This is a genomic window from Streptomyces sp. NPDC008238, assembly GCF_042956445.1.
In the GTDB taxonomy this organism is placed as follows: domain Bacteria; phylum Actinomycetota; class Actinomycetes; order Streptomycetales; family Streptomycetaceae; genus Actinacidiphila.
The window spans coordinates 111297-226639 of the sequence record NZ_JBIBGK010000011.1; the positions used below are offsets into that span (position 1 = coordinate 111297).

General features: G+C 72.8%; 93 protein-coding genes, 2 tRNA genes, 1 other RNA gene and 2 pseudogenes (2 of these 98 cut by a window edge). 39 read left to right on the forward strand and 59 right to left on the reverse strand.

Translation table 11 applies throughout. The features are described 5' to 3' along the window. The 7 genes from ACFZAU_RS23100 to ACFZAU_RS23130 form a co-directional block, all read left to right on the forward strand. Positions 1 to 534, forward strand: partial view of a class E sortase gene (locus ACFZAU_RS23100; protein WP_500553741.1) — the 3' portion only. The gene continues 252 nt to the left of window position 1, outside the view; 534 of the gene's 786 nt are visible here — the last part of the coding sequence; the start codon falls outside the window, past its left edge; its stop codon occupies positions 532 to 534. A 35-nt stretch (positions 535 to 569) separates the two neighbouring features. Further along, on the forward strand, positions 570 to 881 hold the full coding sequence (locus ACFZAU_RS23105; protein WP_500553742.1) for a DUF6412 domain-containing protein: 312 nt from the start codon (positions 570 to 572) through the stop codon (positions 879 to 881). A 101-nt stretch (positions 882 to 982) separates the two neighbouring features. Continuing rightward, positions 983 to 1654, forward strand: coding sequence for a YidC/Oxa1 family membrane protein insertase (locus ACFZAU_RS23110; protein ID WP_500553743.1), 672 nt, complete (start codon positions 983 to 985; stop codon positions 1652 to 1654). Between the two features lie 71 nt (positions 1655 to 1725). Beyond that, the gene (locus tag ACFZAU_RS23115) at positions 1726 to 2592 is read left to right on the forward strand and encodes a fumarylacetoacetate hydrolase family protein (protein ID WP_500553744.1); all 867 of its coding nucleotides are present in this window, start codon (positions 1726 to 1728) and stop codon (positions 2590 to 2592) included. A 132-nt stretch (positions 2593 to 2724) separates the two neighbouring features. Then, positions 2725 to 3360: an HNH endonuclease signature motif containing protein gene (locus tag ACFZAU_RS23120; RefSeq protein WP_500553745.1), complete on the forward strand. Its 636-nt coding sequence runs from the start codon at positions 2725 to 2727 to the stop codon at positions 3358 to 3360. A gap of 81 nt (positions 3361 to 3441) precedes the next feature. Further along, positions 3442 to 4239: an HNH endonuclease signature motif containing protein gene (locus ACFZAU_RS23125; protein WP_500553746.1), complete on the forward strand. Its 798-nt coding sequence runs from the start codon at positions 3442 to 3444 to the stop codon at positions 4237 to 4239. Between the two features lie 11 nt (positions 4240 to 4250). Then, positions 4251 to 4326 (forward strand) — tRNA-Leu (locus tag ACFZAU_RS23130). A gap of 46 nt (positions 4327 to 4372) precedes the next feature. Here the strand turns inward: ACFZAU_RS23130 and rdgB are convergent. The 4 genes from rdgB to ACFZAU_RS23150 form a co-directional block, all read right to left on the reverse strand. Then, on the reverse strand, positions 4373 to 4981 hold the full coding sequence (gene rdgB, locus ACFZAU_RS23135) for an RdgB/HAM1 family non-canonical purine NTP pyrophosphatase (protein ID WP_499599262.1): 609 nt from the start codon (positions 4979 to 4981) through the stop codon (positions 4373 to 4375). 15 nt (positions 4982 to 4996) lie between these two features. After that, a complete protein-coding gene (locus tag ACFZAU_RS23140; RefSeq protein ID WP_499599264.1) occupies positions 4997 to 5392 on the reverse strand; it encodes a hypothetical protein in 396 nt (131 codons plus the stop codon). A 56-nt stretch (positions 5393 to 5448) separates the two neighbouring features. Then, complete coding sequence (rph, locus tag ACFZAU_RS23145) at positions 5449 to 6195, reverse strand: ribonuclease PH (protein WP_499599266.1); 747 nt, start codon at positions 6193 to 6195, stop codon at positions 5449 to 5451. Positions 6196 to 6293: 98 nt separating this feature from the next. Beyond that, entirely contained in the window at positions 6294 to 6527 is a 234-nt protein-coding gene (locus tag ACFZAU_RS23150) for a PTS sugar transporter subunit IIB (protein WP_499599268.1), read from the reverse strand. A gap of 139 nt (positions 6528 to 6666) precedes the next feature. Here ACFZAU_RS23150 and ACFZAU_RS23155 point away from each other — a divergent pair, with 139 nt between their 5' ends. Then, positions 6667 to 7995 carry a PTS transporter subunit EIIC gene (locus tag ACFZAU_RS23155; protein ID WP_500553747.1) on the forward strand — a complete coding sequence of 443 codons (1329 nt, stop codon included), beginning with the start codon at positions 6667 to 6669 and terminating at the stop codon, positions 7993 to 7995. Positions 7996 to 8115: 120 nt separating this feature from the next. Continuing rightward, a complete protein-coding gene (locus tag ACFZAU_RS23160) occupies positions 8116 to 9369 on the forward strand; it encodes a PTS transporter subunit EIIC (protein WP_500553748.1) in 1254 nt (417 codons plus the stop codon). A gap of 79 nt (positions 9370 to 9448) precedes the next feature. On the opposite strand, the gene ACFZAU_RS23165 is transcribed toward ACFZAU_RS23160, so the two are convergent. The 8 genes from ACFZAU_RS23165 to clpS all read right to left on the reverse strand — a co-directional run bounded on the left by ACFZAU_RS23165 (position 9449) and on the right by clpS (position 15133). Next, complete coding sequence (locus tag ACFZAU_RS23165) at positions 9449 to 10201, reverse strand: MBL fold metallo-hydrolase (protein WP_500553749.1); 753 nt, start codon at positions 10199 to 10201, stop codon at positions 9449 to 9451. 230 nt (positions 10202 to 10431) lie between these two features. After that, positions 10432 to 11382, reverse strand: a complete 951-nt coding sequence (locus tag ACFZAU_RS23170) for a PLP-dependent cysteine synthase family protein (protein WP_500553750.1) — start codon at positions 11380 to 11382, stop codon at positions 10432 to 10434. After that, on the reverse strand, positions 11382 to 11687 hold the full coding sequence (locus ACFZAU_RS23175; protein WP_500553751.1) for a MoaD/ThiS family protein: 306 nt from the start codon (positions 11685 to 11687) through the stop codon (positions 11382 to 11384). The genes ACFZAU_RS23170 and ACFZAU_RS23175 overlap by 1 nt, the downstream gene beginning before the upstream one ends. A gap of 62 nt (positions 11688 to 11749) precedes the next feature. Further along, the gene (locus ACFZAU_RS23180; RefSeq protein ID WP_431959667.1) at positions 11750 to 11854 is read right to left on the reverse strand and encodes a putative leader peptide; all 105 of its coding nucleotides are present in this window, start codon (positions 11852 to 11854) and stop codon (positions 11750 to 11752) included. A 66-nt stretch (positions 11855 to 11920) separates the two neighbouring features. Beyond that, positions 11921 to 12346 carry a M67 family metallopeptidase gene (locus ACFZAU_RS23185; protein WP_500553752.1) on the reverse strand — a complete coding sequence of 142 codons (426 nt, stop codon included), beginning with the start codon at positions 12344 to 12346 and terminating at the stop codon, positions 11921 to 11923. Between the two features lie 98 nt (positions 12347 to 12444). Then, the gene (locus ACFZAU_RS23190) at positions 12445 to 13881 is read right to left on the reverse strand and encodes an amino acid permease (protein ID WP_500553753.1); all 1437 of its coding nucleotides are present in this window, start codon (positions 13879 to 13881) and stop codon (positions 12445 to 12447) included. A 305-nt stretch (positions 13882 to 14186) separates the two neighbouring features. Further along, a complete protein-coding gene (locus ACFZAU_RS23195) occupies positions 14187 to 14753 on the reverse strand; it encodes a DUF2017 domain-containing protein (protein ID WP_500553754.1) in 567 nt (188 codons plus the stop codon). A gap of 68 nt (positions 14754 to 14821) precedes the next feature. After that, the gene (clpS, locus tag ACFZAU_RS23200) at positions 14822 to 15133 is read right to left on the reverse strand and encodes an ATP-dependent Clp protease adapter ClpS (RefSeq protein WP_431949157.1); all 312 of its coding nucleotides are present in this window, start codon (positions 15131 to 15133) and stop codon (positions 14822 to 14824) included. Positions 15134 to 15216: 83 nt separating this feature from the next. Here clpS and ACFZAU_RS23205 point away from each other — a divergent pair, with 83 nt between their 5' ends. Next, positions 15217 to 16551 (forward strand): nicotinate phosphoribosyltransferase, encoded by a 1335-nt coding sequence (locus ACFZAU_RS23205; RefSeq protein WP_500553755.1) that lies wholly within the window; start codon positions 15217 to 15219, stop codon positions 16549 to 16551. An 80-nt stretch (positions 16552 to 16631) separates the two neighbouring features. Then, complete coding sequence (locus ACFZAU_RS23210) at positions 16632 to 17228, forward strand: nicotinamidase (protein ID WP_500553756.1); 597 nt, start codon at positions 16632 to 16634, stop codon at positions 17226 to 17228. A gap of 20 nt (positions 17229 to 17248) precedes the next feature. Here ACFZAU_RS23210 and ACFZAU_RS23215 read toward each other — a convergent pair whose 3' ends face one another. Continuing rightward, complete coding sequence (locus ACFZAU_RS23215) at positions 17249 to 17566, reverse strand: hypothetical protein (protein ID WP_500553757.1); 318 nt, start codon at positions 17564 to 17566, stop codon at positions 17249 to 17251. A gap of 75 nt (positions 17567 to 17641) precedes the next feature. After that, positions 17642 to 19963 (reverse strand): immune inhibitor A domain-containing protein, encoded by a 2322-nt coding sequence (locus ACFZAU_RS23220; RefSeq protein ID WP_500553758.1) that lies wholly within the window; start codon positions 19961 to 19963, stop codon positions 17642 to 17644. Between the two features lie 354 nt (positions 19964 to 20317). On the opposite strand from ACFZAU_RS23220, the gene ACFZAU_RS23225 reads away from it, so the two are divergent. Then, positions 20318 to 20599: a hypothetical protein gene (locus ACFZAU_RS23225; protein ID WP_500553759.1), complete on the forward strand. Its 282-nt coding sequence runs from the start codon at positions 20318 to 20320 to the stop codon at positions 20597 to 20599. Between the two features lie 74 nt (positions 20600 to 20673). On the opposite strand, the gene ACFZAU_RS23230 is transcribed toward ACFZAU_RS23225, so the two are convergent. The 3 genes from ACFZAU_RS23230 to ACFZAU_RS23240 form a co-directional block, all read right to left on the reverse strand. After that, a complete protein-coding gene (locus ACFZAU_RS23230) occupies positions 20674 to 21303 on the reverse strand; it encodes an RDD family protein (RefSeq protein WP_500553760.1) in 630 nt (209 codons plus the stop codon). Between the two features lie 80 nt (positions 21304 to 21383). Further along, positions 21384 to 22103 carry an RDD family protein gene (locus ACFZAU_RS23235; RefSeq protein ID WP_500553761.1) on the reverse strand — a complete coding sequence of 240 codons (720 nt, stop codon included), beginning with the start codon at positions 22101 to 22103 and terminating at the stop codon, positions 21384 to 21386. A gap of 56 nt (positions 22104 to 22159) precedes the next feature. Further along, positions 22160 to 23440: an RDD family protein gene (locus tag ACFZAU_RS23240; RefSeq protein ID WP_500553762.1), complete on the reverse strand. Its 1281-nt coding sequence runs from the start codon at positions 23438 to 23440 to the stop codon at positions 22160 to 22162. Positions 23441 to 23898: 458 nt separating this feature from the next. Here ACFZAU_RS23240 and ACFZAU_RS23245 point away from each other — a divergent pair, with 458 nt between their 5' ends. After that, on the forward strand, positions 23899 to 24384 hold the full coding sequence (locus ACFZAU_RS23245; RefSeq protein WP_500461383.1) for an SsgA family sporulation/cell division regulator: 486 nt from the start codon (positions 23899 to 23901) through the stop codon (positions 24382 to 24384). A 35-nt stretch (positions 24385 to 24419) separates the two neighbouring features. Here ACFZAU_RS23245 and ACFZAU_RS23250 read toward each other — a convergent pair whose 3' ends face one another. Then, positions 24420 to 25787, reverse strand: coding sequence for an FAD-binding oxidoreductase (locus tag ACFZAU_RS23250; RefSeq protein ID WP_500553763.1), 1368 nt, complete (start codon positions 25785 to 25787; stop codon positions 24420 to 24422). Between the two features lie 118 nt (positions 25788 to 25905). Here ACFZAU_RS23250 and ACFZAU_RS23255 point away from each other — a divergent pair, with 118 nt between their 5' ends. Further along, positions 25906 to 26307, forward strand: a complete 402-nt coding sequence (locus ACFZAU_RS23255) for a hypothetical protein (protein WP_500553764.1) — start codon at positions 25906 to 25908, stop codon at positions 26305 to 26307. Between the two features lie 73 nt (positions 26308 to 26380). Here ACFZAU_RS23255 and hppD read toward each other — a convergent pair whose 3' ends face one another. Further along, positions 26381 to 27526, reverse strand: a complete 1146-nt coding sequence (gene hppD / locus ACFZAU_RS23260) for a 4-hydroxyphenylpyruvate dioxygenase (protein ID WP_499599300.1) — start codon at positions 27524 to 27526, stop codon at positions 26381 to 26383. A 133-nt stretch (positions 27527 to 27659) separates the two neighbouring features. On the opposite strand from hppD, the gene ACFZAU_RS23265 reads away from it, so the two are divergent. From ACFZAU_RS23265 to ACFZAU_RS23295, 7 genes are all read left to right on the forward strand, one after another. Continuing rightward, complete coding sequence (locus ACFZAU_RS23265; RefSeq protein WP_499512096.1) at positions 27660 to 28136, forward strand: Lrp/AsnC family transcriptional regulator; 477 nt, start codon at positions 27660 to 27662, stop codon at positions 28134 to 28136. Positions 28137 to 28162: 26 nt separating this feature from the next. Next, positions 28163 to 28810 (forward strand): ABC transporter permease, encoded by a 648-nt coding sequence (locus ACFZAU_RS23270; RefSeq protein WP_500553765.1) that lies wholly within the window; start codon positions 28163 to 28165, stop codon positions 28808 to 28810. Then, positions 28803 to 30044, forward strand: a complete 1242-nt coding sequence (locus tag ACFZAU_RS23275) for a betaine/proline/choline family ABC transporter ATP-binding protein (RefSeq protein WP_500553766.1) — start codon at positions 28803 to 28805, stop codon at positions 30042 to 30044. Before ACFZAU_RS23270 ends, ACFZAU_RS23275 begins: the two co-directional genes overlap by 8 nt. After that, a complete protein-coding gene (locus ACFZAU_RS23280) occupies positions 30041 to 30937 on the forward strand; it encodes an ABC transporter permease (protein ID WP_500553767.1) in 897 nt (298 codons plus the stop codon). The genes ACFZAU_RS23275 and ACFZAU_RS23280 overlap by 4 nt, the downstream gene beginning before the upstream one ends. Next, positions 30934 to 31908 (forward strand): glycine betaine ABC transporter substrate-binding protein, encoded by a 975-nt coding sequence (locus ACFZAU_RS23285; protein WP_500553768.1) that lies wholly within the window; start codon positions 30934 to 30936, stop codon positions 31906 to 31908. Before ACFZAU_RS23280 ends, ACFZAU_RS23285 begins: the two co-directional genes overlap by 4 nt. A 79-nt stretch (positions 31909 to 31987) precedes the next feature. Beyond that, positions 31988 to 32599, forward strand: a complete 612-nt coding sequence (locus tag ACFZAU_RS23290; RefSeq protein ID WP_500553769.1) for a helix-turn-helix domain-containing protein — start codon at positions 31988 to 31990, stop codon at positions 32597 to 32599. A 24-nt stretch (positions 32600 to 32623) separates the two neighbouring features. Further along, positions 32624 to 33925: an MFS transporter gene (locus ACFZAU_RS23295; protein ID WP_500553770.1), complete on the forward strand. Its 1302-nt coding sequence runs from the start codon at positions 32624 to 32626 to the stop codon at positions 33923 to 33925. 7 nt (positions 33926 to 33932) lie between these two features. Here ACFZAU_RS23295 and ACFZAU_RS23300 read toward each other — a convergent pair whose 3' ends face one another. From ACFZAU_RS23300 to ACFZAU_RS23325, 6 genes are all read right to left on the reverse strand, one after another. After that, positions 33933 to 34721 carry a S16 family serine protease gene (locus tag ACFZAU_RS23300; RefSeq protein ID WP_500553771.1) on the reverse strand — a complete coding sequence of 263 codons (789 nt, stop codon included), beginning with the start codon at positions 34719 to 34721 and terminating at the stop codon, positions 33933 to 33935. Positions 34722 to 34790: 69 nt separating this feature from the next. Then, positions 34791 to 35456, reverse strand: a complete 666-nt coding sequence (locus ACFZAU_RS23305; RefSeq protein ID WP_431959644.1) for an IclR family transcriptional regulator — start codon at positions 35454 to 35456, stop codon at positions 34791 to 34793. A gap of 328 nt (positions 35457 to 35784) precedes the next feature. After that, on the reverse strand, positions 35785 to 37593 hold the full coding sequence (locus ACFZAU_RS23310; RefSeq protein WP_500553772.1) for a DEAD/DEAH box helicase: 1809 nt from the start codon (positions 37591 to 37593) through the stop codon (positions 35785 to 35787). A 927-nt stretch (positions 37594 to 38520) separates the two neighbouring features. After that, the gene (locus ACFZAU_RS23315; protein WP_500553773.1) at positions 38521 to 38910 is read right to left on the reverse strand and encodes a type II toxin-antitoxin system death-on-curing family toxin; all 390 of its coding nucleotides are present in this window, start codon (positions 38908 to 38910) and stop codon (positions 38521 to 38523) included. 1 nt (position 38911) lies between these two features. Next, positions 38912 to 39112, reverse strand: coding sequence for a hypothetical protein (locus ACFZAU_RS23320; protein WP_500553774.1), 201 nt, complete (start codon positions 39110 to 39112; stop codon positions 38912 to 38914). Positions 39113 to 39143: 31 nt separating this feature from the next. After that, positions 39144 to 40577, reverse strand: a complete 1434-nt coding sequence (locus ACFZAU_RS23325) for an MFS transporter (RefSeq protein ID WP_500553775.1) — start codon at positions 40575 to 40577, stop codon at positions 39144 to 39146. An 80-nt stretch (positions 40578 to 40657) separates the two neighbouring features. On the opposite strand from ACFZAU_RS23325, the gene ACFZAU_RS23330 reads away from it, so the two are divergent. Both ACFZAU_RS23330 and ACFZAU_RS23335 read left to right on the forward strand, forming a co-directional pair. After that, positions 40658 to 41521, forward strand: coding sequence for an alpha/beta fold hydrolase (locus tag ACFZAU_RS23330; RefSeq protein WP_500553776.1), 864 nt, complete (start codon positions 40658 to 40660; stop codon positions 41519 to 41521). A gap of 91 nt (positions 41522 to 41612) precedes the next feature. Beyond that, positions 41613 to 41684 (forward strand) — tRNA-Cys (locus tag ACFZAU_RS23335). A 56-nt stretch (positions 41685 to 41740) separates the two neighbouring features. Here the strand turns inward: ACFZAU_RS23335 and ACFZAU_RS23340 are convergent. From ACFZAU_RS23340 to ACFZAU_RS23370, 7 genes are all read right to left on the reverse strand, one after another. Beyond that, on the reverse strand, positions 41741 to 44077 hold the full coding sequence (locus tag ACFZAU_RS23340) for a xanthine dehydrogenase family protein molybdopterin-binding subunit (protein ID WP_500553777.1): 2337 nt from the start codon (positions 44075 to 44077) through the stop codon (positions 41741 to 41743). A 61-nt stretch (positions 44078 to 44138) separates the two neighbouring features. Then, positions 44139 to 45494, reverse strand: coding sequence for a (2Fe-2S)-binding protein (locus ACFZAU_RS23345; RefSeq protein WP_500553778.1), 1356 nt, complete (start codon positions 45492 to 45494; stop codon positions 44139 to 44141). Then, on the reverse strand, positions 45491 to 46384 hold the full coding sequence (locus tag ACFZAU_RS23350) for an FAD binding domain-containing protein (RefSeq protein WP_499609604.1): 894 nt from the start codon (positions 46382 to 46384) through the stop codon (positions 45491 to 45493). Before ACFZAU_RS23350 ends, ACFZAU_RS23345 begins: the two co-directional genes overlap by 4 nt. A gap of 261 nt (positions 46385 to 46645) precedes the next feature. Continuing rightward, entirely contained in the window at positions 46646 to 48277 is a 1632-nt protein-coding gene (locus tag ACFZAU_RS23355; RefSeq protein WP_500553779.1) for a beta-N-acetylhexosaminidase, read from the reverse strand. 116 nt (positions 48278 to 48393) lie between these two features. Further along, positions 48394 to 49557 (reverse strand): hypothetical protein, encoded by a 1164-nt coding sequence (locus ACFZAU_RS23360; protein WP_500553780.1) that lies wholly within the window; start codon positions 49555 to 49557, stop codon positions 48394 to 48396. 67 nt (positions 49558 to 49624) lie between these two features. Next, the gene (locus ACFZAU_RS23365) at positions 49625 to 49906 is read right to left on the reverse strand and encodes a DUF3039 domain-containing protein (protein ID WP_500461353.1); all 282 of its coding nucleotides are present in this window, start codon (positions 49904 to 49906) and stop codon (positions 49625 to 49627) included. Between the two features lie 11 nt (positions 49907 to 49917). Continuing rightward, complete coding sequence (locus ACFZAU_RS23370; RefSeq protein WP_499609611.1) at positions 49918 to 50496, reverse strand: YqgE/AlgH family protein; 579 nt, start codon at positions 50494 to 50496, stop codon at positions 49918 to 49920. Positions 50497 to 50749: 253 nt separating this feature from the next. Here ACFZAU_RS23370 and murA point away from each other — a divergent pair, with 253 nt between their 5' ends. Beyond that, positions 50750 to 52084 carry a UDP-N-acetylglucosamine 1-carboxyvinyltransferase gene (gene murA, locus ACFZAU_RS23375; protein ID WP_500461352.1) on the forward strand — a complete coding sequence of 445 codons (1335 nt, stop codon included), beginning with the start codon at positions 50750 to 50752 and terminating at the stop codon, positions 52082 to 52084. 81 nt (positions 52085 to 52165) lie between these two features. On the opposite strand, the gene ACFZAU_RS23380 is transcribed toward murA, so the two are convergent. The 6 genes from ACFZAU_RS23380 to ACFZAU_RS23405 all read right to left on the reverse strand — a co-directional run bounded on the left by ACFZAU_RS23380 (position 52166) and on the right by ACFZAU_RS23405 (position 61289). Next, positions 52166 to 52447: an HU family DNA-binding protein gene (locus tag ACFZAU_RS23380; RefSeq protein WP_018564081.1), complete on the reverse strand. Its 282-nt coding sequence runs from the start codon at positions 52445 to 52447 to the stop codon at positions 52166 to 52168. 198 nt (positions 52448 to 52645) lie between these two features. Next, the gene (locus tag ACFZAU_RS23385; protein ID WP_354794609.1) at positions 52646 to 54067 is read right to left on the reverse strand and encodes an NAD-dependent malic enzyme; all 1422 of its coding nucleotides are present in this window, start codon (positions 54065 to 54067) and stop codon (positions 52646 to 52648) included. 355 nt (positions 54068 to 54422) lie between these two features. Beyond that, positions 54423 to 56696, reverse strand: a complete 2274-nt coding sequence (locus ACFZAU_RS23390) for a HelD family protein (RefSeq protein ID WP_500553781.1) — start codon at positions 56694 to 56696, stop codon at positions 54423 to 54425. Positions 56697 to 57509: 813 nt separating this feature from the next. Next, positions 57510 to 58655, reverse strand: coding sequence for a uroporphyrinogen-III synthase (locus ACFZAU_RS23395; RefSeq protein WP_500553782.1), 1146 nt, complete (start codon positions 58653 to 58655; stop codon positions 57510 to 57512). 161 nt (positions 58656 to 58816) lie between these two features. Continuing rightward, positions 58817 to 60196: a nitrate/nitrite transporter gene (locus tag ACFZAU_RS23400; RefSeq protein ID WP_499609624.1), complete on the reverse strand. Its 1380-nt coding sequence runs from the start codon at positions 60194 to 60196 to the stop codon at positions 58817 to 58819. 103 nt (positions 60197 to 60299) lie between these two features. Beyond that, positions 60300 to 61289 carry a LysR family transcriptional regulator gene (locus ACFZAU_RS23405; protein ID WP_500553783.1) on the reverse strand — a complete coding sequence of 330 codons (990 nt, stop codon included), beginning with the start codon at positions 61287 to 61289 and terminating at the stop codon, positions 60300 to 60302. Between the two features lie 98 nt (positions 61290 to 61387). On the opposite strand from ACFZAU_RS23405, the pseudogene ACFZAU_RS23410 reads away from it, so the two are divergent. Beyond that, a pseudogene (locus ACFZAU_RS23410) lies at positions 61388 to 62591 on the forward strand (MFS transporter). Positions 62592 to 62732: 141 nt separating this feature from the next. On the opposite strand, the gene ssrA reads toward ACFZAU_RS23410, so the two are convergent. The 5 genes from ssrA to ftsE form a co-directional block, all read right to left on the reverse strand. Then, positions 62733 to 63120: a transfer-messenger RNA gene (gene ssrA, locus ACFZAU_RS23415) on the reverse strand. Between the two features lie 118 nt (positions 63121 to 63238). Beyond that, positions 63239 to 63721, reverse strand: a complete 483-nt coding sequence (smpB, locus tag ACFZAU_RS23420; protein WP_500461345.1) for an SsrA-binding protein SmpB — start codon at positions 63719 to 63721, stop codon at positions 63239 to 63241. A gap of 54 nt (positions 63722 to 63775) precedes the next feature. Beyond that, on the reverse strand, positions 63776 to 64939 hold the full coding sequence (locus ACFZAU_RS23425; protein ID WP_500553784.1) for a S41 family peptidase: 1164 nt from the start codon (positions 64937 to 64939) through the stop codon (positions 63776 to 63778). A gap of 67 nt (positions 64940 to 65006) precedes the next feature. Further along, a complete protein-coding gene (ftsX, locus tag ACFZAU_RS23430; RefSeq protein WP_018564090.1) occupies positions 65007 to 65924 on the reverse strand; it encodes a permease-like cell division protein FtsX in 918 nt (305 codons plus the stop codon). 44 nt (positions 65925 to 65968) lie between these two features. Next, complete coding sequence (gene ftsE, locus ACFZAU_RS23435; RefSeq protein ID WP_018564091.1) at positions 65969 to 66658, reverse strand: cell division ATP-binding protein FtsE; 690 nt, start codon at positions 66656 to 66658, stop codon at positions 65969 to 65971. 275 nt (positions 66659 to 66933) lie between these two features. Here ftsE and ACFZAU_RS23440 point away from each other — a divergent pair, with 275 nt between their 5' ends. Next, complete coding sequence (locus tag ACFZAU_RS23440) at positions 66934 to 67125, forward strand: hypothetical protein (protein WP_499609638.1); 192 nt, start codon at positions 66934 to 66936, stop codon at positions 67123 to 67125. Positions 67126 to 67283: 158 nt separating this feature from the next. Here the strand turns inward: ACFZAU_RS23440 and ACFZAU_RS23445 are convergent, their stop codons facing one another. The 5 genes and pseudogenes from ACFZAU_RS23445 to ACFZAU_RS23465 form a co-directional block, all read right to left on the reverse strand. Further along, positions 67284 to 67967, reverse strand: a complete 684-nt coding sequence (locus ACFZAU_RS23445; RefSeq protein WP_500553785.1) for a hypothetical protein — start codon at positions 67965 to 67967, stop codon at positions 67284 to 67286. A 309-nt stretch (positions 67968 to 68276) separates the two neighbouring features. After that, entirely contained in the window at positions 68277 to 69395 is a 1119-nt protein-coding gene (gene prfB, locus ACFZAU_RS23450; RefSeq protein ID WP_499609643.1) for a peptide chain release factor 2, read from the reverse strand. Between the two features lie 84 nt (positions 69396 to 69479). Continuing rightward, on the reverse strand, positions 69480 to 70343 hold the full coding sequence (locus tag ACFZAU_RS23455) for a DUF8189 domain-containing protein (protein ID WP_500553825.1): 864 nt from the start codon (positions 70341 to 70343) through the stop codon (positions 69480 to 69482). Between the two features lie 54 nt (positions 70344 to 70397). Further along, positions 70398 to 71627: pseudogene (locus tag ACFZAU_RS23460) on the reverse strand (serine/threonine-protein kinase); the annotation flags it as partial. A 381-nt stretch (positions 71628 to 72008) separates the two neighbouring features. Continuing rightward, positions 72009 to 73775, reverse strand: a complete 1767-nt coding sequence (locus ACFZAU_RS23465) for a serine/threonine-protein kinase (protein ID WP_500553786.1) — start codon at positions 73773 to 73775, stop codon at positions 72009 to 72011. Positions 73776 to 74144: 369 nt separating this feature from the next. Between ACFZAU_RS23465 and ACFZAU_RS23470 the strand changes: the two genes are divergently transcribed. From ACFZAU_RS23470 to ACFZAU_RS23490, 5 genes are all read left to right on the forward strand, one after another. Beyond that, a complete protein-coding gene (locus ACFZAU_RS23470) occupies positions 74145 to 77213 on the forward strand; it encodes an FtsK/SpoIIIE domain-containing protein (RefSeq protein ID WP_500553787.1) in 3069 nt (1022 codons plus the stop codon). Positions 77214 to 77433: 220 nt separating this feature from the next. Continuing rightward, complete coding sequence (locus tag ACFZAU_RS23475; RefSeq protein ID WP_500553788.1) at positions 77434 to 78816, forward strand: ABC transporter substrate-binding protein; 1383 nt, start codon at positions 77434 to 77436, stop codon at positions 78814 to 78816. A gap of 81 nt (positions 78817 to 78897) precedes the next feature. Continuing rightward, the gene (locus ACFZAU_RS23480; RefSeq protein ID WP_500553789.1) at positions 78898 to 80175 is read left to right on the forward strand and encodes a carbohydrate ABC transporter permease; all 1278 of its coding nucleotides are present in this window, start codon (positions 78898 to 78900) and stop codon (positions 80173 to 80175) included. After that, positions 80172 to 81092 carry a carbohydrate ABC transporter permease gene (locus tag ACFZAU_RS23485; RefSeq protein ID WP_499609655.1) on the forward strand — a complete coding sequence of 307 codons (921 nt, stop codon included), beginning with the start codon at positions 80172 to 80174 and terminating at the stop codon, positions 81090 to 81092. Before ACFZAU_RS23480 ends, ACFZAU_RS23485 begins: the two co-directional genes overlap by 4 nt. Before the next feature lie 115 nt (positions 81093 to 81207). Continuing rightward, positions 81208 to 83421, forward strand: coding sequence for a bifunctional glycosyltransferase/CDP-glycerol:glycerophosphate glycerophosphotransferase (locus ACFZAU_RS23490; RefSeq protein WP_500553790.1), 2214 nt, complete (start codon positions 81208 to 81210; stop codon positions 83419 to 83421). A gap of 28 nt (positions 83422 to 83449) precedes the next feature. Here ACFZAU_RS23490 and ACFZAU_RS23495 read toward each other — a convergent pair whose 3' ends face one another. After that, entirely contained in the window at positions 83450 to 85549 is a 2100-nt protein-coding gene (locus ACFZAU_RS23495) for a bifunctional glycosyltransferase/CDP-glycerol:glycerophosphate glycerophosphotransferase (protein WP_500553791.1), read from the reverse strand. Between the two features lie 136 nt (positions 85550 to 85685). On the opposite strand from ACFZAU_RS23495, the gene ACFZAU_RS23500 reads away from it, so the two are divergent. The 3 genes from ACFZAU_RS23500 (at position 85686) to ACFZAU_RS23510 (ending at position 93301) form a co-directional block, all read left to right on the forward strand. Further along, positions 85686 to 89375: a bifunctional glycosyltransferase/CDP-glycerol:glycerophosphate glycerophosphotransferase gene (locus ACFZAU_RS23500; protein ID WP_500553792.1), complete on the forward strand. Its 3690-nt coding sequence runs from the start codon at positions 85686 to 85688 to the stop codon at positions 89373 to 89375. A gap of 17 nt (positions 89376 to 89392) precedes the next feature. After that, complete coding sequence (locus tag ACFZAU_RS23505) at positions 89393 to 91678, forward strand: bifunctional glycosyltransferase/CDP-glycerol:glycerophosphate glycerophosphotransferase (RefSeq protein WP_500553793.1); 2286 nt, start codon at positions 89393 to 89395, stop codon at positions 91676 to 91678. 99 nt (positions 91679 to 91777) lie between these two features. Next, positions 91778 to 93301: a hypothetical protein gene (locus ACFZAU_RS23510; protein WP_500553794.1), complete on the forward strand. Its 1524-nt coding sequence runs from the start codon at positions 91778 to 91780 to the stop codon at positions 93299 to 93301. A 73-nt stretch (positions 93302 to 93374) separates the two neighbouring features. Here the strand turns inward: ACFZAU_RS23510 and ACFZAU_RS23515 are convergent, their stop codons facing one another. Beyond that, positions 93375 to 98303, reverse strand: coding sequence for an NAD-glutamate dehydrogenase (locus ACFZAU_RS23515; protein WP_500553795.1), 4929 nt, complete (start codon positions 98301 to 98303; stop codon positions 93375 to 93377). A gap of 305 nt (positions 98304 to 98608) precedes the next feature. Between ACFZAU_RS23515 and ACFZAU_RS23520 the strand changes: the two genes are divergently transcribed. Further along, entirely contained in the window at positions 98609 to 99175 is a 567-nt protein-coding gene (locus ACFZAU_RS23520; RefSeq protein WP_089228808.1) for a DJ-1/PfpI family protein, read from the forward strand. Positions 99176 to 99337: 162 nt separating this feature from the next. Here the strand turns inward: ACFZAU_RS23520 and ACFZAU_RS23525 are convergent, their stop codons facing one another. Both ACFZAU_RS23525 and ACFZAU_RS23530 read right to left on the reverse strand, forming a co-directional pair. Then, positions 99338 to 99994 (reverse strand): HAD family hydrolase, encoded by a 657-nt coding sequence (locus ACFZAU_RS23525; RefSeq protein WP_500553796.1) that lies wholly within the window; start codon positions 99992 to 99994, stop codon positions 99338 to 99340. 81 nt (positions 99995 to 100075) lie between these two features. Continuing rightward, a complete protein-coding gene (locus ACFZAU_RS23530; protein ID WP_499609679.1) occupies positions 100076 to 100582 on the reverse strand; it encodes a DUF6912 family protein in 507 nt (168 codons plus the stop codon). Positions 100583 to 100738: 156 nt separating this feature from the next. Between ACFZAU_RS23530 and ACFZAU_RS23535 the strand changes: the two genes are divergently transcribed. Then, positions 100739 to 101176 (forward strand): Rv3235 family protein, encoded by a 438-nt coding sequence (locus ACFZAU_RS23535; protein WP_500553797.1) that lies wholly within the window; start codon positions 100739 to 100741, stop codon positions 101174 to 101176. A 76-nt stretch (positions 101177 to 101252) separates the two neighbouring features. Here the strand turns inward: ACFZAU_RS23535 and secA are convergent, their stop codons facing one another. Then, positions 101253 to 104045: a preprotein translocase subunit SecA gene (gene secA / locus ACFZAU_RS23540; RefSeq protein ID WP_500553798.1), complete on the reverse strand. Its 2793-nt coding sequence runs from the start codon at positions 104043 to 104045 to the stop codon at positions 101253 to 101255. Positions 104046 to 104252: 207 nt separating this feature from the next. Between secA and ACFZAU_RS23545 the strand changes: the two genes are divergently transcribed. Both ACFZAU_RS23545 and ACFZAU_RS23550 read left to right on the forward strand, forming a co-directional pair. After that, positions 104253 to 104840, forward strand: a complete 588-nt coding sequence (locus ACFZAU_RS23545) for a GNAT family N-acetyltransferase (protein WP_500553799.1) — start codon at positions 104253 to 104255, stop codon at positions 104838 to 104840. Positions 104841 to 104946: 106 nt separating this feature from the next. Then, a complete protein-coding gene (locus tag ACFZAU_RS23550) occupies positions 104947 to 106116 on the forward strand; it encodes a winged helix-turn-helix domain-containing protein (RefSeq protein WP_500553800.1) in 1170 nt (389 codons plus the stop codon). Between the two features lie 47 nt (positions 106117 to 106163). On the opposite strand, the gene ACFZAU_RS23555 is transcribed toward ACFZAU_RS23550, so the two are convergent. From ACFZAU_RS23555 to mtrA, 6 genes are all read right to left on the reverse strand, one after another. Beyond that, the gene (locus tag ACFZAU_RS23555; protein WP_500553801.1) at positions 106164 to 106916 is read right to left on the reverse strand and encodes a response regulator; all 753 of its coding nucleotides are present in this window, start codon (positions 106914 to 106916) and stop codon (positions 106164 to 106166) included. Between the two features lie 179 nt (positions 106917 to 107095). Beyond that, complete coding sequence (hpf, locus tag ACFZAU_RS23560) at positions 107096 to 107779, reverse strand: ribosome hibernation-promoting factor, HPF/YfiA family (protein ID WP_500553802.1); 684 nt, start codon at positions 107777 to 107779, stop codon at positions 107096 to 107098. Between the two features lie 548 nt (positions 107780 to 108327). Next, positions 108328 to 109152, reverse strand: a complete 825-nt coding sequence (locus tag ACFZAU_RS23565; protein WP_500553803.1) for a ComF family protein — start codon at positions 109150 to 109152, stop codon at positions 108328 to 108330. Between the two features lie 170 nt (positions 109153 to 109322). Then, positions 109323 to 111155, reverse strand: coding sequence for an LpqB family beta-propeller domain-containing protein (locus ACFZAU_RS23570; RefSeq protein ID WP_500553804.1), 1833 nt, complete (start codon positions 111153 to 111155; stop codon positions 109323 to 109325). Further along, on the reverse strand, positions 111155 to 113113 hold the full coding sequence (gene mtrB, locus ACFZAU_RS23575; RefSeq protein WP_500553826.1) for an MtrAB system histidine kinase MtrB: 1959 nt from the start codon (positions 113111 to 113113) through the stop codon (positions 111155 to 111157). Before mtrB ends, ACFZAU_RS23570 begins: the two co-directional genes overlap by 1 nt. Positions 113114 to 113141: 28 nt before the next feature. Then, positions 113142 to 113831 (reverse strand): two-component system response regulator MtrA, encoded by a 690-nt coding sequence (gene mtrA / locus ACFZAU_RS23580; RefSeq protein WP_078620260.1) that lies wholly within the window; start codon positions 113829 to 113831, stop codon positions 113142 to 113144. Between the two features lie 1108 nt (positions 113832 to 114939). Here mtrA and ACFZAU_RS23585 point away from each other — a divergent pair. Further along, positions 114940 to 115343, forward strand: partial view of an ice-binding family protein gene (locus tag ACFZAU_RS23585; RefSeq protein ID WP_500553805.1) — the start only. Its footprint extends 970 nt past the window's final position; the window shows 404 of its 1374 coding nt (coding positions 1-404); the start codon lies at positions 114940 to 114942; its stop codon lies off the right edge, out of view.

Genomic DNA, 115343 nt, shown 5'->3' on the forward strand with positions numbered 1-115343 from the left:
CCCACGAGCCGACCCCGCAGCGCCGGCACCCGCACCACCGCCGGCGCCACCACCCCGCGGCCCGCCCAGGCCTACGCCGTCCTGCGCATCCCCCGCATCGGCGTCACCACCCCCATCGCCGAAGGCGTCAACCGCACCGAAGTCCTCGACCACGGATACGCCGGCCACTACCCGCACACCGCCCAGCCCGGACAACCCGGCAACTTCGCCCTCGCCGGCCACCGCAACACCCACGGCGAACCCTTCCGCCGCATCGACCGGCTCCGCCCCGGCGACACCCTCCTCGTCGAGACCGCCACCACCCGCTACACCTACGTCGTCCGGCAGACCCTCACCCGCACCACCCCCTCCGACGGCACCGTCATCGCCCCCGTCCCCCACAGCGGCGTCCACCCCCGCCGGCACATGACCGGACCCGGCCACTACATCACCCTCACCACCTGCACCCCCGGATTCACCTCCACCTACCGCCTGGTCGTCTGGGGCGGACTCGCCGCAGCGGAACCACGCCGGCCCCCCGAACGTCATCCCTGACGAAACGACCGGAAGGGCCGGAAGGAGCAGTCCGCGTGATCCGCAGCACCGCGGCAGCCGCACGCGTGCAAGGCGCCGCCTTCCTGCTGCTCCTCACCGGTCTCCTGCTCACCCACAGCGGCCTCACCACCGCCGTCGCCGCCGCCGCGACCACCGCCGCGCTCGCCCTCCTGCTCGGCAGCGCCCGCCGCCTCGCGGCCACCGCACCCCCCGTCCCCCGCGGGCGCGTCCGCACCGCGCTGCGCGACCGGGAACACCGCACCGCCTTCCTCCCCCAGCGCGACCCCGACGCCTCCGGCCGCCCACGCCCCAGGGCCCCCGGCCGCCCCCTCCCGACGGCCGCCTAGGGGCAACGCCACCGCACCACGGCACCCACCGCCCCACCGCGCCCCGTCACGCCGCGCCCACCCCGACCGGCACGACGACACCCGCGGAGGGTCCCACCCCCATGTCCGTGTTCACGCACGCCCTGCTCACCCTCACCGACACCCTCGCCCCGCTCACCGGACGCACCGCGGCGCCCGCCACCGCGATCGTCCTCGTCACCCTCCTCGTACGACTCGCGCTCCACCCCCTCGCCCGCGCCGCCGCCCGCGGCGAGAAGGCCCGCGCCGCCCTCGCCCCACGCGTCGCCGAACTGCGCCGCAAGCACGCACGCGACCCGCAGGAACTCCAGCGCGCCCTCGGCGGCCTCTACACCCAGGAAGGCGCCTCCCCCTTCGCCGGCGTGCTGCCGACCCTCCTCCAGCTCCCCGCCTTCTTCGTGCTCTACCACGCCTCCTCCACCGCCCGGATCGCCGACGACCGGACCGGCGCCCTGCACCTCGCGATCCTCGTCGTGGTCGCCGCAGTCGCCTACTGGTCCTACCACCGCGCCCGCAAGGCCGCCCCCGACGCCGAAGGCCTCGCCAAACACCTCCCGCTGCTCTCCTTCGGCACCCTGATCACCGCCGCCGTCGTCCCCCCGGCCGCCGGCCTCTACATCGCCACCTCCACCGCCTGGACCGCCGCCGAACGCGCCTGGCTCCACCGTCCACAGCGCGGTCAAGGGGTTGCGGACGCCACCCCCGGCGCTGGAGGATCAACCAAGACCTCCGATGACCGCCCCCATCGGACATGACCACGGACATGACCACGGACCCCGACCCCGGACATGACCACCGCCACCCCCGACCACACCCGGAGAGTCTTGTGAAGCTGCTGCGACTCGGCCCCGCCGGAGCCGAACGCCCGGCCCTGCTCGACCAGGACGGCATTCTGCGCGACCTGTCCTCCCTCACCCCCGACATCGACGGCACCCTGCTCGCCGACGACGACACCCTCGCCCGCATCCGCGCCGCGGCCGCCGACGGCACCCTCCCCGCCCTCGACCCCGCCGACGCCGCCGACCGGCGCATCGGCCCCCCGCTCACCCGCATCGGCAAGATCGTCTGCATCGGCCTCAACTACCACGACCACGCCCGCGAGACCGGCGCCGCCGTCCCCGAAGAGCCCATCCTCTTCATGAAGGCCCCCGACACCGTCGTCGGCCCCGACGACACCGTCCTCGTCCCCCGCGGCAGCCGCAAGACCGACTGGGAGGTCGAACTCGCCGTCGTCATCGGCCGCGAACTGCGCTACGCCGCCGACGAGGCGGAGGCCCTCGCCGCCGTCGCCGGCTACGCCGTCTCCCACGACGTGTCCGAACGCGCCTTCCAGATCGAGCGCGGCGGCCAGTGGGACAAGGGCAAGAACTGCGAGACCTTCAACCCCCTCGGCCCCTGGCTCGTCACCGCCGACGAGATCCCCGACCCCCAGGCCCTGGGCCTGCGGCTGTGGGTCAACGGCGACCTCAAGCAGGACGGCACCACGGCCGAGCAGATCTTCCCGGTCGCCGAAGTCGTCCGCTACGTCAGCCAGTTCATGACCCTGTACCCGGGCGACGTCATCAACACCGGCACCCCCGCCGGCGTCGCCCTCGGCCGCCCCGAGCCCAAGCCGTACCTCCGGGCCGGCGACGTGGTCGAGCTCGAGATCGACGGCCTCGGCCACCAGCGCCAGGCCCTCAAGGACGCGTAGCCCCCTCCCCCGCCGAAGGGCGCCCGGCACCACACGCCGGGCGCCCTTCGGCGTATCCCGGTCGGCGTAACCGTCGTACAAGCGGGTCGTTAAAACGTGCGAAAGTGCAACACGCGATCGCATGGGGGATATGTGACAGCCAGGTACACACGTGAACTCGTCGAAGAGGCCGCCGCCCAGTGCACGTCGCTCTCCGACGTGATCACCAGGCTCGGGGGAACGCCCACCAACGGCAGTCGCGCCTACCTGCGCAAGCTGATCAGCGCATGGAGCGTCGACTGCTCGCACTTCGAGCAGGAGGGAATCCGCCACACCGAGAGCCGGTTGCGCGCCGTCGTTCGCGAATCGACCAGCATCGCGGAGGTCGTACGCCGACTGGGCATCAACCCGGTCGGCGGCAATCAGGCGCACATCGGACGCCGTATCGCCCGACTGGGCATCGACATCTCGCACTTCACACCGAACGGCGGTGGCGCGCGCCGCCCCAGGAGCCCCCTGTCCGAACGACTGGTGCTCGGCACTCCCGACGACGGCCGGATCCCCAGCCACCGGCTGCGCAGACACCTACTCCGGCAGGGCGCTGCAGAGGTGTGCGCGATGTGCGGCACCGGACCGGTGTGGAAGGGCGCGCCCCTACGTCTGGAGGTCGACCACGTCAACGGAGACTGGTGGGACAACCGCCCTGAGAACCTGCGGTTGCTCTGCCCGAACTGCCACGCGGCCACCGACACTTACCGGGGCCGAAAGCGCCGTGGGGCGGTGCGCTAGATGTCCCCTCTCTACGACAGTCCGGGCTACACCCGCACCTCGCTCACAGCCTGCGCTGCCCGGTCCCGCAGTCTCGTGGACATGCTCACGCGCCTCGGCCAGCCCCTCGGCAGCGGCCCACTGGGTTACCTGAAGGAGCGGCTCCGGCACTACGGCGTCGACACGCGCCACTTCGTCGACGAACCGCTGCCCAGCAGACCACCCCGCAGGTACACGAGAGAGGTTTTGGAGAATGCCGCGGCCTGTTGCGGGTCCATCCGGGAGGTCCTGGAACAGCTTGACGTGCCTCCGTACGACAGCGCCTACGGGCACATCGAGCGCCGGCTCGCCCACTTCGGGATCGACACCTCCCATTTCGTCCGAACGCCCGCCAAGGAGCCACCGCTCATCGACGTACACGAGCTGGGTCGGGCCGTCGGCAGGTCGACGAGCCTCGCGGGCGTCGTTCGCCGCCTGGGTCTACCGGACAACGGAACGTCCCGAAGGCGGCTCAAGCAAGCCATCGCGGAGCGCGGGCTGTCCACGGCGCACTTCACAGGTCAGGCACACGCCCGCGGCGTCCCCTCCCCACGCCGCAAACCGGCGGAGGACACTTTGCAACTGCTCGCCGCCGGCAGCCCGCGTACCAGCCGGCGGATGCTGCACCGCGCGCTCCAGGAGAAGGACGTCCCGTACAAATGCCGTGCCTGCGGCACGGGCCCGGTATGGCAGGGGTTGTCGATCACACTTGAGATCGATCATGTCAACGGTGACCGGCTGGACAACCGGGTCAGCAACCTGCGGTATCTGTGCCCTTCGTGCCACAGCCAGACCGCCGGCTTCGCCGGTCGAACAGACCCTGGCGCCATAGCCGTGCAGGTGGGCACCACCACCCAGTAGAGTGGCGCCGCGGGCCCGTATCCCAGCTGGCCAAGAGGACGCCGGTTTAGAGCCGGTGCGTCGTGGGTTCGAGTCCCACCGGGCCCACCGCCGAGGGCGCGGCATCTCCAAGATTGCCGCGCCCTTCGTCATGTCACCCCACCAGTTCCCGCACCACCGGCACCAGGGCCCGGAAGGCCTGGCCGCGGTGGCTGATGGCGTTCTTCTCGTCCGCGGTCAGTTCGGCGCAGGTCCGGGACTCGCCGAGCGGCTGGAGGATCGGGTCGTAGCCGAAGCCGCCGTTGCCGTGGGGCTCGAAGCGGAGCGTGCCGAGGAGGCGGCCCTCGACGACGCGTTCGGTGCCGTCGGGGAGGGCGAGGGCGGCGGCGCAGGTGAAGTGGGCGGCGCGGTGGGGGGTGTCGATGTCGGAGAGCTGGGCGAGGAGGAGTTCGAGGTTGGCGCGGTCGTCGCCGTGCTTGCCGGCCCAGCGGGCGGAGAAGATGCCGGGGGCGCCGCCGAGGACGTCGACGCAGAGGCCGGAGTCGTCGGCGACGGCGGGGAGGCCGGTGGCCTGGGCGAGGGCGTGGGCCTTGAGGAGGGCGTTCTCGGCGAAGGTGACGCCGGTTTCGCGGACGTCGGGGACTTCGGGGTAGGCGTCGGCGCCGACGAGCTCCACGCCGAGTCCGGCGTCGGCCAGGATGGCGTGGAGTTCGGCGACCTTGTGGGCGTTGCGGGTGGCGAGGACCAGGCGGGTGTGCGGCATGGTCCGATTATCCCGTCAGCCGGGGGTGCAGACCTTGGAGAGTTCGGTCGCGGCGTCGGCGACGGGGGTGATGTCGGGGGTGTCGCCGTTCTGGGCGGCCTTCTGTGCGTTCTCGACGGCCTTCTGGAGGTCGCCCACGGCGGTGTTGACGTCTGCGTTGCCGGTCTTGTCGCCGAGGTCGGCGAGGTCGTCGGCGATCTGGTCGAGGGCGTTGGCGGCGTCCTGTGGGCTGTTGCCGGCGTTGTTGACGGCGTTCTGCAGGTTCTGGACGTCGGTGGCGATCTGGGCTGCGACGTTGGCGCAGTCGAGGGCCTTGTCGACGGCGTCGACGGCGCTGCAGCCGATGAGGGCGGTGGTGCCGAGGGCGGCCGCGGTGGCGAGCGCCGCGAGGCGGCGGGTGCGTGGGTGCATACCTTTACATACGCACCGCGCCGTCCTCAGGTTGCGGTTTCCAGACCTGCTCTTTGTCAGTCCTTGGTGATCTGTTCGAGTTCGGCGAGGGCGGCGCGCTGGAGTGCGTCGAGTTCGGCGCAGCCGGCGACGGCGAGGTCGAGGAGGTTGTTGAGTTCCTTGCGGTCGAAGGGCTGGCCTTCGGCGGTGCCCTGGACCTCGACGAAGCGGCCGTCACCGGTGCAGACGACGTTCATGTCGGTCTCGGCGCGGACGTCTTCCTCGTAGCAGAGGTCGAGCATGGGGACGCCGTCGATGATGCCGACGCTGACGGCGCTGACGGTGCCGCTCAGGGGCTGGGCCTTGGCGCGGACGAGCTTGCGGCCGTGCATCCAGGTGACCGCGTCGGCGAGGGCGACGTAGGCGCCGGTGATGGCGGCGGTGCGGGTGCCGCCGTCGGCCTGGAGGACGTCGCAGTCGAGGACGACGGTGTTCTCGCCGAGTGCCTTGTAGTCGATGACGGCGCGCAGGGACCGGCCGATGAGGCGGGAGATCTCGTGGGTGCGGCCGCCGATCTTGCCGCGGACGGACTCGCGGTCGCCGCGGGTGTTGGTGGAGCGGGGCAGCATGGCGTACTCGGCGGTGACCCAGCCTTCGCCGCTGCCCTTGCGCCAGCGGGGGACGCCCTCGGTGACGGAGGCGGTGCAGAGGACCTTGGTGTCGCCGAAGGAGACGAGGACGGATCCTTCGGCGTGCTTGCTCCAGCCGCGCTGGATGGTGACGGGGCGGAGCTCTTCGGGGGTGCGGCCGTCGATACGAGACATGGCGTCGAGCCTAGTCGTAGCGCGGCTCGGGGCCCGTGCCGGTCCTGGAACGGGCCCCTTGCGGGTGAGGCTGTGGTGGTCCGGCGGTCAGTGCCGGGTCACATCATGTCCTCGATGTCGGCGGCGATGGGGTCGGCGTCGGTGCCGATGACGACCTGGATGGCGGTGCCCATCTTGACGACGCCGTGGGCTCCGGCGGCCTTGAGCGCGGCCTCGTCGACGAGCGAGGGGTCCTTGACCTCGGTGCGGAGTCGGGTGATGCAGCCCTCGACCTCTTCGATGTTGTCGAGTCCGCCGAGCCCGGCGACGATCTTCTCTGCCTTGCTGGCCATCTGTGCTCCTGGTTGGTCTCGGCCGTTCGGTCCGATTTCACACCGTAGTGCAGTGGTGGACCGGTTTTGCGGGGATGCATGAGTGTCCCAGCCGCGCCGCAACTGGTCTACACCACATTACCCGCCGGGAGGTGGCCCCATGGGTCCGGACGCCGCCGCGGCCGCCCCGCGTCCGAGCCGGACGTGGGGCTCCGTGCTGTTCCAGGGGCTGCAGAAGATGGGCCGCAGCCTGCAGCTGCCGATCGCGGTGCTGCCGGCGGCGGGCATCCTCAACCGGCTGGGCCAGGACGACGTCTTCGGACCCCGGGGCCTGGGCTGGGACGCGGTGGCCAAGGTCTTCAACGGCGCGGGCGGCGCCCTGCTGGACGGTTCGCTGGGGCTGCCGCTGCTGTTCGCGGTGGGCGTCGCGATCGGGATGGCGAAGAAGGCGGACGGCTCGACGGCGCTGGCGGCGGTGGCGGGCTTCCTCGTCTACTACGGGGTGCTGCACCAGTTCCCGCAGGACTGCCCGAAGGGCACGGCCTTCCTGGCGACGAGCACCATCAGCGGGGCGTGCATCCCGCCGGGGACGCCTGCGGCGGCGGCCCCGGCCGCGTACCAGAACCCGGGGGTGTTCGGCGGGATCGTGATCGGGCTGCTGACCGCGTTCTTCTGGCAGCGCTACCACCGCACGAAGCTGGTGGACTGGCTGGGCTTCTTCAACGGGCGCCGGCTCGTACCGATCGTCATGGCGTTCGTCGCGATCGTCTTCGCGGTGCTGTGCGTGTTCGTCTGGCCGCCGATCGGTGCCGGGCTCACCTCGTTCAGCCAGTGGCTCACGGACCTGGGCTCGTACGGGGCGGGCATCTTCGGGGTGGCGAACCGGGCGCTGCTGACGGTGGGGCTGCACCAGTTCCTCAACGTCTTCGTGTGGTTCCAGTTCGGCAGTTTCACCAAGCCGGACGGGACGGTGGTGCACGGGGACATCAACCGCTTCCTGCAGGGTGACCCGACGGCCGGGCAGTTCACCTCGGGCTTCTTCCCGATCATGATGTTCGCCCTGCCGGCCGCCGCGCTGGCGATCACGCACTGCGCCCGCCCGTCGCGCCGCAAGGAGGTGGGCGGCCTGATGCTGTCGGTGGCGCTGACCTCGTTCGTGACGGGCATCACCGAGCCGATCGAGTACTCGTTCCTGTTCATCGCGCCGGCGTTGTACGCCATCCACGCGGTGCTGACGGGGGTGTCGATGGCGGTGACGTGGGGCCTGGGCGTGCACGACGGCTTCACGTTCTCGGCGGGGCTGATCGACTACGTCATCAACTGGAACCTGGCGACGAAGCCGTGGCTGATCGTCCCGATCGGGCTGGTCTTCGCGGCGGTGTACTACGTGCTGTTCCGCTTCGTGATCACCAGGTTCGACCTGGCGACGCCGGGACGTGAGCCGGAGGAGATCGCGGAGGGGATGGAGCGGGACAACGTCAAGGCGTAGCCGGGGGACCACGCTCGGCATTGTGGTCTAGACCACACCCGACGAGGCTTTCCTTGACGCGTTGCTTACATGTTAATACTGGTCTACACCACTCGGTGGTTTAGACCAGGAGGACCCCCCATGACTACCGCCACCGCATCGGCGGCCCCCGCAGCGAAGAAGCGGGGCTCCGGCCTTTTCCAGGGCCTGCAGAAGATCGGCCGCAGCCTGCAGCTGCCGATCGCCGTCCTGCCCGCGGCGGGCCTCATGGTCCGACTGGGTCAGCCCGACGTCTTCGGCGCGGACGGCCTCGGCTGGGACAAGGTCGCGTCCGTCTTCGACAAGGCGGGCGGTGCCCTCACCGGCGCCCTGCCGCTGCTCTTCTGCGTGGGCGTGGCCATCGGCTTCGCCAAGAAGGCCGACGGCTCGACGGCGCTGGCGGCCGTCGTCGGATTCCTGGTCTACAGCAAGGTGCTGGAGGCCTTCCCGGTCACCGAGGCCAAGGTCCAGGCGGGCGCGGACATCGCCGCGACGTACAACAATCCCGGCGTCCTCGGCGGCATCATCATGGGCCTGCTGTCCGCCGTCCTGTGGCAGCGGTACCACCGCACCAAACTGGTCGACTGGCTCGGCTTCTTCAACGGGCGCCGCCTGGTGCCGATCATCATGGCCTTCGTCGGCATCGTCGTCGGCGTCTTCTTCGGCCTGGTCTGGGAGCCCATCGGCGAGGGCATCGGCAACTTCGGCGAGTGGATGACGAGCCTCGGCGCGGCCGGCGCCGGTCTGTTCGGCCTGGTCAACCGCGCACTGATCCCGATCGGCATGCACCAGTTCGTCAACACGGTGGCCTGGTTCCAGCTGGGTGACTTCACCGACGCCGCCGGGCAGGTCGCGCACGGCGACTACGGCAGGTTCCTCGCCGGCGACCCCAGCGCGGGCATGTACATGTCCGGCTTCTTCCCGATCATGATGTTCGCCCTCCCGGCCGCCGCCCTCGCGATCGCGCACTCCGCCCGCCCCGAGCGCCGCAAGGCCGTGCTGGGCATGATGACCTCGCTCGCGCTGACCTCCTTCGTCACGGGTGTCACCGAGCCGATCGAGTTCTCGTTCATGTTCGTCGCGCCACTGCTGTACGTGGTGCACGCCGTCCTGACGGCCGTCTCCCTGGCCGTCACCTGGGCGCTGGGGGTGCACGCGGGCTTCAACTTCTCGGCCGGTCTGATCGACTACGCCCTCTACTGGAAGCTCGACACGAAGCCCTGGCTGATCATTCCGCTGGGCCTGGTGTTCGCGGCGATCTACTACGTGGTCTTCCGCTTCGCGATCACCAGGTTCAACCTCCCCACCCCGGGCCGTGAACCCGATGAGGAGATCGAGGACCTCACCAAGGCGTAGCCTCGCCGCCGCACGACGAAGCCCCCGGATCCGCCTGGATCCGGGGGCTTCGTGCTGCGCGAAAAGGGTGCGGGGGCGCTCAGACCTCGTAGACCGCGCCGGCCTTCGCCACCTCGACCGGGCCGTCGTAGACCTCGCGGGCGTGCTCGAGGGCGACCTGCGGGTCGGTCCAGGGCGGGATGTGGGTGAGGACCAGGCGACCGGCGCCGGCGCGGTCGGCGTACTGGCCGGCCTCGCGGCCGTTGAGGTGCAGATCGGGGATGTCCTCCTTGCCGTACGTGAAGGAGGCCTCGCACAGGAAGAGGTCGGTGCCCTCGGTGAGGGTCTGCAGCGCGTCGCAGGGACCGGTGTCACCCGAATAGGTGATGGAGCGACCGGCGTGCTCGACACGGAAGCCGTACGCCTCGACGGGGTGGCTGACGACGTCCGCGGCGATGGTGAAGGGGCCGAGGCGGAAGGTGCCGGGTTCGAGGGTGCGGAAGTCGAAGACCTCGCTCATGCACTTCTCGTCGGGCACGTCCCCGTACGCGCTGGCCAGCCGCCGCTCGGTGCCCTCGGGCCCGTAGACGGGGATGGCGTGGGCGGGGCCGCCCTCGTGCCGGTAGTAGCGGGCGACGAAGTACCCGCACATGTCGATGCAGTGGTCGGCGTGCAGATGGCTCAGCAGGATGGCGTCGAGGTCGTAGAGACCGCAGTGGCGCTGCAGCTCGCCGAGGGCACCGTTGCCCATGTCGAGGAGCAGCCTGAAGCCGTCGGCCTCGATGAGGTAGCTCGAGCAGGCCGATTCCGCGGACGGGAACGAACCCGAGCAGCCGACGACGGTGAGCTTCATGTGCAGAAACCTCCGTGGATTGTTCCGGGGGTCTTGCGTTGGCGCGCCACGACGCCCCCCGCTCCGCAGGGGGAGGGGGGAGGGGCGGGAGCGACCCGCCATGTGTTCTTGAGCGTAAGGCGCACGGCGTGCGCGTGCTCCTCTGCGGAGCCCCGTTGTGGGCGGAATCACCAGTACGGCGCCCTCGCCCGCCGGAGGTCCGGACGGGCGGGGGCGCCGTGGGAGGAGGGTCAGGCCCAGAGCTGGCCGTGCAGGGCGGCGACGGCCGCCTCGGTGGACTCGGCGGTGTAGATGCCGGTCGACAGGTACTTCCAGCCGCCGTCGGCGACGACGAACACGATGTCGGCGTGTTCTCCGGCGCGTTCGGCCTTGCGGGCCACGCCGAGGGCCGCGTGCAGGGCGGCTCCGGTGGAGACGCCGGCGAAGATGCCCTCCTGCTGGAGGAGTTCGCGGGTGCGGCGGACGGCGTCCTCGGAGCCGACGGAGAAGCGGGTGGTGAGGACGGACTCGTCGTAGAGCTCGGGGATGAAGCCCTCGTCGAGGTTGCGCAGTCCGTAGACGAGGTCGTCGTAGCGGGGCTCGGCGGCGACGATCTGCACGCCGGGGGCCTTCTCGCGCAGGTAGCGGCCGACGCCCATGAGGGTGCCGGTGGTGCCGAGGCCGGCGACGAAGTGGGTGACGGAGGGGAGGTCGGCGAGGATCTCGGGGCCGGTGCCGGCGTAGTGGGCGCCGGCGTTGTCCGGGTTGCCGTACTGGTAGAGCATCACCCAGTCGGGGTGTTCGGCGGCGAGTTCCTTGGCGACGCGGACGGCGGTGTTGGAGCCGCCGGCGGCCGGGGAGGGGATGATCTCGGCGCCCCACATGGTGAGCAGCTCGCGCCGCTCGGACGAGGTGTTCTCGGGCATGACGCAGACCATGCGGTAGCCCTTGAGCTTGGCCGCCATGGCGAGGGAGATGCCGGTGTTGCCCGAGGTGGGTTCGAGGATCGTGCAGCCGGGGGTGAGGCGTCCGGCGCGCTCGGCCTGCTCGATCATGTGCAGGGCCGGGCGGTCCTTAACGGAGCCGGTGGGGTTGCGGTCCTCCAGCTTGGCCCAGACGGAGACCTCGGTGGAGGGGGACAGGCGCGGCAGCCGTACCAGCGGGGTGTTGCCGACGGCTGCCAGCGGGCTGTCGTACCGCATCAGCGCCCGCCGACGCAGTCGGCCGGCAGACCGCTGCCGCCCGCGACGGCCGGGAGGATCGTGACGCTGTCGCCGTCGGTGAGCTTGGTGGTGATGCCGTCGAGGAAGCGGACGTCCTCGTCGTTGAGGTAGACGTTCACGAAGCGCCGCAGCTCACCCGCGTCGACGATGCGCTCGCGGATGCCGGTGTGGCGGGTGTCGAGGTCGGCGAGGAGTTCGTCGAGGGTGCTGCCGCTGCCTTCGACGGCCTTGGCGCCGTCGGTGTAGCTGCGGAGGATGGTCGGGATGCGGACCTCGATGGCCATGCGTCGGCTCCAAGGGGTGCGTGAGTACGGCGGGAAGGCGGGGTGGCGCGGGCTGACGGTGCTCAGGCGCACGGACATGCCGCGCTGGCGAGGCGGCACAGGTCGACGTGCAGCCGCGCCACGAGCAGCGTGCCCGGCGCCTTGTCGCTCACGTCGTGGGAAACCATGGGGTCATCGTATCGATTCCCCCGGGGCCCCAGAGGGGGTCGTCCCAGGATGCGGACCGTGCCGTCTCAGATATAGGAGTCGACGATCTCGACGGGTTCCTCGGTGACCTCGCCGTCCAGGATGCGGAACGAGCGGAACTGGAAGGGGCCGGCGTCGTCGGTGTCGGCGGTGGAGACCAGTACGTAGTGGGCGCCGGGCTCGTTGGCGTAGGAGATGTCGGTGCGCGAGGGGTAGGCCTCGGTGGCGGTGTGGGAGTGGTAGATGACCACCGGCTCCTCGTCGCGGTCGTCGAGGTCGCGGTAGAGCCTCAGCAGGTCGGTGGAGTCGAACTCGTAGAACGTGGGCGAGCGGGCCGCGTTGAGCATCGGGATGTGCCGCTCGGGGCGGCCGCTGCCTGCCGGTCCCGCGATCACGCCGCAGGCCTCGTCCGGGTGGTCGGCGCGCGCGTGGGCGACGAGTGCGTCGTGCAGGGCGCGGGTGATGGTCAGCATGGTCGTCAGGATAGAGGGGTGCGTGCGCGGCGCCCCTGGCGAGGGCGGCGGCCGCCGTACGGGGGGTACGGCGGCCGCGGGCCGGGACGCGGACGGGGTCACTGCGCGGCGGGCGCGGGGGCGGGGTCGCGGGGGGCGCGTCGCTTGAGGGCGAGGTAGCCGGTGCCCAGCACGGCCGACCAGACGAGCCAGACGTACAGGCCGAGCCGGGTGTCGGCGTCGGTCGCCATCAGGACGGCGACGAGGAGCAGCGCGGCGATGCCGAGCCAGTTGGTGACCGGGGCGCCCGGCATGCGGAAGTCGGAGGCGGGCAGCAGGCCGGCGCGGACCTTGGCGCGGTAGCGCAGGTGCGCGGCGAGGATCATGATCCAGGTCCACAGTCCGGCGCAGGTCGCGACGGAGGTGATGTAGACGAACGCCTTGTCCGGGGAGACGACGTTGACGATGACGCCGATGCCCATGACGAGGGTGGACATGACGAGGGCGGGCAGCGGGAGTTGGCGGTCGCTGAGCTTCGCGACGGCCTTGGGTGCCTCGCCGTTGACGGCCAGGCCGCGCAGCATGCGGCCGGTGGAGTAGATGCCGGAGTTGCAGGAGGACAGGGCGGCGGTGAGGACGACGAAGTTCATGATGCCGGCGGCGCCGGGGATGCCGACCTGGACGAAGACCTGGACGAAGGGGCTGACTCCGGGGTCGTACCTGGTCCAGGAGAAGACGGAGAGCAGGACGATCAGCGTGCCGACGTAGAAGATGCCGATGCGGACGGGGAGGGTGTTGATCGCCTTGCGCAGGGTCTGCTTGGGGTTCTCGGCCTCGCCCGCGGTGATGCCGACGAGTTCGACGCCGAGGTAGGCGAAGATCACTCCCTGCATGGCGAGCATGGCCTGCCAGGCGCCGTTGGGGGCGAAGCCTCCGTCGGTCCACAGGTGGGTGACGGAGGCGGTGTCGCCGGCGGAGGAGAAGCCGAAGGTCAGGATGCCGACGCCGATGACGATCATCGCGATGATCGCGGTGACCTTGATGGTGGAGAACCAGAACTCCAGCTCGCCGAAGATCTTGACCGAGACGAGGTTGGCGACGAACAGCACGACGAGGGCGACCGCGGCGGTGGACCAGACCGGCACCGACGGCCACCAGAAGTTGATGTAGGCGCCGGCGACGGTGACCTCGGACATGCAGGCGGTGACCCACAGCGCCCAGTACGACCAGCCCGTGGCGAAGCCGGCGAACGGCCCGAAGAACTCGCGGGCGTAGTCGGCGAAGCTGCCGGAGGTGGGGCGGTAGGTGAGGAGTTCGCCGAGGGCCCGCATGATGAAGAAGATCACGATGCCGGCGCCGGCGTAGCAGGCGATGAGGCTGGGTCCGATGGCGGCGATGCCCTTGCTGGACCCGTAGAACAGGCCGGTGCCGATGGCGCCGCCGATCGCGATCATCTGGACCTGGCGGGCGCTGAGTCCGCGCTTGTAGCCCTCTTCCGGACCGGTCCCCGTGGCGCCGCCGCCGGATTCGTACTGCTCGACCTGCGTCGAGGTCATGGTGCTGTGCCTTTCTCCGTGCCCGTCCGGCCGTGACGGCCCGGATCGGGTTCCGATCCCCCCGGATGGTGGAGGTGCACGCCGGGGTCAGCCGGCCACGCGACCGACCGCGACAGGGGTGGCGTCACGGCCGGTGGTCGAGGATTCGTATCACGGGGTGTGCGCCGGGCACGCAGCGCAAATGTGGCACATGGCACAGGGAGAAGCAGACAAAAGGTGCGCCGAATGGGAAGGCGGTCGGCGGCGGAGACGTCATCGTTATCCGGAATTGAGGGTCGTCTGAGCGAACGGACGCCCTTTCCGGATCACGGCATGAGGGTCTCCACGAGGCTCTCCTGGAGTCCGCCGAGCCAGAGGTAGGCCATGACGAGCGGCTTGCGCGGGTCGGAGTCCGGCAGCCGGTACAGCTCGCTGTCCTCGTCCTCGCTGACCTCCAGCCGGGTCCCCATGGTCAGCCGCAGGTCGTTGAGGGTGCCGAGCCACTGGCGGGCCTGCCCGGGGGCGAGGGTCAGGACCGCTCCCCCGTCGCCGCCGGTCGAGAGGGAGTCGAGGCTGCGGACGACGGCGAGGGCGTCGTCGCGCTTGCGGGTGCGCAGGTCGTTCTCGGTGAAGCGGCGGAACTCCGAGGAGTCGGCCTCCTCCTCGTACGCGTCGGGGAAGAGCCGGGCGAGCGCCGGGTCCTGCGGGGGCCGGGTGGGGCCCTCGGCGAACAGTTCGGCCAGCGGGTCGGCCGGTTCGTCGCCGTCGGCGGCGTCGCCGGGGCCGATCAGTTCGAGGAGTTGCACGGCCAGGCTGCGCAGGATGGAGATCTCGACGTCGTCGAGCGCGACGGCGGCGCCGCCTGCGGCGGCGGTCTGGAAGTACCCGGGCATGTCGGTATCAGCCGTCCCTCAGGGGCTCGGTGGTCTCGGTTCTCGGTGGTCTCGCGGGTCCCGCGGCGTCAGCGGTCCTGAGTCAGGGTGGCCCACAGCCCGTAGCCGTGCATGGCCTGCACGTCGCGTTCCATCTCCTCGCGCGTGCCGCTGGACACGACGGCCCGGCCCTTGTGGTGCACGTCGAGCATGAGCTTGGTGGCCTTGTCCTTCGGGTAGCCGAAGTACGCCTGGAAGACGTAGGTCACGTAGCTCATCAGATTGACCGGGTCGTTGTGGACGACAGTCACCCAGGGAACGTCCGGGGACGGCACCTCGAAGGGGGCCTCGCTCGACTCGGTCCGTTCAATCTCTGCGGGGGCGACACTCACGTGACCCATGCTGTCACCAGAGGGTGCCCGCAGGGAAACCGGCTCCCGAGAAATCGTCACTCTGACGAGAGTTGGGGGTAGCATCCTCAGACATGAGCACTGCAGACCTGGGGCTGCCCGTCACGGTCCCCTCCACCGCGCTGTTCACCGACCGGTACGAGCTGACCATGCTGCAGGCCGCGCTGCGCAGCGGCGCAGCCCACCGTCGTTCGGTGTTCGAGGTGTTCACCCGCCGGCTGCCCGAGGGGCGCCGGTACGGGGTGGTGTGCGGCACCGGCCGGGTGCTGGACGCGGTGGAGAACTTCCGCTTCGACGCCGACATCCTGTCCTTCCTGGAACGGGAGCGGGTGGTGGACGGGCCCACCCTGGAGTGGCTGGCCGGGTACCGCTTCCGCGGCGACGTCCACGGCTACCCCGAGGGGGAGGTGTACTTCCCCGGCTCGCCGGTCATGCGGGTCGAGGGCACCTTCGCCGAGGCGGTGGTGCTGGAGACGGTGGTGCTGTCGATCCTCAACCACGACTCGGCGATCGCGGCGGCCGCCTCCCGGATGGCCGTGGCCGCCGCGGGCCGGCCGCTGATGGAGATGGGGGCCCGCCGTACCCACGAGCTGGCGGCGGTGGCGGCCTCCCGCGCCGCCTACGTCGGGGGCTTCGCCTCCTCCAGCAACCTGGCCGCCGGGTTCCGTTACGGCCTGCCGACCATCGGCACCAGCGCGCACGCCTTCACCCTCCTCCACGACGACGAGCGGGACGCCTTCACCGCGCAGGTCGAGTCGCTCGGCAGCGGCACCACGCTGCTGGTCGACACCTACGACGTGGCGTCGGCCGTGCGGGCCGCCGTGGAGATCGCCGGCCCCGAGCTGGGGGCGGTGCGCATCGACTCCGGGGACCTGCTGCTGCTCGCCCACCGGGTGCGGCAGCAGCTGGACGACCTGGGGGCGAAGAACACCCGGATCGTGGTGACCTCCGACCTGGACGAGTACGCGATCGCCTCGCTGGCCGCGGCCCCGGTCGACGCGTACGGGGTGGGCACCTCGCTGGTGACCGGCAGCGGCCATCCGACCTGCTCGATGGTGTACAAGCTGGTCGCCCGCGCCACCTCCGACGACCCCGCCGCGCCCCTGGTGCCGGTGGCGAAGAAGTCCCTGGGCGGCAAGACCAGCATCGGCGGCCGCAAGTGGGCGGCCCGGCGGCCGGACGCCGACGGGATCGCCGAGGCCGAGGTGATCGGCACCGGCCCGGTCCCGGGGCCGCTGGCGGACCGGCAGCTGCTGGTGCCGCTGGTGCTGGGCGGCGAGACCGTGCACCGCGAGCCGCTGGACGCCGCCCGCGCCCGCCACATCGAGGCGCGCGCCGCACTGCCGCTGTCCGCGACGCAGCTGTCGCGCGGCGAGCCGGTGCTGCACACCGAGTACCTCACCCACTGATCCGCCGGCGGCGCCCTGCCCCGGCCGGGCGCCGCTCACCACAGTCGACAAGCGACAGCGACCGGAAAGGACCGACCGCCATGCACCGCGCACTGATCGTCGTGGACGTGCAGAACGACTTCTGCGAGGGCGGCAGCCTGCCGGTCGCCGGGGGCGCCGAGGTCGCCGCGGGCATCACGGACCTGGTCGGGGACGCCACCGCCGGCTACCGGCACGTCGTGGCGACCCGCGACCACCACGTCTCCCCCGGCGGGCACTTCGCCGACCACCCCGACTTCGTCCACACCTGGCCGCCGCACTGCGTCGCCGGCACCGAGGGCGTCGGCTTCCACCCCAACTTCGCTCCGGCGGTCGCCTCCGGCGCGGTGGAGGCGGTCTTCGACAAGGGCGCGTACGCGGGCGCGTACAGCGGTTTCGAGGCCGTCGACGAGAACGGCACCGGGCTGGCCCGGTGGCTGCGCGAGCGCGGGGTGGCGGAGGTCGACGTGGTCGGCATCGCCACCGACCACTGCGTGCGGGCGACCGCGCTGGACGCCGTGCGGGAGGGCTTCCGCACCCGGGTGCTGCTCGACCTGACGGCGGGCGTCATGGCGGAGACGACCGAGCGGGCGCTGGAGGAGCTGCGCGCGGCCGGCGCGGAGCTGTCCGGGAAGCCGGTCGTGCGCGGACGGGCCTGACACCCGGGCCCCGCCGGGGTTCAGCGGCGCGCGGTCGGGCCCAGCAGTGCCCCGATCGACTGCCAGGGGGCGGCGGGCGCGGAGGGGATGCGGCGCCAGACCAGGCCGTCGGGGTGGTGCAGGACGGCGTTGATCTCGTCGGACGTCGGGGGCTCCATGTTGCCGACGAGGCGGGCGGCGCGGAAGCCGAGGTTCCGCAGGCGGGTCAGCGCGCGCTGGCGGTTGACGGCGACGACCAGCACCCTGATGTACTCGTCCGGGGCCCCGCCGGGCGAGGGCAACCGGAGGGCCACGACGACGTCGCCGCTGAGGAGCCGGGTGAAACCGCCGCTGGCCATAAGCACATGATCGGCAGATCGGCCCCCGTCCACCAGGGGACGGGGGCCGATCAGGTCACTTCCGGTGGTGCGCGATCACTTCTTGGAGGGGCTGACCAGGAGGGTGACGGTGCTGCCGTCCCGGGCCTCGTGGATGATCGTGATGCGGGTGTTGGTCGGGGACGTCTTCACGCTGCCCGTGGGGTTCTCCGAGGACCAGTAGGAGTTGCGGTCGTCGAAGACCGGGTTGCCCGGCAGGCTCGGGATCTTGGTGGCGACGCCGTTCTTGTGCAGGGTGAGGGCGTCGGTGCGGGCCCAGGTGAACGTGGAGTCGTAGGCCTGCACGCGGTTGCGCTGCAGCGTGCCGTCCTTCCACTTCAGCGCCTTGGGGTGGGCGTCGATCGGGAGGATCCGGCCGGCACCCGGGTGCGCGCTGACGTTGTTGTCGTTCATCGAGGTGTCCCACAGCCAGATCAGCAGGCCGTTCTGGTACGCGTAGTGCTCGACCCAGTTGTCCTTGGGGGCGGCCCAGCCGAAGTTGTAGGGGCCGACCTTGAGGGTCTTGTCGTACGAGACGTACTGCCGGTTCTCCGCGATGTAGTACTGCGCGTACTCCTCGGAGAACGTGGAGCCCTTGGCCGTGAAGCCGTTCGCGGTCCAGCCGTTGTCACCGGACTCGGCGCCGTCGCTGAACACGGTCGCGCCGTCGGCGGTCAGGGTGATCGCGTCGGCGAGGAAGCCCTTCTGGGCCACGCCGCCGTCGGACTGGTAACGGAAGCGGAGCTTGACCGACTCGCCGGCGTAGGCGTCCAGCGGGAGCACCATGTCCTGGTAGGAGGCCGCGGTGCCGGTCAGCGCGGGCTTGCCGCTGGCGTCACGCGGGAGCGGGGCGCCGCCGATGGTGCCGTCGACCGCGTTCCAGGTGGCGCCGCCGTCGGTGGACACCTCGGTGTAGAGGTAGTCGTAGTTCTCCTCGATGTCGTACCAGCCCTTGAGGGCCAGGCTCGCCGAGGTCTTGCCGGTGAGGTCGACGTCGCGGGTGAGGGTGTTGCTCAGGTTGTCACCGCTGCCGCTCCACCACTGCCTGGTGCCCTCGGCCGGGGTGGCCAGCTCGGTGGTCACGGTCTTCTCCGGGAGCGTGACGACCAGGCCCTGCTTCTTCGCGGTGTTGTACTCCGCGACGCCGAGGGTGTTGAGCGAGGTCTTGCCGGCCTTGGCGGTGGCGTAGTTCAGCCAGCCCAGCTGCAGCTTGTCCCAGGCCGTCATGTCGCCGGGCAGGTCGCCGATGGCGTCCTCGCCGGTGCCGAGCCAGGAACCGGACGACATCAGCGTCCAGAAGCCGGTGGAGTTCTCGGCGGTGTTGGTGGTGTCGTAGTGGTCCGGCAGACCGAGGTCGTGGCCGAACTCGTGGGCGAAGACACCGAGGCCGCCGTTCTCCGGCTGCACGGTGTAGTCGCCGACCCACACGCCGGTGTCGCCGATCTGCGTGCCGCCGAGCAGGTTGTCCTGGGGGCCGGTGGCGCCGGCGTCGGTGCCGAACGCGTACCAGCGGTGGGCCCAGATCGCGTCCTCGCCCTGGGCGCCGCCGCCGGCGGACTCGTCCTCGCCGGCGTGCACGATCTGGAAGTGGTCGATGTAGCCGTCGGCCTCGTTGAAGTTGCCGTCGCCGTCGTAGTCGTAGCGGTCCCACTGGTCGTACTCGGCCAGCTTCGCCTTGATCGTGGCGGCGCTGTCACCGGCGGCCTTGCGGGTGGCGACCCACTTGTTCACCGCGTCCGCGACGAGGTTCCAGGTGCAGGTGTCGCACTTGTTGCTGCCGTACCGGGCCTCGTTCCAGTCGACCTTGACCCAGTCGGCGACCTCGCCGGCGACCGAGTAGCGGCCGGAGGACTGCCTCTCGTAGTACTTGGCCACGGACTCCTTGTCCGCGGCCTTGGAGAAGTACAGGTCCTGGAAGTGCTGCCGGTTGTAGTCGGCCTGCCATTCCGTGCTGTTGTCCTTGGTGCGGTCCGGCTTGGCTATCTGGTTGTGCGCGGGACCGGGCGTGCCGCCGTACGCGGGGTCGGCGTTGTTGCCGAACTCCGCGAGGATCACGAAGATCTTGTCGGTCTTCTCGCGCGCGAGCTCGACGTACTTGTTCTTGCCGAGCTTCACCACGTCCGAGGCACCGCGGTCCTCGACCTTGGACTTGCCGGAGATGACCTGCTCGATCGCCTGCTGGCGCTGGGCGGCCTGACGCTCGCTCAGCGGGCCCTTCAGATCGTGCTCGACACGCTCCGCCTTCGCCGGGTCGTGCCGCACGACGCGACCGGCCTGCGGGTCGGCCTGGGCTGCCGCGACGGGGAAGGCGGTGGCGCCTATTGCGGCGATCGCCACGGCCAGAGCGGCGGATCTGATGGTCCGTCGTTGGCTTATCACGATGTATTGACCTCCCTAGGGTGAAGCCATTGCACCGGAGTGACGCGTGAAAAGACAGATCTTGACTTGACCATGACCGGCAAGTACGGTGAGCGACCGGTCGGTTGCACATAGCGGACACCGCGGCCCGAGCAAGTATCTTTCGCCGCAGATCCGTTGGACATAAGAAGATCGTGATGCGACCCCATGCGCCCCCCGTGCTTCCGCACCGTGGGTTAGGTCACGCTTACCGGGCGTTCCGCGCGGGCATCTCGCACCGTAGGGTCGGTGGTTGGCGTGCCACGTCCGAACCACCCGGAAGACGGCCCTGGCCGACGCTCCGCCACAATCGACGCATATGAGGACGGATCAGCCATGCCACGTCCCACCCCCGCGCAGCTGACGTACGGTTCCGCGACCGTGGTGCTCTCCACCCTCGCGATGCTGCTGCTCTCCGAGGCGAGATCGGGCTTCGCGGTGGCGGTCATCGCCGCGGCGGGACTGGCGCTCGGTGTCCTGGTCGCCGTGACGGCGGCGATCCCGGCCGGCACCCGCCGCACCCGGCGCGAACCGCCCGCCGAGCCGCACCCGGTCCCGCGGCCCCGTGTCCGCGGCAACGCCGAAGCCCGCCTGAGCGAGCACTCGCTGCGACGCTGAGCGCCACACCCCCCGAACACGCCGACGGCCCCGGAGCATCCGCTCCGGGGCCGTCGTCTACGTGGGGGTGCGCGTCAGGCCTTGACGACGACGGTCTTGGCCGCCTTGTCGTGCCAGCACTGGCGGTACGGCTTGTCCCACAGGTGCCACAGGACGTTCAGCAGCGACAGGATGAAGCCCACGCACGGCACGATGCCGACGAAGGAGTACACCGCCGCGCGACCCCAGGCGGCGCTGCCGGGCGGGCTGCCGTCGGCCAGCTTGGCCACGCGGATCTTCATGACCTTCTTGCCGATGGTCTGACCCGTGGACTGGAGCATCAGGCCCTCGTAGACGAACGCACCGGCGAAGACGAGCAGCTCGATGCCGAGCAGCGCGCCGGTGTCCGTGAGGGAGGTGCCCGTCACGGCCATCAGGATGATGAGCGCGACGAGGAAGATGCCGCCGTCGATGAGCCGGGCGAGGAAGCGCTGGCCGCTGTCGGCCAGCGGGGGCATGCCCGCCAGGGCCGGGTCCGTGGGCATCTGGCCGTAGCCGGGCGCCTGCTGCGGATAGGCGTAGGGCTGCTGCTGCGGGAACGGCTGCTGCTCGTACGGGTTCTGGCCCTGGGGCTGCTGCTGCCCGTACGGCTGCTGGCCGTACGGGTTCTGGTCCCCCGAGCCGCCCTGCGGGTAACCGTACCCGGGCGGTTGATTCGAACTCATGGAGTGAGTAAATCAGCCGGGAATGACGGCGCATAGACGCAGATGGTCACGGCCCTGCGACGATCACCCCACAGCGTGTCTTACTCCACCGAAACCACCACGGTTTGCCCCGCTTTGTCGTGCAGGCACTGGCGGTACGGCTTGTCCCAGGTGCACCAGAGCACCTCGATGATCCAGAAGATCTCACCGCAGCACGGGATGATCGGCACCAGCGCGTAGACCCCCTCCCGCTTGAGCGCCGCCGGGGTCGTCGGCTTGGCGCCGTCGGTGAGCATGCCGACGCGCACCCTGAGCAGCTTCTTGCCGAGGCTCTGCCCGTACCGGGTGAGCATAAACACCTGGTAGGCCAGGTAGATCACGGCGTAGATCACACTCTGGGAGAACAGCGCGCCGGTGGTGTCGTAGTCGTAGTTCCAGATCAGACCGGTGAGGCCGTAGACCGGGATGCCGACGATCAGCGCGTCGACGATGCGTGCGACCAGCCGGCGCCCGCGGTTCGCCAGCGGGGGCATGCCCGCCAGGGGGTCGGGCTCGCCCACGCCGTAGGGGCCGCTCGCGTACGGGTCGCCGGCGCCGCCGTACGCCGGGGGCGGCTGGTCGTAGGGCGAGCCGCCGGCCGGGGGCTGGTACGGGGGCGGCGGGTACGGCTGCTGCCCCGGCGGTTGCTGACCGGGTGCCTGCTGACCCGGCGGAGGCTGCTGACCGGGCGGCGGTGACTGCCCGGGCGGCGGCGGCTGCGCGGGCCCGGACGGCTCCCGGGGCGGCTTGGCGAACGGATCCTCGGGCTGGTCGGTGCTCATGCCCCGAGTGAAACCCGTACGATTCGGCCGCGCCTCCGGCGGGGGCCGTTCGGGTGTCAGCGGTCGCGGGCCACGAAGGTGCGCGCCGCCTTGTCGTGCCAGCACTGCCGCCACGGCCGGTCGAACAGGCACCACACCAGTCCGAGGAAGCCGATCACCAGCGCGTCCAGCACCGTGTGGGTGAGCCAGCGGCGCAGGGCCTGCCCGAAACCGGGCTCGTACTGGCTCTCGATGTCGAGCACGCGCAGGCCGAGCAGCTTCTTGCCGAGGGTGCGGCCCCACTTGGCGGTGGGCAGCACCTCGTACAGCAGTCCGGTGACGAGCACGACCGCGGCGACGATGCCCAGTTGCAGGCCCGTCGTGCCGTCGATCAGCCAGACCGTCACCTCTTCGCCGGTCAGGCGGGCGGCGTCCACCTTGTCGCGCAGGTGCTCGTACGCCGCCGTCCCCAGCGGCACCGCGGCCGCCGCGACGAGCGCGCCCATCACGGCGGTGTCGATCAGCCGGGCCACCAGACGCTTCCCGGGCGACGCGGGGCGTGCCTGCTGCTGCGCGGCGGCGAACGGGTCGTCGGCGACCGGCCGCCACGGCGCGGGGGACGCCGCCTCCCCGCCCTGCGCGGGGACCTGACGGGCCAGGTCGTGCACCTGCTGGGCCCACGGCACGGCCGGGGACTGCTGCCCGGGCACGGCGCTCTCGGTCGCCGCGGACGCGGTGGCGGCGGCCGCGGACGGGGACGCGGATCCCGTGCGGGCGGGTGCCGGGGCCGGGGCCGGCGAGGGGGTGGGAGCAGGGGCGGGGGTCCGTGCCGGGGCCGGGGCGGGGGCCGTAGCCTCCGCCCGCGCGGGCTGCTCCGCGCGCTCGGCGGCGCCCCACGACACGCGGGGCGAGGGGTCCTGCCGGGCCGGGTCGGCGGCCCACGCCCGCTCCGCGGCGGGCTCCGGGCGGGCCTCCTGCTGCGGCTGCTGCGGCTGTTGTGGCTGGGGCTGCAGTCCGGTGACGGTCTCGGGTCCGCGTTCGGCCCGCGGCGCCCGCGGGTCCTCGTCCAGGAACATCGGCCCGGACTCCTCCAGCGCGGGGGTCCGCGGCGTCGCGGCCGCCTCCGGGGCCCCCGGGGCCTCCGGGACGGGGGGCACGGGCGGCGGTGCCAGCGCGGGGCCGGCCGCGGCCACGGCCGCACCCGACGGCGGCGCCAGGTCCTCCCCGGGCCGCGGGGCGGGACGGCTCGTGCCGGGCACCCAGGAGGAGCCGTTCCAGTACCGGATGTAGCCCGGGATGGACGGGTCCGGGTAGTACCCGGGACCTGGCAGACTCCCGCCGCTGCTACCGGAGGTCATCCGTGACAACTCCCCTCACGACCGACACGCTCGACCAGCCCGCCGTCCCCCGGCGTGCAAGGAGGACACTAACGAAGAACGCGGCGGGCGGACGAAAGAAACGATCCGTGGGCGAGGATCGGCATTCCGGGGCAAATCCCGGCTACCGAACCGATACGCTTCCGAACTGACACCGCCTCGGACGGACGGGGACGTGCGCGCCGCGGAGCCGTGGGCGCGGCGGGGGCGGGAACGGGAGGACCGTCGCAGGGCCGGACGCACCCCCAGCCGGGGCGGACGGCGACGTTCCGTGTGTACCGCATCCATCTCGCGTGTGCAGGCCTTCGGGAAAAGTCCCCCCGATCGCCGGAACCCGCGTAATGGTGAAGGCCGTATGCGCTCTCTCCCGGTGCGGGCCCCGCGCAGCACCCGCCGCGCAGCACCGCCAGGGGCCTTCGCGCCGAGGAAAGGACGACGAGATGCACACCGTGGTCGAACGCGAGCTGGAGATGCACCTGGTGCTGTCGCCGGAGCGCAGCATCGCCGTCCCGGCCAGGCTGGTCTACCGGGCCGAGGACCCCTTCGCCGTGCACATCACCTTCCACATCGGCTCGGACTGCCCCGTCAGCTGGACCTTCGCGCGGGAGTTGCTGGTCGAGGGGGTGTTCCGGCCGAGCGGGCACGGTGACGTGCGGATCTGGCCGACCAAGACGGACGGGCGGAGCGTGATCTGCATGGCCCTCAGCTCGCCGGACGGCACCGCCCTGCTGGAGGCGTCCTCGCACCCGGTGGCGGCGTGGCTGGAGCGGACGCTGCGGGCGGTGCCGCCGGGGACGGAACTGGACCACCTGTCCATGGACGAACGGCTGGACGAGCTGCTGGCGCCGGCCGCCGGCGAGGGGGCGCGCGACGAGCGCCGTACGCGCGACCCCTGGCAGGGCTCCGACGAGCCGCCGGACGCCTGAGGCGGGGACCCCGGGGCCCGGCGGCCGGAGCGGGGTCAGAACACCTTGCCCGGGTTGAGGATGCCGAGCGGGTCGAAGACGGCCTTGATGCCGCGCTGCATCTCCACGCCCACCGGGCCGAGTTCGCGCGCCAGCCACTCCTTCTTCAGCACCCCCACGCCGTGCTCCCCGGTGATCGTGCCGCCGAGTTCCAGGCCGAGCGCCATGATCTCGTCGAAGGACTCGCGCGCGCGGCCGGACTCCTCGGGGTCGGCGGCGTCGAAGCACACCACGGGGTGGGTGTTGCCGTCGCCGGCGTGCGCGCACACGCCGATCGTCAGGTCGTGCTTGCGGGCGATCGCCGCGACCCCGTCGAGCATCGCGGCGAGCCTGCCGCGCGGCACGCACACGTCGTCGATCATCGTGGCCGTGGAGACCCGCTCCAGCGCGGGCAGCGCCATCCGCCGCGCCTGCAACAGCATTTCGGACTCCATCGTGTCCTCGGCCGGCACCACCTGCGTCGCCCCGGCGGCCGTGCACAGCTCCCCCACCGCGGCGAGGTCGGCGGCCGGGTCGGGGGTGTCGAAGGCGGCGAGCAGCAGCGCCTCGGTGGATTCGGGCAGTCCCATGCTGGTCATGGCGTTGACCGCGCGCACGGTCGTGCCGTCCATCAGCTCCAGCAGCGAGGGCACGTGGCCGCCGGCCATGATGTCGCAGACCGCCGCGCAGGCCGCCTCGGCCGAGGGGAACTCGGCGACCAGCGCCAACTGCTCGGGCGGCGCGGGCTTGAGCGCCAGCACGGCCCGCACCACGATGCCGAGGCTGCCCTCGGAGCCGACGAGGAGCCGGGTCAGGTCGTAGCCGGCGACGCCCTTGGCGGTGCGCCGGCCGGTGCGCAGCAGCCGCCCGTCGGCCAGGACGACCTCCAGGCCGAGCACGTACTCGGCGGTGACGCCGTACTTCACGCAGCACAGGCCGCCGGAGCCGGTGCCGATGTTGCCGCCGATGGTGCACTGCTCCCAGCTGGAGGGGTCCGGCGGGTAGTACAGGCCGCGCTCGGCGACGGCGCGGGACAGGGCGGCGTTGACGACGCCCGGTTCGACGACCGCGACGCGGTCGACGGGGTCGATCTCCAGGACGCGGTCCATCCTGGTCAGGGAGAGCACGATGCAGCCGTCGGAGGCGTTGGCGGCGCCCGACAGGCCGGTACGGGCCCCTTGCGGCACGACGGGCACCCGCAGGGCCGTGGCGGTCCGCATGACGTGCTGGACCTGCTCCACGGTGCGTGGCAGGACGACCACGGCGGGTGCACCGGCCGGGCAGAAGCTGGCCATGTCGTTGGCGTAGGAGGCGGTGACGTCGGGATCGGCGAGGATGGCCTCGTCGGGGAGTCCGGCGCGCAGCCGGTCGATGAGATCGCCCATGCGTCAAGCTTCGCACCGCGCCGCCGCCCGGGGAAGATCACGTCACCGGGCGGGCCCGCGGCGTTCTGAGTATCCGTACGGATGGTGGTGCGGGCGGGGCGCGGCGAGGATGGCCGCCGTGACGGACACGAGGGACGCGACGGAGGAAGCGGGCGGCACTGCACCGGCGCGGCGGCGCGCACGGCGCGGGATCGCCGTGCGCTGCGTGTGGACGGTGGTGCTGCTCGCCCCGCCGGTGGTGCTGTGGGTCATGGGCGCGGCGGACGCGGCGCACCACAAGAGCCCCACGGACTGGGTGGGCAACCACCGGACCAAGGTGGCGCTGGAGAACGCGGCCCTGCTCGTCGCGGGACTGCCCGCGGCGGGCGCGGTGGCCGGCGCCCTCGCCGGTGCGCTGCGGCGGCCGCCGCGCACGGGGCTGTGGGCCGCGACGGGCGCGGTGCTGGGGGCGCTGGCGCTGTGGGGTTTCGGGGTGTGGGCGTTCGTCTCGGCCCTGCGGAACCTCACGATCGTCTTCTGACGGCGGCCGGCGCCGGTCCACGCCTCTCCCCCGTGGAGGCATGGTCCGGCGCCGGAGTCCGCGGCATCGGCGATCAGAGGTTGCCGCGACGCTCCTGCTCGCGCTCGATCGCTTCGAAGAGCGCCTTGAAGTTGCCCTTGCCGAAGCCCATCGAACCGTGCCGCTCGATCATTTCGAAGAAGACGGTCGGGCGATCCTGGACAGGCTTGGTGAAGATCTGCAGCAGGTAGCCGTCTTCGTCCCGGTCTGCCAGGATCTTCAGCTCGCGCAGGGTGTCGATCGGGACACGGGTGTCGCCGACCCACTCGCCGAGGGTGTCGTAGTAGGAGTCGGGGGTGTCGAGGAACTCGACGCCCGCGGCGCGCATCGCGCGGACCGAGGCGACGATGTCGTTGGTGGCGAGGGCGATGTGCTGGACGCCCGGGCCGCCGTAGAACTCCAGGTACTCGTCGATCTGGGACTTCTTCTTGGCGATCGCGGGCTCGTTGATGGGGAACTTGACCTTCAGCGTGCCGTCCGCGACGACCTTCGACATCAGCGCCGAGTACTCGGTGGCGATGTCGTCACCGACGAACTCCTTCATGTTGGTGAAGCCCATGACCCGGTTGTAGAAGGTCACCCACTCGTTCATCCTGCCGAGCTCGACGTTGCCGACGCAGTGGTCGATCGCCTGGAAGAACCGCTTGGCCGGCGGCTCCACGATCGGCTCGGCGGCGACGTAGCCGGGCAGGTACGGGCCCTTGTAGGCGCCGCGCTCGACGAGGGTGTGCCGGGTCTGGCCGTAGGTGGCGATGGCGGCCAGGACGACGGTGCCGTACTCGTCGCCGACCTCGTGGGGCGCCTCCAGGCCGGTGGCGCCGTGCGCGAGGGCGTACTCGTAGGCGGCGCGGACGTCCGGCACCTCCAGGGCCAGGTCCACGACGCCGTCGCCGTGGGCGGCGACGTGCTCCTCCAGGAAGCGGCCGTGGTCGGTGGCGGCCCTGACGACGGAGGTGAAGACGAAGCGGGCGCTCCCGGACTCCAGGACGTAGGACGCGGTCTCGCGGCTGCCGTTCTCCGGTCCGGAGTAGGCCACGCGCTTCATGCCGAACGCCGTCGAGTAGTAGTGGGCGGCCTGCTTGGCGTTGCCCACCGCGAAGACGACCGCGTCCATTCCCTTGACCGGGAACGGGTCCGCGTCGCCGGGGGTGGGGGAAGTGTGATCCAGGGTCTCAGTCATGGCAGCAGCCTCGCCCGGCAGCTCAAGGTGCGCAATAGTTTCCGGAACGACTGGGCACTCTGTACAGCGCTACCGCGAAAAGAGGCCGCATTCTGTGCACGGTGACCACCGTCACAGGAGGGACTGGGGTGCCATGGGGATCGACCGGCTGGACGGACGGCTGATCAAGCTGCTCGCCGAGGAACCGCGCATCGGCGTGCTGGAGGCCTCGCGCCGCCTGGGAGTGGCGCGCGGGACCGTGCAGGCACGACTGGACCGGCTTCAGGCCAATGGGGTGATCCGCGGCTTCGGGCCGCAGGTGGACCCGGCCGCGCTGGGCTACCCGGTGACGGCCTTCGCGACCCTGGAGATCAAGCAGGGGCAAGGCCCGGACGTACGGGCGCACTTGGCGGGCGTGCCGGAGGTCCTGGAGCTGCACACCACGACCGGGCAGGGGGACATGCTGTGCCGGCTGGTGGCCCGCTCGAACGCCGATCTCCAACGTGTGATCGACCGGGTTGTGGGCTTTGATGGCATCGTGCGGGCCTCCACGGCGATCGTCATGGAGAACCCGGTCCCGTTGCGGATCATCCCGCTGGTCGAGCAGGCGGCACAGGACGCGGACACGTAGCCGAGGGACGGCAGGGGTGATGCCGGGTGAGCTTCTGGGAGTACCTCGCCGGCCGGCACGAGCAACTGCTGATCGACGCCTACCAGCAGGCCAGCCTGGTCTTCCAGTGCATGGTGCCGGCGACCGCGATCGGGGTGGCGATCGGGGTGCTCTCCTACCGGCGCGACTGGGCCGCGGGCCTGGCCGTGACCTCCACCGCCACGATCCTCACCGTCCCCTCGCTCGCCCTGATCGGCCTGCTCATCCCCTGGCTGGGGCTCGGCGTGCCTCCGACCGTGACGGCGCTGACGCTGTACGGGCTGCTGCCGGTGGTCCGCAACGCGATCGTGGGACTGCGCGGGGTCGACCCGGCGCTGGTCGACGCGGCCCGCGGCATCGGCATGTCCCGGACGGCGGCCCTGGCGCGGATCGAGCTGCCGCTGGCCTGGCCGCCGATCCTGACCGGCATCCGGGTGGCGACCCAGATGCTGATGGGCATCGCGGCGATCGCGGCGTACGCCTCCGGGCCGGGGCTCGGCAACGAGATCTTCCGCGGGATCGCCTCCCTGGGAGGCGCCAACGCGCTCAACCAGGTGCTGGCCGGGACGATCGGCATCGTCGTCCTGGCGCTGCTCTTCGACGCCTGCTACGTGCTGCTCGGGCGGCTCACCATCCCCCGGGGGATCCGTGGCTGAGGCGTCGGGCGCGACCATCGAGCTGGAGCAGCTGACCAAGCGCTACCCGGGCAGCGCGGAGCCGGCCGTCGACGGCGTGAGCATGGAGATCGGGGCCGGGGAGACGGTGATCTTCGTCGGGCCCTCCGGGTGCGGGAAGTCCACCACCCTGAAGATGATCAACCGGCTGATCGAGCCGACCTCCGGCCGCATCCGCATCGGCGGCGAGGACGTCACCGACATGGACCCGGTGAGGCTGCGCCGCAAGATCGGCTACGCGATCCAGTCCTCCGGGCTGTTCCCGCACATGACGGTGGCCGAGAACATCGGGCTCGTCCCCCGGATGACGGGCTGGTCCAAGGCGCGGGTCCGGGACCGCGTCGAGGAGATGCTGGACCTGGTGGGGCTGGACCCGCGGGAGTTCCGGGGCCGCTACCCGCGGCAGCTGTCGGGCGGTCAGCAGCAGCGCGTCGGGGTGGCGCGGGCGCTGGCGGCGGACCCGCCGGTGCTGCTGATGGACGAGCCCTTCGGTGCCGTCGACCCGATCACCCGTGACCACCTCCAGGACGAACTGATCAGGCTGCAGCACGAACTGCACAAGACGATCGTCTTCGTCACCCATGACTTCGACGAGGCGATCAAGCTCGGGGACCGCATCGCGGTGCTGCGGGAGCGCTCGCACATCGCCCAGTTCGACACCCCCGAGGCGATCCTGACCAATCCGGCCGACGACTTCGTCTCCGGGTTCGTCGGCGCCGGGGCCGCCCTGAAGCGGCTCAACCTGACCCGGGTGCGGGACGTGGGCGTCGCCGACTTCCCGACGGTGCGCCTGGACGACCCCCTGCAGTCGATCTTCGACCGGCTGCGGGAGGCGACCACCACCAACGAGCTGCTGCTGCTGGACCGCAGGGGCCGCCCCTACAAGTGGCTGCGGCGCGGCGACCTGATGCGCGCCAAGGGCTCGCTGGCCCGGGCCGGGACGCTGGTGGGCGACACCGTGACCCGGGACGCGACGCTGCGGGACGCCCTGGAGGCGGTGCTCACCGACAGCAGCGGACGGGTCGCGGTGACCGGGCGGCGCGGCGAGTTCACCGGGGTGGTGGACATGGAGACGCTGCTCAACTCCGTGCACGAACTGCTGGAGGAGGACCGGCTGGCCGCGCTGGAGCACCGTCACGAGCTGGAGGAGACGCGCGCCCCGCAGACCCGGGCCGAGCAGGAGGGCTCCGACCACGAACCGGGGGCGCGGGCATGAGGCCCGCCGCCGCACCGCCGGGCGGGACGGGCGGACCGGGTGGACCGGGCGGCCCCGCGGCGGCCTCCGGGGCCGGCGACGGCACGGCGGGCCCGGAGGAACCGGCGGCCAGTCAGGGCCCCGGCGGCGAGCCGGCCGCCCCCGCCGCCGGGCCGGTCCGGCGGCTGACCTGGCGGCGGCTCCTGGTCACCCCGGCCGCGCTGGCCCTCGTCCTGCTCGCCACCTACCTGTGGATCACCGGCATCACCCTCGACTCCATCGCCGAGAACGCCCTCGTCGGCGACACCGTCCGGGTACGGCTGTGGCAGCACGTCAAGCTCACCGCGATCTCCACCTTCTGGGTGCTGGTCATCGCCGTCCCGCTCGGCATCGCGCTGACCCGCCGGCGGCTGCGTCCGGCCGCTCCGGTGGTGACGGCGATCGCCAACATCGGGCAGGCCACGCCCGCCATCGGGATGCTGGCGCTGCTCGTCATCTGGCTGGGCATCGGGCCCCGCACCGCACTGGTCGGCATGGTGGTCTACGCGGTGCTGCCGGTGCTCTCCAACACCATGGCGGGCCTGCGGGCCATCGACCCGACCCTGATCGAGGCCTCGCGCGGCATCGGGATGTCGGCGGCCGGGACGCTGTCGCGGATCGAACTCCCGCTGGCCGTACCGCTGATCCTGGCGGGCGTGCGCACCGCGCTGGTGCTCAACGTGGGCACCGCCACGCTCGCCACGTTCGTCGGCGGCGGCGGGCTCGGCGACATCATCACCACCGGGATCGTCACGCAGCGCATGCCGGTGCTCGTGCTGGGCTCGGTGCTCACCGTGGTGCTGGCCCTGCTGGTGGACTGGCTGGCGTCGCTGGCCGAGCACCTGCTGCGCCCGCACGGCCTGGAGACGGCATGACGCGCCGCCGGGCCCTGGCCGCGGGCCTGCTGGTGCTGCTCGCCTGCGCCCCGGGCTGCGGGCTCAAGAGCGGCAGCCCGCTCGTCGACGACGTGCGCCCCGGCTCCCTGGGCAAGGGGCTGCCGCTCAAGGGCGCCTCGCTCACGGTGACGTCCAAGAGCTTCAGCGAGCAGATCATCCTGGGCTCGATGATCGGCCTGGTCTTCAAGGCGGCGGGCGCCGAAGTGCTGGACCGCACCAACATCCAGGGCTCGATCGGGGCGCGGGAGGCGGTCAAGTCCGGCGCCGCGGACGCGATGTACGAGTACACCGGCACCGCCTGGATCACCTACCTCGGCAACGACGAGCCCATCACCGACCCCGGGGAGCAGTGGCGGGCCGTCCGCGACGCCGACCTGCGGAACGGAATCACCTGGCTGCGGCCGTCCACCCTGGACAACACCTACGCCCTGGCCGTCAGCCCGGAGAAGAACCGCCCGTACGGGCTGCGGACACTGTCCGACGTGGCCGCCCTGTCCAGGAGGGACCCCAAGGCCGTCACCCTCTGCGTGGAGAACGAGTTCGCCTCGCGCGACGACGGCCTGCCCGGCATGCAGAAGGCGTACGGCATGGACCTGCCCTCCGCCAACATCCGCAAGATGGACACCGGGATCATCTACACCCAGATCGCCAAGCCGGGTTCCTGCCTGCTCGGCGAGGTCTACACGACCGACGGCCGGATCGCCTCCCTCGGCCTGCAGGTCATGGAGGACGACAAGCACTTCTTCCCCAACTACGACGCCGCCCCCGTCGTCAACAGCAAGGCGCTGGAACGCTGGCCGGCCATCCGCGGCCTGCTCGACCCGCTGTCGGCGAAGCTGACCACCGACGTGGGCCGGGAGCTCAACGCGAAGGTCGACGTGGAGGGCGAGGACCCGCACGAGGTCGCCAAGGAGTGGCTGGTGAAGGAGGGCTTCATCACGGCGGGCTGAGTCCGCCGGGCGGGATACCGGCGCCGAGGTTGCAAAGAAAGCGTTGCAAAGGAGCCTTTGCAAGCTCTACGGTGGGGGCGTGCCAGACGAACCCACCGCCGACGCGGCCGATCCCGGCGTCATCAGCCTCGACCCGCGCACCCTGCGCGGACTCGCGCACCCGCTGCGCATCCGGCTGCTCGCCGCACTGCGCGAGTACGGGCCCGCCACCGCCTCGGGGCTCGCGGGCCGGCTCGGCGAGTCCAGCGGCGCTACCAGCTACCACCTGCGGCAACTGGCGGCGTACGGCTTCGTGGAGGAGGACCCGGGGCGCGGCACCGCCCGCGAACGCTGGTGGAAGGCCGCGCACCGGGGCACGCACTTCGACGCCGGAGGCTTCCTCGGCCACGCCGACCCCGAAGTGCGCGCCGCCATCGGCCTGTTCGGGCGGGAGGTCGCGGCGGTCCACGCGACGGAGCTGGAGACCTGGCTCGCCACCGTCGGCGACTGGTCCGAGGAGTGGCGCCGCAGCTTCGACCTCAGCGACTTCGCCCTGCGGCTCACGCCCGAACGGGCCCGCGCCCTGCGGGCCGAGCTGCACGCCGTGGTGGAGAGCTACCGCGACGCGGACACCGACCGGCAGGGCGGCGACGCCGACGACACCGCACACGTCCGCGTCCACCTGCACGCCTTTCCGCGCGCCGCGGACTGACCGCACCGACCACGGGGGACCCGTATGGACACCGAGACCGGCATACCCGACGGCACCGGAGGGGCCACCGCGCCCACCCCGGCACCCGACCCCGCACCCGACCCGCGGCCGCTGCGGCTGGTGCTGGCCGCCAACGTCGTGTCGATCAGCGGCAATTCGCTCACCGTGCTCGCCGTCCCCTGGTTCGTGCTGCAGACCACCGGCAGCGCCGCCCGCGCCGGCCTGGCGGCCTTCTGCGCGACCCTGCCGGTCGTGGTCTCCGCGCTCGTCGGCGGACCGGTCATCGACCGCTTCGGGCGGCGCAGGTCATCGGTCCTGTCGGACGCGGTGTGCGCGGTGGCCGTCGTGGCGATCCCGCTGCTCCACTTCGCGGGCGTGCTGCAGTTCTGGCAGTTGTGCGCGCTGATGGCCGTCAGCGGGCTCTTCCACGGCCCCGGCGAGACCGCGCGCGAGGTGCTGCTGCCCGTCCTGGCCGAGCGGGCGGGGACACCGCTGGGGCGTGCCGCGGGCTACTTCGACGGCGCCTCACGCGGCGCCCGGATGCTCGGCGCCTCGGTCGGCGGCGTGCTCATCGCCGTCCTGGGCGCCGAGGCGGTGCTGCTGCTGGACGCCGCGACCTTCGCCGTCTCCGCGCTGCTGATCGCCCTCGGCGTCCGCGGGCTGCCGGGCGCCGAGCCCGTCAAGGACGCGGCACCGGTCTCCCTGCGCACCTACCGGGCCGAACTGCGCGAGGGCTACGCCTTCCTGATCCGCTCCCGGCTGCTGCTCGCCATCACCTTGATGGTCATGGTGACCAACGGCCTGGACGCCGCCTGGAGTTCGGTGCTGCTGCCGGTGCACGCCGAGCGGGAACTCGGCGGCTCCGTCCAACTCGGACTGCTGTCGGGCCTCTTCGGGGCCGGCGCCCTCGCCGGGGCCCTGCTCTACGGGGCGGTGGGCCACCGCCTGCCGCGATGGCCGGTGTACACGGTGTGCTTCCTGCTGTGCGGCGCACCCCGGTTCCTGGTCGCCGCGTGGGTGCCCGGGTGGGGCGGCCTGGCGGTGACCATGGTGGCCGGCGGCCTCGCGGCGGGGGCGCTCAACCCGATCCTGGCGACGGTGACGTTCGAGCACATCCCCGACGCACTTCGCACCCGGGCGCTGGGCACCCTCGGCGCCGGGGTGCTGCTCACCACCCCCGTCGGCGGACTCGCCGCGGGCTACCTGGTGGACGGAGCGGGTCTGACCACCGCGCTGCTGCTGACCGGCGGGGCGTACTTCCTGGCCACGTTGTGCCCGCTGGTCTTCCCCTCCTGGCGCCGCATGGACGCCGCGAGGAGCGACTGACCGCGGCCTAGCAGCTGGGTACCTTGCCGCCGCTCTGCAGGGCGTCCAGGGCGTCGATCGCGCCGTCGAGGGTGGTGACGGGCACCAGTCGCAGCCCCTGGGGGAGTTCGGCCCTGGCGTCGGCGCACTCGGCCTTCGGGACGAGGAAGACGGTCGCGCCGTCGCGCCTCGCGGCCTGCTCCTTGAGCGGGACGCCGCCGACCGGGCCGACCTTGCCGGCGGCGGTGATCGTCCCCGTACCGGCGATCCTGCGGCCGCCGGTGAGGTCGCCGCCGCGGCCGTTGCCCTCGATCTTGTCGATGATGCCCAGGCTGAACATCAGGCCCGCGCTGGGCCCGCCCACGTCCGCGAGGTGCAGGGTGACATCGACGTCCGAGGGGGACAGCCGCAGCTGCCGCAGGGCCGCCGCGGTGGCGTCCTGCTGGGACTCGGTCATCTCCGCCTGGTTGTGCTGCTCGATCTCCTTGACCGTGCCACCGGTCGGGTAGACCGCGTCGCGCGGCATCACGGCCCGGTCCGTGGCGAACCAGGCCGTGAGGACGTCGCCGAAGCGGACGGTCGCGTCCGGGTTGGTCGCGGCGATGGTCGTCATCCGCAGCTGCCCCGAGGTGTCGCGGGTCTCGGTACCGGTGATCGTGATCACCGGCTTGCCCTGGTCGTCGCCGAGGACGTCGGCCGTCAGCCCGGGCACGACGATCGAGATCGGCAGCGGCGCGAACAGGGCCACCGCCAGCAGCGCGGCCACGAGCGCGGCGCAGACGGCGAGGATCCGGTTCCGGGCGGAGGCGAAAGGCATGGGGTGAATCTAGTTCACGGGAGCGGCGCGACGTGCCGGGGCCCGGTGGACCCCGGTCCGGCGGCGCCCTCACCGCAGGGCGTCGGCCACCTCCAGGGCCGCCTCGACGACCCGCGGACCCACCCGTTCGGGTATCACGTCGGCGAGCATCACCACACCGACGCTGCCCTCGATGCCCGGGACCCCCACCAGCGGGGCCGCTGCGCCGCTCGCGCCGGCTTCCAGCTCGCCGTGGGTCAGGACGTAGCCGGGGCCCTCGGAGCAGCGCGGATCGGGCTCGTACGGCTGCACGCTGCGCCCGGCGAGGATGGCCCGGCCCGCGGCGCCGCGGTCCAGGGAGTGCCGGAAGCCGGTGCGGTAGGCGACGTGGTAGTCGGTCCAGCTCGGCTCGACGACCGCCACGGCCAGCGCCTCGGTGCCGTCGACCAGGGTGAGGTGGGCGGTGGCCCCGATGTCCTCGGCCAGCGAGCGCAGGGCGGGGAGCGCGGCCTCGCGCAGCAGCGGGTGCACCTGGTGCGCCAGCCGCAGCACGCCGAGGCCGACCCGGGCGCGGCCGCCGAGGTCCCGGCGGACCAGGGAGTGCTGCTCCAGGGTGGCCAGGAGGCGGTAGACCACCGTGCGGTTCACGCCCAGCTTCGCCGCGAGCTCCGTGACGGTCAGTCCGTGGTCGGTGTCGGCCAACAGCTTCAGGACCCGCAGGCCCCGGTCGAGCGTCTGAGAGGTCTCCGCGGTCACGACGCCCCCTTCTCGTGTGAGTGGCGGCTCATCTCTCACGTCGGGAGCACTGCCGGTCCCGCGGCAGAGCGCGGAGAGGCCACCGGTCTGGCGGTACCGGCTGGCGCCCCGAGGCTGCTCTGCCACGGCGCGTTGCGTGAGCGGAACGGTAGCGATGCGTACCGCTCAGCGGAAGACTTCGTCCACAATCCGGTCACGTGACCGGAGCAGCGGGGGCGCCCGACGTAAATCTTCCGCCGAATCGCCCCTCGCGCCGCAAGATTCACACCAATGCTGATGCCCTGTCAGTAGCGGGGCGGAGCACCGCGGATGAGGGAACGTCCGCCGCTCAGCGCATCCGGGTCGCCCACTCCTGGACCTTCTTGATGCGCTCGTTGAGCTGCCCCGCCGTCGCCTCCGCGCTCGGCGGACCGCCGCACACCCGGCGCAGCTCGTTGTGGATGACGCCGTGCGGCTTGCCGCTCTGGTGGTTGTACGCCGCGACCATCGTGTTCAGCCGCTTGCGCAGCTCCAGCAGTTCCTTGTGCGTGACGATCGGCCGCCGCTCGGCGGGCAGTTCCAGCAGGTCCGCCTCGTCGTCCGGCTTCTTCCTGCTGTGGGCGATCTGCCGGGCCTGCCGCTTCTGCAGCAGCAACTGCACCTGGTCCGGCTCGAGAAGGCCCGGAATGCCCAGGTAGTCCTGCTCCTCCTCGCTGCCCGGATGCGCCTGCATGCCGAACTCGGCGCCGTCGTACAGCACCCGGTCGAAGACCGCGTCGGACTCCAGCGCCTCGAAGGGCAGCATGTCCTGCTCGCCGGTGTCCTCGTCCTGCTGCTTCTCGGCCTCCTCCAGCTCCTTCTCGGACTCCGCGTAAGGGTCCTCCTCGCCCTCCTTCTTCGGCTTGTCGAGGGCGTGGTCCCGCTCCACCTCCATCTCGCCGGCGAATTCCAGCAGCGTGGGGATGGTCGGCAGGAAGACCGAGGCCGTCTCGCCGCGCCTGCGGGACCGCACGAAGCGGCCGACCGCCTGCGCGAAGAACAGCGGCGTGGAGATCGTCGTCGCGTAGACCCCGACGGCCAGCCGCGGGACGTCCACGCCCTCCGACACCATGCGGACCGCGACCATCCAGCGGTCGTCGCTCGCGCTGAACTCCTCGATCCGCGAGGACGCCCCGGTGTCGTCGGAGAGCACCACGGTCGCCTTGTGCCCGGTGATCTCCCGGATCAGCTTGGCGTACGCGCGGGCCGTGTCCTGGTCGGTGGCGATCACCAGCGCACCGGCGTCCGGGATGGACTTGCGGACCTCCGTCAGCCGCTGGTCGGCGGCGCGCAGCACGTTCGGGATCCACTCGCCGGTCGGCGCCAGCGCGGTCCGCCAGGCCTGGCCGATCGCGTCCTTGGTCATCGGCTCGCCGAGCCGCGCGGAGATCTCGTCGCCGGCCTTCGTGCGCCAGCGCATGTTGCCGCTGTACGAGAGGAAGATCACAGGGCGCACGACGTGGTCGGCGAGCGCGTTGCCGTAGCCGTAGGTGTAGTCGGCGGAGGACCGGCGGATGCCGTCGTTGCCCTCCTCGTACACCACGAACGGGATCGGGTTGGTGTCCGACCGGAACGGCGTCCCGGTCAGCGCCAGCCGCCTGGTCGCCGGCTCGAACGCCTCCAGGCACGCCTCGCCCCAGGACCGGCTGTCGCCCGCGTGGTGGATCTCGTCCAGGATCACCAGCGTCTTGCGCTGCTCGCAGCGGTTGCGGTGCAGCATCGGGCGCACACCGACGCCCGCGTAGGTCACCGCGACCCCGTGGTAGTCCTTCCCGACCGGCCCCGCGCTGTACTCGGGGTCCAGCCTGATGCCTATCCGGGCCGCGGCCTCCGCCCACTGCTTCTTCAGGTGCTCGGTGGGGGCGACGACGGTGATCTGCTGCACGAGGTGGTTGTGGAGCAGGTACGAGGCCAGGGTGAGCGCGAAGGTCGTCTTGCCGGCGCCGGGGGTCGCGACGGCCAGGAAGTCACGTGGCTGCGTCGCGATGTACCGGTCCAGGGCACCTTGCTGCCAGGCACGCAGCTTGCCGGCCGTGCCCCAAGGGGCGCGGCCGGGGAAGGCGGGCGACAGGTGGTGCGAGTGCGAGTTGCTGGCGCTGTGCGGGGCGGTGGTAGTCACGGTCTCCGGTGACGGGTCGGGTACGACAACCGTCACAGCCTACTGGGGCGGTGTCCGTGCCTCGGGCTGCGGCACCGACCGGGCCCGTGGTCGCGGCCCGGGGTGGTATGCGGGTGCGTCGTGCCTGCGGCGGGGCGGGGAGGGTGGGAGGGTGGGTGGCTGGGGCGGGCGTTTCGGGTGCTCAGCGTCGTCGGCTGTCGCGCCGTCTCGCGCCCTGCGGGCGCACAGCGGCTGGCTGCGGAGGGGAGGGTGGGCGGCCGGGGCTCGTTGGCGGTGTGCGGCCCGGTGGACGGCTGGGGTTCAGGCGCCGGAGCGAAGTGCCTTTCCAGTGGCGGAGGTCTCGTTGCCGTCCGCGGGTATAGATGGCCGGTTGCCACGCCTACTCGCGGTAGTGGGCGCGCCCGCCGTAACCCGCGACTGCGGGTGCTTCGAGGTGCTGTCGGGGGGCGGAGGGAGATCGGGCCCGCTTTCGACGGTATACACGTCGGAACAGAGCCCGATCTTTGCGCGGACGGAGATCGGGCCCGCTTTCAGCGGTATAGCCGTGGGAAGAGGGCCCGATCTTCGGATCGGCCGAGATCGGGCTCGCTTTCAGCGCCATAGCCGTCGGAAGAGAGCCCGATGTCCGATCGGGGAAGCACCCGCAGACGCCGGTTACGGCGGGTGCGCCCACCACGGACCGTGGGCGTGGTCACCGGCCATCTGCACCCGCGGACGGCAACGAGACCGAAGCCAGACGAACAACCCGCCCCGCTCCGGCGCAGGAACCCCAACCGACCACAGGGCCGCACACCGCCGACGAGCCCCAGCCCCCACCCTCCCCTCCGCAGCCGGCATCTTTGCGCCCGCAGGGCGCGAGACGGCGCGACAGCCGAAGAACCGGCCCACCGCTGGAGGGCACGAAGAACCCGGGAGGAACCACCCCCCTCAGACGCCGGCGAGGCGGGCCAGGGCGCTCCCGATCGCCGCGGGGGCGGAAACCTCCCCCGCCGCGACCGACACGACCAGGTCGTACGCCGCGTCCTGGTCGGCCGACCGCAGGTCGACCCCGTTCAGCGCCAGGAACACCGCCGCCGCCAGCCACGCCGTCCGCTTGTTGCCGTCGACCAGGGGATGGTTCGCCGCGATCGCGTGCAGCAGCGCCCCCGCCGCCGCGAAGACGTCGTCCCCGTAGGCCTCGACGCCGAACATCCGGGCCCGGGGCCGGTGCACGGCCGACGCGAGCAGCCCGGGCTCGCGCAGCGCGGGGGGTTCGCCGCCGCAGGCGAGGCGGGCCAGGTCGGTGACCTCGGTGAGGGTGAGGTGGCGCACGGTCACGTCACTCCCCCAGCCTGCGCAGCAGGTCCGCGTGGGCGGCGGCGTACGCCTCGCCCGCGGCCCGGATGCGCGCGGCCTCGGCCGCCTCGTACGCCCGCACCGCCGTGCGCACGAACTCCGCGACCGGCACGCCGTGCGCGTCGGCGAGGTCGCCCAGGGACTCCCACTCGGCGTCGGTGAAGACGACGGTCAGCTCTTTCACACCGGGACGGTAACGCCCCGGCGCGTCCGCCTCACCCGGTTTTCGGGTGGAGCCGCACGGCGACGCCGACGCCCGCGAGGGCGAGGACGGCCATGGGGAGGAGGACGGCCGTGAACGCGCCCGCCGCGCCGCCGAGGGCGGCGAAGACGGTACCCGCGGCGGCGACGAGGACGACGCTGGACAGGGCGTCGGAGACCTGGAGGGCCGCGGAGTTGGCGCCGGCCTCGGAAGGCGGCGAGAGCTTGAAGAGGATGACGCTCAGGGAGGAGATGACCAGGCCCGCGCCGAGGCCGCCCACGCCCCACGCGGCGGCCGCGCTCCAGGCGGGGGCGGCGTCCAGCAGCGGCAGGGCCGCGCCGGCGATCGCGGCGGCCATGAGGAACATGCCGAGGACGACGAGGCGTTCGCGGTGGGGTTCCAGGCGGGGGCGGCCCTGGATCCAGGAGCCGATGCCCCAGGTGACGCCGCCGCCGGCCAGGGAGAGCCCGGCGAGGGTCGGGGACATGTGCCGCTGGGTGACGAGCATGAGCGGGACGAAGCTCTCGGCGCCGAGGAACGTGCCGGAGGCCACACCGCGCAGGAGCACCACGGACGGTAGCCCCCGCGCCGCGCGGAAGGTGCCGCGGGGCAGCAGCCGCAGCGCGGACGGCACGACCAGTGCGGCGCCCGCCGCCGCGAAGACCAGGGACAGCGGCCGCAGGTCCTGCCCGGCGTACTGGAGCAGCCCGGCGCCGGCCGAGACGGCGAGGGCGAGGCGCAGCCGACGGCGGTCGGGGGCCGCGCGGTCGTCGGGGGGACGCTGCAGGGAGGTGCGGCGCAGCGCGGGCAGGCCGACGAGGAGCGGGAGCACGACGAGCACGGGGATGGCCAGGAAGACCCAGCGCCAGCCGAACTGCTCGGTGACCGTGCCGGCCACGAGCGGGCCGACGATGGAGGGCAGCACCCAGGACGCGGCGAAGGCGGCCATCACCGCGGGCCGCAGGCGTTCGGGGTAGGCGAGGCCGACGACGACGTACAGGGCGACGATGACGAGTCCGCCGCCGATGCCCTGCACGGCGCGGCCCAGCACGAACGGCCACATGGACTGGGCGGTGCCGGAGACGACCAGGCCGGCGGCGAAGGCGGCGATGCCCGCGACGAGCGGCGCCAGCGGGCCGCTGCGGTCGGACCACTGGCCGCTGACGACCATCGCGAAGAGCGAGGTGGTGAAGTAGCCGGAGAAGGCGAAGGCGTACAGCGGCAGTCCGTCCAGCTCGCGCGCGGCGATGGGCATGGCCGTACCGACGGCGGTCGCCTCGAAGGCGATGAGCAGGACGACCGAGACCATCGCGAGGGTCAGCGCGCGGTAGCGGCTGCCCAGCACGGTGTCGGTGCCGGTGTCCGGCGCGGCGAGGGGCATGCCTGCATGGCCGGATACCGGCTCGGTGTCTGCGGTGGTCACCACGACAGGGTAAGGGGTCAACATGGCCATTGCCCCTGGCGCCCCGGTCGGCCTTTCGGCCTAGGACCGGGAGAAAGCCAGGCAGAGCAGGGAAGGCGTAGGCCATGCCGCACTACACCTCGTACGACGGAACCGGGCTCGCCTACACGGACCGGGGCGAGGGGCCCGTACTGCTCGCCCTCGCCGGCGGCCCGGGCCGGGACGCCGCCTACCTGGGCGACCTGGGCGGCCTGGACCGGGGCAGGCGCCTGGTGGTCCCGGACAGCCGGGGAACCGGGGCCAGCCCGCCGGCCGGCGACCCGCTCACCTATTCCTTCCCCCGCCTCGCCCAGGACGTGGAGGCGCTGCGCCGGCACCTCGGCCTGGAGCGCTTCGCGCTGCTGGCGCACGACGCGGCCGCCGCGACCGCGCAGGCGTACGCCGCCGCCTACCCGGAGCGGCTGACGCACCTCGTGCTCGTCACCCCGGGCTCCCGGCTGCAGGGCGCGCTGCCGGACGACGCCCGGGAGATCTTCGAGGGCCGGGTCGGCGAGCCCTGGTGGCCGGAGGCGGTCGCCGCCCTCGCCGAACTGGAGAGCGCCGACGACCTCGACCGGGTGCGCACGCTGCTGCTCCAGGTCGCGCCCATGGCGTACGGCCGCTGGGACGAGCCCCAGCGCGCCCACGCGGCCGCCGAGGGCGGCCAGTTGCACCCGGTCCCCCGCGCCGGGTTCTGGCAGGGCATGGACGAGCCGGCCCGGCTCGCCGTCCTGGCCCGGCTGCGCGAGGTGACCTGCCCGGTCCTGGTCCTCACCGGCGACCGCGACGCCGTCACCGGCATGCGCGCCGGCGAGGTCGTCGCGGCCTGCTTCCCGGACGCCCGGCTGCGCCCGCTGCACGCCGTCGGGCACTTCCCGTGGGTGGACGAACCCGAACTGTTCCGCCCGGTGGTCGAGGAGTTCCTGTCGGGCGCCCCCGGCGGTTCGTGAACGCGGTATGGCAGTCCTGTTGCAGGCCCCCGGGAACCGTTGACCCCCTCCCGGGGGCCCCGCCTATGGTCGGTGTACGTCACCGACGCAAGGCCGTGTGCCCGAGTGGTTCAGGGGCTCGACTGCAAATCGAGTTACGTGGGTTCGATTCCCGCCACGGCCTCCGCGCGAAGGGCCCGGTCCGCACGGACCGGGCCCTTCGTCGTCAGTGGCGGTGGGTCAGCCCTGGGGACGGGCCACCGCGTGCTGGGGGCGGATGGGGAGGCGGCTGACCGGGCGGCCGGTGGCGGCGCGGACGGCGGAGGCGACGGCGGCCGGGGAGACGACGACGGGGGCCGCGCTGGCGGCCTTGGCGCCGAAGGGGGCGAGCACGTCGCGTTCCTCGATGAGCCGGACCACGCGGATCGCGGGCGCGTCGAGCGCCGTGGGCAGCGAATAGCCGGTCAGGTTGGGCCGCTTGATGACGCCGCGGGGCGCGCGGAGGTCCTCCATCAGGGCCATGCCGACGCCCTGGGTGACCCCGGCCTCGATGCGGGCGTGCAGTTGCGCGGGGTTGAGGATCCGGCCGACGTCCTGGGCGACGGCCATCTCCACGACCCGGACCGCGCCGAGTTCGATGTCGACGTCCACGACCGCGCGTACGGCGCAGAAGGCCAGGCCCACGAAGGCGTCGCCCTGACCGGTGTCGTCGAGCTTCTCGGTGGGGTGCGGACGGCACTGGGCGGTGGCCCACAACTCCTTGCCGGCCAGCTCCTCCTCGACGGTGGTGGAGAGCACCCCGTCGTACGAGGTGATCTTGCCGTCGGCGATCGAGAGCAACTCCGCCGACATGCCGAACTTCCCGGCGAGCGGCTGCAGCAGCTGGGTGCGGACCATCTTGGCGGCGCGTTCGACGGCCCCGCCGGAGACCCAGGTGTGACGGCCGCGGGCGGCGGCGCCGGCCGGTGGCTGGTCGGTGTCGGAGGGCAGCACGCGGACGTCCTCGACGCCGAGGACCTCCTGCACGATCTGCCGGGCGAGGGTGGCGAAGCCCTGGCCGGTGTCGACGGCCGCGCAGATGACGGTGGCGGCGCCGTCGTGGACGCGCACCGTGGCGGTGGAGACCTCGTCGGTGCCCTCGGCCCCGAGCATGTGGACCATGCCCAGCGCGTAGCCCACGCCGCGGCGTACCGCGCCCGGCTCGCCCGCGCCCTCCAGGCCGCCGGGGAGCAGCCACTCGGACTCGTCGTCGTCGACGGGCAGCGGGGGCAGGTCGGTGTCGCGCACGGCCTTGAGCAGTTCGCCGACGGGCGCCGGGCAGGTGACCGTCTGGCCGGTGGGCAGCAGGTCGCCGGTGGCGATCACGTTGCGCATGCGGATCTCGGCCGGGTCCAGGCCGAGTTTGGCGGCGAGCTTGTCCATCTGGCCCTCGTAGGCCGCGCAGACCTGCATCGCGCCCTCGCCCCGGACGTGGCCGGAGGGCGGGTTGTTGGTGCGCACCGCCCAGCCCTCGACGAAGACGTGCGGGACGACGTAGGGCCCGGCGGCGAAGGCGACGGCCGCGGCCAGCGCGTCGGCGGAGGTGTCCGCGTACGCGCCGGCGTCCAGCAGCACCTGGGCCTCGACCTTGACCAGCCGGCCCTCGGCGTCCGCGTGGTGGCGGTAGCGCAGCAGCGTCGGGTGGCGGTGGTTGTGGCTGAGGAAGGACTCCTCGCGGGTGGCCACGAACTTCACGGGGCAGCCGGTCTTCAGCGCGAGCAGCCCGAGGGGGATCTGCACCCCGGAGTCCTCGCGGTCGCCCATCGCGCCGGGCACGCCGGTGACGACGACCTTGACCCGGTCCTGTTCCAGCCCGAAGCAGGCGGCGGCCAGGTCGCGGTCGGTGTGCGGGTCGGTGGAGGCGACGTACAGCTCCACGCCGCCGTCGGGGCGGGGCACGGCGAGGCCGGCCTCGGCGCCGACCGGGGCCGGGTCCTGCCGGCCCACCCGGTACAGGCCCTCGACGATGACCTCGCCGACCGCGTCCGGGTCGCCGAACTGCAGCGGGATGTGCCGGATCAGGTTGCCGTCGGGGTGCAGCGGGGCCGCCGCGAAGGCCCGTTCCGGGTCGATGACGGGCTCCAGCACCTCGTACTCGACGTGGATGGCGGCGGCGGCGAGCCGGGCGGTGTCGGGGTGGTCGGCGGCCACGGCGGCGATGGCCTCGCCGTGGTGCCGGACGGTGTCCTTGGCGAAGACCGGACGGTCGGCCACGCGGCGCCCGTGCATGACGTCGCCCGGGACGTCCTCGTGGGTCACCACGGCCCGCACGCCGGGCAGCGCGGCGGCCTCGGTCGTGTCGACCGACAGGATGCGGGCGTGCGGGTGCGGGGAGCGCAGCACGGCCGCCCACAGCAGGCCCTCGGCCCACAGGTCGGCGGCGTACGGATAGGTGCCCTGGGCCTTGGCGAAGGCGTCGGTGGCGGGCAGGGAGGCGCCGATGCCGTGCGGCGCGGACTGCTGCTCGGTGGCGCCGGTCGCGACCGTCGCGGGGGTGCCCACGGCCGGGGTGGCCGTCGCGGCGTCGGGGCCCGTCATCGCGCGTACCTTTCGCTGCCGCGAGGGGGGAGGTGGTGCCGGTTCGGGAGGTTCGGGGTGCTCACGCCGGGCCTCCGGAGGAGGGGCGCGGGTGCGGGACGCGGATGCCGTCGGTGGGGTCGCCTGCGGTGTCGTCCGCGGCGGCCTCGGCGGTCTCCTCGCGCTCGGCCACGACCTGGCGGACGGCCTCCAGGACGCCCTGGTAGCCGGAGCAGCGGCAGAGGTTGCCGCTGATGGCCTGCCGGGTCTCCAGCTCGGTCGGGCTGTGGTTGCCCTCGAGCAGGTCGTGCACGGTCATCGCCATGCCGGGGATGCAGAAACCGCACTGCACGGCCCCGCACTCGGCGAGCGCACGCTGTACGTCCGAGGGGCCGCCGTCGGCGGACAGCCCCTCGACGGTGCGGATGTCGCTGCCCGCGGCGGTCGCCGCCGGCACCAGGCAGGAGGCGACGAGCCGGCCGTCGACCTTGATCGAACACGCGCCGCACTCGCCCTGCTCGCAGCCGTCCTTGGCGCCGGCGAGGCCGAGGCGCTCGCGCAGCACGTACAGCAGGGACTCGCCGAGCCAGGCGTCCGTGACGGGCCGGTCGGTGCCGTTGACGTTGAGGACGTAGGAGTCGACCGGGTGCTCGCTGTGCGCGTCCGCGCCGGGCCCTTCACCGGTCTCCCCGGCCGCCTCCTCGGGGGCCGGCGGCTCCTGCGCCGCGAGGTCCGCTCCGAAGTCCTGGGCGGGGTCCGCGCCGAAGTCCTGGACGGGGTCCGCGCCGTGGTCCTGCGCGAGGTCGGCGCCGTGGTCCTGGGCGAGGTCGGCGCCGTGGTCCTGGACGTGGTCCGCGCCGTGGTCCTGCGCGGGCGGGAAGCGGTACTCGCCGGACTCCTCGGCGACGCCGTCCGGGGCGAGCGGCAGCTTCCACTGGCCGGTGGCGTCCGCAGGCAGCGACCAGCCGCCGTCGGCCGGCCCCGCGTGCGGCACCGGGGGTGCCTGCGGGGCGGCGGGTGCGTGCCAGGACTGCGCCGGGTCGGGGGTGGGCACGAAGGCGCCCACCGAGTACTCGCCGGAGTCGTCGGCGGTGGCGTCCTCGCGCACCACGGGGATCGCCCACGTGGTCGCCGCGTCCTCGGCGGACGGGACGGCGGGCGCCTCGACGTGGGCGGGCGGCATCGGCAGGGAGGGCGGCTCGGGCGCGTAGCCGTGGCCCGGGGCGGCGAGCGGGTCGGCGCCCGGCTCGGTCATGGACAACTGCGCCGCGAAGGAGACGTGCATGGTCTGGTCGGGGTCGTACTCGCCGTGGGGCAGGGGCTCCCACACCCCGTGCCCCGGGGTGAATCCCCCGCCGTGCGGCACGGGGGTCCCCTCGTGCGGCTGGTCGGTCATGCGCCCGTCCGGTGTCCTGTCGTCGTACACGTCGTCACTCATGCCAGTGCCCTCCCCAGCGCGCGGCGGGCCAGTGCGGCCACCGTACGCCGCAGCTGGACGGCTGCGGGGGGCAGTTCGGGGGCCGTGGTCCCGTCCGCGGCCGGCAGCGGGTCGGGGATGCAGGCGGCGGCGACGTACTCGCCGAAGGCCGTCAGGGCCTCCGGTGCCAGCGTGCGCTCGCCGTCCCAGTCGATCAGCCCGGCGACCCAGCGTTCGGCCTCGAGCGGCCGCAGCGGCACCGGTGCGACAGCTCCCACCGCGCAGCGTACGCCCCGGCGCGCGGGATCGAGCACGACGGCCAGGGACGCGATCGCGCGGCCGGGCCCGGTGCGGCCGGTGGCCTTGAGGAAGGTCTGCGGCGCGTGCAGCAGCGGGACCCGGACGTACGCCAGGACCTCGCCCGGCCGCAGCGGGTCCATGCCGGTGAGCAGGTGGCTGACCGGCAGCTCGCGGTTGCCGTCCGGGCCGGCGACGAGGACGGACGCCTCCAGGGCGGCCAGCACGGGCAGCGAGTCGCCGGTCGGGGCGGCGCTCGCGATGTTGCCGCCGAGCGTGCCCGCGTTGCGGATCTGCGGGGGCCCGGCGGCGCGGGCGGCCGCGGCCAGGGCGGGGATGAGCGCGGCGAAGTCCGGGCGGCCCATGCGGGCGTGGGTGAGGCCGGCGCCGAGCAGCGCCGCGCCGTCCGCGTACTGCCAGCCGCGGATCTCGCTGATCCGTCCGAGACCGACCAGCCCCGAGGGACGCAGCAGCCCGGAGTTCACGGCCGCCATGAGGTCGGTGCCTCCGGCGACGGGCACGGCGGTGGGCGCGGCGGCCAATGCCGCCACGGCCTCGTCGAGCGAGGTCGGCAACGCCACATTGCGCGCTGCCTGCCGTGCGTACGTGCTCACGCAGCTGCCCCTTCCCCGGCTGTCCGCGGTGCGGTAGCCGTACGGTACGTGCTGACAGCCCGGACGTGGCAACTCTGGCACATCTTCCGGGGTGATCAACGCGAGGGTCGCAAAGGAGAGCCCGCCTTCCGGATGGACCTACGTCCGGTTTGCGTCTTTCTCCAGGTTGCGATGGGAATGGCCTCCTTCACGCGCCTTGCCGTGATTGGCCACACCACCCTGCCATCTCCCGCCTCGCCCGGCCCCGGGTTGTGGCATGCCTCACACGATCGGGGGCGGCCCCTCGATCGGGCGTCCGATGACGCCCGGACGCCGCTGCCACGGCCGCGGACCGCCCGGCGGCCGGTATTCGACCCCCAGTGCGTCAAGTCGCCCGTAGTGGGTGGTCATTCGGGCCGCGAAGCCCTCGTGGTCGCGGGCCGCGGGCGCGGGCAGCCGGCTCCAGACCGTCTCCGCGAAGGCGGCGAGCCGCGGGAAGGCCATGTAGTCCACCGCGCGGACCGAATCCATCGTCTCCGTCCAGATGTTGGCCTGCGCGCCGATGACGTGGGCGGCCTCCTCGGCGGTGAGGTCGTCCGGGACGGGCTCGAAGCGGTAGACGTCCTCCAGGGTGCGCACGTGCGCGATCGGCACCGGCTCGTCCTCGCCGTCCGACTGCCGCCAGTCCAGGTAGACCTGGCTCTCCGGGCACATCACGACGTCGTGCCCCGCCCGGGCCGCCGCGACGCCGCCCGCGTAGCCGCGCCAGGAGGAGACGGCGGCGCCCTCGGCCAGTCCGCCCTCCAGGATCTCGTCCCAGCCGATCAGCCGGCGGCCGCGTGCGGCCAGCCAGGCGTCGAAGTGCCGGACGAACCAGCTCTGCAACTCGTCCTCGTCGCGCAGCCCCAGCTCCTTGATGCGCGCCTGGACGGTGGCGGAGGCGCGCCACTGGTCCTTGGGGCACTCGTCGCCGCCGATGTGGACGAACTCCGAGGGGAAGACCTCCAGGACCTCGGCGAGGACCTCCTCGTAGAAGCGCACGGTGGCCTCGGTGGGCGCCAGCACGTTGGGGTTGATGCCCCAACCGGTCAGCACGGGCAGGGCGCCGGTGTCGACCACGTCCGCGTTGCCGAGTTCCGGGTAGGCGGCGATGGCGGCCTGCGAGTGGCCGGGGACGTCGATCTCGGGCACGACGGTGACGTGCCGTTCCGCCGCGTACGCCACGATTTCGCGGAGGTCGTCCTGGGTGTAGTGACCGCCGTGCGGGCGCTCGTCCCACAGCGGGGACTCGCGCAGCCCGACCTTGGTGCGGGTGCGCCAGGCGCCGACCTCGGTCAGGCGGGGGTGGCGGCGGATCTCCACCCGCCAGCCCTGGTCGTCGGTCAGGTGCAGGTGGAGCACGTTCAGTTTGTGCGCGGCCAGCAGGTCGACGTAGCGCAGGACGACGTCCTTGGGCATGAAGTGCCGTGCCACGTCCAGCAGTACGCCGCGCCAGCCGAAGCGCGGGGCGTCCTCGACGGAGCAGTGCGGCAGCCGCCAGGCGCGTCCCGGCAGCGGCGCGCGCCGGAAGGCGTCGGCGCCGAGCAACTGCCGTACGGTCTGGGCGCCCCAGAACACCCCCGCCGCTCCCCCGCCTTCGATGAGCACGCCGTCCGCGGCGGACACCGTCACGCGGTGGCCCTCCGCGCCGAGGCGCCCGGTCACCCGCGGGTCCACGCGGAGCGTGATCGTGCCGGGCGTGCCCGCGGGCGGCGGGGGCAGCCGGAGCCCGGTGGCGGCGCCGACGGTGGCACGCAGCCAGTGCGCGGTCCCCTCGGTGCCGGGACCGGCGTCCAGGGTGGTGCCGGGGCCCAGGTCCACATGACCGCCGTCGCCGTGCCGGTGCGCCTCGACGGGCGCCGGGATGAGGTCCATGGCGCCCATCCTGCCGCGCCCGCGGCAACTGGAATAGACCAATCGCCGCATCTTTCCGGCCGGTGTCCGGCCCGTGTCCGGCCCGTGTCCGGTCGGGTCCCGCCCTCAGCCGGCCCTCAGCCGGCCGCCCGGCGCGCCCTGTTCAGCGCGAGGACGGGGATCAGCATGCCGACGACGCACCACAGGACGTGCGCCACGGTCACCGCGGACCACAGCGCCGTGGAGGTCGCGCCCGCCACCGAGAGCGCCACGACGGTGCCGATGAGGGCGACGACGGCGGTCAGTTGAAGGACGGCGTGCCGGCCGGGCAGGAAGTGGCGCTGCAGGAAGGCGTCGCCGTACCACCAGCGCACCGCGCGGGCGGCGGCGAGCAGCACCACGACGGCGCCCGCCGCGACGCCCAGGACGGCCGGAAGCGGCCACGGCGTCCCGTCGGCGGCGGAGGCGGCCGCCAGGCCGGTGGCGGCGAACGGCAGCACGGGCAGGAGGGCCCCGGCGGTCAGGGCGGCGGCCCGGGCGCGGGCCGGGTCCCCGTGCAGCTCGGCCCTCGCCAGGGCGCGTACGGCCTGCAGGCGGCCCCGGCCGGTGCTGCCGGAGCGGCGGGCCTGCAGCAGCCACAGCGCGCCCGCCAGGACCGCCAGGGCGGCCGTCCCGCCCGCCAGCACCCACGGGTCGGCGAACAGCACCAGCGCGGCCACCAGCAGCGCCGGCACGAACCGCGGCCACCGGCGCCCTCCCGCCACGTCGGAGGGTGCGGCACCGAGCTCCAGGGCCCGTGCGACGGCCGTGCGGCGCTCGGCCCGGGCGGCCGGGCGGAGCGAGAGGTCCAGCGCCCGTGCGAGCGCGACGTGCGCCTCGGCCTCGCGGGGTGCGATCAGGACCGCCCGCCGGGCGGCGGCGACCGCCTCGGGACGGCGGGAGAGCATGCGGCAGGCGTCGGCGACGAGCACCTGGGCCCGCCACTCGCGGGGCCGGGCGGCGGCGGCCCGCAGCCCGAGCCCGAGGGCCGCGTGCGCGTCGCCGAGCATCAGCAGGACGAGACCCGCCAGCAGCGGCGGATCGGGGTCGCCGGGCTCGGCGTGGGCCAGCGCCCAGTCGACGGCCTCCCGGGACCGGTCGGCGCGCCGCTCGTAGGCGAAGACCCTGGCCCGTACGAGGTAGCCGAAACTGCCGTTGCGGGCGACGAAGGCGTCGTCGACGAGCGAGTGCGCCATCTCGAAGCGCCCCCGCTCGCACAGCCCGAAGACCCGGTCCGCCGTGACGGCGTCGTCCTGCGCCATGTCCCCCCGACCGCGCGGGGTACGGCCGCGGTGCCGCGGCCGTACCCGCCGGGTGCCGTGGCGGCCGCTACTTGCCGCCCTTGTCCTTGTCCCCGCCACCGGTGGGCATGGATTCGAAGATCTCCTTGCACATCGGGCAGACCGGGTACTTCTTGGGGTCCCGGCCGGGCACCCAGACCTTCCCGCACAGCGCGACCACCGGCGACCCGGAGAGCGCGCTCTCCATGATCTTGTCCTTCTGGACGTAGTGCGCGAAGCGCTCGTGGTCGCCATCGCCGTTCGACACCTGCGGGGTCGGTTCGACGAGGGTGCCGGTGCCCGCCCCGCGCTCGGGCTCGAGAGTGCTCATGGCACGCAAGCCTAATTCAGAGACGGATCGTCCGGATACGTCGCGACCATCGCGAGTTCGCTGCGCTGCCTGCGCAGCACGGAGCGCCACAGCTGTTCCGGGTCCGGGGAGAAGACGTCCCCGGGTTCGGACTCCACCACGTACCAGGCACCCTCGACGAGCTCGTCCTCCAGTTGGCCGGGCCCCCATCCGGCGTAGCCGGCGAAGATGCGCAGGGAGCCCAGCTCGGCCGCCAGGAGCTCCGGCGGCGCCTCCAGGTCCACCAGGCCGATCGCGCCGAACACCCGGCGCCAGCCGAGCGGCTCCGCGTCCTCGCCGTTGCGCGGCTCACCGGGCACCACGGCCAGGCCCAGGGCCGAGTCCAGGGAGACGGGCCCGCCCTGGAAGACGACCTGCGGCGCGCCCGCAAGACCGGCCCAGGACTCCAGGACGTCGCCGACCCCGACGGGCGTCGGACGGTTGAGGACGACGCCGAGCGACCCCTCCTCGTCGTGGTCGAGGAGGAGCACCACCGCCCGGTCGAAGTTCGGGTCCGCGAGCGCGGGCGTCGCGACGAGCAGTCTGCCGGTGAGCGATGACACTTCGGTCATGGTCAACATAATCCCGCATTCCGCCGCCGCGCGGGGTGGCAACGACCCCCTTTCCCGGCCCGGGGGCCGCGCCCGGGCCGCGGGGGCGGCCACCCTCCGGAACCGGGCGGGCGCACAGGGTGCTGTAGCGAAGCCATTACATGAGTGGGACCTCACAGGCCTCTTCCGGGCGCCGGAAGGCCGATTACCATTTCTCCTTGGTGCCTGCGGGGACCGAGCTTCATTTCTGCCCGTCTCCAGGAACGCGAGAGCTATGACCGGCCTCAAGGACGTACTGCTTGTTCACGGTGGCACCCCCCTCGAGGGGGAGATCCACGTCCGCGGCGCGAAGAACCTCGTGCCCAAGGCGATGGTGGCCGCGCTGCTGGGAGGCGAACCCAGCCGGCTGCGCAACGTGCCCGACATCCGTGACGTGCGTGTGGTGCGGGGCCTGCTGCAGTTGCACGGCGTGACGGTGCAGACCGGTGACGAGCCCGGGGAACTGGTGCTCGACCCGTCCAAGGTGGAGAGCGCGAACGTCGCGGACATCGACGCGCACGCGGGCTCCTCACGGATCCCGATCCTGTTCTGCGGCCCGCTGCTGCACCGTCTCGGGCACGCCTTCATCCCGGGCCTGGGCGGCTGCGACATCGGCGGCCGGCCGATCGACTTCCACTTCGACGTGCTGCGCAAGTTCGGCGCGGTCATCGAGAAGCGCCCCGAGGGCCAGTACCTGGAGGCCCCGCAGCGGCTGCGCGGCTGCAAGATCGAGCTTCCGTACCCGTCGGTCGGCGCGACCGAGCAGGTGCTGCTGACGGCCGTCCTGGCCGAGGGCGTCACCGAGCTGAGCAACGCCGCGATCGAGCCGGAGATCGAGGACCTCATCTGCGTCCTGCAGAAGATGGGCGCCATCATCACGATGGGCACCAACCGCACGATCCACATCACCGGCGTGGACAAGCTCGGCGGCTACAACCACCGCGCCCTCCCGGACCGCCTGGAGGCCGCCTCGTGGGCCTGCGCGGCCCTGGCCACCGAGGGCAACGTCTACGTCCGCGGCGCCAGCCAGCGCGAGATGATGACCTTCCTCAACGTCTTCCGCAAGGTCGGCGGTGCGTTCGAGGTCGACGACGACGGCATCCGCTTCTGGCACCCGGGCGGCCCGCTGAACGCCATCGCCCTGGAGACGGACGTCCACCCCGGTTTCCAGACCGACTGGCAGCAGCCCCTGGTCGTGGCCCTCACGCAGGCCTCGGGCCTGTCCATCGTCCACGAGACGGTCTACGAGTCCCGGCTGGGCTTCACCTCGGCGCTCAACCAGATGGGTGCCCACATCCAGCTCTACCGCGAGTGCCTGGGCGGCACCCCCTGCCGCTTCGGCCAGCGCAACTTCCTCCATTCGGCGGTCGTCAGCGGCCCGACCCGGCTGCAGGGCGCCGACCTGGTCATCCCGGACCTGCGCGGCGGGTTCTCGTACCTGATCGCGGCCCTGGCCGCCCAGGGCACCTCGCGGGTGCACGGCATCGACCTGATCAACCGCGGCTACGAGAACTTCATGCAGAAGCTGGAGAAGCTCGGCGCCAAGGTCGAGCTGCCCGGCACGGACTGACCGGCCCCCGCCGCACGGCACACGAAAGGGCGGCCTCCCCGCGGGGAGGCCGCCCTTTCACATGTCGCGTCGATCGCGGAATTACTTGCCCTTGGCGGCTTCCTTGAGCTTCGAGCCCGCGGAGACCTTCACGCTGTAGCCGGCCGGGATCTGGATCGGGTCACCGGTCTGCGGGTTGCGCGCGGTGCGCGCGGCACGGTGGCTGCGCTCGAAGGTGAGGAAGCCGGGGATGGTGACCTTCTCGTCGCCCTTGGCGACGATCTCGCCAACGACCTCGGCGAACGCGGCCAGAACGGCGTCGGCGTCCTTGCGGGTCACCTCGGCGCGCTCGGACAGCGCGGCCACCAGCTCACTGCGGTTCATCTAAGTACTCCTTGCATGGAAACCCCCAACGTCGACCGTCGGGGAAGACGCATTGTGAAGACGCTCATCGCGCTTCTGCGGTGCGGCCCTCACCGCCCAGGTACGCATCCTGCCCCTATTTCTGGGGGAAACGCCAATCCGGCACCCGGGAGAGTCACACAAAAAGCGGGTCGTGTACGGCCCGATGACGCTCCGTCGTCACGACGTCGCGGTGAGACCCTGCGCCTTCGCCGCCTCGCGGACGGCGCCGGCGACGGCGCCCGCGACCTTGTCGTTGAAGACGCTCGGGATGATGTAGTTCGGGTTGAGTTCGTCCTCCGTGACGACGTCCGCGAGGGCGGTGGCCGCCGCGAGCATCATCTCGGTGTTGACCGTACGGCTCTGGGCGTCCAGCAGGCCGCGGAAGACGCCCGGGAAGACCAGCACGTTGTTGATCTGGTTCGGGAAGTCGCTGCGGCCCGTGGCGACCACCGCGGCGGTCTCCCGGGCAACCGCCGGGTCCACCTCGGGGTCGGGGTTGGCCAGGGCGAAGACGATGGCGCCGTCGGCCATGGCCGCGACGTCCTCGCCGTCCAGGACGTTGGGGGCGGAGACGCCGATGAAGACGTCCGCTCCGCGCACCGCCTCCTTCAGGGTCCCGGTGATCTCCTCCGGGTTGGTGTTGTCGGCGATCCAGCGCAGTGCCGACCCGGGACCGGCCGCGACCAGGTCCTCGCGGCCGCTGTGCACCACGCCGTGGATGTCGGCCACGACCGCGTGCTTGACGCCCGCCGCGAGCAGCAGCTTGAGGATGGCCGTGCCCGCGGCGCCCGCGCCCGACATGACGACGCGGACGTCGCCGACCTGCTTGCCGACCACGCGCAGCGCGTTGGTCAGCGCCGCGAGCACCACGATGGCGGTGCCGTGTTGGTCGTCGTGGAAGACCGGGATGTCCAGGGCCTCGCGCAGCCGGGCCTCGATCTCGAAGCAGCGGGGCGCCGAGATGTCCTCCAGGTTGATGCCGGCGAAGCCGGGGGCGATCGCCTTGACGATCTCCACGATCGCGTCGGTGTCCTGGGTGTCCAGGCAGATCGGCCAGGCGTCGATGCCCGCGAAGCGCTTGAAGAGCGCCGCCTTGCCCTCCATGACCGGCAGCGCGGCCTTCGGCCCGATGTTGCCGAGGCCCAGCACGGCCGAGCCGTCGGTGACCACCGCGACGCTGTTGCGCTTGATGGTCAGCCGGCGGGCGTCCTCGGGGTTCTTGGCGATCGCCATGCAGACCCGCGCCACACCGGGGGTGTAGACCATGGAGAGGTCGTCACGGTTGCGGATGGGGTGCTTCGACGCCATCTCGATCTTGCCGCCGAGGTGCATCAGGAACGTGCGGTCGGAGACCTTGCCGATCGCGACGCCCTCGATCTGCGCCAGCTTGGCGACGATCTCGTCCGCGTGCGCGGTCGAGGTGGCCGCGATGGTCACGTCGATCCGCAGCTTCTCGTGGCCGGAAGCGGTCACGTCCAGGCCGTGGACCGCGCCACCGGAGGCCTCCACGGCCGTGGTGAGCTGGCTGACCGCGGATCCGCTCGCGGGCACCTCCAGCCGCACCGTGATTGAGTACGAGACGCTCGGCGCCGTTGCCATGGCCGCTGTTCCTCCGCTGTCGCTGCTTCGTGCGCCCTCGATGCTGCCACCTACTGGTGGGTACGCGTAAACCGGGGGGCCTACGACAAACTGTCGAGCAGCGATGGGTGTCAACGGAAGCTTGTGTGCTTAATGTTCCCCCAGCCGCCACCGGAACGGCGCACACGGACGGAATGACAATCGCGGATCCTTTGTTAGCCTGGGTGAGGCACCGGCTCGATCCAAGCCCCCGGGCCCAACCTTAGGCGCTTAGAGCGCCCACTTGCCGCGAGGCGAGCATGGCGGGTCGGTGTCACATGCGTCCGGCGGGGCGCCCCCTCTCGAGGGGGCGCCCCGCCGTCGTTCCCAGTGACGGTCAGTCGCGCAGCAGGTCGGGGACGCCGGCGGCGTCCGGCAGGTCGCGCCCGCTCGAGAGCACCGTCAGCCGCTGGGTGGCCCGAGTCAGCGCCACGTACAGCACCCGCAGCCCCGCCGGGGACTCGTCCGCGATCTCCGCCGGCGAGACGACCAGCGTCGCGTCGTACTCCAGGCCCTTGGCCTCCAGGCTGCCCAGCGCCACGACGCGCTCGCCCAGCCCCGCCAGCCAGCGCCGGGCCTCCTCGCGGCGGCCCATGGCGACGACCACGCCCACCGTGCCCTCGACCTCGCCCAGCAGCCGTTCCGCCTCCGCGCGCACCGACTCGCCGGAACCCCCGTCGGCGGCCACCACGAACCGGGGCACCAGCCCCGTGGAGCGCACCGCGCGCGGCGCCTCGCTGCCCGGCATGGCCAGCGCCAGCACCTTCGCCGCCAGGTCCGCGATCTCGGCCGGGTTGCGGTAGTTCACGGTGAGCGTGAAACGGCGGCGCGGACGGTTGCCCAGGGCCTCGTCACGGGCCAGGGCCGCCTCGTCCGGGTCGGTCCACGAACTTTGCGCGGGGTCGCCGACCACCGTCCAGGTCGCGGCACGGCCCCGGCGGCCCACCATCCGCCACTGCATCGGGGTGAGGTCCTGCGCCTCGTCGACGATGACGTGCGCGTACTCGGTGCGCTCGGCGTCCAGCCGGTCCTGCCGGCTGCGGCGGCCGCCCGCCATCCGGTCGGCGAAGGTGGTGACCTCCTCCAGACCGGTCAGCTGGTCCAGCGGGTCCGCCTCACGGCTGCGCACCTTCGGCGGCGGGCCCAGCAGGGCCTCCAGCTCGTCGAGCATCGCCACGTCGTGCACGGACAGCGCCCCGTTGCCCGCCGCGTCCAGCCGGCGCAGTGAGCGCGCCACCCGGCGCACCTCGGGCGGTGTCAGGACGCGCCGCGCCCAGCGCCCCAGCCGCTTCTCGTCGGAGAGCGCCGCCAGCACCCCGCGCGGGGTCAGCACCGGCCACCAGGCGGCCAGGAAGTCCACGAAGTCCTGCTCGGTGGAGACGTCCTCGTCGAAGCCCTGCCGCTCCTCGGCGGCGAGCTCGGGGTCGTCGAAGCGGCGTCCCGCCTTGCGCCACAGCGCGTCCAGCAGCAGACGACGGGCCCGGGGCCGCAGCAGGTTCACCGGGGTCGTGCCGCCGAGCACGGCGTGCCGGATCGCCGACAGCTCCTCGGCCTCCAGTTCCAGCCGCCGCCCGAACGCCACCACCCGCAGCCGGTCCGGGCAGCGCCCCGCCCCGGTCCCGTACTCCAGCACCCCGCGGGCGGCCTTGCGCAGCACCCTCAGCATCCGCAGCGAGCCCTTGATCCGGGCGACCGCCGGATCGTCGTACGTGGTCGCCTCGGCGCCGTCCACCAGCGAGCCCACGGCGCGAATCGCGACCTGGCCCTCCTCGCCCAGCGAGGGCAGCACGCCCTCGGTGTACGCCACCAGCAGCGGCGTCGGGCTGACCACCAGGATCCCGCCCGCGTACCGGCGCCGGTCCTGGTAGAGCAGGTACGCCGCCCGGTGCAGGGCCACCGCCGTCTTCCCGGTGCCGGGCCCGCCCGTCACCTCGGTGACGGAGGCCGCGGGGGCCCGGATCACCACGTCCTGCTCGGCCTGGATGCTGGAGACGATGTCCCGCATCGTGTGGCTGCGCGCCTGGCCCAGCGCGGCCATCAGCGCGCCGTCGCCGACCACGGGCAGCCCCGTCGTCAGCTCCGGGCGCAGCAGGTCGTCCTCGACGCCCAGCACCTTGCGGCCCTTGGAGCGGATGACGCGCCGCCGCACGACCCGGCCGGGCGCCACCGGGGTCGCCCGGTAGAACGGCGCCGCGGCGGGGGCCCGCCAGTCGATCACCAGCGGCGCGTAGTCCGCGTCCAGCACGCCGAGCCGGCCGATGTGCAGGGTCTCGGCGACGTCCGCCGTGCCGTCGGACCGGATCGCGTCGTCCGCGGGCTCCACGGAGGTGAACGCACCGTCCGGGCCCTTCTTGCCGTCCTCGCCCCGCAGCAGGTCGATCCGGCCGAAGAGGAAGTCCTCGAACTCCGAGTTCAGCCGGTTCAGGTGCAGCCCCGCCCGGAACACCTGGGCGTCGCGCTCCGCGAGCGCGCCCGGCGTGCCGACCTGACCGCGCTTGACGGCGTCGTCCATGAGGAACTCCGCCTCGTGGATCTTCTCCTCGAGCCGGTCGTACACCCGGTCCAGATGCGTCTGCTCGACTGCGATCTCCGTGTCCCGGACCGCTGCCACGCAGGACCCCCTTCTTGTTCTTCCGTACGTCACGCGCCGTGCGCGCCGCCCCGGCGAACGGGGCAGCCTGTCACCGTACGCCAACCAGGCGTTTGCCGCCCACTCGGCGACCGCCTCCGGGCACGGCTCCGCGGCCGAGGTCCCGGCGTGGGGGCGGGGCTGTGCGCCGGGTTCCGGCTGTCCCGCCGTCTCGCGCCCTTCGGGCGCACGGCGCTGGCTGCGGAGGGGAGGGTGGGGGTCCGTAGCTTGTCGGCGGTGTGCGGGTGGGTGGGTGACGGGCGTTCAGGCGCACGAGCGGGTCGCCTTTCCGGCGGTGTCGGTCTCGTTGCCGTCCGCCGGTATAGATGGCCGCTTCCACGCCATCCGTGGGTGGTGGGCGCGCCCGCCGTAACCCGCGACTGCGGATATTTCGAGGTGCTGCGGGGGGCTTGAAGGAGATCGGGCCCGCTTTCAGCGGTATGGACGTCGAAACAGAGCCCGATCTTTGAGCCGGGCGAGATCGGGCTCGCTTTCAGCGGTATAGCCGTCGGAAGAGGGCCCGATGTCGGGGAAGCACCCGCAGACGTCGGTTACGGCGGGCGCGCCCACCACGAACAGTGGGCGTGGTCACCGGCCATCTGCACCCGCGGACGGCAACGAGACCGCGACCAGACGAACAACAGCCCCGCTCCGGCGCCTGAACCCCGGCCACGAACGGACCCGCACACGGCCGCCAAGGGCGGGCCCCCCACCCTCCCACCCGCAGCCAGCCGCTTTACGCCCGCAGGGCGCGAGACGAACCCGCACCCACCCGACCCGCCCGCGCCCGGAACGTCACCCCGCAGCGGGGCCGTACTTCACGTCCGCGGCCGGATCCAGGGCCAGGCGATAACCCCGCTTGACCACCGTCTGGATGAGTTTCGGCGCCCCGAGCGCCGCCCGGAGCCGCGCCATCGCCGTCTCGACCGCGTGCTCGTCGCGCCCCGCCCCCGGCAGCACCCGGAGCAGGTCGGCCCGGGAGACCACCCACCCGGGACGCCGGGCGAGGGCCCGGAGCAGGGCCATCCCCGCCGGGGGGACGGCGCGCAGCTCCCCGTCGACGAGGGCCGCGTGGCCGCGGATCTCCAGGCGCCGGCCGGCCACGGGCAGCGGGCGCGCCCGGCCCGGGAGCTCCGCGGCGAGCAGCTGGACGAGCGGCCCGAGGCGGAAGCGTTCGGGCTGCGCGGTCGGGACGTCGTGGGCCTCCAGGGGCAGCGCCGTGACGGGTCCCACGCAGGCCGGGAGGACGTCGTGACGCAGGGCGTCGAGCAGCTCGCCGCGCAGGCCCCGGCGTTCGGCCCGGTCCAGCAGGGACGCCGCGGCCGGGGCGCTGGTGAACGTGACCGCGTCCAGGCCGCGCGCGACGGCCGCGTCGATGAGCCGGTCGACGGGGCCGAGGTCCTCCGGCGGCATCCAGCGGTAGACGGGGACGCCGACGACCTCCGCGCCGGCCGCGCGCAGCGCCTCCATGAAGCCGGGCACCGGCTCCCCGTGCAGCTGGACGACGACGCGCCGGCCGGCGACGCCCTCGTCCAGCAGCCGGTCCAGGACCTCCGCCATCGACTCGGACGCCGGTGACCAGGACTCCCTGAGCCCGGCCGCGCGGACCGCGCCGCGCACCTTGGGGCCGCGGGCGAGCAGTTCGACGTGGCGCAGCCGTTCCAGCAGGGTCTCGCCGAGGCCCCAGCCGTCGGCCGCCTCGATCCAGCCGCGGAAGCCGATCGCCGTGGTGGCGACCACGACGTCGGGGCCGCGGTCGAGCAGCCGCTTGGTCGCCGCCAGCAGTTCGGTGTCGTCGGGCAGCGGGACGATCCGCAGCGCGGGGGCCCGCAAAACGACGGCTCCGCGCCGCTCGAGGAGGGCGCAGAGTTCGTCGGCGCGGCGGGCCGCGGTGACGCCGACCGTGAAGCCCGCCAGGGGGAGGACGTCTGCGTGTCGCACTTGCATGGCTCTTGCCTCGCTCCGCCGGAGGTACACGTGCAACGGAGGCCCGGGACCGTCCCGGGTCCCGGAGTCGTGCGCCCCGTTCCGCGCATGGTGCCAAGCCCCGGTGACGTTCCGGGTTCACCGGTATTTCCCCGTTGTTACACGGTTCGCCCGGGCTACACCTGCGCGTAGGACAGACGCTGCTCCGGTTCCGCCCCGGCGGCCGGAGCGGGGGCCGGGGCGGGCCTGCGCAGGTATACGGCCCAGGTGACCGCGAAACAGACCGCGTACACGGCCAGGAAGGTGACGAAGGCCGGGGTGCCGGTGCCCCGGCTGAGGAAGGACTGCCGGAAGGCGAGGTTGATGCCGAGGCCGCCGAGCGCGCCGACGGCGCCGATCAGGCCCATCGCGGCGCCGGACAGCCGGCGTGCCCAGGAGGCCGCGGCCTCGCCGGTCAGGCCCATGGCGGCGGCCTTGGCGGCGTAGATGCCCGGGATCATCTTGTACGTCGAGCCGTTGCCGAGACCGGTGAGCAGGAACAGCGCGACGAAGGCGACGGAGAACAGCACCAGGGACCTCTGGGCCGAGGCCAGGACGATCACGGCGGTGGCGGCCGCCATCGCCAGGAAGTTCCACAGGGTGATCCGGGCGCCGCCGTAGGCGTCGGCGAGCCGTCCGCCGACCGGGCGGAACAGCGAGCCGAGCAGCGGGCCGACGAAGGTGACGGCGGCGGCCTGCAGCGGGGTGCGGTCGAACTGGCTCTGCAGGACGAGCCCGAAGGCGAAGCTGTAGCCGATGAAGGAGCCGAAGGTGCCGACGTAGAGCAGGGACATGATCCAGGTGTGGCCGTCCTTCACCGCCAGGGCGGCCGCCCCGGTGTCGTTCCGTACGGGCGCCAGGTTGTCCATGAACAGGGCCGCGAGCGTGGCGGCGACCACGACGAGCGGGATGTAGACGGCGAGCAGCAGCCGCGGGTGACCGGCGCCCGCCGTGCCGATGACGAGCAGGCCGACCAACTGGACGACGGGCACGCCGATGTTGCCGCCGCCGGCGTTGATGCCGAGCGCCCAGCCCTTCCGCCGCAGCGGGAAGAAGGAGTTGATGTTGGTCATGGAGGAGGCGAAGTTGCCGCCGCCGACCCCGGTCAGCGCGGCGACGGCGAGGAAGGTGCCGTAGGAGGTGCCGGGCTCCATGACGACCGCGGCGGCGGTCGTCGGCAGCAGAAGCATGAGCGCGCTGACGACGGTCCAGTTGCGGCCGCCGAAGCGCGCGACGGCGAAGGTGTACGGGACGCGGACCACCGAGCCGACCGCCGTGGCCGTCGCGACCAGGAAGAACTTCCCGGCGGGGTCGATGCCGTACTCCGGGCCCATGAAGAGCACCATGACCGACCACAGCGTCCAGACCGAGAAGCCCACGTGCTCGGACAGCACGGAGAAGAGCAGGTTCCGGTGCGCGACCCGGCGGCCGCCGGCCTCCCAGGACGCCTCGTCCTCCGGGTCCCACCGCTCGATCCAGCGGCCGCCCTTGCGTGCTGTGGTGCTCGCGGCAGTCATGACGCCTCCAGGCCCTGATGTCGCTCGTCGGATGATGCCCACGACGGTAGGAACGGCGCGTTTCCGCCTGATGGCCCGAGGTGACCGCCACGCAACCTTGCTCTCACCCGGTGCGCGTGTGCCCTGTGAGCGCCGGGGGCGCCATGACGCGGGCGTCCGGCTCCGGCAGCCACGCGCCGTCCGGCGGGGTGAGCCAGTCGCCCTCGCCGGCGAGCCGGCGCGCGGCGGAGAGCAGGGCGTCCAGCCCCGGGTGGCGCAACCCGCGGCGCCACACCACGGAGACCGGCGCGAGCGGTACGGGGCCGGTGAGGGGACGCAGGACGAAGCCGGGCAGGTCGATGAACTCGGTGCTGGCCAGGACGGGCCAGCGGTGCTTGCGCACGAGGCGGACGAACTCCTCCGGGCCGTCGATGGCGGGGAAGGGCGCGGCCACGGAGATGCCGCGGCCGCGGAAGAGGCGGTGGGCGAGGTCCGTCCACTCGGCGGTGTCCGGGTTGCCGGCGGCGGCGTAGAGGGACTCCCCGGCGAGGCGGTCGAGCGGCACCTCGGCGAGCGGGGCCAGTCGGTGGCCGCCGGGGAGCAGGACGGCCATCCGCTCGTAGCGGACCGGCCGGTGCTCCAGCCGGTCCAGCACCTCGGGGGCCAGGCCCGCCGCGCGGCCGAAGGAGACGTCCAGGCGGCCGGCGAGGATCTCTGCGGCGGCGCCGGTGAGCCCGCTGTGGAAGCGCGCGGTCAGTTCGAGTTCGGGCGCGTCGGCCCGCGCGGCGGTCAGCACCCGGTGGCCGGTGCCCACGGGCGCGCCGGTGTCGACGAGCAGCGGGCGGCCGGCGGGTGCGAAGGCGGCGGCCAGTTCGTCGTGGGCGGCGAGCACGCGCCGGGCGTACGGCAGCAGCCGCTCCCCCTCGGTGGTCAGCCGCACCGAGCGGGTCGTACGCACGAACAACTCGGCTCGCAGTTCGCGCTCCAGGCGCCGGACGTCCCGGCTCAGCGCCTGCTGCGCGACGTGGAGGCGGGCGGCGGCCTGGGTGAAGTGCAGTTCCTCCGCGACGGCGGTGAAGGCCCTCAGCAGGCGCGGGTCGATGACGTGCGGCATCCGCCCATTGAACACGCCCGCCATTCACAACCGGTGCGCGTCAATCGCTCCTGATCAGGTGTTGGACCGCGTCCGGCGCGTCCCGCGAGGGTGGTCGCATGACCGCGAGCGCCCTCGCCGCCCCCTACCGGCGGCTCTTCGCCCTGCCCGGCACCCGGGCCTTCACCGCCGGGAACCTCCTGGCCCGGCTCCCGATGGGGATGTTCGGGGTCGGGGCGGTCGTCATGATCGCCGCCGGGTACGGCTCGTACGCGCTGGCCGGGGCGGTCACCGCCACCGGGCTCGCCGCGACGGCGGTGGTGGCTCCCTGGACCGCCCGGCTGACCGACCGGCACGGCCAGGCCCGGGTGGCCGTGCCGGCCGCGGGGCTCGCGGCGCTGGGCTCGCTCGCGCTGGTGGTGTGCGTACGGCTGCACGCCCCCGCCTGGACGCTGTTCGCCGCCTACGCCGCCACCGCGACGACGCCGAACACCGGGGGCATGGCGCGGGCCCGCTGGGCGCACCTGTACCGGGACGACGAGCGGGCCCGGCACGTGGCCAACTCCTTCGAACAGGCCGCGGACGAGGTCTGCTTCATGCTCGGCCCGGTCCTCGCGGCCTTCCTGTGCACCGCGCTGTTCCCCGAGGCCGCTGACGGGCGCGCTGCTGCTCTTCACCGGCATCCTGCTCTTCGCCGCGCAGCGCGGCAGCGAGCCGCCGCCCGTGCCGCGGCGGACCGAGGGGGCGCCGGCCGGGGCGGGGCGGGCCGCGGTGCCGGCGGTGCTGCTGACGTTCCTGGCGACGGGCGCCGTCTTCGGCGCCCTGGAGGTCACCACGATCGCCTTCGCCGACGCCCGCGGTCACCGCGGCGCCGCCGGGGCGGTGCTCGCCCTCCAGGCGGCGGGTTCCTGCGCGGCGGGCCTGCTGTACGGGCTGCGCCGCCCCCGGGGCACCACCGGCGGCCGCTTCGCCGCGAGCGTCGCGCTGATGGCCGTCCTCATGCTCGGCCCGCTGCCCGCGGCGGCCCTCGGCGGCCTGTGGCTGCTGGCCCCCGCGCTGCTGCTGGCGGGCATGGCCACCGCGCCCACGATGATCAACGGGATGGCCCTGATCCAGCGGCGGGTCCCGCCGGGCCGCCTCAACGAGGGGATGACGCTCGCCGTCACGGCCCTGCTGGGCGGCATCGCCTCCGGCTCCTTCGCCGCGGGGTCCGTCGTGGAGCACCGGGGCGCGGTGACGGCGTACGCGATACCGGCGCTCGCCGCGGCCACCGCCGCACTCGTAGCGGCGGTCTCCCTGCGGGCGGCCCGGCACCGGACCTGACGTCGTCAGTGGCACCTCGGGCTGTCCGGAAGACCGGTGCCCCGTGTGACGCCGGGCCGCTTCCCGTCCCGGACCCACCCGGAAACGACGGAAGGCGATGCCTCCCGCGCAGTGCGCGGCAGGCATCGCCTTCCGTTGGGTCAGTGGAGATGGCGGGAATCGAACCCGCGTCCTGTGGTGCGGAACCAGGGCTTCTCCGAGCGCAGTCCGCTGTGCTTTTCTCGGCCCCGGCAGTCACGCGGACAAGCCGCCGACGGGCCCAGCCACTGTTTGGTTTCCCACCGAGCCCCGTGGCCGGGCCCAGTGGTTTAGTCCCCTAGCTGATGCCAGGATCCGGGTCGGGAACAGCCCCGGGCTGACACTCCGCGGAGTCTTCGGCTAGCTGCTAATTAGGCAGCGAGCGCGAAGGCGGAGGAATCGCTCTTGTTATTGGCGATTATTGTTTTCGGCATATGGTTTACGAGATCATTGCCGCTTCCTCGGCTCGCTTCCCCTGCTTCGACATCCCCAGTCGAAACCGATCATCCCCATGTTGATTTTTCAAACTGCTCACCGGGCGGTCACCGTCCGGTGGTGCTGGTGCCATCCTACGTGACCAACGCGCACGGTGGCCAGCGCATTCCCGCGCGGGCGGCGCGGGCCCGCGCTCACTCCCCGCGCTGCCGGCGGCGCGCCGCCGAGATGGCCCGGTCGGTCTCGCGGCGGTCCTGCTGCTCGCGCAGGGTCTGCCGCTTGTCGTACTCCTTCTTGCCCTTGGCCAGCGCGATCTCGACCTTCGCCCGGCCGTCCTTGAAGTACAGGGCGAGCGGCACGATCGTGTGACCGGTCTCCTGCGACTTCTGGAAGAGCTTCTCGATCTCCGCACGGTGCAGCAGCATTTTGCGCTTGCGCCGCGCCGAGTGGTTCGTCCACGTCCCCTGGGTGTACTCGGGGATGTGCACGTTGTGCAGCCACGCCTCGCCGTCGTCGAGCTGGCCGAAGCCGTCGACCAGGGAGGCGCGTCCCTGGCGCAGCGACTTCACCTCGGTGCCGGTGAGCACCAGGCCCGCCTCGTAGGTGTCGAGGATGTGGTAGTCGTGCCGCGCCTTCTTGTTCTGCGCGATCAGCTTGCGACCCGTTTCCTTTGCCATAGCGCGGCTATTCTCGCACCTCGGCGCGGCCCGGGGTACCGGTTTGCGCGCCGGTCAGCGGGCCGGCGTGCCCAGGCCGTCCAGCACGTCGAGCGCCTCGGACTCGGCGTCCTCGCCGCCGGTGACCGCGAGGTCGGGCTCGATCCCCCGGCCGTCCACCCGGCGGCCCGCCGGCAGCCGGTAGTGGCCGACGGTGAGTTCGGCCACCGAGCCGTCCGACAGCCGGCTGGGCATCTGCACCGAGCCCTTGCCGAAGGTGCGGGAGCCCACGACGACGGCACGGCCGCGGTCCTGGAGGGCGCCGGCGAGCAGTTCGGCCGCGCTCATCGTGCCGCCGTCGACGAGCACGACGAGCGGGGTCTCGGTGTCACCGGCGTCGTCGGCGTACAGCGCCTGCTGCCTGCCGTGGACGTCGTACGTGGCGACCAGGCCGCCGTCCAGGAGCGCGGAGGCCACCCCGACGGCCTCGGTGACCAGGCCGCCGGAGTTGCCGCGCAGGTCCAGGAGTATGCCCTCGTGCCCCGGCCGGCCGGCCAGGGCGGTACGGACCTGCTCGGCGACGCCCTTGGTGAAGGCGTCCACCGTGACGACGGTGGCGCCGCCGGGGACGTGCCGCACCCGTACGGACTCCGTCGGCAGCAGGGCGCGCCGCGGGGAGACCTCCCAGGAACGCGTGCCGCGCCGCAGGCCCAGCGCGACCGGCGTGCCGGCGGCGTCGGAACCGCGCAGCCGGGCGACCACCTCGGTGACGGGACGGCCGGTGACCTCGGTGCCGTCGATGCTCGTCAGCCGGTCCCCGGCGTGCACGCCGGACCGGGCGGCGGGGCTGCCGGACTGGACGCGGTCGATGCCGATGCGGCCGTCCTCGGTGCGCCGCACCCACAGGCCGACCCCCACGTACCGGCCGTCCAGGGACTGCTGGAAGCCCTCGTACTCCTGGGCCGTGTAGAAGGAGGACCAGCGGTCGCCGCTCCGGCTGACCAGGGCCTCCGCGGCCTGCGGGCCGACCTTCCCCTCCGCGATCGCCTCGGCGATCTCGTCGGTGTCGGCGACCGTGCCGGCCGGGATGCGGGAGTGCGGCGGCGTCCGCCGGTCCCCGCCGAGGTCCCCGAAGGAACCCGCCGCCGCGCCGGTCGCCAGGACCGCGCCGAAGACCAGCGTCAGCGCCGCGGCGCGGCACAGCCGGCGTGGTCTCCCGGGCGGACAGTGGCTCAGCACGTCGGGCAGTCTAGGCGAGAAGGGGGCGCTGTACGGAAAGTTGGCCGTACAGCGCCCTTGGCGCACATCAGACCTTGAGGTATTTGCGCAGCGCGATCAGGGCCGCCAGCGCGGGCATCAGCATGCCCACCACCAGCACCAGCGGCAGCACCTGCGCCACCTCGCCCCAGCCGAGGAAGTTGATCAGCGGCACCTTGGTCTGGAGCGACAGGCCGTGGTCGATCAAGAAGTAGCGGCCGACGAGGAGCATCAGACACGCCAGGCCACCGCCGACCAGACCGGCGAACGCGGCCTCCATGATGAACGGCATCTGGATGTAGAAGCTGGACGCGCCGACCAGCCGCATGATCCCGGTCTCGCGGCGCCGGCTGAAGGCCGACACGCGCACCGTGTTGACGATCAGCATCATCGCCACCGCGAGCATGAACGCCAGCACCACGAGCGCGGCCAGCGTCATGCCGTTGAGCAGCCCGAACAGGTTGTCCAGCAGGGCCTTCTGGTCCTGCACCTCCTGGACGCCGGGGCGGCCCTGGAAGGCGCTCGCGACGACCTGGAACTTCGTCGGGTCCTTGAGCTTGACCCGGAACGACTCCTGCATCTGGTCCGGGGTGAGCGAGTCGGCCAGCGGCGAGTCGGAGAACTGCTCCTTGTAGTGCTTGTAGGCGTCCTCCGCGCTCTCGTGGAAGTACTTGTCCACCAGCGGCAGCGCCTTGAGCTGCTTCTCGACGTCCTGCTTCTGCTCCTCGGTGACGGCACCCTTGGTGCAGTTGGGGTCGGTCTTGGCGTCGTTCTTGTTGCAGAGGAAGATCGACACCTGGACCTTGTCGTACCAGTACCCCTTCATGGAGTCGACCTGCTCGCGGGCGAGCCACGAGCCGCCGGCGAGCGCGAGCGAGAGGGCCACGGAGACGATGACCGCGAAGGTCATGGTGAGGTTGCGCCGGAGGCCGACGCCGATCTCCGAGAGCACGAACTGGGCGCGCATGTTGTCCTTTCAGAAGGCTGCGGTGTGCAGGGCGGGGCCCAGGCTCAGTGCTGGTAGCCGTAGACGCCGCGGGACTGGTCGCGGACCAGTCGCCCCTTCTCGAGCTCGATGACGCGCTTGCGCATCTGGTCGACGATGTTCTGGTCGTGGGTGGCCATCACCACGGTGGTGCCGGTGCGGTTGATGCGGTCCAGCAACCGCATGATGCCCACGGAGGTCTGCGGGTCGAGGTTTCCCGTGGGCTCGTCCGCGATCAGCAGCATCGGGCGGTTGACGAACGCCCGGGCGATCGCCACGCGCTGCTGCTCACCACCGGAGAGCTCGCCCGGCATGCGGTCCTCCTTGCCGCCGAGGCCGACGAGGTCCAGCACCTCGGGGACCGTCTTGCGGATGGTGCCGCGCGGCTTGCCGATCACCTCGAGGGCGAACGCCACGTTCTCCGCGACCGTCTTGTTGGGCAGCAGGCGGAAGTCCTGGAAGACGGTGCCCAGCTGGCGTCGCATCTGCGGCACCTTCCAGTTGGACAGCCGCGCGAGGTCCTTGCCGAGGACGTGCACCATGCCGGTGTCCGTCCGCTCCTCTCGCAGGATCAGCCGCAGGAAGGTCGACTTCCCGGAGCCGGAGGAGCCCACCAGGAAGACGAATTCACCCTTCTCGATTTCCAGCGAAACGTCCCGAAGTGCGGGACGGTTCTGCCGGGGGTAGGTCTTGGTGACGTTGTCGAATCGGATCACGGTCGCACTCCGGATACAGGGGATCGGAGGCGACCTTACGCGAACGGCCGCGACCCGCGCAGTCCGCGGTCCGGGATGACGGGTTTATTCACCGACCACCGGGGGACAAAGCAGGCATTGGCCACATGGGTCACTCTTCGGAGTCGCGGGAATCGCGCGGGGCGCGCCGAGTGCCCCGGGAACTGGCACAGTGGTCGGGGGGCTCGGGAACGTACCGCCCCTGTCGCGCGTTGTTCATGGAGCGGCCGTCGGGCCGCCTGGGAGGAGGCGACGGCATGACAGTCGACCGACTGGTGTGCGCCAACTGCGCCGGCCCCGTCAGCGAGGGCCGCTGTGCGGTCTGCCGCGCCCACCGCGCCCGCATGCAGCAGGAGAACCCCTTCGCGGCCATCTCCCCGGCGGCTCTGATCGCGCTGCTGGTGGCGCTGCTCGCGGTGGTGTGGGTGGTGCACGAGGCCGCCGCGTAGCGCGGCGTACACATACGGCGAACACAGGGGCCCGCGGCGCACGGCGCTGCGGGCCCCTGTGGCGTTCCCCGGGCCTCCAGTGGACGGGCGCGGGCCCGCGCCGCATGCGGCGCATGCGGTGCGGGCCCTTGGTGCACGCCGGCGTCCGGGCGTGGACCTCAGACGGCGGTGTTGCGGCCGCCGCCGACCAGGCGCGGCATCAGGCGGAAGCCGACACCGCCCGCGATCATCGTGGCGGCACCGACCAGCAGGAACAGGGTCTCGCCGGCACCGGTCTCGGCCAGCTCCTCCGTGGTGTCACCCTGGGTGACGACCTCGCTGCTGCCGGCGTTGTCGGTGTTGGTGTTGTCGGCGCAGGTCACGCTGTCCCCGTCGAGGGTGCAGGTCGTGCCGTCGCCGTCCGAGCCGCCGGCGCCGTTGCCGCCGTTCCCGTTGCCGCCGTCGTCACCGCCGGGGTCGGTCGGCTCGCCCGGGTTGGTGGGCTCGTCGGTCGGGTCCGTCGGATTCGTGGGCTCGTCCGTCGGGTCCGTCGGGTCGGTCGGCTCGTCGGTCGGGTCCGTCGGATTCGTGGGCTCGTCCGTCGGGTCCGTCGGATTCGTGGGCTCGTCCGTCGGGTCCGTCGGGTTCGTCGGCTCGTCCGTCGGACCGCCGTCGACACCCGAGATGTCGTTCTCGTCGTCACCGAGGTTGACGCTGACGCCGACCTGGGCCTCGCCGGCGCTCAGGCCGATGTCCAGGCCGACGGCCTGGGCGGCGCCCGCGGCGGTCAGCGAGGCACCGCCCGCGATCACCGCGGCGGCGGCTATACGGGCCACCCGCAGCCGTGTGTTCTTCATGCTCATCTGGCAACTACCCCCAGTAGCTTCTCGTCAGTGGAGCAGCGTCACAGGGGGAGCGTCCTGCGGGGCGGTGCACGTTCAAGGCCGGGGCCTGAGCCACCGGCCGCGCTCGCCCCCGTTCGCTCACGCCCCAGTCATACGCATGCCGCGCATCACGATTCCCAGATTTCACAGCGTCGTCAAGGGCGTTCCAAGCTCAATGCCGGAATTGGCTGACTATGCCACCCACTTGCTTATGGGGCTGTGACCCAAAACGCACAACTGCCACCCATGGGGCGGCAGTTGTGAGGATCCTGCGGAGGTGACGTCACGTCAGACGCGGGCGCCCTGCTCCTGCTGCTTGCGCCAGCGGATGCCCGCCTCGAGGAAGCCGTCGATGTCGCCGTCGAGGACGCCCTGCGGGTTGCCGACCTCGAACTCCGTCCGCAGGTCCTTGACCATCTGGTACGGGTGGAGGACGTAGGAACGCATCTGGTTGCCCCAGGAGTTGCCGCCGTCGCCCTTGAGGGCGTCCATCTTGGCCTGCTCCTCCTGGCGGCGCCGCTCCAGCAGCTTGGCCTGCAGCACGTTCATCGCGCTCGCCTTGTTCTGGATCTGGGAGCGCTCGTTCTGGCAGGAGACCACGATGCCGGTCGGGATGTGGGTGATCCGGACCGCGGAGTCGGTGGTGTTGACGCCCTGGCCGCCGGGGCCGGAGGCGCGGTAGACGTCGATCCGCAGCTCGGTCTCGTCGATCTCGACGTGGTCGCTCTGCTCAACGACCGGCAGCACCTCGACGCCCGCGAAGGAGGTCTGGCGGCGGCCCTGGTTGTCGAAGGGCGAGATGCGCACCAGCCGGTGGGTGCCCTGCTCGACCGAGAGGGTGCCGTAGGCGTACGGCGCCTTCACCACGAAGGTGGTGGACTTGATGCCGGCCTCTTCCGCGAACGAGGTCTCGTAGATCTCGGTCGGGTAGCCGTGCCGCTCGGACCAGCGCAGGTACATCCGCTGCAGCTGCTCCGCGAAGTCGGCGGCGTCGACGCCGCCCGCCTCGGCGCGGATGTTGACCAGCGCCTCCCGGGCGTCGTACTCGCCGGACAGGAGGGTGCGGACCTCCATCTCGTCCAGCGCCTTGCGCACCGACTCCAGCTCGCTCTCGGCCTCGGCGCGGGTGTCCGCGTCGTCCTCGGCCTCGGCGAGCTCGAAGAGCACCCCGAGGTCGTCGATGCGACCGCGCAGCCCTTCGGCCTTGCGGACCTCGGCCTGCAAGTGCGACAGCTTGCTGGTGATCTTCTGCGCCGCCTCGGGGTCGTCCCACAGCGAGGGCGCGGCCGCCTGCTCCTCGAGCACGGCGATGTCGGCCCTCAGCTTGTCGAGGTCCAGAACGGCCTCGATCGAGGCCATGGTCGACGAGAGGGACTTGAGCTCTTCGGATACATCCAGGACTGCCACGTCCCCCAGCGTACCGGCACGCCGCGCATTGCCGCTCCGGTGAGCCGGGCAGGGCCGGCCGGCGGCCGGTGCACCCCGCGCGGCTCAGGCCGGGACGGGGGCCGAGGCGTGGGCGAGCGTGCCGTCGGCACGCCGGAGGTAGAGGGTCAGGGTGTCGTCCGCCGTGGTCAGCCCGGGGTGGGAGGGGGTGCTGGCGGAGAGCGGGACGGGCGTCCAGGTGCCGCCGTCGAGGACGGCGGCGGCCAGGGCCCCGTCGTCGGCGGGGGCGAGGACGAAGAGCCGGCCCCCGGACACGGCGGGCTCGGGGCGGCCGGTGGCGTCGAGGCCGGTGACGATCTCGGAGGGCCGCCAGGCGCCGTTCACGTACGGCAGCCGCAGCACCGCGCCGTCGGCCTTGCGCACGGCGAAGGCGTCCAGGGTGCCGGACGCCGCCGAGACCAGGCCGGGGGCGGCGGTGACCCGGCCCGCGGTGGGGACCAGCGCCCAGGCGTTCCAGCGGCCGTCGACCCAGGAGGAGGTGACGAGGTCACCGCCGGAGCAGCCGAGGAGGTCGATCCGCCCCGGGGCGGAGGACGCGGCGGCGGGGGTCGTGGTGAACCGTGCGGGCTGGTCCACCTGGTACCAGTCGCCCCAGGCGCCGCCGCTGAGGGTGCGGCGGTAGACCCGGTGGTCGGTGCCGAGGGCGAAGACGTCCAGCTGCCCGGGACGGGAGGAGACGACCGAGGGGTCGTCGGCGACGCTTATCCCGGTGAGCCGGTGCCAGGTGCCGGAGACCAGGTACCAGACGTTCTTGTCGCTGCCCCGGCTGAAGACGTACGTCGTCCCGGAGACGGAGATCGCCCGGGGCCCGCCGAGCGGGTGGACGTCGCGGTCCGGGAAGCGGGGCAGCGCCGTGTAGCCGGACCAGCGCAGCGCGGCCTCCTGCGCGGTGCCCGCCGGGGTGCTCACCGCGCCCTGCGGGGAGGCGGCGGCGCCGGTGGGGGCGGTCGGGGTGGTCGAGGCCGGCCCGGACGGCTTGTCCTCGCGGCTGGTGGAGCCGCCGTCGTCGTCGGAGCCGGAGGCCGCGATCGCCCAGCCGCCTAGGCCGACGACCAGCACGGCGGCCGCCGCGGCGCCGATCTTGACGCGGCGGCGCTGCAGCGCGTCGGGGACGGCGCGGTGGCGGTGCCGGGGGCGCTGTCCGGGCACCGCGGAGGGCCCGCCGACGGCCAGTTCCTCCGCGGTGGGCAGCTTGATGCTGGTGTGCGTGTCGCGCGTCGAGTCCGGTGCGGAGCCGCGGACCAGGGGCACGGCGCCGCGCGGCCGGCCGGCGGGCGGGTCGTACGGCTCGGCGGCGGAACCGGGGTCCCGGTCGTACTCCTCCTCGCCGTGCTGGTCGCCGGGGGCGTCCACCTCCAGCGCGGGCAGCCCGGCGAGGGCGGGCAGCAACTCGCGCAGCCGGGCGCCGACCTCGGCCGCCCTCAGCCGGGAGGCGGGGGCCTTGGCGAGGCACTGGGACAGCAGTTGCCACAGCTCGTCGGGCAGGTCGGGCAGCGGCGCGACCGACTCGGTGACGTGCCGGCGCAGCACCGCGCCGGGGTGACCGCCGCCGAACGGGGTGAAGCCGGCGAGCAGTTCGTACAGGACGGTGGCGAGGGCGTAGATGTCGACGGAGGCGCGCGGCGGCAGGCCCTCGATGATCTCCGGGGCCAGGTAGTCGGGGGTGCCGATGATGCGGGTGGCCCGGGTCCTGCGCGGGGAGTCGACCAGCCGCGCGATGCCGAAGTCGGTGAGGAGCGCCGGGGGCGCGCCGCCCGGTCCGGGCGGGGCGGCCGAATCCAGCAGGACGTTCTCCGGCTTGACGTCACGGTGGACGACGCCCGCGGCGTGGGCGGCGGCCAGGCCGTCCGCGACGTCCGCGGTGATGGAGACGGCCGCCTCGGGGGTGAGCCGGCGTTCGCGCTCCAGCCGGGAGCGCAGGTCGGTGCCGCGGACCAGGTCCATGACGAGCGCGAGGTCGGAGCCGTCGACCACCAGGTCGCGGATGCCGACGATGTGCGGGTGGTGGAGCGCCAGCAGGGCCGTGCGCTCCTGGACGAAGCGGCCGACGAGGTCCTGGTCGGAGGCGAGGTCCTCGCGCAGCAGCTTGATGGCGACCGGGCCCTCGGGGCCCTCGCCCAGCCACACCGTGCCCGCGGAACCCCGCCCCAGCACCTGGTGCGCGGTGTACCGGCTGCCGATCTTGCGTCCCAAGGCTGCTCCGACTCCTCCGAGGTGCCGTCGTGTTGGCGACAAAGCTACGCGGATGCGAGCCGGTTGGGGGAACCTGCGGGGGGTGAGTGCGGCTTCTCCGGGAGAAATCACCCTCCAGAAGTCGACAAATCACCAACACCGGCCTCGCGGGGAGGTGACGGTGGGCCAGTCGTGATTGACGGCACCGGCGCGGCCGCCGGTGCGGCGCGGGCGGTGCCCGGCGCCGTGCTCGCGCGCGCTCCGTCCCCGCGGCCGGGGCGTGCCGTCAACCGGGCTCCCCCGGCTACCGCCGGGAGGTGCCCCCAGGCGCCGTACGTCGCAAGAGGGAGGGCCGTCCTCGCCCCCGGCCGAAGGCCGGGGGCGGGCATGTGACGACACGCCCTAGGGGGTGGTGCCGGAGGAACCACCCGAGGAGCCGCCGAGCTCCGAGACCCAGTCCCAGAAGTTCTGGACGCCGCTGCTGACGGTGCCCCACAGGCTCTTGCCCGTGTCCAGCCACTCCGGGACGGGGGTCAGGTACCAGACGAGCACGACGATCACGATCAGCACGATGATCATCGTGAAGCAGCCCTTGAGGCACCCCAGGCCCGGGATCTTCATGGGGTTGGCGCCGCGCTGCCGCGGCTCGCGGCGCGGGGCGGGCTCGGGCGCCGCCGGGCGCTGGGGCTCGTACCGCTGGTGCTGCGGCTGCTCGTAGCGCGGCGCGGGCTGCGGCCGCGGCGCGTACTGCTGGGGCTGCGGCTGCTGCTGCTGGGCGTACTGCTGCGGGTGCGGCTGCGGCGCGTAGGCGGGCTGCGCCGGCTGCCGGTACTGGGGCTGCTGCGGCCGCTGCTGGTACCCCTGCGGGGGCTGCTGCGGCGGTTGTTGCGGTTGCTGGGCGGCCTGCCGGCGCGGCCTGCGGCGCAGCGGGTCCTGCTCCGGGTCCAGGTACTGGATCTCGGTCTGCTCGGCGCGCGCACGGGCGCGGTTGAGCTGCGACTCCCACGGGTGCGGGCCCTGCGGGGCGCCGGACTCCGGCGTCCCGTCCGGCACCGGCGGCATCACGCGGGTGCCGTCGCCGGCCCCGACCGGTGCCGAGCCGCCCGGGATCACCCGGGTCGCGTCGGCGGCGCCGCCCGCGGAGGCGGGCAGCACACTGGTGGCGGCATTCGGGTCGTACGCGTCGTACCCGCCGGCGGGCGCCCGGTTCGGCAGCACCTGGGTGGGGTCCGCGGTGCCCGGCGGGACGAGCGGGGTGTCCGGGACGGTGGCCGGGGACGGGTCCGGGGCGAGCAGCGCGGCGACGCCGAGCGCCGCCTCGGACTGCGCCGGGGAGGAGTGCACGCCGACGCCCGCGGCGACCACGCGCAGGGCACGCGCGAGGTTCTCCGCGCTGGGCCGCTCGCCGGGCTCCTTGCGCAGGCAGCGCTCTATGACCGTCCACAGCGGCTCGGGCACGGTGGAGGGACGGCGCGGCTCCTGGCTCAGGTGCTGCTGCAGCACCTCCAGCGCGCTCTCGCCCCTGAACGGCGGGCGGCCGGTGACCAGTTCGTACAGCAGGATGCCGGCGCCGTAGATGTCCACGGCCGAGGTCTGCGGACGGCCCTGGGCCGACTCCGGCGCTATGTAGGCGGGCGTGCCGACGAACTCGTGGGTGCGGGTGACGCCGGGTGAGTCCGCCAGCCGGGCGATGCCGAAGTCGGTCAGCATCGGGTGCATCTGCTGGGTGCCGTCCGGGCCCGTGACGGTGGCGAGCAGGACGTTGGCGGGCTTCAGGTCGCGGTGGACGACGCCGTCGGCGTGGCTGGCGGCCAGCGCGTCGGCCACGGCGGCGGTCAGCAGTGCGGCGCCGACCGGCGAGAACGGGCCGTTCTCGCGCAGGTGGCGGTAGAGGTCGGGACCGTCGACCAGATCCATCACCAGGGCGAGCAGCTCGCCTTCCACCACCAGGTCGCGGACCCGGACGATGTGCGGGTGGCGCAGCCGCATCAGGACCGAGCGCTCCCGGAGGAAGCGCATGACGATGTCGGGGTCGCTCGCCAGCTCTTCCTTGAGCACCTTGATCGCGACGGTCTCGCCGGTGTCCCGCACATGAGACCGCCACACGGTGCCCGTGGCTCCGCGCCCGAGCGGCTCCACCAGTTCGTATTTGCTGCCTACCGGCCGCACGTTCGCGCTCCCTGGATCTTGGCCTGGTCCGTGGCCTGTTTCGCCCACTGTAGTGCCGCCACGTGGGAGCGGGGCTGCGTTCCGGTACGGGGCGGGTGTGGGGTTAGGACGCGGAGTACGGTCGTTTGGTTGCTCTTTCCGCCCAAAGCCGACCATTCAAGATCGCAAAGGTGGGCACCGGCGGCGAGCTGTCGGCGGCGAGTGGGAGGATGCCTGTCGCGGATCGCACTTCGCCGGGCGGGCTGGGCCTGCCGGGCAAGGGGAGGCAACCGTTCCGCTCTTGTACGTGTCGACGTCCCGGGCAGGGCGGCGGGTGGGGTCGGGGGCCCGCGCCGCGGTGGATCCGGGCAGAAGGGACCGTGGACGGAGATGCAGATCCGGCTGACCGTTCTCGGGCCGCGCGGCGGCCGTGCGGCGCGCTCCTGCGACGTGCTCGTCACCGCGCCCGCGGGCACACCCCTCAGTGCCGTGGCCGGCGCCCTGGCGTCCGGCTCGGGCGGCTCGGGGCAGCCCGCGCGGGCCGGCAAGTCCACGCCGCCGCTCTACGCGGGCGCCGAGCGGCTGGACCCGGCGACCGCCGTCCTCGGGGTTCCGCCACTGCTCGACGGCGCGGTGCTGTCGCTGCACGCCCCCGCCGACGGGCACGAGGGCGGCCGCCCGACGGCCGCCGCCCGGCTGCACGTCGTCGGCGGCCCCGACGCGGGCGGGGTCCACCTGCTGCAGGGCGGCCGGATCCGGGTCGGCCGCTCCGCCGACGCGGACGTGCCGCTGGACGACCCCGACGTCTCCCGGCTGCACTGCGCCGTCACGGTGGACGGCGAGGGCCGGGTCACCGTCGCCGACCTCGGCTCCACCAACGGCACCTTCCTGGACGGCGCTCCCGTGGGCGAGCGCGCGGTCCCCCTCCCCGCCGGCGCGCTGCTGCGGATCGGCGAGTCGACCCTCCGGCTGGAACCGGCACCCCCCGGCTCGACGGTGCCCCCGCCGCCCGCCTCCGTCCCCGCCGTCCCCGACGCCGAGGGGCACCTCCAGGTGGCCCTCCCCCCGACTTCCTGGCCCGAGACGGGCCGCGTGGCGACCTGGCGTCCCGCCCGGCCCGGCGACGGCGCCGCGCAGCGGACCACCCCGCGCGAGGCGGCGCCCGCCGACGGCGCGACGACCGCCGGCACCGGGTCCGGGAGCGTCGGCGCGGACGCCGGCCCCCCGCCCGCGCCCGGGGAGGACCGGGCGGAGGCCGCCGCGGGCACCCCGGCCCGGCGGGACACCCCGCAGCGCGGGCTGTCCGAGCAGACCCGCGCCGTCGAGCCGCCCCAGGTCCGGCGCGGCGGCACCCGGATGGCCGGCGCGATAGGGGACTGGGCCAGGCGCCTGACCACCGGACGCGGCGCCCCGGACGCCGACGGGTCCGAGGGCGGCGGAACCCCGTACGACCGGGCCGACGCCGCCGCGCTCCGCGAGCGCTGGCCCGACCCGGCGGCGGTCCTGCTCACCGCCCTCGGGCCGGGACCGCGGCTGTGGGAGCGCGCCCCCGGCCACCCCGACCTGCTCACGGTCCGCCTCGGCACCGCCGACCTGACCGCGGAGGACGGCTTCCGGACGCTGCCCGCCGTGCCGTTCACCGTCGACCTGCGCGACCCGCACACCCGGGTGCTCGGCCTCACCGGACCGCGCCCCCGGCTGTCCGGGCTGGCCCGGGCGGTGATCGCCCAGCTGTGCGCCCTGCACGCGCCCGGTGTGCTGGAGGTCGTGCTGATCAGCGCCGACCGCTCCCGTCCCGCCGAGCAGCGGGCCGAGGAGTGGGGCTGGCTGTACTGGCTGCCGCATCTGCGCCCGGCCCACGGCCAGGACTGCCGGCTGCTCACGGCCTCCGACCGCGAACAGGCCGAGGCCCGGATCGCCGAGGTGGTCCGCCGCATCGAGGAGGGCCCGCTCGGCCCGGGCTGGGCGACGGCGACCCCCGAGGAGGTCGCCGAGGCCGCGGCACGCCGCGAGGGCCCGTACACCCTGCTGGTGGTGGACGGCGACCCCGGCTCGGCCTACCTGCGCGAGGCCGCCGACCGCATCGCGGCCGCCGGGCCGTCGGTCGGGGTGCACCTGCTGTGCCTGGCCGAGAGCCCGGAGCGGCTGGCCGCCCGGTGCGGCGCCGTCGCCGTGCTGGAGGGCGACGTCGCGACGACGCTGCGGATGGAACCGCAGGGCCCCGGCCACATGACGATGGAGGCGGTGTCGGCGGCCTGGGCCGAGCGTTTCGCGCGGGCCCTCGCCCCGCTGCGCGAGGGCGACTCCGCGCCGCGCCGTACGCGTTCGGCGCTGCCGCCCACGGCCCGGCTCCTGGACGAGCTGGACCTGGCGCTCGCCACCCCGGCGAAGATCTCCACCCGCTGGGCCGGGCCCACCCCCTCCGGTGGTGCCGCCGCGGCCGTCCTGGGCGCCGGGCCGGAGGGCCGGATCCTGGTCGACCTGGTCGCCGAGGGGCCGCACCTGCTCGTCGGCGGCGCGGCGGGCTCCGGCAAGACGGAGCTGCTGCGTTCGGTGGCCGCCGCGCTGTCCGCGGGCGAGCGCCCGGACCGGCTGGCCCTCGTCCTCGTCGACGGCGCCGGGGCGGAGCGCGGCGAGGGGCTGCGCAGCTGCACCGACCTGCCGCACGTCTCCACCTACCTGTCCGCCACCGACCCGGTGCGGATGCGCGAGTTCGCGCAGGCGCTCTCGGCGGAGCTGAAGCGCCGGGACGACCTGCTGGACGGTGCGGACTTCGCGCAGTGGCACGAACGCCGCCGGCTGCCCGTCGTGCCACGGCAGGCCGAGCCGGGCCACGCCCCGGCCGCCGCCGTCGCGGCGGACCCGCAGGTGCGCGGCGCGGTGCGGGTGCGGACCCGCACCACCGAGCCGCTGCCCCGGCTGGTCGTCGTGGTCGACGACTTCGACGCCCTGGTCGCCCCCGCCCTCGGCAGTCCCGGCCGGCCCGCCGCGGGTTCGGTGGTGCGCGCCCTGGAGGCCGTGGCGCGCGACGGCGAACGGCTCGGCGTCCACCTGGTCGCCGCGACCGGCCGCCCCGAGCGCACCTCGGGCACCGACGCCGACGACGCGGCGCGGCTGCGGATCGCGCTGCGCACCGAGGAGCCGGAGTCGGCCGCGCTGCTGGTCGCCGTCGAGGAGCCGGCGACCGTCGACGACGCGCTGCCGGGCCGCGGTTACCTGCGCCGGCCGGACGGGGCGGTCACCGCCTTCCAGGCCGGCCGGGTCAGTGGCCGGATCCCCCGGACGGCGACCCTGCGGCCGACGGTGGTCCCGCTGGAGTGGGACCGCATGGGCGACCCGCCGACCCGCCGGCCGGTGCGCGAACTGGGCAACGGCCCCACCGACCTCGCCCTGCTGGCCAGTGCCCTGCAGCGTGCCGCGGAGTCCGCGGCGGCCGATCCGGTGCCGCCGCTGCTCTGATCCGTCCCGGTCCCGTACGCCGGTCCGAACGGCCGGTCACATGACGGTCACGATCCAACCGCCGTGCGCTGAGGCGCTATTGCGGCGGTTATCAGACAGGGCGTAGGACTGAACGCGCAACAGCGGATGACGCGGGGACGGGACGCCCGGCGCAGCTGCCACGGCCATGCGGCGGGCTGCCACCGCGGCGCGGGTCCGCGCTGAGGGGATGGGCAGGCAGATGCGGACATCCAGCAGGCGCACGCGACGTACACGCCGGACGGTGATCGCCGCCGTGGCGGCGGCCCTGGCGCTGACGGCCGCCGGGTGCGGCGGTGGCGACGACGACAAGGGCACCCCCGACGGCGGCGGGAGCAGTTCCGGCGCGAGCGGGAGCGTCCCGCTGCCGGACCTCAAGGGCCAGAAGCTCGAGGTCGCGGCGGTGTGGACCGGGCCGGAGCAGAAGAACTTCCAGAAGGTGCTGGACGAGTTCACCCGGCGCACCGGGGCCGAGGTCGGCTTCGTGCCCACCGGGGACAACGTCTCCACCTTCCTCGGTACGAAGATCGAGGGCGGCCAACCGCCGGACGTGGCGTTCCTCCCCCAGGTCGGCGTGCTGCGGCAGTTCGCGCAGAAGGGCTGGCTCAAGCCGCTCTCCTCCGACGTGCAGGCGCAGCTCGACAAGAACTTCACCACCGGCTGGAAGGACCTCGGCGCGTACGAGGGCAAGCAGTACGGCGTGTACGCCAAGGCCGCCAACAAGTCGCTGGTCTGGTACAACACCGCGGCCTTCGAGAACGCCGGGATCACCGAACCGCCCGGGAGCTGGGACGACTTCCTGCAGACCGCCGAGACCCTCTTCGAATCGGGCACCCCCCCGGTGTCGGTCGGCGGCGCGGACGGCTGGACCCTCACCGACTGGTTCGAGAACATCTACCTCTCCCAGGCCGGTCCCGAGAAGTACGACCAGCTGGCCGAGCACAAGATCAAGTGGACCGACCCCTCGGTGAAGGACGCGCTCACCACCCTCGCCCAGCTCTTCGGCAAGAAGGACCTGATCGCCGGCGGCCAGAACGGCGCGCTCAAGACCGACTTCCCGACGTCCGTGACGCAGACCTTCACGGGCAACCCGCCGAAGGCCGCCATGGTTTACGAGGGCGACTTCGTCGGCGCGTTCATCGGCGACAACACCAAGGCGAAGGTGGGCGAGGACGCCAAGGTCTTCCCCTTCCCCGCGGTGGGCTCCGGCAAGGCGCCGGTGGTCAGCGGCGGTGACGTCGGCGTGGCCCTGAAGGACGGCGAGGGCGCGCAGGCGCTGCTGACCTTCCTCGCCTCCACCGACGCGGCGAAGGTGTGGGCCTCCTCGGGCGGCTTCGTCTCGCCGAACAAGTCGCTGGACCTGTCGGCCTATCCGGACGAGGTCTCCCGCTCCATCGCGCAGGGCCTGGTCGCGGCGGGCGACGACTTCCGCTTCGACATGTCCGACCAGGCCCCGGCGGCCTTCGGCGGCACCGCGGGCAAGGGCGAGTGGAAAAACCTGCAGGACTTCCTGCGGAACCCCTCCGACGTCGCCGGCGCGCAGGCCAAGCTGGAAGCGGACGCCGCCAAGGCGTACGCGGGATAGGCGGCCGCGATGGCGACGGCGGCCACGGCGAAGGGGCCGGCCGCTCCCGGCGGCGCGCCCTCCGCCCGGGGCAGGAGCGTCATGGGTACCCGGCGCTGGGTGGCGGGGCTGTTCCTGCTGCCCGCGCTGGTGCTGCTGGGCGCGCTGGTGGTGTACCCGATCGGGTACACCACCTGGCGCAGCCTCTTCGACAAGGCGGGCTCGGGCTTCGTGGGCCTGCACAACTACGCCTCGGTCTTCAGCGACGACGGCACGCTGACGGCGCTGCGGAACACCGCGGTCTGGGTGGTCGTGGCGCCGGTGCTGGCCACGGCCCTCGGGCTGGTCTTCGCGGTGCTGACCGAACGGGTGAGCTGGGGCACCGCCTTCAAACTGGTCGTCTTCATGCCGATGGCGATCTCGATGCTGGCGGCCGGGATCATCTTCCGTCTGGTGTACGAGCAGGACCCGGCGCGCGGCGCGGCCAACGCCGTCGTGGTCGGGGTGCACGACACCTTCGCCGAGTCCTCGGCGTACCCGGGGGCCCGGCCGCGCCCGAACGGCTCGCTGGCCGCCTCCGGCGGCGGCTCCTTCACCACCCGGGACGCCGCCGGCGCGGGGACGGCGGTGGGGCTGCCGCTGATCGGCGTCCCCGCGGCGAAGCTGCCCGCGGGCACCGCCGACGCCGGTCAGGCACCCGCGGGGCCCGGGGTGACCGGCACCGTGTGGCTGGACTTCAAGCCGGGCGGGGGCGGCAGGCCCGGGGTGATCGACCCCGGTGAGAAGGCCCTGGAGGGCGTGAAGGTCGAGGCCGTACGGGACGGACGGGTGGTGGCCTCCGCGACCTCCGGCAAGGACGGCACCTATGCGCTGCCCGCCTCGGCCGAGGGGGCCCGGCTGCGGCTGCCCGCCTCGAACTTCGCGGAGCCGTACAACGGTGTCGACTGGCTCGGCCCCACCCTGGTGACGCCCGCGATCATCGGGTCGTACCTGTGGATGTGGGCGGGCTTCGCGATGGTGCTCATCGCGGCGGGTCTGGCCGGGGTGCCGCGGGAGCTGATGGAGGCGGCGCGCATCGACGGCGCCAACGAGTGGCAGGTCTTCCGCAGGATCACCGTGCCGCTGCTGGCCCCCGTGCTGGTCGTGGTCGTCGTCACGCTGATGATCAACGTGATGAAGATCTTCGACCTGGTCTACATCGTCGCGCCCGACACCTCGAAGGACGAGGCCAACGTGCTGGCCCTGCAGCTGTACCTGTCCTCCTTCGGGGCCGGCAACGACCAGGGCGTCGGCAGCGCGATCGGTGTGGTCCTGCTGCTGCTGGTCGTCCCGGTCATGGTCTTCAACATCCGCCGACTGCGCAGGGAGGCCCGGCGATGACGACCGTCGCAGGCACAGCGGAACCCGCGGGCACGGCCGGGGCGCGGACCGGCACGGCCGCCGCCCGGGAGTCCTTCGCCGCACGGGTCGCGGCCCGTACCGGCGGCGGGGTGCTGAGGGTCTTCCTCGTCCTGGTGGCCCTGTTCTGGCTGATGCCGACCGTGGGGCTGCTGATCTCCTCCTTCCGGGGGCCGGTGGACATCGCCGACTCCGGCTGGTGGAAGGTATTCACCGCGCCCTCGCAGCTGACCGTCACCAACTACCGGGAGCTGCTGGGCAACGACGCCGTCACCTCCTCGCTGGTCAACACCGCGCTGATCACGGTGCCGGCCACCGTGCTGGTCGTGGTGATCGGGGCGCTGGCTGGCTACGCGTTCGCCTGGATGGAGTTCCCGGGCCGGGACTGGCTGTTCCTCGTGGTGGTGGGGCTGCTCGTGGTGCCGGTGCAGATCGCGCTCATCCCGGTGGCCAAGCTGTTCGGGGAGATCGGGATCTTCGGCGACATCATCGGCGTGGTGCTCTTCCACGTGGGCTTCGGCCTGCCGTTCGCCGTCTTCCTGCTGCGCAACTTCTTCGCGGAGATCCCGCGGGAGCTGCTGGAGGCGGCCCGGCTGGACGGCGCGGGCGAGCTGCGGCTGTTCGCCCGCGTGATCATGCCCCTGGGCGGCCCGGCGATCGCCTCGCTGGGCATCTTCCAGTTCCTGTGGGTGTGGAACGACATGCTGGTGGCGCTGATCTTCTCCAACACCGGCTCGCAGCCGATCACCGTCGCCCTTCAGCAGCAGGTCCGGCAGTTCGGCAACAACATCGACGTCCTGGCGCCGGGGGCCTTCGTGTCGATGGTGGTCCCGCTCGTCGTCTTCTTCGCCTTCCAGCGCCAGTTCGTCTCCGGCGTCATGGCGGGCGCCGTCAAGTAGCCCCGCGCAGGTCAGAGGGGGCAACACTCCGTCGCCGGACGGGTCGCCGTGCGCGGCGCATGCCCGGGATATAACGGGCATACGCCGCGTAAGCCGACATTACGGATGTGCTGCCTTGCCCCGGTTCAGCGTCATCGTGCCCGTCCACAAGGTGCAGGCCTACCTGCACGAGTGCCTGGAGTCCGTGCTCGGCCAGAGCTTCTCGGACTTCGAGGTGATCGCCGTCGACGACCGCTCCCCCGACGCGAGCGGTGCCATCCTCGACGCCTTCGCGGCCCGCGACCGCCGGGTGACCGTCCTGCACCTGAAGGAGAACGTGGGCCTCGGCCCGGCCCGCAACGCCGGAACGGCCCGCGCCACCGGGGACTACCTGCTCTTCCTCGACAGCGACGACACCCTCGCCCCCGGCTCCCTGCAGGCCCTCGCCGACCGCCTGAAGGAGACCGCGGAGCCGGACGTCCTGGTCTACGACTACGCCCGCACCTACTGGGACGGCCGCGTCGTGCGCAACCAGCGCGCCGCGCTGCTCGCCCAGGACGGCCGCCCCGCCGGGCCCCTCGACGACCGCCCCGACCTGCTGCGGCTGCTGCCCGTCGCCTGGAACAAGGCGTACCGGCGGGAGTTCGTGCAGCGTCGTGACGTCGCCTTCCCGCCCGGCTGGTACGAGGACGTCCCCTGGACCTACCCCCTGCTGCTGGCCGCCCGCAGCATCGCGGTCCTCGACCGGGTCTGCGTGCACTACCGGCAGCGCCGCAGGGGCAGCATCCTGCGCACCACCAGCAGCCGGCACTTCGACGTCTTCGACCAGTACGACCGGGTCTTCGCCTTCCTCGACCGCAACCCCGCGCTCGACGGCTGGCGGCCCGCCCTCTTCGGCCGGATGACCGACCACCTCCTGGCGGTCTACAACACCCCGGGCCGGCTGCCCCGCTCGGCCCGGGGCGTCTACTTCCAGCGCTGCAGCGTCCACTTCCGCCGCTACCGCCCGCAGGAGCCGGGCAGCCGCGCGCACGGTGTCCCCGGCGGCGTCCGGCGGCTGCTGGTGCGGCTCGGCGCGCGGCAGGTCTTCGACGCCGTGCGCACCGCCAACGCGCTGCGCAGGAGGCTGCGGCGGCTGGCGAAGGACACCTCCCGGGCGGCCGGGGAGGCGGGCCTGCGGCTGCACTACCGGATCCAGCGGCACCGCTCCCTCGACCCGGACCTCGCGGTCTTCGCGGCCCGCCGGTACGGCGGCTACGGCGGCGACCCCGCCGCCCTGGAGGCCGCCGTCCGCGACCTGGCCCCGCACGTCCGCACCGCGTGGATCACGACCCCGGCGTACGCGCACACCCTGCCGCGCGGCGTACGCCGGCTCCAGCCCGGCTCGCCCGCCTACTGGACAGCGCTGGCGCGCGCCACCTACCTGGTCAACGACGTCAACTTCCCGCACGCCTACCGCAAGCGGCGCGGCCAGGTGAACCTCCACACCCACCAGGGCACCCCGCTCGGCCGCACGGGCCTGGACGTCCAGGGGCACCCGGCCGCCTCGGCGGGCCGGGACTTCGCCCGGATGCTCGCCCACACCGACCGCTGGGACTTCTGCCTGTCCGCCAACCCGCACTCGACGGTGGTCTGGGAACGGGCCTACCCGGCCGGCTACACCACCTTGGAGCACGGCCGGCCCGGCAACGACGTCCTGCTGCGCGCCGACGCCGACGACGTGCGGCGCATCCGCGCCGGCCTCGGCGTCCCGGCCGGGTCCACCGCGCTCCTGTACGCGCCCGCGCACCGCGACTACCGGCGCGGCTTCCACCCGCCCGTCGACCTGGTCCGGCTGGTCCGCGAACTCGGCCCCGGCCACGTCGTCCTGTACCGCGCGCCGGACGGCGACGCCGGCACGGCCACCCTCCCCGAGGAACTGCCCGACACCGTGCTGGACGTCTCCGGCCACCCCTCGGTCCAGGAACTGTGCCTGGCCGCGGACGCCCTGCTCACCGACTACTCGTCGCTGATGTTCGACTACGCGGGCCTGGACCGCCCGATCGTCGTCCACGCCGAGGACTGGACGGCCTACCGGGCCGCCCGCGGCACCTACTTCGACATCACCGCCGAGGCGCCCGGCCCGGTCGCCCGCAGCGAGGACGAGCTCCTGTCCATCCTCACCACCGGCACCTGGCGCGGCCCCCGTTCGGCCCAGCTGCGCGCCGCGTTCCGGGCCCGTTTCTGCCCGTACGACGACGGCCACGCCGCCGAACGGGTCGTGCGCCGCGTCTTCCTCGGCGAGGACGGCGGCCAGCCCTGCGCCCTCCCCCCGGAGCGCCGCACCCCGGCCCCGCCGGCCCGCCCGTAGCGCCGCCCGCGCCTAGGCCGCCGCGGGCTCACACCGGCGGCGGCGCCGGGGTGCGCTCGTCCGGCTTGAGGACGGGCAGCAGCTCGCGTTCGCCCAGCAGCACGCGGCGCACGACCCGTTCGGCGGCGCGGCCGTCGTCCCAGGGGCAGAAACGGGCCCGGAAGGCCGCCCGCAGCTCGGCGGCCTCCGGCGAGGACCAGGCGCCCGAGCGGAAGGCGGTGGCGATGCCGGCCTCGTCGCGGGCGACGACGCCCGGGGTGTCGCCGGGGCGCCCCGAGACCAGGTCGAAGTAGACCCCGCGGGCGGCCCGGTAGACCTCCCAGTCGGCGGCGTGCACCACGATCGGGCGGTCCAGGCCCGCGTAGTCGAACATCAGCGACGAGTAGTCGGTGAGCAGGGCGTCGGAGGCCAGGCACAGCTCCTCCAGCGGGGTGTGCGCGGAGACGTCCAGCGCCCCCTCCGGCAGCGCCGCCGGCCCGGCCCCCGGGTGGAAGTAGTGCGCGCGGACCAGCACCAGGTACTCCCGGCCCAGCGCCCGGCACAGCCGGGCAAGGTCGAGCTGCGGGACGAACTCCCGCTGGTAGTCGCGGTGCGTGGGGGCGTACAGGATGGCCCTGACGCCGTCCGGGACGCCCAGCCGGGCCCGGATCCGGCGCACGTCGTCGGCGCCGGCCGTGAAGTAGGCGTCGTTGCGGGGGTATCCGGTGGGCAGCGTCAGGTAGCTGCCGGGGTAGACCCGCTCCCACACCTCGCTGGAGTGGGGGTTGGCGGACAGGGAGTAGTCCCACTGGTCGGCGTGGTCCAGCAGCCGGCGGAAGCTCATGCCCTTGGCCACCGCCGGGTGGGCGCGCAGGTCCATGCCCATGTGCTTGAGCGGGGTGCCGTGGTGGGTCTGCAGGTAGACCTGGCCGGGGCGCTTGACGACCTCCCCGGTGAAGTTGGCGTTGTTCACCAGGAAGCGGGCGCGGGCCAGCAGCTCCCAGTAGCGGCGGGAGTTCACCTCCACCCGGTCGACGCCCTCGGGGACGGCGTCCCGGGCGCCGCGCCGGACCACCCACACCCCGTGCAGGTGCGGGGCGATCTCCCGGGCCTTGCGGTGGATCGCGGCGGGGCTGCACAGCACCCCCCGGTTCCAGTACGCCGCGTACACCACCAGGTCGTCGTCGAGCGGGCGGCGGCGCTCCAGGGCGTACCAGCGGCGGTACACCTCGCGGGCCGCGGCGTTGCGGCGGACCCGCAGCCGCCGGGCCGCGTCGGCGCGCAACTCCGCCGCGCGGTGCGCTGCGAAGCTGCCGGGCAGCCCGGCACGGCGGAAGAAGGCGGCGCGGTCCTGCGGGCGCAGCCGCCCGGGATCGTCCAGGACGGCCGTCAGCCGCCGGTCCCGCTCGGCGCGCAGCACCGGCAGGTCGTGCCGGGCCAGCAGGGCGTCGTACCGGTCGGCCAGCGCCAGGTGCTGCGGGCCCGGCGTGCTGGAGAAGCTGCCGTGGCGGCGCCTGCGCCAGGTGACGCAGACCCGGTCCAGGCAGGCGATGCGCGGGGCGGCGAGCAGCGTCTCGTACACCACCGGCACGTCCTCGTACGGCCCGGTGCCGAACCCGAAGCCGGCCCAGTAGTCGCGCCGCACCACCCGGTTCCAGGCGGCGGGGAAGACCGTCAGGCACTCGGGGCGCTCGGTGGCCCGGAAGACGGCGTGCCCGGCGAGGGCGGCGGCCTGCAGGAAGGGGCCGTCACCGCTCTCCGCGCGGTGCTCCCACACGTCGAGCCGGTCGTGGTCGAAGAGCAGCACCTCCGGGTCGCCGGTGGCCCGCAGCCGTGCGTCCAGGGCGGCCAGGGCGCCGGGCGCGAGGAGGTCGTCGGCGTCGAGGAAGAGCAGGTAGTCGCCGCTGGCGCGGGCCGCGCCGGCGTCCCGGGCCGGGCCCGCGCCGCCGTTGCGCGGCCGCCGCAGCGGGAGCACCCTCGGGTCGGCGGCGGCGACCTCCTCGACGACGGCGGCCGACCCGTCGGGCGAGCAGTCGTCGACGGCGATCAGCTCCAGGTCCGCGTACCGCTGCCCGAGCACCGACTCCAGGCACGCACGGACGTAGCCCTGGGCCTTCCACACCGGGACGATCACGCTGAACCGAGGCATAGCGCCGAGCGTAAGCAGCGGCGGCCCCCGGCGCCCGGTGGATCACCCGAAAGGCGCAGGCGAGGTGACCGAGGAGGCGGTCGCGAGTTGAACCCCTCGCCCCCTGTCGCCCTCGTCCGGAAAGGGCCACGTCACCATGGTGTCGCGCACGCCCCGCCTCACGGTCGTCGTTCCGGTCCACAACGTCGAGAGCTGGCTGGAGGAGTGCCTGCGGTCGGTGGCCGCGCAGACCTTCGACGCGCTCGACGTCGTCATGGTCGACGACGGCTCCACCGACTCCGGTCCGGAGATCGCCCAGGGCTTCGCCGACCGCGACCCGCGCTTCCGCCTCGTCCGGCAGGACAACGGCGGACTCGGCCACGCCCGCAACACCGGCACCCGGCACGCCGACCCGCGCACCGAGTACCTGTGCTTCCTCGACAGCGACGACATCCTGCCGCCGCGCGCCTACGAAACGCTGGTGGGCCTGCTGGACGGTTCGGGCTCGGACCTCGCGACCGGCAACGTGTGGCGGCTGACCGCCGACGGCCGCAGCCAGGCCTGGCAGCACCGGGAGATGACCCGCACCGTCACCGGCACCCACATCACCCGCGACCTGAGCCTGCTCTCGGACCGGGTCGCCTGGAACAAGGTCTTCCGCCGCACCTTCTGGGAGCGGCACCGGCTCGCCTTCCCCGAGGGCGTGCTCTACGAGGACACCCCGCTCACCATCCCCGCGCACTTCCTCGCCGACGCCGTCGACGTGGCCCACGAGCACGTCTACTACTGGCGGATCCGCGAGGGCTCCATCACCCGGCGCCGCACCGACGTCAGGGGCGTGCGCGACCGGATCGCCGCCGTCGACCACGTCAGCCGCTTCCTCGGCGACCCGGCCCGCACCCGCTGGACAGCCTTCAAGCGGGCCTACGACCGCTCGGTCCTCACCGACGACCTGCTGTACTTCATCGACGCCCTGCCGATGGCCGGCCCCGAGTACAGGCGCGTCTTCATGGACCGCTGCCGCGACTGGCTGACCCGGGTCGACCCCGCACTCTTCCCCGAACTGCCCGCCGCGCTGCGCATCAAGTGGCACCTCATCCTCAAGGACCGCCTCGACGACCTGCTGGCGGTGCTCGACCACGAGCAGCGCAACTCCGCCGGCTTCGCCGTCGCCGGCCCGCCGCTGCGCAAGCGGGCGGTGCTGCGCGGCGCGGACGGCGGCCGGATCGCCCTGCCGGCCGCGGCGGCCCGGCTGCGGCGCTCGGACTTCCCGGTCCGGGCGCGGGTGCGCGAGGTGGTGCGGGAGAACGGCCGGCTCGTCCTGCGCGGCTACGCCTACCTGCGCAACATCGACGCGGACCGCAAGGGCGCGGCCCACATCACCGCCGTCGCCGTCCACGGCCACGGCCGCCGGGCCAAGGTGGTGCTGCTGCCGGTCAGGATCCGGCAGGAGCCCGCCGCGACCCTCAACTCGCGCCAGGAGGAACACTGCTACGACTGGTCCGGCTTCGAGATCACGATCGACCCGGCGCGGCTGGCCGGCGGCCGCCGCCAGGGCGAACCGGGGACCGGCCGCTGGCGGCTCGGGGTGGTCGTCGCCGCGAAGGGCGTCATCCGCACGGCGGGCCTGCGGGCCGCGGACAGCGGCTCGGGCGCGTCCCCGCCGTCGTACGCGGCCGGCGGCGGCCTGCGGCTGGTGCCGTACTACCGGCAGGGACGGCTGCACCTGTCGGTGGAGCCGGAGGTACGGCGGCTGACCGCGCACCGGGCGACCGCCGACGGCGCCGCGGTGGAGCTGGACTTCACCGGCGCACCGCAGGCGACGGCGGTACGGCTGACGCACTCCGCGACACCCACCGTGCTGGAGTACCCGCTGCGGCCCCTGGCCTCCGGGGAGGCGGACGACGGCGTCCGCCGGGCCCTCGTGCCCCTCGCCGCCCTGGCGGCCGCCCGGCCCGCGCTGGACGCCGGGCCCAAGGAGATCCGCCCCGAGGACACCGACAGCTGGGACGTGGCGCTGCTGCGCCCCGGGCACGCCGACCCCGTCCACCTCGACGGAGCGCTGCCCGCCGGGCACTACGACCTGGGCACCGACCCCCGTCTCGGCGGCACACCGCGGCGGCTGCTGGTCGAGGCGAAGGCGTCGGGGAAACTGGTGCTGCGCGACCGCACCCCGCAGCCGGTGGCCGACGCGATCGGCTGGACCGCCGAGGGCGCCCTGGTCGTGGCGGGCCGACTCGCCCCCGGTTCCGCGCCCGGCCCGGCCGAACTGGTGCTGCGCCACGGCACCCACCGCGTGGAGCACGCCGTCCCGGTCCAGGCCGACGGCGTCCCGGGGCGGCGGCCCGGATTCCCTCCGCCGTCCAGCGCCATCCCGGCGCTGCCGCAGGCCCCGGAGGACGCCGCGGGGCCCGGCCCGCACGAAGGGCGCCGCTTCACCGCCACCCTGCGCCCCGGCGTGCTGGACTCCCTCGCCGGCACCGTCCCGCTGCCCGCCGGGCGCTGGTACCTGCACCTGCGCGACGGGGCCGGCACGGAAGCCCCGGTGCGGGTCGCGCCGGGGGTGTTCGAGGCGCTGCCGATGGCGGCGGAGGCCGGCGGCAAGTCCTTCTCCGTCGACCGGCGCTTCCACGACCGGCTGTTCCTCGACTCCCGGCCCACGGTGCCGGAGCCGCAGCGCGGCCCGTACCGGCAGCGGGTGCTGCGCGAGAGGCACCACCCGCGCACCCGCGGCCTGCCGCGCCGCGAGGCGGTGCTCTACAGCGCCTTCGACGGGCGGGCGTACGGGGACTCCCCGCGCGCCGTCCACGAGGAGCTGCTGCGCCGCCGCGCGGCGGACGGCCTGGAACACCTGTGGGTGGTCAGGGACGGCCAGGCACCGCCGCCGGCGACCGCCCGCCCGGTCGTCCTGCACAGCGCCGCCTGGTACGAGGCGCTCGCCCGCGCCCGTTACGTCGTCACCAACACGCACCTGCCGCCGTGGTTCGTGCGCCGCCCCGACCAGACCGTGCTGCAGACCTGGCACGGCACCCCCCTCAAGCGGACCGGCCGGGACCTCGCCGGCACCCTGTGCGCCGACCTGGTGCACCTGCCCCGCCCGCCACGCGACCCAGGCGCCCAGTGGAGCCTGCTGCTGTCGCCGAACGTCCCCAGCACCCCGCTGCTGCGCACCGCGCTCGGCTACGACGGCCCGGTCGCCGAGACCGGGCTGCCCCGCACGGACGTCCTCTTCGCCGACGACCGCGACAAGGTCGCCGCCGCGCTGCGCGACCGGCTGCGGATCCCCGCGGACCGCACCGTCGTGCTGTACGCGCCGACGCGCCGCGACGACCAGGCGTACGACGGCGAGCACTACCGCATGTCGCCGTACCTGGACCTGGCGGAGGCCGAACGCGCCCTGGGCGCCGACCACGTGCTGCTCTACCGCTCCCACCCGCTGGTCGCCGACCGCGTCCGCACCCCGCGCTCCGGGTTCGTGCGCGACGTGTCCTGCCACCCGGACGTCGCGGAACTGCTGCTGCTCGCCGACGTCCTGGTCACCGACTACGCGTCACCGGCGGCCGACTTCGCCAACACCGGCCGCCCGATGCTCTTCCTCGTCCCCGACCTGGAGCACTTCCGCGACACCCTGCGCGGCTTCTACCCCGACTTCGAGGCCCAGGCCCCCGGCCCGCTGCTGCAGTCCACCGCCGAACTGGCGGGCGCGCTGCGCGACCTCGACGCCGTGGCACGGCACAGCGCCGACGCGTACGCCCACTTCCGCGCGACGTTCTGCCACCTCGACGACGGCGGCGCGGCGGCCCGCGCCGTCGACCGGCTGCTCGAACCCGACCGTCACCGACCCTGAGGGAACCCAGGATCCACATGCCCCGCTTCTCCGTCATCGTCCCGGTCCACAAGGTGCAGGGCTACCTGCGCGCCTGCCTCGACTCGGTGCTGTCGCAGTCACTGCCCGACCTCGAGGTCATCGCGGTCGACGACCGCTCGCCGGACCACTGCGGCCGCATCCTCGACGAGTACGCGGCCCGCGACTCCCGGGTCGTCGCGCTGCACCACGACGAGAACCGGGGCGTGGGACGGGCCCGCAACACCGGCGCGGAGCGGGCCACCGGCGACTACCTGCTCTTCCTCGACGGGGACGACACCCTCGCCCCCGGCTCCCTGGAGGCGGTCGCCGAGCGGCTGAAGCAGGACGGCGACCCGGACATCCTCTACTTCGACCACGTGCGCACCTACTGGTGGGAGGCGGCCGAGAAGAGCGTCTTCGGGGACCTGCTCGCCTCCGCCGGCACCGAGGTCTTCCGGATCACCGAACGCCCCGAGTTCCTGCGGCTGTTCGCGATGACCTCCAACCGGGTCTACCGCCGCGCCTTCTACCGGGAGCACGGCTTCTCCTTCAGCGACGGCATCTACGAGGACGCCCTCGTCTCCTACGTGACGATGCTCAGCGCCGAGCGGATCTCCTGCCTGGCCCGGGCGGTGCTGGAGTACCGGCAGCGGCGCAGCGGCGCCAGCACCCGCAGCCCGGGCCGCAACCACTTCGTCATCCTCGACCAGTACACCCGGCTCTTCGCGTTCCTCGACGCGCCCGGCCGCGAGCACCTCGCGCCGCTGCGGCCGATGCTCTTCGAACGGGCCGTCAGCCACTTCCTGTTCTGCCTCGGCAACCCCGACCGCATCCCGCCGCGGCTGCGCGGCGCGTTCTTCCGGCTCGCGGCCCGCTGGTACGCCCGGCACCTCCCGGAGGGCTTCACCGCCCCCGCGGACAAGGCCCTCGGCTACCGGCGGCTGGCCCGCGGCAGCTGGCTGCTGGCCCGGTTGGGCGACGTGCCGCGCGAGGTCCGCAAGGAGCTGACGCGGCGCAGGCGGCGGGTGCGCCGGCAGCTCGCGCAGCGGGCCAAGACCGCGCTGTACGCCTACCACCTGCGGCGGCCCCTCGACCCCGGCCTCGCGGTGTACTCGGCGTACTGGGACCGCGGGGTGTTCTGCAACCCGGCCGCGATCTACCACAAGGCGCGGGAGATCGCCCCGGGCGTCCACGGGGTGTGGCTGGTCCGCAAGTCCGACGTGCCCCGGGTGCCCAAGGGCGTGGACTACGTCGTACCGCGCACCCGGCGCTACTGGCGGCTGATGGCCCGGGCCACGTACCTGATCAGCAACGTCAACTTCCCCAACGACGTGCGCAAGCGGCCCGGCAGCGTCCACCTGCAGACCCACCACGGCACCCCGCTGAAGAAGATGGGCATCGACCAGCAGCGCTACCCGGCCTCCGCCAAGGGCATGAGCTTCCGCCGGCTGCTGGAGCGGGTCGACCGCTGGGACTACAGCCTGTCCTCCAACCCGCACTCCAGCGAGGTGTGGGAACGCGTCTACCCCTCCTCCTGGCAGCACCTGGAGACCGGCTACCCGCGCAACGACGTCTTCCTGACCGCGGGCGCCGCCGAGGTCGCCCGCGCCCGCGCCGCCCTGGGCATCGCCCCCGGCCGCACCGCGCTCCTGTACGCGCCCACCATTCGCGACTACCAGCGCAACTTCGTGCCGCGGCTGGACGTGGAGCGGGTGTGCCGCGCCCTCGGCGAGGACTTCGTCCTGCTGACCCGCATCCACTACTTCCACGGCGAGGACGCCCGGCTGAAGGCGCTGCACGAGGAGGGGCTGCTGGTCGACGTGTCCCGGCACCCCTCGGTCGAGCAGCTGTGCCTGGCCGCCGACGCCCTCGTCACCGACTACTCGTCGATCATGTTCGACTACGCGCTCCTCGACCGCCCCATCGTCGTCCACGCCGACGACTGGCCGGTCTACCGGGCCAGCCGCGGCGTCTACTTCGACCTGCTCTCCGGCGCCCCGGGCGAGACCCCCGGCGCGGTCTCCACCAGCGACGACGAACTGATCGCGACCTTCCGGGACGGCGCCTGGAACAGCCCGGAGGCGGCCCGGCTGCGGGCCGCGTTCCGCCGCCGCTTCTGCGCCTTCGACGACGGCCGGGCCGCCGAGCGCGTCGTACGGCGGGTCTTCCTCGGCGAGAGCGATCCACTGCCCTTCGTGCCCCTGGAGGAGCGCACCCCCGCACCCGCGCCCGGAGTCCCGGCCGGCGCCGGCCCGCTGGAGGAGCCGCGCTCGGGTCCGCAGGAGGCCGCCGCACGGCCCTGACCGCGCCCCGTACGGGCCCCGCCGGGATGCAGCGGCGCCCGTCACGATCAAGCATCGAGAGGACGAGGTGACGAGCCGACGAGGGCCGGGAGGGCTGCGGTGACCGGCGTGCTGACCCAGCGGGACTGGCGGATCCAGACGTACGAGCTGCGGGAGGTGCGCCGGCCCTCCCCGTACCTGATCCTCGGCACCCTCTTCTGGGCGGTCGTGGCCTACCGCACCTGGCAGGCGCCGATCGCCTCCGACTTCGGGCAGCACGCCGCCGCGATCGAGCGGATCGCCGCGGACTGGCGGCACCCGGCCAACCCGCTGCTCGACGTGCCGGGCACCGGCAGCCCCTACTTCACCCCGTACACCGTGCTGCTGGGCCTGCTGTCGAAGCTGACCGGCGTACCGGGCTGGCAACTGCTCAAGGGGTGCGGCCCGGTCAACCTGGCGCTGGTCGTCACCGGCATCGGCGCCTTCACCCGCACCCTGAGCCGCCGCCGCTGGGCGCCGGTGCTGGCGCTCGCCGCGTTCGTGCTGCTGTGGGGGCCGGAGCACAAGGAGTGGAGCGGCTTCCTCGGCCTGCAGTCGATGATCCGCGGGCTCACCTACCCCAGTGCCTTCGCCGTGGGCGTGACGTTCTGGGTGTGGGCGCTCACCGCGCGGGCCGCCCGCCGCGGCGTCGCGGGGACCTGGCTGCACGCCTGGCTCGGACTGCTCATCGGGACCGTGCTGCTGGTCCACCCCTTCACGGCGATGGGCACCGTCATCGGCGTGGTCGCCATCGTCATCGGCATGCAGCGCATGCCCGTCGCCGCCGGGGTCCTCGGCCGGTGGGCGCTGACCGGCGCGGTCGCCTTCGCGGTCGCCGCCTGGTGGCCGTACTTCAGCCTCTCCTCGCTGCTCGGCGACCCCACCGTCGACGACGTCCACCGGCGGCTGTACGCCGACCTGTGGCAGTGGTACGGCCTGGCCCTGGCCGGGTTGCCGGCCCTGCTGTGCCGGCTGCGGGTCAACCGCTTCGACCCGCTGGTGCTGATGTTCGCCGCCGACTGCGCCGTCGCCGCGTACGGCTGGCTCAGCGGCTCCTACTCCTTCGGGCGGATCTTCGGGCTGCTGCTGGTGCCGCTGCAGCTCGCGCTGGCGATCGAACTCGCCGAGGCCCCGCCGTGGACCCCGCTGCGCTCCGTGCTGGCGCCGCTGGCGGCGGTGGCGGCCTGCGCGGGACTGCTGGCGCAGGCGGGCGCCGTCGTCCCGGCCCGCTACGTGCCGCCCGCGCTGCACCTGCAGCGGCTGGGCACCTGGCCCGGCTACCTGTGGGCGCAGGAGCACGTCGCCGTCGGGGACGTGCTGCTGACCGACGGGTACGACCCCAAGCACGTCATGCCCGCCTACGGCGCGTTCCTCGTCTCACCCGCCTGGCCCGACCCGTCGACCACGGCGGCCGACCGCGCCCGCCGCGAGCAGGACGTACGCGCCTACCTGTCCCCCTCGACGCCCGCGGAGCAGCGCCTGGACATCGCCCGTCGCTACCACGTGAAGTGGGTGATGACCGGCTCCGGCGACCCGGCACCGCCGGGCGGCGTCGAGGTCGCCCGGGGCCCGCGCACCGGCGAGCGGCTGTACCGGGTCGGCTGATCCCTTCCACGCGGCAGGGGCCGGGGAGCACCGCTCCCCGGCCCCTGCCGTCGTCCTGCCGCGGTCGTACGCGTCAGCGGCGGGCCCGCAGCAGCGAGCGGATCGTGCGCATCGCCACCGACAGGTTCGCCAGGTCGAAGCTCTCCGAGCCCTGGATCTCGTCCAGGGTCGTCCTGGCCCGCCCGATCAGCGCGCTGTTGGACTCCTCCCACGCCTGGTAGCGCTGCTCCGGGGTGGAGGAGCCGTTGCCGACGGACAGCACGTCCTGGGTGAGCGCCGCGTGCGCCGCGAACAGGTCCTCGCGGATCGACGCGCGGGCCATGGAGTGCCAGCGGTCGGCGCGCGGCAGCTCGATGATCCGGTCGAGCAGCTGCGTGATCTGCAGCCGGTCGGCGAGGTCGTAGTAGACCTCGGCGACCGCCAGCGGGTCCTTGCCGGTCCGGTCGGCGACGTCGACGATGTCGAGCGTCGGGAAGGCCGAGGAGAGCCCGGCGACCCGCGTCGCCAGCTCGTCCGGCACGCCCGCGCCCGTCAGTTCGTCGTGGATCGACTGGTACCACTCCAGGTCCGCGCCGCGCAGCAGCTTCGGCAGCACCGCCCACACGGTGGCGACGCCCTCGCGGAAGAAACCGATCGTCTCGGCGATCGCCAGCGGCTGCGGCCGGTTGTTCAGCAGCCAGCGGGTGCCCCGCTCGACCAGCCGCCGCGAGTGCAGCCGGATCCGGGTCTGGACGTCGGCCGCGACGACCGTGTCCAGCGCCTCCACCTCGTCCCAGACGCCGCCCAGGCCGAAGATGGCGCGGGCCGCGGTGTGCGCCCGAACGATCTCCTCGGTGGTGGCCCCGGTCTCCTCCTTGAAGCGGTGCAGGAAGGTGGTGCCGCCGGTGTTGACGGTGTCGTTGACCAGCACCGTCGTGACGATCTCGCGCCGCAGCGCGTGCTTGTCGATCTGCGCGTGGAACCGCTCGTGCAGCGCCTTCGGGAAGTACGCGTCGAGCAGCTGCCGCAGGTATGGGTCGTCGGGCAGGCCCGTGCCGAGCAGTTCCTCCGCCACCGTGATCTTCGTGTAGGCGAGGAGGACGGCCAGCTCCGGCTGGGTCAGCCCGTGGCCGGCGCTCAGCCGCTCGCGGATCTGCCGGTCGGAGGGCAGGAACTCCAGGGCCCGGTCCAGCTTGCCGTCGCGCACCAGCTTGCGCAGGTAGCGCTGGTGGGCGTGGAGCAGGCTGGCGGACTGCGCCATGCCGTTGGCCAGCGCCACGTTCTGCGCGTAGTTGTTGCGCAGCACCAGGTCGCCGACCTCGTCGGTCATCTCGGCCAGTAGCGCGTTGCGCTGCTTGACCGTCATGTCGCCCTCGGTGACGACCGCGTTGACCAGGATCTTGATGTTGACCTCGTGGTCGGAGGCGTCCACACCCGCGCTGTTGTCGATGGCGTCGGTGTTGACCCGGCCGCCGGTCTGCGCGAACTCGATCCGGCCGAGCTGGGTCAGGCCCAGGTTGCCGCCCTCACCGACGACCTTCACCCGCAGGTCGCCGCCGTCCACCCGGATCGCGTCGTTGGCCTTGTCGCCGACGTCCAGGTGCGACTCGGTGGCGGCCTTCACGTAGGTGCCGATGCCGCCGTTCCACAGCAGGTCCACCGGGGCCTTGAGGATCGCCTTCATCAGGTCGGCCGGGGTCATCTTCGCCACCGGCTGCTCGATGCCGAGCGCCTTGCGAATCTGCGGGGTGAGCGTGATCGCCTTGGCGCTGCGCGGGAAGATCCCGCCGCCGTGCGAGATCAGCTTGGTGTCGTACTCCGCCCACGAGGAACGCGGCAGCTCGAACATCCGGCGGCGCTCCGCGTACGAGGTCGCCGCGTCCGGGTCGGGGTCGATGAAGATGTGCCGGTGGTCGAAGGCCGCGACCAGCCGGATGTGCTCGCTGAGCAGCATGCCGTTGCCGAAGACGTCACCGGACATGTCGCCGACGCCGACGACGGTGAAGTCCTCGCTCTGCGTGTCGTGGCCCGTCTCGCGGAAGTGCCGCTTGACCGACTCCCAGGCGCCGCGGGCGGTGATGCCCATCCTCTTGTGGTCGTAGCCGACCGAGCCGCCGGAGGCGAAGGCGTCGCCGAGCCAGAACCCGTACGAGGTGGCGACCTCGTTGGCGATGTCGGAGAAGGACGCGGTGCCCTTGTCGGCCGCGACCACCAGGTAGGTGTCGTCGCCGTCGTGGCGCACCACGTCGGCGGGCGGCACGACCTTGCCGCCGACCAGGTTGTCGGTGACGTCGAGCAGACCCGAGATGAAGGTCTTGTAGGAGGTGATGCCCTCGGCCAGCCACGCCTCGCGGTCGGCGGCCGGGTCCGGCAGCTGCTTGGCGACGAAGCCGCCCTTGGCGCCGACCGGCACAATGACGGTGTTCTTCACCATCTGCGCCTTGACCAGGCCGAGGACCTCGGTGCGGAAGTCCTCGCGCCGGTCGGACCAGCGCAGGCCGCCGCGGGCGACCTTGCCGAAGCGCAGGTGCACGCCCTCCACGCGCGGCGAGTACACCCAGATCTCGTACGCCGGGCGCGGCGCGGGCAGGTCCGGGATCGCCTGCGGGTCGAACTTCATCGACACGTAGGCGTGCGGCTTGCCGCCGCCGGCGCGCTGGAAGTAGTTGGTGCGCAGCGTCGCCTTGATGAGCGTCAGGAAGGAGCGCAGGATGCGGTCCTCGTCCAGGCTGGCGACCTGCTCCAGGGCGGCGTCCACCTCCTCCAGCAGGGCGTCGGTCAGCTCGCTGCCGGCCCGCTGGTGGTCCGGGGAGAGCCGGGCCTGGAACAGGTTGACCAGCAGCCTGGTGGTGTGGACGTTGTTGCGGAGGGTGTCCTCCATGTAGTCCTGCGAGAAGGCCGTGCCGGCCTGCCGCAGGTACTTGGCGTACGCCCGCAGCACCATCGCCTGGCGCCAGGACAGCCCGGCGCGCAGCACCAGGGAGTTGAAGCCGTCGTTCTCGGCCTGCCCGGTCCAGGTCGCGGTGAAGGCGTCCTGGAAGCGCTCACGGGCGTCGTCGCCGAGGTCGCCCAGCGAGGGGTCGATGCGCAGCCCGAAGTCGTAGATCCAGGCGCGGGTGCCGTCGGCGCGGCGCATCTCGTACGGGCGCTCGTCGATGACCTCGACGCCCAGGCGCTGCAGCACCGGCAGCACCGCGGACAGCGAGACGGGGGCACCGGTGCGGTAGATCTTGAAGCGGCGCTCGTCGGGTGCGGCGCCGACCGGCTCGTACAGGCTGAGGCAGAAGTCCTCGCCGTTGAGCCGCTCCAGGTGCTGCAGGTCCGCGACGGCCGCGCGGGGCGTGAAGTCGGCGCGGTAGCCGTCGGGGAAGGCGTGCGCGTAGCGGCGGGTCAGCTCGGCCGCGCGCTCCTCGCCGCACTCGGAGGTCAGCGCCTCGGCGAAGCCGTCCGCCCACGAGCGGGCGGCGTCCGCGAGCCGGTTCTCGATCCGCTCGATGTCGCGTTCCGTCAGCTGCGGCAGCGCGGTGCCGGACGCGACACGGACCACGAAGTGCAGCCGCGAGAGCACCGACTCGGTGTTCCAGGCGGTGAAGTCGGCCGTGACGCCGTTCAGCTCCTCCTTGAGGATGTCGGTCAGCCGCAGCCGCACGCCCGTGGTGTACCGGTCGCGGGGCAGGTAGACCAGCGCCGAGAAGTACCGGCCGTACTCGTCCTGGCGCAGGAACAGCCGCAGCCGGCGGCGCTCCTGGAGGTAGAGCACGCTGGTGACGATCTCGCGCAGCTCGTCGGGACCGGTCTGGAACAGCTCGTCGCGCGGGTACGTCTCCAGGATCTGCAGCAGGTCGCGCCCGTCGTGGCTGTCCGGGGAGAAGCCCGCGCCGTCCAGCACCTCCTGCACCTTGCGGCGGATCACCGGCACGCGGCGCACGGACTCGGTGTAGGCGGCCGAGGAGAACAGGCCGAGGAAGCGGCGCTCGCCGACGACGTTGCCGTCGGCGTCGAACTTCTTCACCCCGATGTAGTCGAGGTAGGACGGACGGTGCACGGTGGCACGGCTGTTGGCCTTGGTGAGGATCAGCAGCTTGTGCTCGCGGGCCTTCTTGCGGGCGTCCGCGGGCAGCCGGTTGAAGGACGGCGAGACCGCCTGGCCGCTCTCGGACTCCTCCACGCGGTGCTGCGGGTCGGAGCGCAGGATGCCGAGCCCGGTGCCGGGGACGGCGGTGAGCACGTCCTCCTCGCCCTCCGGGGTGGTCTCCGTGGTCAGCGCGTACTCGCGGTAGCCGAGGAAGGTGAAGTGGTCCTCGGACAGCCAGCGCAGCAGCTCCCAGGCCTCGCCGACCTCCTGCTCGGGGAGCGCGGGCGGGGTCGCGGCCAGCTCGTCGGCGATGCGCAGCGCGGCGTCGCGCATCTTCTGCCAGTCCTCGACGGTCTCGCGGACGTCGGACAGCACCCGGCGCAGGTCCGCGGTGATCTGCTTGAGGTCCTCGCGGTCGGTCTCGCGGTCGGTCTCGACGTGGATCCAGGACTCGGTCAGCACGTCGTGCGGCACTCCGGCGCCGTCGCCGGGCACGGCGTCCAGCACCTCCAGCAGCTTCCCGGTCACGTCCCGGCGCACCAGCATCTGCGGGTGGACGACGACGTGGATCGCGCGGTCCTGCCGGGACAGTTCGTTGGTGACGGAGTCGACCAGGAACGGCATGTCGTCGGTGACCACCTCGACGACCGTGTGGCTGCACGTCCACCCGTTCTCCTCCACCGAGGGGGTGTGCACGCGGACGTTGGCCGTCCCCTGCGGGCGCACCTCGGCGAGGCGGTGGTGGGACACGGCGGCGCCGAAGACGTCCACCGGGTCGCGGTCGAGCAGGTCCTCGGGGGCGCTGTGCAGGTAGTAGCGCTGGAGGAACGCTTCCAGCGCCTCCTTCTCGAGGCCCTGGCCAGGTTGTCCCCCCGCCGGGCTGTTCTCAGCTACCCGGGCCGCCCGTGCGAGCAGCTCGGCCTTTGCTTCGTCCAGCTTGGTCTGCATGTCCTCATGCTCCTGTCGCGCGCCATTGCGTGACGTAGGTGATGGAGATCGGTGGATCAGCGCTGATCACGCTGTAAGGCTATCGCTACGGCCGGGGGGGCTGTCAGGGGCTCTTTGTGTACAAAACCACGAACCAATCTTTGACGAACTGGACAGTCCGGCCGGGCGGGTGCAGGTTGAGGAGGGGAACGTCGCGGGGATGTTCCGGGACGTTCACACGACCGGTGCGCGGGACGGCACGGCGGCAGTACGCAGCGGACGGACAGCAGGCGGACAGCAGACGGCGAGAGGCGGGACACCCAGCCATGGCCACCAAGATCCTCATCGTGACCGGCGACGCGGCGGAATCGCTGGAAGTCATGTACCCCTACCAACGGCTCCTCGAAGAGGGGTACGAGGTGCACATCGCGGCGCCCAGCCGCAAGAAGCTCAGGTTCGTCGTCCACGACTTCGAGGAGGGCTTCGACACCTACACCGAGAAGCCCGGCTACACCTGGCAGGCCGACCTGTCCTTCGCGGACGTCGAACCCGGCGAGTACGCGGCCGTGGTCATCCCGGGCGGGCGCGCCCCCGAGTACCTGCGCAACGACCCGGAGCTGCGCAAGGTCCTCAAGGCGTTCTTCGACGCCGACAAGCCCGTCGCGCAGATCTGCCACGGGCCCCTGCTCACGGCCGCCGTGGGCGCCCTCAGCGGGCGCCGCGTCACGGCCTACCCGGCGCTGGAGATGGACATGGAGGCGGCCGGCGCGAGCTTTCAGGACTCCGAGGCCGTCGTCGACGGCGTCGTGGTCTCCGCCCGGGCCTGGCCGGACCACCCGGCGTGGATGCGCGAGTTCCTCACGGTGCTGCGCTCCAAGGCGCCGGTGACCTGACGGCCCGCCGCACCGCCGCCCGGGGCCCGGCGGGGGCCCGGGCGGCGCGGGCGTGCTCGCGGCGGGCGGGGTCGTCGGGGGACGGCCGGGCTCAGGCGGCCCGGGTTCGGGCGGCCGGGTTCGGGCGGCCGGGTTCGGGCGGCCGGGTTCAGGCGGCCGGGTTCAGGCGGCGATGAGGGCCTCGGCCGCCTCCACGGCCTCCTCCAGGGTGTCGACCACCGGCACCCCCGCGGTCTCCAGGCTGGCCCGGCTGTGCGAGCCCCCGGTGTAGAGCACCGCCATGGCCCCGACGTGACGGGCGGCGACGGCGTCGTCGACGGCGTCGCCGATGACCACCATGCGGTCCGCCGCTATGCCCTCCATCGCGGCGACGTGCCGCGCCATCTGCTCGGACTTGCCGCTGTGGCTGCCCTCGGTGCGGCCGTCCACCCGCAGGAAGTGGTTCTCGATGCCGTGCGTGCGCAGGATCGGTATCAGCCGATCGTGGGGCGCCAGGGAGCACAGCGACTGCGTCAGCCCCTCGTAGCGGCGCCGCGCCAGGATCTCCGCCGCCCCCTCGGCGAGACCGCACGTACCGGCGAGGGTCCAGTAGTGGCGGTGGAAGATGTCGTCCATCACCTCCCACTCCTCGTCGGTGGGCAGGCGGCCCATGAGCCGTTCGTAGAACAGCGGGACCGGCACGCAGTACAGCTCGCGGTAGCGCTGCAGGGTGATCCGCGGGAGCCCGATCTCGGCGAAGGAGGCGTTGGTCGCCTCGATCACCGCGTCGATGTCATGGAGCAGCGTGCCGTTCCAGTCCCACACGAGATGCGCGTTCACACCCGAAACCGTACCCAGACCCCATGTCCTCAAGGCAAGTGCCCAGGTCAAATACAATCGCGGCGTGTTCGCGCGGTCACCTCACGCGATGAGCGAGGGGATCTCCTGGGTGGCGTACCAGAGCAGCTCGTGGTCCTCCGCGCCGTCGACGGTGAAACGCGCGTCGTCGTCGCCCGCGTCGGCCGCGCCGAGGGCGTCGGCGGCCGCCGTGACGTCCTGCTCGGCCTCGTCGGCGTCGGCGTGCACGGCGGCCGCCCGCGTCATCGGCACCGGTGCGGCCAGGCGCACCGCGCCCAGCGCGGAGGGGTCCAGGCCGCGGTCGGGGTCGAAGGCGACGGCGCCGTCGGCGACGTCCACCGCGACCACCACGCGCCGCCTGGGGGCGTCCGGCGTGGCGGCGAGCTGGCGCAGTGAGGCCTGGGCGGCGCGGGTCAGCGCGGCGTACTCCAGTTCCTCGATGTCGTCGGAGACGTACCACTCGCGCAGGCTCGGGGTCACGGCGAAGGCGTCCAGCGGGCCGGGGCCCAGCTCACCCGCCTTGTGCGCCTCGGCCAGGCCTGGGAGGGTCGTGGGGATGTAGACGCGCATGGCGTCAGCATACGGGCGCACCACCCCTGATAGGTGAATCCCGCACCGCCTCGCGGACATCGCGGGCCCCGCTTCCCGCCACGGCACCCGTCCCCGTAGAACCCGGTTACCAGCCGGTAGACCACGGGGGTCCACACCATGCCTGTCCTCACGCCCATGCCCACGACCGCGTCCATCGCGTCCACACGGCACGTCACCGCCCTGCCGCCGCACGTCTGGTTCGCCGGGCGGCTGCTGGAGGTCCTCACCGGACGGCGGCCCATCACGAGCCTCGCCGGACGGATGCAGCCCGAGGCCTACGACCGGCTCTGGGACCTGGCCGGAGCCCGCGCCGACTGGCGCTACGTCTCCCGCGGCCACCTGCCGCGACTGCTCAAGCCGCCGCGCGTCTCGCCGGTGCCGGACGGCACGGCCGTCGAGGTCAGCGCCGTCGTCCTGCTCACCCCGCACGTCGTACGGGCCCTCGCCTTCCGGCTGGAGCGCACGGACCGCGAGGCCCCTGTCCCCGGCCCCGTCCCCGTCCCCGGGCGCGAGGGCGCCGTCCGTACGGGCAGCGGCGCCGGATGGCGCTGCGCCGCCGTCGAGGCGCACTGACCGCGCCCCGGAAGGGGTCCCGGACACGCGCCGGGGCCGGACCCCGTCAGGAGTCCGGCCCCGGTCAACACGTCCGCTACTTCTTGCGGCGCCGGCCGCCCTTGGCGGCGCGGCGGCGCTCCGCCCGCGTCAGACCGTCCGACTCCGAGCCCGCGTCGCTCTCGAAGTCGCCCTCGACGACACCGCCCTCGCCGTCCACCGTGGGAGCGGAGAAGTGCAGCCGGTCGGCCCGCTTCGGCGCCTCCAGGCCCTTGGCCCGGATCTCCGGACGGGCGTCCTGCTTGACCAGCGTCGGAGCGGCGTCCTGCGGGGCGCCGGAGTCCACCGGCACCTCCTCGACCTGCTGCTCGACCTGTACCTCCAGGTTGAACAGGTAGCCGACGGACTCCTCCTTGATGCCGTCCATCATGGCCTTGAACATGTCGTAGCCCTCGCGCTGGTACTCCACCAGCGGGTCGCGCTGCGCCATCGCCCGCAGGCCGATGCCCTCCTGCAGGTAGTCCATCTCGTACAGGTGCTCACGCCACTTGCGGTCCAGCACCGACAGCACCACGCGCCGCTCCAGCTCGCGCATGATCTCCGAGCCGAGCTGCTGCTCACGGCTGTCGTACTGCTCGTGGATGTCGTCCTTGGCCAGCTCCGCGATGAAGTCCGCGGTGATCCCCGCGCGGTCGCCCGCGGCGTCCTCCAGGTCCTCCACCGTCACCGTGACCGGGTAGAGCTGCTTGAACGCGCCCCACAGCCGGTCCAGGTCCCAGTCCTCGGCGAAGCCCTCGGCCGTCTCGATCGCGATGTAGTCGTCGATCGTGTCGTCCATGAAGTGCCGCACCTGCTCGTGCAGGTCCTCGCCCTCCAGGACGCGGCGGCGCTCGCCGTAGATGACCTCGCGCTGCCGGTTGAGCACCTCGTCGTACTTCAGGACGTTCTTGCGGATCTCGAAGTTCTGCTGCTCGACCTGCGACTGCGCGGAGGCGATCGCGCGCGTCACCATCTTGTTCTCGATCGGCACGTCGTCGGGCACGTTGGCCATCGCCATCACGCGCTCCACCATCTGCGCCTTGAACAGACGCATCAGGTCGTCACCGAGGGAGAGGTAGAAGCGGGACTCGCCCGGGTCGCCCTGACGGCCGCTGCGGCCGCGCAGCTGGTTGTCGATGCGCCGCGACTCGTGACGCTCGGTGCCCAGCACGTACAGCCCGCCGAGCTCCTTGACCTCCTCGAACTCGGCCTTGACCGCCGCCTCCGCGCGCTCCAGCGCGCTCGGCAGGGCCGCCGCCCACTCCTCGACGTGCTCCACCGGGTCCAGACCACGCTGCCGCAGCTCCGCCTCGGCCAGGTCGTCCGGGTTGCCGCCCAGCTTGATGTCCGTACCGCGGCCGGCCATGTTCGTGGCCACCGTCACGGCGCCCTTGCGGCCCGCCTGCGCGACGATCGACGCCTCACGCTCGTGCTGCTTGGCGTTCAGCACCTCGTGCGGCACACCGCGCTTGTTCAGCTGCTGCGACAGGTACTCGGACTTCTCCACCGAGGTCGTGCCGACCAGGACCGGCTGGCCCTTCTCGTGCTTCTCGACGATGTCCTCGACGACCGCCGCGAACTTCGCCTCCTCGGTGCGGTAGATCAGGTCCGCCCGGTCCTTGCGCTGCACGTTGCGGTTGGTCGGGATCGGGACCACGCCGAGCTTGTAGATCTGGTGGAACTCCGCGGCCTCGGTCATCGCCGTACCGGTCATGCCCGAGAGCTTGGAGTACAGGCGGAAGAAGTTCTGCAGGGTGATCGTGGCGAGCGTCTGGTTCTCGTCCTTGATGTCCACCCCCTCCTTCGCCTCGATCGCCTGGTGCATGCCCTCGTTGTAGCGGCGGCCGGCCAGGATACGGCCGGTGTGCTCGTCGACGATCATGACTTCGCCGTCCATGACGACGTAGTCCTTGTCCTTCTTGTAGAGCTCCTTGGCCTTGATGGCGTTGTTCAGGTAGCCCACCAGCGGGGTGTTCACCGACTCGTAGAGGTTGTCGATGCCCAGCCAGTCCTCGACCTTGGACACGCCGGCCTCGTGGATGGCGACGGTGCGCTTCTTCTCGTCGAAGTCGTAGTCACCGGTCTCGGCCTTGCCCATGCTGCCGGCCTCGCCCGCCTTCAGGCGGGTCACCAGGCGGGCGAAGTCCGAGTACCACTTCGTGGCCTGGTCCGCGGGGCCCGAGATGATCAGCGGGGTGCGGGCCTCGTCGATGAGGATCGAGTCCACCTCGTCCACAACCGCGAAGTTGTGGCCGCGCTGCACCAGTTCGTCCTTCGACCACGCCATGTTGTCGCGCAGGTAGTCGAAGCCGAACTCGTTGTTGGTGCCGTAGGTGATGTCGCAGGCGTACTGCTCGCGGCGCTGCGCCGGGGTCATGTTCGCGAGGATGCAACCGACGTCCAGGCCCAGGAAGCGGTGCACCCGGCCCATCCACTCCGAGTCGCGCTCGGCGAGGTAGTCGTTGGTGGTGATCAGGTGCACGCCCTTGCCGGACAGCGCGTTCAGATAGGTCGGCAGCGTACCGACCAGGGTCTTGCCCTCGCCGGTGCGCATCTCGGCGACATAACCGAGGTGCAGTGCCGCACCACCCATGATCTGGACGTCGTAGTGCCGCTGACCCAGGACGCGCTTGGCTGCCTCGCGGACGGTGGCGAACGCCTCGGGGAGCAGGTCGTCCAGGCTCTCGCCGTCGGCGTAGCGCTCCTTGTACTCGTCCGTGAGCGCCCGCAGCTCGGCGTCCGTCAGATTGACGAAGTCCTCTTCAATGGAATTGACCTGGTCCGCGATGCGGTGCAGCTTGCGCAGGATCTTGCCTTCGCCTGCACGCAGGATCTTGTTGAGGACGGACACGTAGGCTGGCTCCTTGCCGGTCGGGCCTGGCACGGTTTCTCGCGCTGGCACAGCAGGTCACACCCCGCTGCAACGGCCATCGTAAGCGAGGACACCAGCGGGCCGGGAGGTCCGTCGCCAAGCCGGGCGGTTCTCCCTGCCGATCCCGCGCCCGATCCGGTCCTTTCCGGTCGAGAACGCACCCCCCGCTCGGGGATACTCCGACCCATGGAGCCGATAAGCCTCACCACCGAGCGCCTCGTCCTGCGCCCCTTCGGACCGGACGACGCCGAGGCCGTCCGCCTCGCCTGCCAGGACCCGGAGATCCCCCGCTGGACTCCCGTGCCGTCCCCGTACACCCACGGACACGCGCAGGAATTCGTCACCCGGACCTGCCCCGACGGCTGGCGCGACGACACCGTCTACAACTTCGCCGTCACCACGCGCGACGAGGGACGCCTGGTGGGCGCCATGGGGCTGGTGCGGCTGGCCCAGCTGAACACCGCGGAACGGCAGGCCGAACTCGGCTACTGGACCGCCAAGGAACAGCGCGGCCGCGGCCTCACCTCCGAGGCCGCCCGCGCGGTCGCCCGCTGGGCCTTCGACGACCTCGGCGTGGAGCGCCTGGAGTGGTTCGCCGAGGCGGGCAACGCCGGCTCCCGCGCCGTCGCCGTCAAGGCCGGCTTCCGGATGGAGGGCACCATGCGCGCCAAGATCGTCCACCAGGGCACCCGCCGCGACGCCTGGATCGGCTCCCTGCTCCCCTCCGACCTCGGCCTGGGCGGCGGCGCGGCCTACCTCCCGCACCAGGGCTGATGACCGCGGCGGCCGGCCCGGCCGCGAACCCCCCGGGCCCCCGGCGGGCGGGGGCCGCGGACCCGGCACGGACCGGAATGTCAGTGGCGGCTTCTAGGGTGGGCCCATGACGACGCCCGTGGCCCTCTCCGCCGACGACGCCCGCCGCACCGCCCTGCGCGCCCAGGGCTTCCTCGGCGCGCCCGACCGCCGCGGCGGCGTCCGCGGCGTCCTGCGGCGGCTGGGCGCGGTGCAGCTCGACACCATCTCCGTGCTCGCCCGCTCCCACGAGCTCATCCCCTACGCCCGCCTCGGCGCCGTCGGCCGCGCCGCCGTCGAGGCCGCGTACTGGACGGAGAACCACGCCTTCGAGTACTGGTCGCACGCCGCCTGCATCCTCCCCATCGAGGAATGGCCGCACTTCGCCTTCCGCCGCCGCGCCCGGCGGGCCCGCGGCCACCGCTGGCACGTGCTGCAGGACGCCGACCGCTCCACCGCCGCCGTCCTGGACCGGCTCAAGACCGACGGCCCGCTGACCTCCACCGAACTCGGCGGCGCCAAGAACGGCGGCCCCTGGTGGGACTGGTCCGAGACGAAGATCGCGGTGGAGTGGCTCCTCGACACCGGCGACGTCGTCTGCACCCAGCGGCGCGGCTGGAAGCGCGTCTACGACCTCGCCGAGCGGGCCGTCCCCGACGACCTCCTCCACGACGACATCGACGACGCGGAATGCCTGCGCCGCCTGGTCGCCCAGGCCGGCGCCGCACTGGGCGTCGCCACCCGGGCCGACCTCGCCGACTACCACCGGCTCAAGGGCGAGCAGGTCGACTCGGTCGTCGCCGACACCGGGCTCGTCCCCGTCCAGGTCGAGGGCTGGGGCGGCAAGCCCGCCTGGGCCGACCCCACCGCCCTGGCCGAGGCCTCCCGCGGCGGCCGGCACCGCACCACCCTGCTCTCCCCCTTCGACTCCCTGATCTGGGACCGGCCCCGCACCGAGCGCGTCTTCGGCTTCACCCACCGCCTCGAGGCGTACGTCCCCAAGCCCCAGCGCATACACGGCTACTTCGCGATGCCGCTGCTGGCCGGCGGCCGGCTCGTCGGCCGCGCCGACCCGGCCCGCGAGGGAAGCACCCTGATCGCCCGTCAGGTCTCACTGGACTCCGCGCGCGCCGTCGAACCCATGGCGCAGGCACTGCGCGAGGCCGCCACATGGGTCGGCTGCGAGGAGGTCCGCGTCGAACGGCTCGACGACCCCAAGCTCGCCGTGGCCCTGACCGAAGCCCTCGCCACCCCTTGACCGACTGACGGGCTGACCGACTGACCGGCGGACGGGCCGGTCCCGGCTCAACGGATCTCGAGGATCTTCTCCCGCATCGCGTACACCACCGCTTCCATCCGCGAGTGCAGCTGCAGCTTCTCCAGGATGTTCCGCACGTGGTTCTTCACCGTGTTCTCGCTGATGAAGAGCTCCTTGGCGATGTCCCGGTTGTTCATGCCCGTGGCCACCAGCTTCAGCACCTCCAGCTCACGGTCCGTCAACCGGGGCGCGGGCACCAGCCGGCGCTCGTCCGTGCGCTGGATCATCGACTTGAACTCGGTGAGCAGCTTCGACGCCATCGACGGGCTGATCTGCGACTGGCCGTCCGCCACCGCGCGGATCGCCGTGGCCACCTCGTCCGTGGAGATCTCCTTGAGGAGGTAGCCGGTCGCCCCGGCCTTGATGGCCTCGTAGAGGTCCGCCTCCTCGTCGCTCATCGTCAGCATGATGATCTTCGCACTGGGAGCCACCTCCTTGATGGAGGTGCACGCCTCGATACCGCCCCGCCGCGGCATCCGCACGTCCATCAGCACGATGTCCGGCAGCAGGTCCGCGGCCTTTTCCGTCGCCTCCGCGCCGTCCCCCGCCTCGCCGACGACCTGGATGTCCTCCTCCTGCGCGAGCACGATCTCCAGACCCCTGCGGAACAGGGCGTGGTCGTCCACCACGAGCACCCTGATCGGCTCCTTGCGCGGCGCGCCGGCGACGCCCGTGTCCCTCGCGGCACCCGTCACGGGCTCCGCGCCACCGGCTGGCGCGGGCTCGAAGCTGTCCGCCATCGGTTCCCCTCCCTCGGGCCGGCGCCCGCGGTAGTCGCACTGTCCCTGCCGGGCCAACCGGGCGCTGCGGCCCGTCCATTGGCTGCCGGGCCATGATTTCACGCCCGGGCACGACGACGCCCCCAGGCAATGGTCGTTTTCCCGCCCGGGAGCGCCGCCCCTGACCCCTGACCCCTAGTTCACCGGCGGAGCGCTCCGCCCGCGCCGGCCGGCGCGTCCTCGACGGACGGGTCCGCCTTGAGGTGGATGACGCCGTAGTCGTAGCCGTGCCGCCGGTAGACGACACTCGCTTGTTCCGTGTCGGAGTCGATGAACAGGTAGAAGTCGTGCCCGATCAGTTCCATCTCGTAGAGTGCCTGGTCGAGCGTCATCGGTGCTGCCGCGTGCGTCTTCTCGCGAACCACCAGGGGTCCTTCACCCTGGACCTCGAGACGACCGCCGATCTTGGTGGTGGGCACGCCCGTGGACGTCTCCCCGGCGGTCGGGGTGCCGTTCAGTTCGGTCGTGGCCAGTCCGGCCGTCGCCTCCGCCACGCTCATCGGCGTCCGACTGCCGCCGCGATGCACCCGGCGCTTGTCGGCCGCCTTGCGCAGCCGCGCCTCGAGCTTGTTCGCGGCGACGTCAAGCGCCGCATAGGGGTCGGTCGCGGCGGCCTCGGCCCGGATCACCGGGCCACGGGTGCGCAGCGTGATCTCCACCCGGTCGGAACGGTCTGCCTGCCGGGGGTTCGGTTCCTTGGACACCTCGACCTCGAGGCTCATCACCTTGCCGTCGAGCTTCTGGATCTTCTCCAGCTTCTCGTTCACGTGCTTCCGGAACCGCTCGGGCACCTCGGTCTTACGGCCCTTGACGACGATGTCCACGCAGAACTCCGTTCCCGGATCGCCTCGGTCTCACGGGGCGATCCCTTGCGCTGAGGCCGGCGGGCACCAGGTCCCGCCCGGCGTCGACGTTCGTTGCCGCTCCGCGCGCTCGGAGGCTTCCGGGCGGCGAAGCCGCGACTCTCACCTCCTCCTCCCCCGCGAGACAGATATTCACCCACTGAACCGTGGGTGAACCCCGTCTCGCGGTCCGTGAAACGGCGGCCCACCATGGGCACCGCCGCCCCTCACCACCGAACATAGACCCGCGGACCCGGGGTCGGCACCCCCAGATGCGCTATACCTCCCTTCGGGTGAAATGACCGTTGTGCCACCTGCGAGATCGGCCCTGACCTTCGGATTCCGCTTGCCTTTCGACCGCCCGTTCGGCCGCCCGGCGGGCCTGTCCTCCCGCGCTGTCCGGGCCGTGGTCCGGCGTGGTGCGGGCCGCCTTGCCGGCCGCGGTTCGGGCGCCGTTCGGGCCGGCTTTCCGGCCGCGGTTCGGACCGCGTCCGTCGCCGGGTGCCGGGCCGCCGTGGGGGTGCCGGGCGCTACCGCCGGCCCGCGGTGTGGCGCAGCGGCGCCGGTCCGCCGACCACCGCCGCGGCCATGACCTGCCCTCCGGCGTCCTCGACCGCGCGGGCCGCGGCGGCGAGCGAGGCGCCGGTGGTCATCAGGTCGTCCACCAGCACCACCGGCGCGGTCCGCAGGAGGCGGCCCGCCCCGCGTACGGCGGTCAGGGCGCCGGCGAGGTTCGCGGGCCTGGCCCGGGCGCCGAGGCCCGACTGGTCGGCCACCGCCCGGCGCTGCCGCAGCACCGCCGCCACCCGGACGGACAGCCCGTCCCGCCTCAGGTCCGCGGCGGCGGCGAGGGCGAGGCGGCGGGTCGCGTCGTGGCCGCGGGCGGCGACCGCCCGGCGGGAGGAGGGGACGGGGACGAGGAGAACCGGGGGGAGAGCGAGGGCCGGGGGGAAGAGCGGGGGGACGGGGAGGATGTCCTGCCGGTGCCGCGTCTCGGGGGCCCCTCCCCCTCCCCCTCCCCGCACCGCTGCGTAGACCGCCCCCGCCAGCGCCTCGCCCAGCGGGCGCGCCAGGCCCAGGGCGCCGCGCTCCTTGTGCGCCAGCAGCACCGCGCGCGGCTGGTCGGCGTAGACGGTCGACGCCCACACGGCGGGCAGCCCGGGCGGCGGTGCGTCCGGCCGGACCTCCCGCGCCCCCGGCTCGTGCAGCGCGGCGCCGCACTCCTCGCACAGCACGGTCCGCGGCGCCCCGCACCCCGCGCACTCGGCCGGCAGCAGCAGCCCCGCGATCTCCCGCCACCATGACCGCACCGCGCGGCCGCACCGCAGGCCCCGCCTTCCCCGTGCTCCGCGCATGACTCAACGATGCCGGGAGTCCGCGACGACCACCAGCCCCGTCCCCAGCCTGTGGATAACTTCCGCCGCGCCCTCCACCTCAAGGCCCCACGGCCTCACGACCCCAGGCCCGGCGCCCGGCGCCCCGCGCTCCGCTCGCGGCGCAGGAACCCCGTGCCCGGGACCGCCGGTCAGCCCGGGTAGACGGGCGAGCCGCCCTTGCCCGCGACTTCCTTCCAGTTCGAGTCGGGCGGCAGCCGGAAGACGCCGCCGTCGAGCTCCGCGAGCAGCGGCTGGTCCTGGCGCTCCGAGGCGGCCACCGACACCACGCCGCTGATGCCCGGCAGGCTCGACGAGGACGTTCCCGAGCCGTCGGCGTCCACGTACTGGATCTGCGGCACTCCCCCGGCCTCGCGTCCCACGACGACCAGCCGGCTGAACCCGGCCCAGGAGGCCGCTATGACGTCCTCGAGCTGCGGTGCGACGCTGCGCAGCCCGGCCACCGTGATCTTCTGGTCGCCGGCGGTACCGGTGCGCTCGATCCGCCCGAGTTGCAGCGTGGTGTGGTCGCCGGCGCGCACCAGCAGGGCGATGCGCACGCCGTCGGCCGCGACCCGCAGCGCCTCGATGCGCCCGTCGCCGAGCTCCGGCATGTCGACGGGCACGGGGTCGCCGGCGCCGTCCGGCAGCATGTACAGGTGCGGATTCGCGGGGTCGCGGTCGGCGATCCACAGGTCGCCGTAACCGTCCCAGCTGGGGGTCGTCAGCCGGTTCTTCGGGTCGGTGGCCTGGCTGCGCAGGACGACGGGGCCGAGCTGGGCGTCCGCGCTGAGGCCGGTCACGTAGAGGCTCGCGTCGTCCTCGCTGAGGGCGGCGGCGTACTGCTCGTCGCGCCGTACGGCGGCGGAGCCGACCTTGAACGTCCCGGAGCCGAGCGGTCCCTCGACCTCGCCGGGCAGCGGGGTCTCGTCGGTGCTGTCGAAGCTGACGAGGTGGTGCTCCGCGTCGATGTAGTACTGCTCCTTGCTCTCCCCGACGAGCTTGTCGGGCGCGTAGGCGCGGCGGGCCTCGTCACGCTGCAGCGTGCACAGGGTGCGGCCGGAGGGTGCCTGGAGTGCGACGGAGGGCACGGGCGTGGACGACATGCCCTGGATGGTCTGGATCAGCTGGGCGGCCATCCGTTCGCAGCGTGTGCCGTCGCCGCCGGGGGATCCCTTGAGCTTGACCGTCACGCGCTGGGAGTCGTCGAGTTCGACCTCCTCGGCGCGGATCCCGGTGGGGAACGCCGAGACGACGACGGGCTCCAGCCAGTCGGTGGGCCCGGCGAGCAGGGCGTTGACGGCGTTGCTCAGCGCGTTGATGCGCTTGCGCAGGTAGATCGGGTCGGCGACGAGGGCGTCCCGGCTGGCGGCCGCATCCTTGGCGCCCGGCCCGGGGGCGGCGAAGTAGAAGGTGTCGACGGAGCGGTAGAAGCGCTGGAAGTCGGCCTCGCTCAGCACCAGGCCGTCGGCGACGCCGGCGATGCGCCATTCGCCGTCCTCTTTGGTGAGGCGTATGCCGCTGCTGAAGGTGCCGTTCTCGGCGTGGTACGCGTGCCGGTCGTCGACGGTGGCGACCTTGGCGCCGGTGAGGGTGATCTGGGTGCTGTCGCCGTCCTTGCCGTCGGCCGTCGTGCCCGGCTCCTGCAGCTGGGAGAGCGCACCGGAGAGGACGGTGATCCCCGATCCGGGTTTCCAGCGCTTGCCCTGGTCCTCGGTCATGTAGAGCTTGGCGGTGTCGTAGTCGGCCTCGTCGCTGGTGGTGGCCTCGAGGAAGCCGCTGACGATCTCGCTGGGGGTCTCGCCGCCCTGCGGTTTGACGCCGAAGACCCGGACCTGGGGGTCGGTGTCGGCGTGCTTCTCACCGCCGACCTTGTGCACCTCGCCGCCGCTGGGCATGGAGGCGCAGCCCGTGAGCAGCACGAGTCCGCTCAGGAGCAGGCCTGCAACGGCCGGCCTGCGGAGGCCGCCCCCCTTCGCGCGCATCAGTCGTCGTCCTCCCGCGCTTCGTCCTCTGTCGTGGGGTGGGTGACCGTGCCGCCGCCCGCGCGGTGCCCGACGACCCGTGCGCCGTTGCCGGGCAGGGCGGCGGGGTCTGCGGCGGGGGGCCGCGGCGGCGTGAACGGCATGGAGGGGATGGCGGGCGCGGCGAAGCGCGGCGCCGGGAAGCCGTGGTGTGCGGGGGCCGGGGGCGTGACGGCGTCGAGCGCGGTGGCGCCCGCGGGCATGCCGCGGTGGGAGAGCGCGGTGGCGAGGTCGCGGTTGCGGCGGGAGTCCTCGGGTTCGAGGGCGATCGGTGATCCGCGCAGGCTGTCGGCGCCGGTACGGGGCAGGGTCAGCCGGAACTGGGAGCCGCCGCCGGGCTCGCCCCAGGCCTGGAGCCAGCCGCCGTGGAGGCGTGCGTCCTCCAGGGCGATGGACAGTCCGAGGCCGGTGCCACCGGTGGTGCGGGCGCGGGCGGGGTCGGCGCGCCAGAAGCGGTTGAAGACGCGGGTGGCCTCGCCGGGCTTCAGGCCGACGCCGTAGTCGCGTACGGCGACGGCAACGGCGCCTCCTGCGGAGGCCAGGCGGACGTGGACGTCGTGGCCCTCGCCGTGTTCGACGGCGTTGACGACGAGGTTCCGCAGGACGCGTTCGACGCGGCGTGCGTCGGCTTCGACGGTGACGGGCTGTTCGTCGCCGTGGACGACGATGCGGCTGCCCTTGCGTTCCGCTATCGGCTCGGCGCCGTCGACGACGCGGCGTACGACGTCGCGCAGGTCGATGGGCTCGGCTTCGAGGGCGGCGGCGCCCGCGTCGAAGCGACTGATCTCCAGCAGGTCGGAGAGCATCGACTCGAAGCGGTCGAGCTGGTTCTGCAGCAGTTCGGCGGAGCGGGACGTCGCGGGGTCGAAGTCCTCGCGGGCCTCGTGGATGACGTCGGCGGCCATGCGGACGGTGGTCAGCGGGGTGCGCAGCTCGTGGGAGACGTCCGAGACGAAGCGGCGCTGCATCCGCGACAGGTCCTCCAGCTGCTGGATCTTGACCTGGAGGGTGTGGGCCATCTTGTTGAAGGACTCGCCGAGGCGGGCGATGTCGTCCTCGCCGGTGACCTTCATGCGTTCCTGGAGGTGTCCGGCGGCGAGGCGCTCGGAGATCCGGGCGGCCATGCGGACGGGGGTGACGACCTGACGGACGACGAGCCAGGCGATGGCGCCGAGCAGGACGACGACGAAGATCCCGGCGGTGGCCAGGGTGCCCTTGACCAGGCCGAGGGTCTTCTCCTCCTGGTCGAAGGGGAAGAGGTAGTACAGCTGGAAGGGCTTGCCGTTGGGATCGCTGAGGCGCTGGCCGACGATGAGGGCGGGCTCTCCGTCGGGGACGCTGTCGCTCTTCATCGAGGTGTAGCGCTCGAAGACGTCGGATTCCTCGTCGAGTGCCTTGCGCAGGTCCGCGGGGACGCTCTCCTCGGGCCGGACGCCGCCGGAGCCGCGGGGCGCGTGGGTGCCGGGGCTGTCGACGCCGACGCTGGTGGGCTGCTCCTGGGCGGAGCTGAGGGCGACGACGGAGTAGACGCCCTGGCCGCTGCTGGCGAGGTTCTCGACGAGGTTGTTGAGCCAGGTGGCGGTGTCGGTCTGGCTGTGCCCGTCGGCACCGGCGTCGGTGTCGCCGTTGCCGGTGACGTTGCGGGCATTCTCCTTGGCGACGGCGAAGCCGCCGACGGCCTGGCTCTGGGCGGTCTGCCGCTTGGCGTCGAGCAGTCCGTTCTTGACCTGCCCGATGACGACGACACCGAGGAGCAGGACGACACCGAGGGACATCAGCAGGGTGGTGGCGACCACGCGCAGCTGGATGTTGCGGCGCCAGAGCCGTACGGCGGGCTGCAGGGGCCGCCGGGCCCAGCGCACGAACGAGCGGAGCACCGGCAGCAGACCCGTCAGGGGGACCGCGTGCCGGCTCTCCATCCGCTCACGCTCGTACGCGGTGGCCACCTCAGCCGGGTCCGGCCTTGTAGCCGACGCCGCGGACGGTCACCACGATCTCGGGGCGCTCGGGGTCGCGTTCGACCTTGGAGCGCAGCCGCTGGACGTGGACGTTGACCAGGCGGGTGTCGGCGGCGTGCCGGTAGCCCCAGACCTGTTCGAGCAGCACCTCGCGGGTGAAGACCTGCCAGGGCTTGCGGGCGAGCGCGACCAGCAGGTCGAACTCGAGGGGGGTCAGCGCGATGGGCTGGCCGTCCCGCTTGACCGAGTGGCCCGCCACGTCGATGACGAGGTCACCGATGGTGAGCTGCTCGGGGGTGGGCTCCTCGGCCCTGCGCAGCCGGGCCCGCACGCGGGCGACGAGCTCCTTGGGCTTGAACGGCTTGATGACGTAGTCGTCGGCGCCGGACTCCAGGCCCACGACGACGTCGACCGTGTCGCTCTTCGCCGTGAGCATGACGATGGGGACCCCGGACTCGGCCCGGATCTGACGGCATACGTCGATGCCGTCCCGTCCGGGGAGCATGAGGTCGAGGAGGACCAGATCGGGCTTGGTCTCTCGGAAGGCGGCGAGGGCCTTGTCACCGTCGGCCACGAACGACGGCTCAAAACCTTCTCCGCGCAGCACGATGCCGAGCATCTCTGCCAGTGCGGTGTCGTCGTCGACGACCAGGACGCGTCCCTTCATAGCGACCATCATCCCATTTTCGCATCGATAGCTTTGACCATGGTGTTCGTCGTCACTCCCCCGTGATCTCCGTCCACTGGCATCCGTCGTTGACCTGGGATGTTCGGAGCCGTCGATGTCAGGCACAGATGTCGACCCGGGACACCTGGTTCCGGACAGTGAACACCCTGCCAGGCACATGCCCGGCTGCGCGATGGGTCATAGGGCCTTCTCCCCCTGCGGAAGGTCCTTTTCGGATGCTTCGATCCCATACGCGCTGAGCGGGATGCCACGCGGTGGCTAGCAAGGTGCGAGAAACGGCCTCCGTCTCTCAGCGGCGGAACCCGGCTCCGTGAGGGTTTCAGAGCAAAGTGGTGAACGGAGCTCTCAGGTCGACGACGTTTGCGGCGGCCAGGAACCGGCTCCGCTCTCCGCCAGGCGCAGCGTCTCCTACTACCGCCAAAGTCCCACGTATACGGCTCTGTTGCCGCCATCCCCTGCTTGCCAAGGGCCACAAGGCGCCACCCGAGGCGGGTGGCACTGCGAAGGGGTCCTTACCGTAGGCGTGCCGCGGAGGCCGAACGTGGCCGGTCGATCCCCGAGGCGCGGATTCACTCAGTTTCGGTGTGCTTGTGCAGGCGCCGCCACGCACAGCAGAGCAGCAACTCTTGGCCGATGGCGACGCGACTCGCATCGACCTGATCTTGGCATCTGTGGCGCTGCTCTGCACCCGCAGGTACGGCGGAAGACTCGCAGGCGCCATGGATACGTGAGCGAGCTCGCACGAACCTTCGAGCCTAGCCCTCTCGACCGCTGGTGCCGTTTCCAAGGCCGGACACTCAACCAGACCGTGTTGGCATGTGCCATCGGACACCGCCAGCGGAATGAACTGGCGAGTAGCCATGCCCCTTTTGGCTTCTTATGTCTATGCGCACCATGTGTGTTCTTTACTAGGTTCTGCCCCGTGAGTGGTGGACGCGTTTGCAGCCTCGGCGGGAAAGAGCCCTGGCGTCCCCTTGGGGGTTGAGCCTTCGAAGTCTCTACATCAAACGAGAGTTGCGGCCCTTGTCCAAGCTCACTTCGGAAATCGACGCCCCTTGCTGGGGTATTGAGCTCAAGGCGACAAGAAAGGTCTTGTGCTATGGCATTGGCTGAAACTCCGCCCTCCCATATAGGCCGGTGGCGGAGACACGGTCGGCTCAAGGCGACCCTCATCGCGATTCCTGCACTGGCATGGCTGACGGCTGCCAGCCTGTTCGCCAACGCCGCGCACGCGGCGGAAGCCCCCGTGGGGCTGGGGACGGCTACGAGCTACGCGGTGTTGGGCGGTTCGACGGTCACCAACACGGGCCCGAGCGTCATCAACGGCGACCTGGGCGTCAGCCCGGGCCTCGCGGTGGTGGGCTTTCCGCCGGGAATCGTCAACGGAACCATTCGCACCGGCGCAGCCGCCGCCCCGGCCCAGGCGGACCTGACCACCGCGTACAACGACGCGGCCAGCCGAGGGCCTGGGGCCAACCCAGGTGTCGAGCTCGGCGGACTGAC

Bases quoted from the DNA above. Each gene is read 5' to 3' on its own strand.
- ACFZAU_RS23110 (WP_500553743.1), top strand. From the start codon at position 983: ATGTCCGTGTTCACGCACGCCCTGCTCACCCTCACCGACACCCTCGCC.
- ACFZAU_RS23125 (WP_500553746.1), top strand. From the start codon at position 3,442: ATGCTCACGCGCCTCGGCCAGCCCCTCGGCAGCGGCCCACTGGGTTAC.
- rdgB (WP_499599262.1), bottom strand. From the start codon at position 4,981: ATGCCGCACACCCGCCTGGTCCTCGCCACCCGCAACGCCCACAAGGTC.
- ACFZAU_RS23140 (WP_499599264.1), bottom strand. From the start codon at position 5,392: ATGCACCCACGCACCCGCCGCCTCGCGGCGCTCGCCACCGCGGCCGCC.
- rph (WP_499599266.1), bottom strand. From the start codon at position 6,195: ATGTCTCGTATCGACGGCCGCACCCCCGAAGAGCTCCGCCCCGTCACC.
- ACFZAU_RS23150 (WP_499599268.1), bottom strand. From the start codon at position 6,527: ATGGCCAGCAAGGCAGAGAAGATCGTCGCCGGGCTCGGCGGACTCGAC.
- ACFZAU_RS23155 (WP_500553747.1), top strand. From the start codon at position 6,667: ATGGGTCCGGACGCCGCCGCGGCCGCCCCGCGTCCGAGCCGGACGTGG.
- ACFZAU_RS23160 (WP_500553748.1), top strand. From the start codon at position 8,116: ATGACTACCGCCACCGCATCGGCGGCCCCCGCAGCGAAGAAGCGGGGC.
- ACFZAU_RS23165 (WP_500553749.1), bottom strand. From the start codon at position 10,201: ATGAAGCTCACCGTCGTCGGCTGCTCGGGTTCGTTCCCGTCCGCGGAA.
- ACFZAU_RS23170 (WP_500553750.1), bottom strand. From the start codon at position 11,382: ATGCGGTACGACAGCCCGCTGGCAGCCGTCGGCAACACCCCGCTGGTA.
- ACFZAU_RS23175 (WP_500553751.1), bottom strand. From the start codon at position 11,687: ATGGCCATCGAGGTCCGCATCCCGACCATCCTCCGCAGCTACACCGAC.
- ACFZAU_RS23180 (WP_431959667.1), bottom strand. From the start codon at position 11,854: ATGGTTTCCCACGACGTGAGCGACAAGGCGCCGGGCACGCTGCTCGTG.
- ACFZAU_RS23185 (WP_500553752.1), bottom strand. From the start codon at position 12,346: ATGCTGACCATCACCCGCGCCCTGCACGACGCACTCGTCGCCCACGCG.
- ACFZAU_RS23190 (WP_500553753.1), bottom strand. From the start codon at position 13,881: ATGACCTCGACGCAGGTCGAGCAGTACGAATCCGGCGGCGGCGCCACG.
- ACFZAU_RS23195 (WP_500553754.1), bottom strand. From the start codon at position 14,753: ATGCCCGGGTACTTCCAGACCGCCGCCGCAGGCGGCGCCGCCGTCGCG.
- clpS (WP_431949157.1), bottom strand. From the start codon at position 15,133: ATGGGTCACGTGAGTGTCGCCCCCGCAGAGATTGAACGGACCGAGTCG.
- ACFZAU_RS23205 (WP_500553755.1), top strand. From the start codon at position 15,217: ATGAGCACTGCAGACCTGGGGCTGCCCGTCACGGTCCCCTCCACCGCG.
- ACFZAU_RS23210 (WP_500553756.1), top strand. From the start codon at position 16,632: ATGCACCGCGCACTGATCGTCGTGGACGTGCAGAACGACTTCTGCGAG.
- ACFZAU_RS23215 (WP_500553757.1), bottom strand. From the start codon at position 17,566: ATGGCCAGCGGCGGTTTCACCCGGCTCCTCAGCGGCGACGTCGTCGTG.
- ACFZAU_RS23225 (WP_500553759.1), top strand. From the start codon at position 20,318: ATGCCACGTCCCACCCCCGCGCAGCTGACGTACGGTTCCGCGACCGTG.
- ACFZAU_RS23230 (WP_500553760.1), bottom strand. From the start codon at position 21,303: ATGAGTTCGAATCAACCGCCCGGGTACGGTTACCCGCAGGGCGGCTCG.
- ACFZAU_RS23235 (WP_500553761.1), bottom strand. From the start codon at position 22,103: ATGAGCACCGACCAGCCCGAGGATCCGTTCGCCAAGCCGCCCCGGGAG.
- ACFZAU_RS23240 (WP_500553762.1), bottom strand. From the start codon at position 23,440: ATGACCTCCGGTAGCAGCGGCGGGAGTCTGCCAGGTCCCGGGTACTAC.
- ACFZAU_RS23245 (WP_500461383.1), top strand. From the start codon at position 23,899: ATGCACACCGTGGTCGAACGCGAGCTGGAGATGCACCTGGTGCTGTCG.
- ACFZAU_RS23250 (WP_500553763.1), bottom strand. From the start codon at position 25,787: ATGGGCGATCTCATCGACCGGCTGCGCGCCGGACTCCCCGACGAGGCC.
- hppD (WP_499599300.1), bottom strand. From the start codon at position 27,526: ATGACTGAGACCCTGGATCACACTTCCCCCACCCCCGGCGACGCGGAC.
- ACFZAU_RS23265 (WP_499512096.1), top strand. From the start codon at position 27,660: ATGGGGATCGACCGGCTGGACGGACGGCTGATCAAGCTGCTCGCCGAG.
- ACFZAU_RS23280 (WP_500553767.1), top strand. From the start codon at position 30,041: ATGAGGCCCGCCGCCGCACCGCCGGGCGGGACGGGCGGACCGGGTGGA.
- ACFZAU_RS23285 (WP_500553768.1), top strand. From the start codon at position 30,934: ATGACGCGCCGCCGGGCCCTGGCCGCGGGCCTGCTGGTGCTGCTCGCC.
- ACFZAU_RS23295 (WP_500553770.1), top strand. From the start codon at position 32,624: ATGGACACCGAGACCGGCATACCCGACGGCACCGGAGGGGCCACCGCG.
- ACFZAU_RS23300 (WP_500553771.1), bottom strand. From the start codon at position 34,721: ATGCCTTTCGCCTCCGCCCGGAACCGGATCCTCGCCGTCTGCGCCGCG.
- ACFZAU_RS23325 (WP_500553775.1), bottom strand. From the start codon at position 40,577: ATGTTGACCCCTTACCCTGTCGTGGTGACCACCGCAGACACCGAGCCG.
- ACFZAU_RS23330 (WP_500553776.1), top strand. From the start codon at position 40,658: ATGCCGCACTACACCTCGTACGACGGAACCGGGCTCGCCTACACGGAC.
- ACFZAU_RS23340 (WP_500553777.1), bottom strand. From the start codon at position 44,077: ATGACGGGCCCCGACGCCGCGACGGCCACCCCGGCCGTGGGCACCCCC.
- ACFZAU_RS23345 (WP_500553778.1), bottom strand. From the start codon at position 45,494: ATGAGTGACGACGTGTACGACGACAGGACACCGGACGGGCGCATGACC.
- ACFZAU_RS23355 (WP_500553779.1), bottom strand. From the start codon at position 48,277: ATGGACCTCATCCCGGCGCCCGTCGAGGCGCACCGGCACGGCGACGGC.
- ACFZAU_RS23360 (WP_500553780.1), bottom strand. From the start codon at position 49,557: ATGGCGCAGGACGACGCCGTCACGGCGGACCGGGTCTTCGGGCTGTGC.
- ACFZAU_RS23365 (WP_500461353.1), bottom strand. From the start codon at position 49,906: ATGAGCACTCTCGAGCCCGAGCGCGGGGCGGGCACCGGCACCCTCGTC.
- ACFZAU_RS23370 (WP_499609611.1), bottom strand. From the start codon at position 50,496: ATGACCGAAGTGTCATCGCTCACCGGCAGACTGCTCGTCGCGACGCCC.
- murA (WP_500461352.1), top strand. From the start codon at position 50,750: ATGACCGGCCTCAAGGACGTACTGCTTGTTCACGGTGGCACCCCCCTC.
- ACFZAU_RS23380 (WP_018564081.1), bottom strand. From the start codon at position 52,447: ATGAACCGCAGTGAGCTGGTGGCCGCGCTGTCCGAGCGCGCCGAGGTG.
- ACFZAU_RS23385 (WP_354794609.1), bottom strand. From the start codon at position 54,067: ATGGCAACGGCGCCGAGCGTCTCGTACTCAATCACGGTGCGGCTGGAG.
- ACFZAU_RS23400 (WP_499609624.1), bottom strand. From the start codon at position 60,196: ATGACTGCCGCGAGCACCACAGCACGCAAGGGCGGCCGCTGGATCGAG.
- ACFZAU_RS23405 (WP_500553783.1), bottom strand. From the start codon at position 61,289: ATGCCGCACGTCATCGACCCGCGCCTGCTGAGGGCCTTCACCGCCGTC.
- smpB (WP_500461345.1), bottom strand. From the start codon at position 63,721: ATGGCAAAGGAAACGGGTCGCAAGCTGATCGCGCAGAACAAGAAGGCG.
- ftsX (WP_018564090.1), bottom strand. From the start codon at position 65,924: ATGCGCGCCCAGTTCGTGCTCTCGGAGATCGGCGTCGGCCTCCGGCGC.
- ACFZAU_RS23440 (WP_499609638.1), top strand. From the start codon at position 66,934: ATGACAGTCGACCGACTGGTGTGCGCCAACTGCGCCGGCCCCGTCAGC.
- ACFZAU_RS23445 (WP_500553785.1), bottom strand. From the start codon at position 67,967: ATGAGCATGAAGAACACACGGCTGCGGGTGGCCCGTATAGCCGCCGCC.
- ACFZAU_RS23470 (WP_500553787.1), top strand. From the start codon at position 74,145: ATGCAGATCCGGCTGACCGTTCTCGGGCCGCGCGGCGGCCGTGCGGCG.
- ACFZAU_RS23475 (WP_500553788.1), top strand. From the start codon at position 77,434: ATGCGGACATCCAGCAGGCGCACGCGACGTACACGCCGGACGGTGATC.
- ACFZAU_RS23480 (WP_500553789.1), top strand. From the start codon at position 78,898: ATGGGTACCCGGCGCTGGGTGGCGGGGCTGTTCCTGCTGCCCGCGCTG.
- ACFZAU_RS23485 (WP_499609655.1), top strand. From the start codon at position 80,172: ATGACGACCGTCGCAGGCACAGCGGAACCCGCGGGCACGGCCGGGGCG.
- ACFZAU_RS23495 (WP_500553791.1), bottom strand. From the start codon at position 85,549: ATGCCTCGGTTCAGCGTGATCGTCCCGGTGTGGAAGGCCCAGGGCTAC.
- ACFZAU_RS23500 (WP_500553792.1), top strand. From the start codon at position 85,686: ATGGTGTCGCGCACGCCCCGCCTCACGGTCGTCGTTCCGGTCCACAAC.
- ACFZAU_RS23505 (WP_500553793.1), top strand. From the start codon at position 89,393: ATGCCCCGCTTCTCCGTCATCGTCCCGGTCCACAAGGTGCAGGGCTAC.
- ACFZAU_RS23515 (WP_500553795.1), bottom strand. From the start codon at position 98,303: ATGCAGACCAAGCTGGACGAAGCAAAGGCCGAGCTGCTCGCACGGGCG.
- ACFZAU_RS23520 (WP_089228808.1), top strand. From the start codon at position 98,609: ATGGCCACCAAGATCCTCATCGTGACCGGCGACGCGGCGGAATCGCTG.
- ACFZAU_RS23530 (WP_499609679.1), bottom strand. From the start codon at position 100,582: ATGCGCGTCTACATCCCCACGACCCTCCCAGGCCTGGCCGAGGCGCAC.
- ACFZAU_RS23535 (WP_500553797.1), top strand. From the start codon at position 100,739: ATGCCCACGACCGCGTCCATCGCGTCCACACGGCACGTCACCGCCCTG.
- ACFZAU_RS23545 (WP_500553799.1), top strand. From the start codon at position 104,253: ATGGAGCCGATAAGCCTCACCACCGAGCGCCTCGTCCTGCGCCCCTTC.
- ACFZAU_RS23550 (WP_500553800.1), top strand. From the start codon at position 104,947: ATGACGACGCCCGTGGCCCTCTCCGCCGACGACGCCCGCCGCACCGCC.
- ACFZAU_RS23555 (WP_500553801.1), bottom strand. From the start codon at position 106,916: ATGGCGGACAGCTTCGAGCCCGCGCCAGCCGGTGGCGCGGAGCCCGTG.
- ACFZAU_RS23565 (WP_500553803.1), bottom strand. From the start codon at position 109,152: ATGCGCGGAGCACGGGGAAGGCGGGGCCTGCGGTGCGGCCGCGCGGTG.
- ACFZAU_RS23570 (WP_500553804.1), bottom strand. From the start codon at position 111,155: ATGCGCGCGAAGGGGGGCGGCCTCCGCAGGCCGGCCGTTGCAGGCCTG.
- mtrB (WP_500553826.1), bottom strand. From the start codon at position 113,113: ATGGAGAGCCGGCACGCGGTCCCCCTGACGGGTCTGCTGCCGGTGCTC.
- mtrA (WP_078620260.1), bottom strand. From the start codon at position 113,831: ATGATGGTCGCTATGAAGGGACGCGTCCTGGTCGTCGACGACGACACC.